The 110,316-nt window shown below is 52.8% G+C and carries 130 protein-coding genes, 3 tRNA genes and 4 pseudogenes (1 of these 137 only partly in view); 66 read left to right on the plus strand and 71 right to left on the minus strand.

Annotated features, from left to right (window positions below):
* Positions 1-1,320, minus strand: partial view of an NFACT family protein gene (locus tag SynROS8604_RS11610; RefSeq protein ID WP_186544106.1) — the 5' portion only. The gene continues 426 nt to the left of window position 1, outside the view; the window shows 1,320 of its 1,746 coding nt (coding positions 1-1,320); it begins with the start codon at positions 1,318-1,320; the stop codon falls past the left edge of the window.
* A 64-nt stretch (positions 1,321-1,384) separates the two neighbouring features.
* Between SynROS8604_RS11610 and gmk the strand changes: the two genes are divergently transcribed.
* A complete protein-coding gene (gene gmk / locus SynROS8604_RS11615) occupies positions 1,385-1,960 on the plus strand; it encodes a guanylate kinase (protein ID WP_186544107.1) in 576 nt (191 codons plus the stop codon).
* 71 nt (positions 1,961-2,031) lie between these two features.
* Here gmk and psaJ read toward each other — a convergent pair whose 3' ends face one another.
* Positions 2,032-2,151 (minus strand): photosystem I reaction center subunit IX, encoded by a 120-nt coding sequence (gene psaJ, locus SynROS8604_RS11620; RefSeq protein ID WP_011620067.1) that lies wholly within the window; start codon positions 2,149-2,151, stop codon positions 2,032-2,034.
* Positions 2,152-2,183: 32 nt separating this feature from the next.
* Positions 2,184-2,663 carry a Photosystem I reaction center subunit III gene (locus SynROS8604_RS11625; RefSeq protein WP_115070011.1) on the minus strand — a complete coding sequence of 160 codons (480 nt, stop codon included), beginning with the start codon at positions 2,661-2,663 and terminating at the stop codon, positions 2,184-2,186.
* 77 nt (positions 2,664-2,740) lie between these two features.
* Here SynROS8604_RS11625 and tsaD point away from each other — a divergent pair, with 77 nt between their 5' ends.
* The gene (gene tsaD / locus SynROS8604_RS11630; protein WP_186544108.1) at positions 2,741-3,811 is read left to right on the plus strand and encodes a tRNA (adenosine(37)-N6)-threonylcarbamoyltransferase complex transferase subunit TsaD; all 1,071 of its coding nucleotides are present in this window, start codon (positions 2,741-2,743) and stop codon (positions 3,809-3,811) included.
* A 39-nt stretch (positions 3,812-3,850) separates the two neighbouring features.
* Positions 3,851-4,036, plus strand: coding sequence for a chlorophyll a/b-binding protein (locus tag SynROS8604_RS11635; protein ID WP_006853535.1), 186 nt, complete (start codon positions 3,851-3,853; stop codon positions 4,034-4,036).
* 6 nt (positions 4,037-4,042) lie between these two features.
* On the opposite strand, the gene SynROS8604_RS11640 is transcribed toward SynROS8604_RS11635, so the two are convergent.
* Complete coding sequence (locus SynROS8604_RS11640) at positions 4,043-5,092, minus strand: type IV pilus twitching motility protein PilT (RefSeq protein ID WP_255445032.1); 1,050 nt, start codon at positions 5,090-5,092, stop codon at positions 4,043-4,045.
* Between SynROS8604_RS11640 and SynROS8604_RS16000 the strand changes: the two genes are divergently transcribed.
* From SynROS8604_RS16000 to SynROS8604_RS11660, 5 genes are all read left to right on the plus strand, one after another.
* Positions 5,073-5,231: a hypothetical protein gene (locus SynROS8604_RS16000; protein ID WP_255445033.1), complete on the plus strand. Its 159-nt coding sequence runs from the start codon at positions 5,073-5,075 to the stop codon at positions 5,229-5,231. The genes SynROS8604_RS11640 and SynROS8604_RS16000 overlap by 20 nt on opposite strands.
* Before the next feature lie 115 nt (positions 5,232-5,346).
* A complete protein-coding gene (wecB, locus tag SynROS8604_RS11645; RefSeq protein ID WP_186544110.1) occupies positions 5,347-6,459 on the plus strand; it encodes a non-hydrolyzing UDP-N-acetylglucosamine 2-epimerase in 1,113 nt (370 codons plus the stop codon).
* Positions 6,428-7,069, plus strand: a complete 642-nt coding sequence (locus tag SynROS8604_RS11650; protein WP_255445034.1) for a DUF1643 domain-containing protein — start codon at positions 6,428-6,430, stop codon at positions 7,067-7,069. The genes wecB and SynROS8604_RS11650 overlap by 32 nt, the downstream gene beginning before the upstream one ends.
* Positions 6,987-7,232, plus strand: a complete 246-nt coding sequence (locus tag SynROS8604_RS11655; protein WP_038013478.1) for a hypothetical protein — start codon at positions 6,987-6,989, stop codon at positions 7,230-7,232. Before SynROS8604_RS11650 ends, SynROS8604_RS11655 begins: the two co-directional genes overlap by 83 nt.
* Positions 7,222-8,499: a sodium:proton antiporter gene (locus SynROS8604_RS11660; protein ID WP_186544112.1), complete on the plus strand. Its 1,278-nt coding sequence runs from the start codon at positions 7,222-7,224 to the stop codon at positions 8,497-8,499. Before SynROS8604_RS11655 ends, SynROS8604_RS11660 begins: the two co-directional genes overlap by 11 nt.
* Here the strand turns inward: SynROS8604_RS11660 and gltX are convergent.
* From gltX to SynROS8604_RS11690, 6 genes are all read right to left on the minus strand, one after another.
* Positions 8,449-9,879: a glutamate--tRNA ligase gene (gltX, locus tag SynROS8604_RS11665; protein WP_186544113.1), complete on the minus strand. Its 1,431-nt coding sequence runs from the start codon at positions 9,877-9,879 to the stop codon at positions 8,449-8,451. The genes SynROS8604_RS11660 and gltX overlap by 51 nt on opposite strands.
* 19 nt (positions 9,880-9,898) lie before the next feature.
* Positions 9,899-9,972 (minus strand) — tRNA-Asp (locus tag SynROS8604_RS11670).
* Between the two features lie 356 nt (positions 9,973-10,328).
* Positions 10,329-10,517, minus strand: a complete 189-nt coding sequence (locus SynROS8604_RS11675) for a hyperconserved protein Hcp (protein WP_006043540.1) — start codon at positions 10,515-10,517, stop codon at positions 10,329-10,331.
* A 39-nt stretch (positions 10,518-10,556) separates the two neighbouring features.
* Positions 10,557-10,629 (minus strand) — tRNA-Trp (locus SynROS8604_RS11680).
* Positions 10,630-10,689: 60 nt separating this feature from the next.
* The gene (gene rplS, locus SynROS8604_RS11685) at positions 10,690-11,148 is read right to left on the minus strand and encodes a 50S ribosomal protein L19 (protein WP_255445035.1); all 459 of its coding nucleotides are present in this window, start codon (positions 11,146-11,148) and stop codon (positions 10,690-10,692) included.
* Between the two features lie 32 nt (positions 11,149-11,180).
* Positions 11,181-11,507 (minus strand): PepSY domain-containing protein, encoded by a 327-nt coding sequence (locus SynROS8604_RS11690; RefSeq protein WP_186544114.1) that lies wholly within the window; start codon positions 11,505-11,507, stop codon positions 11,181-11,183.
* Between the two features lie 90 nt (positions 11,508-11,597).
* Between SynROS8604_RS11690 and map the strand changes: the two genes are divergently transcribed.
* On the plus strand, positions 11,598-12,437 hold the full coding sequence (map, locus tag SynROS8604_RS11695; RefSeq protein ID WP_186544115.1) for a type I methionyl aminopeptidase: 840 nt from the start codon (positions 11,598-11,600) through the stop codon (positions 12,435-12,437).
* On the opposite strand, the gene SynROS8604_RS11700 is transcribed toward map, so the two are convergent.
* Positions 12,418-13,185: an SDR family oxidoreductase gene (locus tag SynROS8604_RS11700; RefSeq protein WP_186544116.1), complete on the minus strand. Its 768-nt coding sequence runs from the start codon at positions 13,183-13,185 to the stop codon at positions 12,418-12,420. The genes map and SynROS8604_RS11700 overlap by 20 nt on opposite strands.
* A 124-nt stretch (positions 13,186-13,309) precedes the next feature.
* Here SynROS8604_RS11700 and SynROS8604_RS11705 point away from each other — a divergent pair, with 124 nt between their 5' ends.
* Together SynROS8604_RS11705 and SynROS8604_RS11710 are read left to right on the plus strand one after the other, a co-directional pair.
* The gene (locus SynROS8604_RS11705; protein ID WP_186544117.1) at positions 13,310-14,392 is read left to right on the plus strand and encodes a phosphotransacetylase family protein; all 1,083 of its coding nucleotides are present in this window, start codon (positions 13,310-13,312) and stop codon (positions 14,390-14,392) included.
* A 71-nt stretch (positions 14,393-14,463) separates the two neighbouring features.
* Positions 14,464-14,982 carry a DNA recombination-mediator protein A gene (locus tag SynROS8604_RS11710; RefSeq protein ID WP_186544118.1) on the plus strand — a complete coding sequence of 173 codons (519 nt, stop codon included), beginning with the start codon at positions 14,464-14,466 and terminating at the stop codon, positions 14,980-14,982.
* A gap of 37 nt (positions 14,983-15,019) precedes the next feature.
* On the opposite strand, the gene SynROS8604_RS11715 is transcribed toward SynROS8604_RS11710, so the two are convergent.
* Both SynROS8604_RS11715 and SynROS8604_RS11720 read right to left on the minus strand, forming a co-directional pair.
* Complete coding sequence (locus tag SynROS8604_RS11715) at positions 15,020-15,475, minus strand: MAPEG family protein (RefSeq protein ID WP_186544119.1); 456 nt, start codon at positions 15,473-15,475, stop codon at positions 15,020-15,022.
* A gap of 193 nt (positions 15,476-15,668) precedes the next feature.
* Positions 15,669-15,986, minus strand: a complete 318-nt coding sequence (locus SynROS8604_RS11720) for a DUF3288 family protein (protein ID WP_186544120.1) — start codon at positions 15,984-15,986, stop codon at positions 15,669-15,671.
* A gap of 419 nt (positions 15,987-16,405) precedes the next feature.
* Here SynROS8604_RS11720 and SynROS8604_RS11725 point away from each other — a divergent pair, with 419 nt between their 5' ends.
* Positions 16,406-16,567, plus strand: coding sequence for a hypothetical protein (locus tag SynROS8604_RS11725; protein ID WP_186544121.1), 162 nt, complete (start codon positions 16,406-16,408; stop codon positions 16,565-16,567).
* Positions 16,568-16,969: 402 nt separating this feature from the next.
* Positions 16,970-17,230 (plus strand): hypothetical protein, encoded by a 261-nt coding sequence (locus tag SynROS8604_RS11730; protein ID WP_186544122.1) that lies wholly within the window; start codon positions 16,970-16,972, stop codon positions 17,228-17,230.
* A 404-nt stretch (positions 17,231-17,634) separates the two neighbouring features.
* Here SynROS8604_RS11730 and SynROS8604_RS11735 read toward each other — a convergent pair whose 3' ends face one another.
* Entirely contained in the window at positions 17,635-17,835 is a 201-nt protein-coding gene (locus SynROS8604_RS11735; RefSeq protein ID WP_186544123.1) for a chlorophyll a/b-binding protein, read from the minus strand.
* A gap of 58 nt (positions 17,836-17,893) precedes the next feature.
* On the opposite strand from SynROS8604_RS11735, the gene SynROS8604_RS11740 reads away from it, so the two are divergent.
* The gene (locus SynROS8604_RS11740; RefSeq protein WP_186544124.1) at positions 17,894-18,343 is read left to right on the plus strand and encodes a GNAT family N-acetyltransferase; all 450 of its coding nucleotides are present in this window, start codon (positions 17,894-17,896) and stop codon (positions 18,341-18,343) included.
* 607 nt (positions 18,344-18,950) lie between these two features.
* Here the strand turns inward: SynROS8604_RS11740 and SynROS8604_RS11745 are convergent.
* The 5 genes from SynROS8604_RS11745 to SynROS8604_RS11765 form a co-directional block, all read right to left on the minus strand.
* Entirely contained in the window at positions 18,951-19,232 is a 282-nt protein-coding gene (locus tag SynROS8604_RS11745) for a hypothetical protein (RefSeq protein WP_186544125.1), read from the minus strand.
* A gap of 41 nt (positions 19,233-19,273) precedes the next feature.
* The gene (locus SynROS8604_RS16005; protein WP_255445318.1) at positions 19,274-19,774 is read right to left on the minus strand and encodes a hypothetical protein; all 501 of its coding nucleotides are present in this window, start codon (positions 19,772-19,774) and stop codon (positions 19,274-19,276) included.
* A 161-nt stretch (positions 19,775-19,935) separates the two neighbouring features.
* A complete protein-coding gene (gluQRS, locus tag SynROS8604_RS11755; RefSeq protein ID WP_255445303.1) occupies positions 19,936-20,874 on the minus strand; it encodes a tRNA glutamyl-Q(34) synthetase GluQRS in 939 nt (312 codons plus the stop codon).
* Between the two features lie 81 nt (positions 20,875-20,955).
* Positions 20,956-21,231, minus strand: a complete 276-nt coding sequence (locus SynROS8604_RS11760) for an HU family DNA-binding protein (protein WP_011620102.1) — start codon at positions 21,229-21,231, stop codon at positions 20,956-20,958.
* Positions 21,232-21,379: 148 nt separating this feature from the next.
* Positions 21,380-22,045, minus strand: a complete 666-nt coding sequence (locus SynROS8604_RS11765) for an MBL fold metallo-hydrolase (RefSeq protein WP_186544127.1) — start codon at positions 22,043-22,045, stop codon at positions 21,380-21,382.
* Between the two features lie 66 nt (positions 22,046-22,111).
* Between SynROS8604_RS11765 and SynROS8604_RS11770 the strand changes: the two genes are divergently transcribed.
* The 5 genes from SynROS8604_RS11770 (at position 22,112) to SynROS8604_RS11790 (ending at position 26,904) form a co-directional block, all read left to right on the plus strand.
* Positions 22,112-24,187 carry a glycogen-debranching protein gene (locus SynROS8604_RS11770; protein WP_186544128.1) on the plus strand — a complete coding sequence of 692 codons (2,076 nt, stop codon included), beginning with the start codon at positions 22,112-22,114 and terminating at the stop codon, positions 24,185-24,187.
* A gap of 473 nt (positions 24,188-24,660) precedes the next feature.
* The gene (locus SynROS8604_RS16010; RefSeq protein ID WP_255445304.1) at positions 24,661-25,518 is read left to right on the plus strand and encodes a Fic family protein; all 858 of its coding nucleotides are present in this window, start codon (positions 24,661-24,663) and stop codon (positions 25,516-25,518) included.
* A gap of 271 nt (positions 25,519-25,789) precedes the next feature.
* Positions 25,790-26,227, plus strand: coding sequence for a transposase family protein (locus SynROS8604_RS11780; protein ID WP_186544129.1), 438 nt, complete (start codon positions 25,790-25,792; stop codon positions 26,225-26,227).
* A 36-nt stretch (positions 26,228-26,263) separates the two neighbouring features.
* Complete coding sequence (locus SynROS8604_RS11785; protein WP_186544130.1) at positions 26,264-26,440, plus strand: hypothetical protein; 177 nt, start codon at positions 26,264-26,266, stop codon at positions 26,438-26,440.
* 2 nt (positions 26,441-26,442) lie between these two features.
* Positions 26,443-26,904, plus strand: a complete 462-nt coding sequence (locus tag SynROS8604_RS11790; RefSeq protein ID WP_255445036.1) for a transposase — start codon at positions 26,443-26,445, stop codon at positions 26,902-26,904.
* On the opposite strand, the gene SynROS8604_RS11795 is transcribed toward SynROS8604_RS11790, so the two are convergent.
* The 4 genes from SynROS8604_RS11795 to SynROS8604_RS11810 form a co-directional block, all read right to left on the minus strand.
* Positions 26,901-27,059: a hypothetical protein gene (locus tag SynROS8604_RS11795; RefSeq protein ID WP_186544131.1), complete on the minus strand. Its 159-nt coding sequence runs from the start codon at positions 27,057-27,059 to the stop codon at positions 26,901-26,903. The genes SynROS8604_RS11790 and SynROS8604_RS11795 overlap by 4 nt on opposite strands.
* 298 nt (positions 27,060-27,357) lie before the next feature.
* On the minus strand, positions 27,358-29,793 hold the full coding sequence (locus SynROS8604_RS11800) for an SDR family NAD(P)-dependent oxidoreductase (RefSeq protein ID WP_186544132.1): 2,436 nt from the start codon (positions 29,791-29,793) through the stop codon (positions 27,358-27,360).
* 113 nt (positions 29,794-29,906) lie between these two features.
* Positions 29,907-35,780, minus strand: a complete 5,874-nt coding sequence (locus SynROS8604_RS11805) for a type I polyketide synthase (protein ID WP_186544133.1) — start codon at positions 35,778-35,780, stop codon at positions 29,907-29,909.
* A gap of 295 nt (positions 35,781-36,075) precedes the next feature.
* Positions 36,076-36,324 (minus strand): hypothetical protein, encoded by a 249-nt coding sequence (locus SynROS8604_RS11810; RefSeq protein ID WP_186544134.1) that lies wholly within the window; start codon positions 36,322-36,324, stop codon positions 36,076-36,078.
* Positions 36,325-37,007: 683 nt separating this feature from the next.
* On the opposite strand from SynROS8604_RS11810, the gene SynROS8604_RS11815 reads away from it, so the two are divergent.
* Positions 37,008-38,345: a sulfotransferase gene (locus SynROS8604_RS11815; protein ID WP_186544135.1), complete on the plus strand. Its 1,338-nt coding sequence runs from the start codon at positions 37,008-37,010 to the stop codon at positions 38,343-38,345.
* Between the two features lie 3 nt (positions 38,346-38,348).
* Positions 38,349-39,806: a hypothetical protein gene (locus SynROS8604_RS11820; RefSeq protein ID WP_186544136.1), complete on the plus strand. Its 1,458-nt coding sequence runs from the start codon at positions 38,349-38,351 to the stop codon at positions 39,804-39,806.
* Positions 39,807-39,933: 127 nt separating this feature from the next.
* Here the strand turns inward: SynROS8604_RS11820 and SynROS8604_RS11825 are convergent, their stop codons facing one another.
* Positions 39,934-40,407: a hypothetical protein gene (locus SynROS8604_RS11825; protein WP_186544137.1), complete on the minus strand. Its 474-nt coding sequence runs from the start codon at positions 40,405-40,407 to the stop codon at positions 39,934-39,936.
* Between the two features lie 424 nt (positions 40,408-40,831).
* Here SynROS8604_RS11825 and SynROS8604_RS11830 point away from each other — a divergent pair, with 424 nt between their 5' ends.
* Positions 40,832-41,743 (plus strand): hypothetical protein, encoded by a 912-nt coding sequence (locus SynROS8604_RS11830; protein WP_186544138.1) that lies wholly within the window; start codon positions 40,832-40,834, stop codon positions 41,741-41,743.
* Between the two features lie 64 nt (positions 41,744-41,807).
* Here SynROS8604_RS11830 and SynROS8604_RS11835 read toward each other — a convergent pair whose 3' ends face one another.
* The 7 genes from SynROS8604_RS11835 to SynROS8604_RS11865 form a co-directional block, all read right to left on the minus strand.
* Entirely contained in the window at positions 41,808-42,170 is a 363-nt protein-coding gene (locus SynROS8604_RS11835) for a hypothetical protein (RefSeq protein WP_186544139.1), read from the minus strand.
* Between the two features lie 300 nt (positions 42,171-42,470).
* Entirely contained in the window at positions 42,471-45,770 is a 3,300-nt protein-coding gene (locus SynROS8604_RS11840; protein ID WP_186544140.1) for a beta-ketoacyl synthase N-terminal-like domain-containing protein, read from the minus strand.
* 24 nt (positions 45,771-45,794) lie between these two features.
* Positions 45,795-46,025, minus strand: coding sequence for a hypothetical protein (locus SynROS8604_RS11845; protein WP_186544141.1), 231 nt, complete (start codon positions 46,023-46,025; stop codon positions 45,795-45,797).
* A gap of 278 nt (positions 46,026-46,303) precedes the next feature.
* Positions 46,304-47,464 (minus strand): alpha/beta hydrolase, encoded by a 1,161-nt coding sequence (locus SynROS8604_RS11850; protein WP_186544142.1) that lies wholly within the window; start codon positions 47,462-47,464, stop codon positions 46,304-46,306.
* A 230-nt stretch (positions 47,465-47,694) separates the two neighbouring features.
* Entirely contained in the window at positions 47,695-48,759 is a 1,065-nt protein-coding gene (locus tag SynROS8604_RS11855) for a hypothetical protein (protein WP_186544143.1), read from the minus strand.
* Between the two features lie 4 nt (positions 48,760-48,763).
* Positions 48,764-49,747: a sulfotransferase gene (locus tag SynROS8604_RS11860; RefSeq protein WP_186544144.1), complete on the minus strand. Its 984-nt coding sequence runs from the start codon at positions 49,745-49,747 to the stop codon at positions 48,764-48,766.
* Entirely contained in the window at positions 49,740-50,231 is a 492-nt protein-coding gene (locus SynROS8604_RS11865) for a hypothetical protein (protein ID WP_222930098.1), read from the minus strand. The genes SynROS8604_RS11860 and SynROS8604_RS11865 overlap by 8 nt, the downstream gene beginning before the upstream one ends.
* A 1,835-nt stretch (positions 50,232-52,066) precedes the next feature.
* On the opposite strand from SynROS8604_RS11865, the gene SynROS8604_RS11870 reads away from it, so the two are divergent.
* The 5 genes from SynROS8604_RS11870 (at position 52,067) to SynROS8604_RS11890 (ending at position 58,886) form a co-directional block, all read left to right on the plus strand.
* Positions 52,067-53,101 carry a lipopolysaccharide assembly protein LapB gene (locus tag SynROS8604_RS11870; protein WP_186544146.1) on the plus strand — a complete coding sequence of 345 codons (1,035 nt, stop codon included), beginning with the start codon at positions 52,067-52,069 and terminating at the stop codon, positions 53,099-53,101.
* A 681-nt stretch (positions 53,102-53,782) separates the two neighbouring features.
* Positions 53,783-55,732 (plus strand): HlyD family secretion protein, encoded by a 1,950-nt coding sequence (locus SynROS8604_RS11875; RefSeq protein WP_186544147.1) that lies wholly within the window; start codon positions 53,783-53,785, stop codon positions 55,730-55,732.
* Positions 55,733-55,859: 127 nt separating this feature from the next.
* Positions 55,860-56,810 carry a hypothetical protein gene (locus SynROS8604_RS11880; RefSeq protein WP_186544148.1) on the plus strand — a complete coding sequence of 317 codons (951 nt, stop codon included), beginning with the start codon at positions 55,860-55,862 and terminating at the stop codon, positions 56,808-56,810.
* A gap of 527 nt (positions 56,811-57,337) precedes the next feature.
* Positions 57,338-58,567, plus strand: coding sequence for a hypothetical protein (locus SynROS8604_RS11885; protein WP_222930099.1), 1,230 nt, complete (start codon positions 57,338-57,340; stop codon positions 58,565-58,567).
* Between the two features lie 22 nt (positions 58,568-58,589).
* On the plus strand, positions 58,590-58,886 hold the full coding sequence (locus SynROS8604_RS11890; protein ID WP_370586513.1) for a 2Fe-2S iron-sulfur cluster-binding protein: 297 nt from the start codon (positions 58,590-58,592) through the stop codon (positions 58,884-58,886).
* 371 nt (positions 58,887-59,257) lie between these two features.
* On the opposite strand, the gene SynROS8604_RS11895 is transcribed toward SynROS8604_RS11890, so the two are convergent.
* Together SynROS8604_RS11895 and SynROS8604_RS16015 are read right to left on the minus strand one after the other, a co-directional pair.
* Complete coding sequence (locus SynROS8604_RS11895; protein WP_255445037.1) at positions 59,258-59,842, minus strand: IS3 family transposase; 585 nt, start codon at positions 59,840-59,842, stop codon at positions 59,258-59,260.
* A gap of 19 nt (positions 59,843-59,861) precedes the next feature.
* A complete protein-coding gene (locus tag SynROS8604_RS16015; protein ID WP_255445038.1) occupies positions 59,862-60,005 on the minus strand; it encodes an IS3 family transposase in 144 nt (47 codons plus the stop codon).
* Positions 60,006-60,060: 55 nt separating this feature from the next.
* Here SynROS8604_RS16015 and SynROS8604_RS16270 point away from each other — a divergent pair.
* Positions 60,061-60,450: pseudogene (locus SynROS8604_RS16270) on the plus strand (inositol monophosphatase family protein); the annotation flags it as partial.
* Positions 60,451-60,492: 42 nt separating this feature from the next.
* Positions 60,493-61,167: pseudogene (locus SynROS8604_RS16275) on the plus strand (sodium-dependent transporter); the annotation flags it as partial.
* Positions 61,168-61,409: 242 nt separating this feature from the next.
* Here the strand turns inward: SynROS8604_RS16275 and SynROS8604_RS11910 are convergent.
* Positions 61,410-62,168, minus strand: coding sequence for a zinc-dependent metalloprotease family protein (locus SynROS8604_RS11910; protein ID WP_186544150.1), 759 nt, complete (start codon positions 62,166-62,168; stop codon positions 61,410-61,412).
* A gap of 222 nt (positions 62,169-62,390) precedes the next feature.
* Here SynROS8604_RS11910 and SynROS8604_RS16025 point away from each other — a divergent pair.
* Positions 62,391-62,450, plus strand: a pseudogene (locus SynROS8604_RS16025) (hypothetical protein); the annotation flags it as partial.
* A 1-nt stretch (position 62,451) separates the two neighbouring features.
* Here the strand turns inward: SynROS8604_RS16025 and SynROS8604_RS11920 are convergent.
* Complete coding sequence (locus SynROS8604_RS11920) at positions 62,452-62,832, minus strand: hypothetical protein (protein ID WP_186546095.1); 381 nt, start codon at positions 62,830-62,832, stop codon at positions 62,452-62,454.
* A 6-nt stretch (positions 62,833-62,838) separates the two neighbouring features.
* On the opposite strand from SynROS8604_RS11920, the gene SynROS8604_RS11925 reads away from it, so the two are divergent.
* The 10 genes from SynROS8604_RS11925 (at position 62,839) to SynROS8604_RS11970 (ending at position 67,211) form a co-directional block, all read left to right on the plus strand.
* A complete protein-coding gene (locus SynROS8604_RS11925) occupies positions 62,839-63,066 on the plus strand; it encodes a hypothetical protein (protein ID WP_186544151.1) in 228 nt (75 codons plus the stop codon).
* Positions 63,063-63,227: a hypothetical protein gene (locus tag SynROS8604_RS11930; protein ID WP_186544152.1), complete on the plus strand. Its 165-nt coding sequence runs from the start codon at positions 63,063-63,065 to the stop codon at positions 63,225-63,227. The genes SynROS8604_RS11925 and SynROS8604_RS11930 overlap by 4 nt, the downstream gene beginning before the upstream one ends.
* Positions 63,224-63,463 carry a hypothetical protein gene (locus SynROS8604_RS11935; protein WP_186544153.1) on the plus strand — a complete coding sequence of 80 codons (240 nt, stop codon included), beginning with the start codon at positions 63,224-63,226 and terminating at the stop codon, positions 63,461-63,463. The genes SynROS8604_RS11930 and SynROS8604_RS11935 overlap by 4 nt, the downstream gene beginning before the upstream one ends.
* Positions 63,460-63,837, plus strand: a complete 378-nt coding sequence (locus SynROS8604_RS11940; RefSeq protein ID WP_186544154.1) for a hypothetical protein — start codon at positions 63,460-63,462, stop codon at positions 63,835-63,837. Before SynROS8604_RS11935 ends, SynROS8604_RS11940 begins: the two co-directional genes overlap by 4 nt.
* On the plus strand, positions 63,834-64,241 hold the full coding sequence (locus SynROS8604_RS11945) for a hypothetical protein (RefSeq protein ID WP_186544155.1): 408 nt from the start codon (positions 63,834-63,836) through the stop codon (positions 64,239-64,241). Before SynROS8604_RS11940 ends, SynROS8604_RS11945 begins: the two co-directional genes overlap by 4 nt.
* Positions 64,241-64,408 (plus strand): hypothetical protein, encoded by a 168-nt coding sequence (locus SynROS8604_RS11950; protein ID WP_186544156.1) that lies wholly within the window; start codon positions 64,241-64,243, stop codon positions 64,406-64,408. The genes SynROS8604_RS11945 and SynROS8604_RS11950 overlap by 1 nt, the downstream gene beginning before the upstream one ends.
* An 80-nt stretch (positions 64,409-64,488) precedes the next feature.
* A complete protein-coding gene (locus SynROS8604_RS11955; protein ID WP_222930100.1) occupies positions 64,489-64,731 on the plus strand; it encodes a hypothetical protein in 243 nt (80 codons plus the stop codon).
* A 78-nt stretch (positions 64,732-64,809) separates the two neighbouring features.
* Positions 64,810-65,019: a hypothetical protein gene (locus SynROS8604_RS11960; RefSeq protein WP_186544158.1), complete on the plus strand. Its 210-nt coding sequence runs from the start codon at positions 64,810-64,812 to the stop codon at positions 65,017-65,019.
* A 239-nt stretch (positions 65,020-65,258) separates the two neighbouring features.
* Positions 65,259-65,942: a DUF3854 domain-containing protein gene (locus SynROS8604_RS11965; RefSeq protein ID WP_186544159.1), complete on the plus strand. Its 684-nt coding sequence runs from the start codon at positions 65,259-65,261 to the stop codon at positions 65,940-65,942.
* A gap of 447 nt (positions 65,943-66,389) precedes the next feature.
* On the plus strand, positions 66,390-67,211 hold the full coding sequence (locus tag SynROS8604_RS11970; RefSeq protein WP_222930101.1) for a hypothetical protein: 822 nt from the start codon (positions 66,390-66,392) through the stop codon (positions 67,209-67,211).
* 434 nt (positions 67,212-67,645) lie between these two features.
* Here the strand turns inward: SynROS8604_RS11970 and SynROS8604_RS11975 are convergent, their stop codons facing one another.
* Positions 67,646-67,915: a hypothetical protein gene (locus tag SynROS8604_RS11975; protein ID WP_186544161.1), complete on the minus strand. Its 270-nt coding sequence runs from the start codon at positions 67,913-67,915 to the stop codon at positions 67,646-67,648.
* Here SynROS8604_RS11975 and SynROS8604_RS11980 point away from each other — a divergent pair.
* Entirely contained in the window at positions 67,914-68,054 is a 141-nt protein-coding gene (locus tag SynROS8604_RS11980) for a hypothetical protein (protein ID WP_186544162.1), read from the plus strand. The genes SynROS8604_RS11975 and SynROS8604_RS11980 overlap by 2 nt on opposite strands.
* Positions 68,055-68,135: 81 nt before the next feature.
* The gene (locus SynROS8604_RS11985; RefSeq protein WP_186544163.1) at positions 68,136-68,276 is read left to right on the plus strand and encodes a hypothetical protein; all 141 of its coding nucleotides are present in this window, start codon (positions 68,136-68,138) and stop codon (positions 68,274-68,276) included.
* Between the two features lie 135 nt (positions 68,277-68,411).
* Here the strand turns inward: SynROS8604_RS11985 and SynROS8604_RS16030 are convergent, their stop codons facing one another.
* Together SynROS8604_RS16030 and SynROS8604_RS16035 are read right to left on the minus strand one after the other, a co-directional pair.
* The gene (locus SynROS8604_RS16030) at positions 68,412-68,843 is read right to left on the minus strand and encodes a hypothetical protein (RefSeq protein WP_255445039.1); all 432 of its coding nucleotides are present in this window, start codon (positions 68,841-68,843) and stop codon (positions 68,412-68,414) included.
* A gap of 4 nt (positions 68,844-68,847) precedes the next feature.
* A complete protein-coding gene (locus SynROS8604_RS16035) occupies positions 68,848-68,979 on the minus strand; it encodes a hypothetical protein (protein ID WP_255445040.1) in 132 nt (43 codons plus the stop codon).
* Between the two features lie 77 nt (positions 68,980-69,056).
* On the opposite strand from SynROS8604_RS16035, the gene SynROS8604_RS16040 reads away from it, so the two are divergent.
* Positions 69,057-69,323 carry a hypothetical protein gene (locus SynROS8604_RS16040; RefSeq protein WP_255445041.1) on the plus strand — a complete coding sequence of 89 codons (267 nt, stop codon included), beginning with the start codon at positions 69,057-69,059 and terminating at the stop codon, positions 69,321-69,323.
* A gap of 234 nt (positions 69,324-69,557) precedes the next feature.
* Here SynROS8604_RS16040 and SynROS8604_RS16280 read toward each other — a convergent pair.
* Positions 69,558-69,755 (minus strand): annotated as a pseudogene (locus tag SynROS8604_RS16280) (recombinase family protein); the annotation flags it as partial.
* On the opposite strand from SynROS8604_RS16280, the gene SynROS8604_RS11995 reads away from it, so the two are divergent.
* The gene (locus SynROS8604_RS11995; RefSeq protein ID WP_222930102.1) at positions 69,727-70,269 is read left to right on the plus strand and encodes a hypothetical protein; all 543 of its coding nucleotides are present in this window, start codon (positions 69,727-69,729) and stop codon (positions 70,267-70,269) included. The pseudogene SynROS8604_RS16280 and the gene SynROS8604_RS11995 overlap by 29 nt on opposite strands.
* On the opposite strand, the gene SynROS8604_RS12000 is transcribed toward SynROS8604_RS11995, so the two are convergent.
* The 3 genes from SynROS8604_RS12000 to SynROS8604_RS12010 are packed head-to-tail and all read right to left on the minus strand — an operon-like array spanning position 70,250 to position 71,370.
* Complete coding sequence (locus SynROS8604_RS12000) at positions 70,250-70,483, minus strand: hypothetical protein (protein WP_186544165.1); 234 nt, start codon at positions 70,481-70,483, stop codon at positions 70,250-70,252. The two genes, SynROS8604_RS11995 and SynROS8604_RS12000, sit on opposite strands and share 20 nt — an antisense overlap.
* A complete protein-coding gene (locus SynROS8604_RS12005) occupies positions 70,461-71,066 on the minus strand; it encodes an N-acetyltransferase (RefSeq protein ID WP_186544166.1) in 606 nt (201 codons plus the stop codon). The genes SynROS8604_RS12000 and SynROS8604_RS12005 overlap by 23 nt, the downstream gene beginning before the upstream one ends.
* Entirely contained in the window at positions 71,050-71,370 is a 321-nt protein-coding gene (locus tag SynROS8604_RS12010) for a DUF1778 domain-containing protein (protein WP_186544167.1), read from the minus strand. Before SynROS8604_RS12010 ends, SynROS8604_RS12005 begins: the two co-directional genes overlap by 17 nt.
* 250 nt (positions 71,371-71,620) lie before the next feature.
* Here SynROS8604_RS12010 and SynROS8604_RS15505 point away from each other — a divergent pair, with 250 nt between their 5' ends.
* The gene (locus tag SynROS8604_RS15505) at positions 71,621-71,800 is read left to right on the plus strand and encodes a hypothetical protein (RefSeq protein WP_222930103.1); all 180 of its coding nucleotides are present in this window, start codon (positions 71,621-71,623) and stop codon (positions 71,798-71,800) included.
* Here the strand turns inward: SynROS8604_RS15505 and SynROS8604_RS15510 are convergent.
* Positions 71,797-71,937, minus strand: a complete 141-nt coding sequence (locus tag SynROS8604_RS15510) for a hypothetical protein (protein ID WP_222930141.1) — start codon at positions 71,935-71,937, stop codon at positions 71,797-71,799. The genes SynROS8604_RS15505 and SynROS8604_RS15510 overlap by 4 nt on opposite strands.
* Here SynROS8604_RS15510 and SynROS8604_RS16285 point away from each other — a divergent pair.
* The 3 genes from SynROS8604_RS16285 to SynROS8604_RS15525 all read left to right on the plus strand — a co-directional run bounded on the left by SynROS8604_RS16285 (position 71,896) and on the right by SynROS8604_RS15525 (position 72,622).
* Positions 71,896-72,051 carry a hypothetical protein gene (locus tag SynROS8604_RS16285; protein ID WP_370586590.1) on the plus strand — a complete coding sequence of 52 codons (156 nt, stop codon included), beginning with the start codon at positions 71,896-71,898 and terminating at the stop codon, positions 72,049-72,051. The genes SynROS8604_RS15510 and SynROS8604_RS16285 overlap by 42 nt on opposite strands.
* Positions 72,038-72,181: a hypothetical protein gene (locus tag SynROS8604_RS15520; protein WP_222930105.1), complete on the plus strand. Its 144-nt coding sequence runs from the start codon at positions 72,038-72,040 to the stop codon at positions 72,179-72,181. Before SynROS8604_RS16285 ends, SynROS8604_RS15520 begins: the two co-directional genes overlap by 14 nt.
* A 66-nt stretch (positions 72,182-72,247) precedes the next feature.
* Positions 72,248-72,622, plus strand: a complete 375-nt coding sequence (locus SynROS8604_RS15525) for a PIN domain-containing protein (RefSeq protein ID WP_222930106.1) — start codon at positions 72,248-72,250, stop codon at positions 72,620-72,622.
* On the opposite strand, the gene SynROS8604_RS12025 is transcribed toward SynROS8604_RS15525, so the two are convergent.
* The 3 genes from SynROS8604_RS12025 to SynROS8604_RS12035 all read right to left on the minus strand — a co-directional run bounded on the left by SynROS8604_RS12025 (position 72,519) and on the right by SynROS8604_RS12035 (position 73,784).
* Positions 72,519-73,412, minus strand: a complete 894-nt coding sequence (locus SynROS8604_RS12025) for a hypothetical protein (protein WP_186544168.1) — start codon at positions 73,410-73,412, stop codon at positions 72,519-72,521. The genes SynROS8604_RS15525 and SynROS8604_RS12025 overlap by 104 nt on opposite strands.
* Positions 73,373-73,579: a hypothetical protein gene (locus SynROS8604_RS12030; RefSeq protein WP_186544169.1), complete on the minus strand. Its 207-nt coding sequence runs from the start codon at positions 73,577-73,579 to the stop codon at positions 73,373-73,375. The genes SynROS8604_RS12025 and SynROS8604_RS12030 overlap by 40 nt, the downstream gene beginning before the upstream one ends.
* 134 nt (positions 73,580-73,713) lie before the next feature.
* Positions 73,714-73,784, minus strand: a tRNA-Gly gene (locus SynROS8604_RS12035).
* A gap of 134 nt (positions 73,785-73,918) precedes the next feature.
* Between SynROS8604_RS12035 and SynROS8604_RS12040 the strand changes: the two genes are divergently transcribed.
* The 6 genes from SynROS8604_RS12040 (at position 73,919) to SynROS8604_RS12065 (ending at position 78,529) form a co-directional block, all read left to right on the plus strand.
* The gene (locus SynROS8604_RS12040) at positions 73,919-75,232 is read left to right on the plus strand and encodes an MFS transporter (RefSeq protein WP_186545966.1); all 1,314 of its coding nucleotides are present in this window, start codon (positions 73,919-73,921) and stop codon (positions 75,230-75,232) included.
* A 23-nt stretch (positions 75,233-75,255) separates the two neighbouring features.
* Positions 75,256-76,002, plus strand: coding sequence for an ABC transporter permease (locus SynROS8604_RS12045; RefSeq protein ID WP_186544170.1), 747 nt, complete (start codon positions 75,256-75,258; stop codon positions 76,000-76,002).
* Positions 76,003-76,014: 12 nt separating this feature from the next.
* Positions 76,015-76,413, plus strand: coding sequence for a DUF3119 family protein (locus tag SynROS8604_RS12050; protein WP_186544171.1), 399 nt, complete (start codon positions 76,015-76,017; stop codon positions 76,411-76,413).
* A 132-nt stretch (positions 76,414-76,545) separates the two neighbouring features.
* Complete coding sequence (locus SynROS8604_RS12055; RefSeq protein WP_186544172.1) at positions 76,546-77,565, plus strand: DUF3086 domain-containing protein; 1,020 nt, start codon at positions 76,546-76,548, stop codon at positions 77,563-77,565.
* Complete coding sequence (gene plsY / locus SynROS8604_RS12060) at positions 77,565-78,152, plus strand: glycerol-3-phosphate 1-O-acyltransferase PlsY (protein ID WP_186544173.1); 588 nt, start codon at positions 77,565-77,567, stop codon at positions 78,150-78,152. Before SynROS8604_RS12055 ends, plsY begins: the two co-directional genes overlap by 1 nt.
* Positions 78,149-78,529 carry a hypothetical protein gene (locus tag SynROS8604_RS12065; protein WP_186544174.1) on the plus strand — a complete coding sequence of 127 codons (381 nt, stop codon included), beginning with the start codon at positions 78,149-78,151 and terminating at the stop codon, positions 78,527-78,529. Before plsY ends, SynROS8604_RS12065 begins: the two co-directional genes overlap by 4 nt.
* On the opposite strand, the gene SynROS8604_RS12070 is transcribed toward SynROS8604_RS12065, so the two are convergent.
* Genes SynROS8604_RS12070 through SynROS8604_RS12095 form a run of 6 tightly spaced genes read right to left on the minus strand, consistent with a single transcriptional unit; the run spans position 78,517 to position 80,846 of the window.
* Complete coding sequence (locus tag SynROS8604_RS12070; protein ID WP_186546097.1) at positions 78,517-78,726, minus strand: hypothetical protein; 210 nt, start codon at positions 78,724-78,726, stop codon at positions 78,517-78,519. The two genes, SynROS8604_RS12065 and SynROS8604_RS12070, sit on opposite strands and share 13 nt — an antisense overlap.
* Positions 78,689-79,078: a type II toxin-antitoxin system VapC family toxin gene (locus tag SynROS8604_RS12075; protein WP_186544175.1), complete on the minus strand. Its 390-nt coding sequence runs from the start codon at positions 79,076-79,078 to the stop codon at positions 78,689-78,691. Before SynROS8604_RS12075 ends, SynROS8604_RS12070 begins: the two co-directional genes overlap by 38 nt.
* Positions 79,079-79,336: a type II toxin-antitoxin system Phd/YefM family antitoxin gene (locus SynROS8604_RS12080; RefSeq protein ID WP_186544176.1), complete on the minus strand. Its 258-nt coding sequence runs from the start codon at positions 79,334-79,336 to the stop codon at positions 79,079-79,081. It lies immediately after the preceding gene.
* Between the two features lie 33 nt (positions 79,337-79,369).
* A complete protein-coding gene (locus tag SynROS8604_RS12085; protein WP_186544177.1) occupies positions 79,370-79,561 on the minus strand; it encodes a hypothetical protein in 192 nt (63 codons plus the stop codon).
* The gene (locus tag SynROS8604_RS12090; RefSeq protein ID WP_186544178.1) at positions 79,530-79,712 is read right to left on the minus strand and encodes a hypothetical protein; all 183 of its coding nucleotides are present in this window, start codon (positions 79,710-79,712) and stop codon (positions 79,530-79,532) included. Before SynROS8604_RS12090 ends, SynROS8604_RS12085 begins: the two co-directional genes overlap by 32 nt.
* An 18-nt stretch (positions 79,713-79,730) precedes the next feature.
* Positions 79,731-80,846 carry a hypothetical protein gene (locus tag SynROS8604_RS12095; protein WP_222930107.1) on the minus strand — a complete coding sequence of 372 codons (1,116 nt, stop codon included), beginning with the start codon at positions 80,844-80,846 and terminating at the stop codon, positions 79,731-79,733.
* On the opposite strand from SynROS8604_RS12095, the gene SynROS8604_RS12100 reads away from it, so the two are divergent.
* Positions 80,830-81,084 (plus strand): hypothetical protein, encoded by a 255-nt coding sequence (locus SynROS8604_RS12100; RefSeq protein WP_222930108.1) that lies wholly within the window; start codon positions 80,830-80,832, stop codon positions 81,082-81,084. The genes SynROS8604_RS12095 and SynROS8604_RS12100 overlap by 17 nt on opposite strands.
* Positions 81,085-81,092: 8 nt before the next feature.
* On the opposite strand, the gene pyrF is transcribed toward SynROS8604_RS12100, so the two are convergent.
* The 5 genes from pyrF to SynROS8604_RS12125 are packed head-to-tail and all read right to left on the minus strand — an operon-like array spanning position 81,093 to position 84,807.
* The gene (gene pyrF, locus SynROS8604_RS12105) at positions 81,093-81,848 is read right to left on the minus strand and encodes an orotidine-5'-phosphate decarboxylase (RefSeq protein WP_186544181.1); all 756 of its coding nucleotides are present in this window, start codon (positions 81,846-81,848) and stop codon (positions 81,093-81,095) included.
* 28 nt (positions 81,849-81,876) lie between these two features.
* Positions 81,877-82,758: an SMP-30/gluconolactonase/LRE family protein gene (locus SynROS8604_RS12110; RefSeq protein ID WP_186544182.1), complete on the minus strand. Its 882-nt coding sequence runs from the start codon at positions 82,756-82,758 to the stop codon at positions 81,877-81,879.
* Entirely contained in the window at positions 82,758-83,153 is a 396-nt protein-coding gene (locus SynROS8604_RS12115) for a hypothetical protein (protein ID WP_186544183.1), read from the minus strand. The genes SynROS8604_RS12110 and SynROS8604_RS12115 overlap by 1 nt, the downstream gene beginning before the upstream one ends.
* Before the next feature lie 40 nt (positions 83,154-83,193).
* The gene (gene tyrS / locus SynROS8604_RS12120; RefSeq protein ID WP_186544184.1) at positions 83,194-84,441 is read right to left on the minus strand and encodes a tyrosine--tRNA ligase; all 1,248 of its coding nucleotides are present in this window, start codon (positions 84,439-84,441) and stop codon (positions 83,194-83,196) included.
* 36 nt (positions 84,442-84,477) lie between these two features.
* Positions 84,478-84,807, minus strand: a complete 330-nt coding sequence (locus tag SynROS8604_RS12125) for a DUF1825 family protein (protein WP_006853572.1) — start codon at positions 84,805-84,807, stop codon at positions 84,478-84,480.
* A 106-nt stretch (positions 84,808-84,913) separates the two neighbouring features.
* On the opposite strand from SynROS8604_RS12125, the gene SynROS8604_RS12130 reads away from it, so the two are divergent.
* Genes SynROS8604_RS12130 through SynROS8604_RS12150 form a run of 5 tightly spaced genes read left to right on the plus strand, consistent with a single transcriptional unit; the run spans position 84,914 to position 88,711 of the window.
* Positions 84,914-85,642: a response regulator transcription factor gene (locus tag SynROS8604_RS12130; RefSeq protein WP_186544185.1), complete on the plus strand. Its 729-nt coding sequence runs from the start codon at positions 84,914-84,916 to the stop codon at positions 85,640-85,642.
* A 54-nt stretch (positions 85,643-85,696) separates the two neighbouring features.
* A complete protein-coding gene (locus tag SynROS8604_RS12135; RefSeq protein WP_186544186.1) occupies positions 85,697-86,296 on the plus strand; it encodes a hypothetical protein in 600 nt (199 codons plus the stop codon).
* A gap of 4 nt (positions 86,297-86,300) precedes the next feature.
* Positions 86,301-86,915, plus strand: coding sequence for a GIY-YIG nuclease family protein (locus tag SynROS8604_RS12140; protein WP_186544187.1), 615 nt, complete (start codon positions 86,301-86,303; stop codon positions 86,913-86,915).
* A gap of 37 nt (positions 86,916-86,952) precedes the next feature.
* Complete coding sequence (locus tag SynROS8604_RS12145) at positions 86,953-88,443, plus strand: leucyl aminopeptidase (protein ID WP_186544188.1); 1,491 nt, start codon at positions 86,953-86,955, stop codon at positions 88,441-88,443.
* A gap of 31 nt (positions 88,444-88,474) precedes the next feature.
* Complete coding sequence (locus SynROS8604_RS12150; protein ID WP_006853577.1) at positions 88,475-88,711, plus strand: hypothetical protein; 237 nt, start codon at positions 88,475-88,477, stop codon at positions 88,709-88,711.
* A gap of 311 nt (positions 88,712-89,022) precedes the next feature.
* Here SynROS8604_RS12150 and msrA read toward each other — a convergent pair whose 3' ends face one another.
* Genes msrA through SynROS8604_RS12190 form a run of 8 tightly spaced genes read right to left on the minus strand, consistent with a single transcriptional unit; the run spans position 89,023 to position 97,081 of the window.
* Positions 89,023-89,658: a peptide-methionine (S)-S-oxide reductase MsrA gene (gene msrA / locus SynROS8604_RS12155; RefSeq protein WP_186544189.1), complete on the minus strand. Its 636-nt coding sequence runs from the start codon at positions 89,656-89,658 to the stop codon at positions 89,023-89,025.
* Positions 89,659-89,662: 4 nt separating this feature from the next.
* Positions 89,663-90,847, minus strand: coding sequence for a lipid-A-disaccharide synthase (lpxB, locus tag SynROS8604_RS12160; protein WP_186544190.1), 1,185 nt, complete (start codon positions 90,845-90,847; stop codon positions 89,663-89,665).
* Complete coding sequence (gene lpxA, locus SynROS8604_RS12165) at positions 90,847-91,698, minus strand: acyl-ACP--UDP-N-acetylglucosamine O-acyltransferase (RefSeq protein WP_186544191.1); 852 nt, start codon at positions 91,696-91,698, stop codon at positions 90,847-90,849. The genes lpxB and lpxA overlap by 1 nt, the downstream gene beginning before the upstream one ends.
* Positions 91,699-91,703: 5 nt before the next feature.
* The gene (fabZ, locus tag SynROS8604_RS12170; RefSeq protein ID WP_255445043.1) at positions 91,704-92,168 is read right to left on the minus strand and encodes a 3-hydroxyacyl-ACP dehydratase FabZ; all 465 of its coding nucleotides are present in this window, start codon (positions 92,166-92,168) and stop codon (positions 91,704-91,706) included.
* Between the two features lie 5 nt (positions 92,169-92,173).
* Positions 92,174-93,028 (minus strand): UDP-3-O-acyl-N-acetylglucosamine deacetylase, encoded by an 855-nt coding sequence (lpxC, locus tag SynROS8604_RS12175; RefSeq protein ID WP_186544192.1) that lies wholly within the window; start codon positions 93,026-93,028, stop codon positions 92,174-92,176.
* Positions 93,028-95,298, minus strand: a complete 2,271-nt coding sequence (locus tag SynROS8604_RS12180) for a BamA/TamA family outer membrane protein (protein WP_186544193.1) — start codon at positions 95,296-95,298, stop codon at positions 93,028-93,030. The genes lpxC and SynROS8604_RS12180 overlap by 1 nt, the downstream gene beginning before the upstream one ends.
* Positions 95,299-95,345: 47 nt before the next feature.
* On the minus strand, positions 95,346-96,098 hold the full coding sequence (gene purC / locus SynROS8604_RS12185; protein ID WP_186544194.1) for a phosphoribosylaminoimidazolesuccinocarboxamide synthase: 753 nt from the start codon (positions 96,096-96,098) through the stop codon (positions 95,346-95,348).
* Positions 96,095-97,081 (minus strand): hypothetical protein, encoded by a 987-nt coding sequence (locus SynROS8604_RS12190; protein WP_186544195.1) that lies wholly within the window; start codon positions 97,079-97,081, stop codon positions 96,095-96,097. The genes purC and SynROS8604_RS12190 overlap by 4 nt, the downstream gene beginning before the upstream one ends.
* Positions 97,082-97,183: 102 nt before the next feature.
* Between SynROS8604_RS12190 and purD the strand changes: the two genes are divergently transcribed.
* Positions 97,184-98,521, plus strand: a complete 1,338-nt coding sequence (purD, locus tag SynROS8604_RS12195) for a phosphoribosylamine--glycine ligase (RefSeq protein WP_186544196.1) — start codon at positions 97,184-97,186, stop codon at positions 98,519-98,521.
* A 13-nt stretch (positions 98,522-98,534) separates the two neighbouring features.
* Positions 98,535-100,616 carry an ATP-binding protein gene (locus SynROS8604_RS12200; RefSeq protein WP_186544197.1) on the plus strand — a complete coding sequence of 694 codons (2,082 nt, stop codon included), beginning with the start codon at positions 98,535-98,537 and terminating at the stop codon, positions 100,614-100,616.
* Between the two features lie 58 nt (positions 100,617-100,674).
* Here SynROS8604_RS12200 and kaiC read toward each other — a convergent pair whose 3' ends face one another.
* The 3 genes from kaiC to SynROS8604_RS12215 all read right to left on the minus strand — a co-directional run bounded on the left by kaiC (position 100,675) and on the right by SynROS8604_RS12215 (position 103,529).
* Positions 100,675-102,210 (minus strand): circadian clock protein KaiC, encoded by a 1,536-nt coding sequence (kaiC, locus tag SynROS8604_RS12205; RefSeq protein ID WP_115069971.1) that lies wholly within the window; start codon positions 102,208-102,210, stop codon positions 100,675-100,677.
* 66 nt (positions 102,211-102,276) lie between these two features.
* Complete coding sequence (kaiB, locus tag SynROS8604_RS12210) at positions 102,277-102,636, minus strand: circadian clock protein KaiB (RefSeq protein WP_186544198.1); 360 nt, start codon at positions 102,634-102,636, stop codon at positions 102,277-102,279.
* Positions 102,633-103,529 (minus strand): circadian clock protein KaiA, encoded by an 897-nt coding sequence (locus SynROS8604_RS12215; RefSeq protein WP_186544199.1) that lies wholly within the window; start codon positions 103,527-103,529, stop codon positions 102,633-102,635. Before SynROS8604_RS12215 ends, kaiB begins: the two co-directional genes overlap by 4 nt.
* 135 nt (positions 103,530-103,664) lie before the next feature.
* Here SynROS8604_RS12215 and rplU point away from each other — a divergent pair, with 135 nt between their 5' ends.
* Both rplU and rpmA read left to right on the plus strand, forming a co-directional pair.
* Positions 103,665-104,042: a 50S ribosomal protein L21 gene (gene rplU, locus SynROS8604_RS12220; protein ID WP_186544200.1), complete on the plus strand. Its 378-nt coding sequence runs from the start codon at positions 103,665-103,667 to the stop codon at positions 104,040-104,042.
* A 42-nt stretch (positions 104,043-104,084) separates the two neighbouring features.
* A complete protein-coding gene (gene rpmA / locus SynROS8604_RS12225; RefSeq protein ID WP_186544201.1) occupies positions 104,085-104,354 on the plus strand; it encodes a 50S ribosomal protein L27 in 270 nt (89 codons plus the stop codon).
* Positions 104,355-106,325: 1,971 nt separating this feature from the next.
* Here rpmA and SynROS8604_RS12230 read toward each other — a convergent pair.
* On the minus strand, positions 106,326-107,090 hold the full coding sequence (locus SynROS8604_RS12230; protein WP_186544202.1) for a bifunctional 2-polyprenyl-6-hydroxyphenol methylase/3-demethylubiquinol 3-O-methyltransferase UbiG: 765 nt from the start codon (positions 107,088-107,090) through the stop codon (positions 106,326-106,328).
* A 74-nt stretch (positions 107,091-107,164) separates the two neighbouring features.
* On the opposite strand from SynROS8604_RS12230, the gene truB reads away from it, so the two are divergent.
* Together truB and SynROS8604_RS12240 are read left to right on the plus strand one after the other, a co-directional pair.
* A complete protein-coding gene (truB, locus tag SynROS8604_RS12235; protein ID WP_186544203.1) occupies positions 107,165-108,058 on the plus strand; it encodes a tRNA pseudouridine(55) synthase TruB in 894 nt (297 codons plus the stop codon).
* A 17-nt stretch (positions 108,059-108,075) separates the two neighbouring features.
* Entirely contained in the window at positions 108,076-108,816 is a 741-nt protein-coding gene (locus SynROS8604_RS12240) for a YebC/PmpR family DNA-binding transcriptional regulator (protein ID WP_186544204.1), read from the plus strand.
* A gap of 125 nt (positions 108,817-108,941) precedes the next feature.
* On the opposite strand, the gene SynROS8604_RS12245 is transcribed toward SynROS8604_RS12240, so the two are convergent.
* Positions 108,942-109,166, minus strand: coding sequence for a CCRG-2 family RiPP (locus SynROS8604_RS12245; protein ID WP_222930109.1), 225 nt, complete (start codon positions 109,164-109,166; stop codon positions 108,942-108,944).
* A gap of 210 nt (positions 109,167-109,376) precedes the next feature.
* Positions 109,377-110,267, minus strand: a complete 891-nt coding sequence (locus tag SynROS8604_RS12250) for an oxaloacetate decarboxylase (RefSeq protein WP_186544206.1) — start codon at positions 110,265-110,267, stop codon at positions 109,377-109,379.
* Between the last annotated feature and the right edge of the window lie 49 nt (positions 110,268-110,316).

Below are 110,316 nucleotides of genomic sequence, written 5' to 3' on the forward strand. Positions count from 1 at the left end.
ACGTTTTGGAGCCAACAGATCATCCAGCTCCTCTCGCAGATCAAGAAGGCTTTTCGTGCGCGCCTGTAAACCATCCCAGTCCGCACCAATGAGCTCTTCGAGAAAGCTTTCACTGCCCTCGAGCAAGACCAACCGGCTTTGGTGATGCTGCAGCCGTTCTTCCAGCGCTGGCACCGCCCGTCTCAGTTTTCGCGCTTTGCCATACAACTTCTGCGCGCGATCGATGGTCTCCCGATTCGGACTCACCTGGCACAACAACGCATCGCCCTGCTGTTGCAAGTCATCGGCACCGCCCGTCTCCTCTAAACCAGCTCTCTGGTCGGCCAAAAGAGCCTCCTCACGGGTCCTTAACTGCTTGAGCTGCTTTTGCAAATCCTGCGTGGCGCGATTCAAGTCCTGACGCTGGAGAACGGTGGCGTAGTACCGACCCAAACGAAGGCTGAGGGGCTCCCCACCCGTTGAACACTCCTCTAACGACGTCCCTTCAGATGACGATGCAGAGCCAGGATTCCAAACGCGATAGGAATTGGGCCCATCAAACTGCAGCTCAAACGCGCCGGTCTCCAGCGCCTTCAACCAGCACTGCCAACGCTGGTACAACAGCTGCCACTCCTGCTCGCTCAGCGCATGAACGCTTGTCGCCAATCGCGCTTTGGCTGCATCGTCGTGCTGGTCAGCTAGATGCTTCGCCAGCACCGGGCTAATGCCCTGGTAAGCACTGCGCATCGCCTTTTCCAGGCTTAGCGGCAACAGCTCCAAGCGCTCTCTCCAGCGCTGCTGAGGCTCATCCAGCCGGGGAGCCATGCCTTGAAGGGCCGGAGGAGGGCTATAGACATCCCCCGTACCAATCGGCCTAATTCTCGACTGATGCGAGCGGACCTGACGCGCAATCGCCGTGATGCGTTGCCGCTCATCGAGCAACAACAAATTGCTATGGCGCCCCATCAGTTCGAGCACCAAGGTGCGCTGGGGAGGCTGTCCAGGTCGAGGCGCCAACTGAAATTGCACGACCCGTTCAAACCCTTCCTGACAGAGCTCCGTCAGGGCCAGTTGACGAAGCCCATGTTGGATCTGTTGCGCCAGCGTGCTTCCTGCACCCTGCTTCGGTGGCGGCGCGATTTCAACCAACCGGGGAACCTCTGCTTTCCAACTCAGTTCCAACCAAATCATTCCTCGCAGGGTGCGAAATCCGAGCTGAAGCGTCTGAGGATCAGGCTGTTGCGCCTTCTCAAATCGGCTCGGTAGCAACCGGGCACGTAAATCCGCCAGCACAGCCCTCAGGCTGGTGAGATCCATCACTTGCGGACTTTGGCTGGCCATGGATTGCCTGAAAACAGGCTGAACAGGAAGCCTTCCTACCCTGCAATGCAGTCTCAAGCAACGTATGGCTCCTGCTGGATCAATCGCCAGGCCCACGGTGCTCACCGGCCCCAGCGGCGTAGGGAAGGGCACCTTGGTCGCCCGCCTGAGAGAACGCCATCCAGAACTATGGCTCTCAGTGTCCGCCACCACGCGTGCTCCACGCACGGGGGAACGCGACGGAATTCACTATTTTTTCCACTCCAAAGAACGGTTCCACGAACTCGTTCAAAGCGGTGGATTGCTGGAGTGGGCTGAATTCGCTGGAAACTGCTACGGCACACCTCGGCAACCCGTCAGCGAGCGCGTCGCGAAGGGAATTCCCGTGCTTCTTGAAATTGAATTGGAGGGTGCCAGGCAGGTTCGAAATAGCTTGCCGGAAGCCACGCAAATCTTCCTCGCACCCCCAAGTATTGAAGAGCTTGAGAATCGGATTCGCGGTCGCGGAACGGAAGCAGAAGAGGCGATCCAGCGGCGTCTCAAGCGAGCGAAAGAAGAGTTAGCAGCTCAAACAGAATTCGATGCTGTGATCGTCAACGACGATCTTGAAACAGCTTTAGCCGCGTTAGAAAAACAGATGAACTTGACCGTCTCCCAATAAAAAAGGGGCCCCAAGGGCCCCTTTTTTATTGATCTTGTGGAAGAAAGAATCGGCCGAAAAGATCGGGACGATCAGCCCATGGGGTGGAAGAGGAGATCAGGGAAAAAGCGATTCCACTCGATCAGAATTCCGGCGGTGAGCGTGAACCAAATCGCGGCAACGACTGGTGCAGTAGTAAGAAATTTCTTCATCGTGAGAAAGAGAAGGACTTCGGGGTGCGAGTTCAGCGAGGAGAGATGGTCACCTTGTCGTCGCTTTCAAGCAATTTGCCACTTGTGAATTCACCGAAAGCAGCGATCGGCCATGTAGCTGAGGCCAGCAAGGACTTGATGGCAAGAGAGACATCAATCTGAATCTCTTTCATGTACTGCTCCTTGGTGCCGCGAGTGCCTTTGAGGTACTCACGACCCGCCCAGCCAATACAACCAGTGATGTAAAGGAACATCAGGCCTGGGAAGACGAAGTCACCGGCATGGCTCCAACGGCCATCCACGATCAAGTGAGGCAGCCCATCTTCACCACAAACGGCCTCGCTGTACATCTCGAAGCGAGCCTTAGCTTGAGGCGTGGCGGCAGCGCTTGCACGCTGCTGAAAACGGGCACTTTCGGCGCAAGGGGTCAGACCCGCTACATCAGCCTTGGCGACGGGGGCAAAGCCGAACACCAGCAGGGCCGAGAGCGCAAAGGCGAAGAGACGACGCATCGGAACGGTTCCTGTTGAGCCTGCCCCAAAGCGGCAGGATGTCACAAACGGACAGTAGGGGAGCCCCCTCCAACTTCATGCCCATAGTGCTTGCCCTCGAAACAAGTTGTGACGAGTCAGCCGCGGCGGTGCTTCGTCAGGAGGGCGACCAGCTCACGGTGTTGTCCCACGGCATCGCCTCGCAGGTGGAGGAGCACGCGCAATGGGGTGGGGTTGTTCCTGAGATTGCCTCGCGCCGGCATGTGGAAGCGCTCCCTGTCCTCGTGGAACAGGCCTTAAAAGACGCGGATCTGGTTGCTGCAGACCTCGATGCCATCGCGGCGACCGTTGCACCTGGCCTTGTAGGAGCCCTGATGGTGGGCTCTATCACTGGGCGGACACTGGCGGCCCTGCATCAGAAACCGTTCCTGGCCGTTCACCATCTCGAAGCACACCTGGCTTCGGTGTTTCTGGCAGAACACCCACCACAGGCTCCTTATCTGGTGCTTCTCGTAAGTGGCGGGCACACGGAACTCATTCGCGTGGATCTCGATGGAGACATGAAACGCCTGGGACGCAGCCATGACGATGCGGCCGGCGAAGCCTTCGACAAAGTGGCTCGACTGATGGAACTGGGCTACCCCGGCGGTCCCGCGATTCAGGCCATCGCCCTGGAGGGAGATCCCAAACGATTTCGGCTACCAAAAGGGCGCGTCTCCAAGCCAGGAGGAGGCTTCTACCCCTACGACTTTTCATTCAGCGGTTTGAAAACTGCCGTGCTTCGGCATGTGGAAGCGTTGAAGCGAGAGTCTGAGGATCTTCCTCTTGCTGATCTGGCCGCCAGCTTTGAACAGATCGTGGCCGATGTGTTGGTGGAGAGAAGCCTGCGCTGCTGCCTCGAGCAGGGGATTGATCATTTGGTCATGGTTGGCGGCGTTGCCGCCAACCAGCGGCTGCGTTCTCAAATGCAAAGCGCCGGGCAGAGCAAGGGGGTGTCCGTGCACATCGCGCCTTTGGCCTATTGCACGGACAACGCAGCGATGGTTGCCGTCGCGGCATTGCGTCGACTCTCAAAGGGCGTGGAACCCAGCTCCCTGGAGCTCGGTGTTTCAGCGCGATGGCCATTAGAGAAAGCATTAAGCCTGTATGGCTCATCACCCCCTTTTTAAGATTATTCTCTTACGATGGCGTCCCACGAAATCCTTCTGATGGCTCCTAACACTGATCTCCAACAGAAAGTTGTGGCAGAGCCAATCGATCCGGTCGAATTGAATGCTTGGAAGCGAGGATTTACCCCTCAGGCTGAAATCTGGAATGGACGTCTTGCCATGCTCGGACTTTCGATTGGCATGGCAACACTGTTGATCGTTCGGATGTTTAACAACGCAGCCTGAACAACTTCAACTCCGACCTCTTAACGCCTGCGCGAGTTCATTCGGACGAGGACTCACAGCAACCGCCTTTTCAGCTTCAACTTGGCCATACTCCACAAGCCGCTGCAATGACTGATTCGCAGTCATCATTCCATCGAAATCACTTCTGCGCATGATGTCTTCAACATCATCAAGAGCACCTTTTTTAATATAATCCTTACAGGCGTCCGTATTAATCATTAGATCGTGATAAGCAGCACGCTTACCACCAGCACTTTTAATTAATCCCTGAGAAATAATTCCCAATAATGATTCCGCAAAAGACTGTCTAACACTTTCTTGCTCTTCAGGTTGGTACATGCCAAGGACACGTTCAACGGTTTTAACCGCAGAGTTCGTGTGCAAGGTCCCAAACACAAGATGCCCAGTCTGAGCCGCTTCCATCGCCGTACTTAGCGTTTCTTTGTCACGAATTTCCCCAATCAAAATCACATCTGGATCTTCTCGCAGCGCCGCTCTCAACGCATGGTGAAACTGGAGCGTATGACGCCCTACTTCTCGCTGTCGGATTAACGACTGCTGGCTTTCATGCACAAATTCAATGGGATCTTCAATCGTGAGGATATGCCTGCTTTGATTGCGATTAATCCAATCAATCATGGCTGCCAGCGTGGTGCTTTTACCTGAGCCGGTAGGGCCAGTGACAAGCAACAATCCTTTCGGACGAGCGCAGAGCTCTTGCAGAACGGGCGGCAGCTTGAGGTCGTCCAGAGAAAGGATTGTCTGAGGGATGAGGCGCAACACCATCGCCGCGCCCCGCAGTGCATCAAACAAATTGATGCGCACCCTCACAAAAGAAAAAGCATGCGCCCCGTCGAACTCCTTGCCCTGCCTGAAGTGGTCAATCTGCTGTGGAGTGAGCAATTCTCTGAGCCAATCCTGAAACTCACTGGGTTGGGTGGGAGGCCAATCAGAGCGAATGATCTCCCCGCGGGCTCGAAATCGTGGACTCTCCCCAATCCCAAGGTGAACATCGGAATGCCCCTGTTCATGAGCGATGCGAACGATCTGCTCCAAGGACGGGGATGGCGACGCGGATGACTGCGGAGCTGGTGCAGGCGGTGGAAGAGGGGGTGGAGATGTGGTGGATGTGGTGGATGTGGTGGATGTGGTGGATGTGGGCCGCGCTGGGATGCCAGGAGGGAAAACGGGCTGACTCATGCTGATGGTGTGCGCTGTATGCAGCTTCGCGATGGTTCGTCATCTGGCAAGTTGATGCCAAGACTTCCCGGGCAGATCGCCCGTAGGATTAATCCACAATCTGGATGGTTATGGCTCGCCTGCCACGCGTGACAATCGTCTTGGGCACGAGGCCTGAAGCCATCAAATTGGCGCCTGTGATCCAAGAATTCCGGGCCTGTGAGGCCTTGGAAACCCGAGTTGTGCTGACAGGTCAGCACCGGGAGATGGTGTCTCAAGTGATGGATTTGTTTGGCCTGAGTGCTGATCTGGATCTCAATCTGATGGCACCACGACAAACGCTGACGCACGTGACTTGTGCAGCGCTGCAGGGCTTGCGAGATGAATTCCAAGCATTTCCTCCACAGCTTGTTCTGGTTCAAGGAGACACCACCACGGCCTTCGCGGCAGCCCTCTCCGCTTTCTACGAGCAAATTCCTGTTGGTCACGTCGAGGCAGGACTGCGTACGGACAATCTTCTCGATCCTTTTCCAGAAGAAGCCAACCGTCGTTTGATTTCTCAAATTTCGCATCTTCACTTTGCTCCCACACAGCAATCAGAAGCCAACCTCCAAGCGTCTGGGGTTGTTGGTCGCGTGTTGCTGACAGGCAACACGGTGATTGATGCCCTGCTGCGAATGTCAGAGCGCGCCCCTGCGTTGGGCGACTTCGCCATCGATTGGGACGCGCAAAGGGTGATTTTGGCGACCGTGCACCGTCGCGAAAATTGGGGTGACCGCCTCAAGAACATCGCGGATGGAATGCTGCGTGTGCTCGACAGTCATCCCGACACCGTGTTGCTGTTGCCTTTGCATCGCAACCCAACCGTGCGTGAACCTCTGCAGGCCCTGCTAGGGGAGCATCCCCACGTGGTGCTGACAGAGCCTCTGGATTACGACCGCTTGGTGGCAGCCATGAAGGGCTGCACGCTTCTACTCACAGACTCCGGTGGGTTGCAGGAAGAAGCACCCGCTCTCGGGAAACCGGTTCTGGTGCTGCGTGAAACCACCGAACGACCCGAAGCCGTTGAGGCCGGAACAGCCCGATTGGTGGGGACGGATCCCACCACGATTCACCGGGAAGCATCCCTGTTGTTGGAGAACAGCGAGGCTTACAACGCCATGGCGAAAGCCGTGAATCCCTTTGGCGATGGCCACGCGAGTGAAAGGATTCTTGGGGCGGCCCTTAAACTCTTGGAGTGCTGAAGCAGTCCTTAGTCCTTGCGGTGCTTACCGCTGGTTGCTGCATCGGCCCATTCAATCCAGGCATCACAGCTCGGAAGCGAGACGGGTGCTGCTGTTCGTTGGAATGAATCCGTCGCGAGCCGATGGACAGCGAGACGACCCAACCCTGCGACGGCTTCAAGGCTTTTCCCACCACTGGGGGTATCACCATCTTGTGGTCCTCAATTTGTTTGCCCGCATCTCCCCCTCCCCCTCACAGCTCTGCCGTTGCACCGAGCCAATCGGCGCTGAGAATGATCTGATTTTGCACAGCTGGTTCCAGCGGTGGGCCCAACAGCCCGCATGGGATCTCTGGCTGGGATGGGGGGTCGGCGGAGGACTGCAGCAACGGGATAAGGCGATCTCGAAAATGTTGAGCGACGTCAGCGATCAACGAGGAGAGCTTCCACCCCCTTTTGTGGCTGGCTTGACCAAAGCGGGCTATCCCCGCCACCCCCTCTACCTTCCCCGTGATGTACAGAGAGTTGCCTGGGCAGTACGGTTCCTAGATGAACCGCACTCCGCGCCGGTATCGGATCTCCCTTCACCTGTCTGGCGGACAGACCGAAGTGGTGCATTTCACGTCACTTGATCAATTCCAGGATTGGTATCAAGGCCTGGTGAACGCCAGTGCTGAAGGGGCTTTTGTGAATGTTCCCCTCAGTGAACTAGACGGTGAGTTTCTGGTCGTGCGTCCAGATGCCGTCATCGGAATGCGGGTTGAACCGCAATACGCCTTGATCGATGACGCCTGAGCGTTTAGGGCTGCTTTGGGGCATCACGGTCTTTGCGGGTGCAGGGGCGAGGCTGCTAGCGGCTTTATCCAATATCAATGGCGTGGTTTTGCTGTTGCTTTCAGGGCTGCTGATCGGGCGCTCTGGCCTAGGGCTCGTTGAGCCACTCGATCTCGGGCAAGGGCTACAAACCATCGTTGGACTGTTGGTGAGCTTGGTGTTGTTTGACGGAGGTCTCAACCTTCGTTTACCAGGGGACACGATTAAAGCCACCGTGCTTCGCATCTCAGTCCTGAGAATCTTCATTTCTCTTGGTGCGGGAATGCTTGCTGCGCACTGGCTCGCCGGCCTTGGATGGTCCTTGGCTGCAGTCTTTAGCGCCATCGTGCTGGCCACCGGGCCCACCGTGGTCACCCCGATCGTGAAACAAATCCGCTTAGCCCATCCCCTGGGAGATGTGCTGGAAGCGGAAGGACTGGTGCTCGAGCCCATTGGAGCGGTGTTGGCCCTGCTGCTCCTGGAACTCGCTTTAGGCGACTTGCACGGCTGGCGTGAATTAGCCCAGGGCTTGCTGGCACGCCTCGGAGGGGGAGTGCTCATTGGGGTCACGGTTGGTTGGCTTTTATCTGAGGGGTTACGACGCCTGAAGTCTTCGCAACCCGTCGGATTGCGCCTACAGCTCACGCTTGGGGCGTTGTTCCTGATGTTTGGGATTGCCGAATGGCTCCTGCCTGAATCAGGGCTACCGGCATCCGTGGCCGCGGGCGTCGTGGTCGGTCGTCGATCAACCGAAGAAGCCGGTCAGCTCGATGAGCTGATCCGAGAATTGGCTGCACTCGCCATCACCATGCTGTTTCCGTTATTGGCAGCAGACGTGTCTTGGGCTGAGCTCAGTCCGCTTGGATGGGGCGGTGTGAGCTGCGTCTTGCTGCTCATGTTTGTAGTGCGACCAGTCGCCGTGAGTGTGGCCACAGTCGGTTTGCCCTTGGTGTGGCGACAAAAATTGTTTATGGCCTGGCTGGCTCCAAGAGGAATCGTCACAGCAGCTGTGGCCTCATTGTTTGCCATCCGCCTTGAGCAGGCTGGGATTTTGGGTGCAGGTCGGCTGCAAGGGTTGGTCTTCCTCACAATTTTGATGACCGTTGGCATCCAAGGCTTAACAGCGCAACCGTTGGCGCGCGTTCTTGGCTTGATTGCTGAGGGGCCAGAAGACTCTGACCCCACGGCATCTGCCTCGTCAGAGGCAGCGACGCAAGCGCTGCCGATCGTTCCCGAGTCTGGCCAGTAACGCCCATGTGGTGATGAGGTCTGGCCCCTGCAGGCGCCCGAGCAACGCGGCCCTAAGACTCTTCATCAAGACGCCCTTTTTGACGTCAGCGGTGGCAGCCGCCTCTTTGAGCAAGGTTTGGGCGCGCTCAACATCGAGACCATCCCATGGATTCAGCTCAAGAACGGAGAGAAGTGCCTGAAGGGCAGGACGCGCTCCTGCTTGCTCCAGTTGCTTCAGTCCATCCTCTTCTAAGGAGGGCTCTTCAAAAAAGGGCTGGGCTTGGGTTACTCCGTCTTCAATCAAGGTGAGCGACGGTCCAAGCAAAACAGCTAAGTCGTTGGCCCAAACAGGATCGCTAGCAACCCAGCCTTGTTGCCGCCAGCGAGGTTCAAGAACTTCGAGAAGCTTTTCAGGCGAGCAACCATGCAAAACCTGGGCATTGAGCCAGTTGAGCTTGTCCCAATCGAATTTGGCTCCTGCTTTGTTCACCCGATCAAAACTGAAAACGTCGGCTGCTTCCCGAAGCGTGAACCGTTCCTCCATCCCTTCCGGTACAGACCAACCGAGCAGTGTCATGTAATTGGCTAAGGCCTCTGCGGTGTAACCCATGGCCTGAAAATCACCAATGGAGGTCACGCCATCACGCTTCGACAGCTTTCGACCCTCTGGATTGAGGATTAAGGGAGTATGCGCAAACGTTGGGCAGGTCAACCCAAGCGCCTGATAAAGCAAAAGTTGCTTGGCCGTATTGGCAATGTGATCCTCACCTCGAATCACGTGGCTGATGGCCATAGCGGCATCATCAACCACGACCACGAGGTTGTAGAGGGGGTCACCAACCGTGTTGGCAGGAGCGCGTCTGGCGATCACCATGTCACCGCCAAGATCCGCTCCTCGCCATTGCATCGGACCGCGCACCATATCGGTCCAAACAATGGTGGCTTCGTCATCAATGCGAAAACGGATCACCGCCTCTCGCCCTTCAGCCCGATAGGCCTCCTCTTGTTCATCACTGAGATGGCGATGACGGTTGTCGTACCGGGGTGGCTTCCCTGAAGCCCTCTGCGCTTCACGCATGGCATCCAATTCTTGCTCGCTGGCATAACAGCGATAGGCAAGACCTTGATCGAGCAATTGCCTGATCGCCTGTCGATGGGATTCAATCAGCTCGCTTTGGATGACCGGTTCCTCATCCCAGTCCAGGCCAAGCCAGTGCAAGCCATCAAGAATGTTTTTTGTGAACTCTGGCTTGGATCGCTCTTTATCGGTGTCCTCAATTCTCAGCAAAAATTGGCCATTTTGGTGTCGGGCAAACAGCCAATTAAAAACAGCTGTGCGAGCCGTTCCGATATGCAACGTGCCGGTGGGGCTTGGGGCCAGACGAACGCGAACCGTCACTAAGCCGGGAGAATGAAAACGGGACCGACGGGATTCGAACCCGCAACTTCCGCCGTGACAGGGCGGTGCTCTAACCGATTGAACTACGGTCCCAGGTTGAAATCAATAGAAGGAGCTTTGCCCACAAAGAGTGACCTTTGCCGCTCGCGCGACTTGGTCAGTATCAACTGCCGCCCTGCCCTCCGTCAACACACTGGTAGGGACACCAACGTTTTCTGAGCTTCCTCCTGTGATCTGCCATTGGAGGGTCTGGACGACACAGCCTCTTCAATGGCCAAAGACGTCACCAAACGCTTGGAGAATGAGACACGGAACAGTTCAAGCCATGGATGGGCACACTCCACCCTGGAGGGGAGATCAAACCCATTCCACGAAAGGCGCAGAAGCAAACAAAAAAAATCCTCCCTCTGCGAGGAGGATGAAAGATGAGGCAAAGCCAAAAATGCGGCTCAGGGACGGAATCCAGCTGGTTCGATCAAACGCACTTGATTCCCTCGAGCCGTGAATTCACGGCCTTGGTCGCTTTGAACGACGACTCGTCCACCGGACTTGACGCGAATCACTCGTGCACGAACCCAGCCGAGAGCGGCTGATTCGAGCACTTTGACCACATCACCAGGTTGAAGATCCAACTCCATGCTCGAAATCAGGAAAACTGCAAGTAAGGGGTCATCGGACGCGCCGTGGAGGACTTGAACCCCCGACATCAGGTTTTGGAGACCTGCGTTCTACCAACTGAACTAACGGCGCAAGGCGATGAACCCCTCAGCCATCGAAAAACGATGGCATTAATTCGTTGAAGCGAAAGCCTCAGCGATCGAAGCGCTGCTTCACGCGAGTGGCCTTGCCCACCCGGTCCCGCAGATAAAAGAGCTTCGCACGCCTTACTTTACCGCGACGCTCAATCTTCACTGACGCCACTTGTGGGCTGTGGAGCATAAAAACACGCTCAACGCCAATGCCCTGGAAGATGCGTCGCACCGTGATCGTCTGATTGAGACTTCCATGGCGCTTAGCGATCACAACGCCCTCATAGGGCTGGACACGCTCCTTATTGCCTTCGCTGATGCGAACACCAACACGCACGGTGTCGCCGACGTAGATCTCAGGAAGATCGCTCTTCAACTGAGCGTCCTCGAATTCCTTAATCAGTGCTGAAGCACTCATTTTCTTCGAATCTTTCGCCGTTGATTTTTCAGCAACAGCAGTTGTACCGCTGGTCGCCTCAGTGGCGACGTCCACAGACGTCTCTATCGGGTCCACTGCCATCCCAGCTCCTGGTAACACGCCAAACAACCACCTTAACCCCCAGCCTCCTTCCTTGACGCGATCCACTGCCTCCGAACGTTTTGCAGAAGAAGCCAGGACCCCGTCGCCAACATCCACAAAAGGCCAACCGCGTTGAGCAGGACGACGACTGGTTCGAGGGCAGGCCCCAACCACTCGCCCTCATGGATCGTCATCAACCAATGGACTTGGTCACGGCTCACCCCCCCCCAGTCCTTCGCCAACCGATAGGTCACTCCGGTACTAACGGTGACCAGCAAAGGGAGCACAACGAGAGGAGCCACCCAGCGATGCAATTGGCGTACGCGAACCAACAAGCGGGCCACCGTCGATCCCTCCATTGCATTGATAGCGTGACAGGAAGACTGTCTGTGGAGCGTCCGCTGTTGCGGCCTGCTTTAACGGCCTGAAACAAGAAACGCTGAAACTCGATGAATTTGTTTGCTGACCTCCTCGCCTCCACAAAAGCTTCCACCGTTACAGCCACAGGACCGCGCATCCAGCAGAGACGCGGCGTGGAAATCAAGTCAGCTCGCGAGCTGAAAATCATGGCGAAAGCCAGTTCGATCGTCGCCACTGTTTTGCGCGAAATCATGGAGCTGGTTGAACCTGGCCAGACCACTGGCGATCTCGACGCCCATGCCGAGCGCCGCATCAGGGAAATGGGTGCAACCCCCAGTTTCATGGGTTACCACGGCTTCCCTGCAAGCATCTGCGCCAGCATCAACAACGAGGTGGTGCACGGCATCCCCAGCAACAAACGGGTCATCCATGCTGGCGATCTCCTCAAAGTGGATACGGGGGCCTATTTCGACGGCTACCACGGGGATAGCTGCATCACCGTTTGCGTCGGCGACGTCTCGGAAGAAGCACGAAAGCTCAGTCGTGTCGCTCAGGAATCACTGATGGCTGGACTCTCCCAGATCCGTGCCGGGAATACGCTTCTCGACATCGCTGGAGCCGTTGAAGACCACGTCAAAGCCAATCACTTCAGCGTGGTGGAGGATTACACCGGCCATGGAGTCGGACGGAATCTCCATGAAGAGCCATCGGTGTTCAACTTCCGAACGGACGAGCTTCCCAACGTCAAATTGCGCCCAGGAATGACGCTCGCCGTTGAGCCCATTCTCAACGCAGGAAGCAATGCTTGCCGCACCCTTAAAGACCGCTGGACCGTCGTCACCAAGGATGGAAGTCTTTCCGCTCAGTGGGAGCACACCATCGTGGTGACCTCTGATGGTTGCGAGATCCTCACCGATCGGGGGGATTGATCTTCAAAGCGCGGCAATAAATCCTTCGAATCAGTTCGATGGAGGGCATTAGAAGGTAGGTAAGAGGATTGGGGGTGACGATGATCAAGTTCACCCCAAGGCTTGCTTGCCAAAGCACCTGCTTAGCGACAAAACCAGACGTCATCATCCCAATCGGGTTGAGATTGGAGCGAAACGGCCCGAGGATCAGTTTGCGAAGCCTTAATGCCTCACGCTGCTCCGCGTCACGGTTATTCCAACGCGAGCTGACCAACTCACCGATTAGTCGCTTGCTCAATTCATAGCCAGGGCTCAAGGCCGGTTGGATCTCGGCCTCTGACGTGTTGACCCAGAGCTCCCTTGGCGGTTCGCGGTTGAGATCTTGATCGGCGATGGTCTCGAACTGCTGCATCAAACGCCAATGGCTGAATGCATTCACCTCAAGGGCTTTGGAGAGAGTGTCTGGGCACTGGTCACCACCAGGGTTGATGCCGTGGTTCAAAACCAGCACATCAACACCCTTGAGAATGGGCTCCAGCTGACACTCATCTCCGCAAGACCAACGAACCCACTCTTGAGCTTCATCAGGCGACGCATGAGCTTGGGGGCGCAGACGATGACTGAAAGCAATCACCCAGGCGCCCTCAGCAATCAAAGCCTTGGTTAAGGCACGGCCCAGCGCGCCACTCGCTCCCGTGATTCCCACTGTTCGCCCGGACCAACGCCCTGACAGGGGAGCCGCGGAGGAGGGAGATGCCTGTTTGGCCATGAGAGGGAATTGGGATCAGGGGAGGAAGCAACCTGGACGAAACCATTCACACCTTCGCCGGCCCAACGATGACAGCACAACGGGGCTTGACCTCTAAATTGCTGAATACGCCGGGATCTCCTGCATGGGCAACACACTGCTGATCGGATCCTGTGAGCCGTTCAGCGGCAAATCCGCTCTCGTACTCGGATTATCCCGCCATCTCCTGTCTGAAGGCCGCACTGTGCGCTTTGGCAAACCACTCGCCACAAGTCTTGAGTGGACGGCCAAAGGGTCTCCTTTGCCCGATCCATTGATTGATGACGATGTGCGTTTCGTTGGCACAACCCTTGGGCTCGATGAGACCCGCTTGATTCCATCCCTCCATCTGCTCTCTCCAGAGACCGCAGACACCCGTCTGAGACAGGGCAATTTGGAGGCGGGAACCGGGCTCGAGATGTTGTTGAAGGATCTACAAAACGATCAAGACAGCTTCACAATGCTCGAAGCGGCAGGAAGTCTGCACGAGGGTCTGATGTATGGCCTCAGCCTCGTACAACTCGCTGAAGGACTATCTGCTCCAGTGATTCTGGTGCATCTTTGGCAAGACAGCCGCAGCGTGGATGCCCTCCTCGCAGCCCAGCATCAGCTCGGCGATCGACTAGCCGGTGTTGTTTTGAATGCGGTGACACCTGATGAAGTCGAAGAATTGAATCAACACGTGGTGCCGGCTCTTCAGGCACTGGGATTAAAGGTCTTCGGGGTGATGCCCAGATCTCCCCTTCTACGTAGCGTCACCGTTGGAGAGCTGGTGAGACGTCTTGATGCGCGAGTGATTTGTTGCAAAGAACGCCTCGAACTCCTGGTTGAGACCCTGAGTATCGGAGCCATGAATGTGAATTCAGCAATGGAATTCTTCAGGCGTCGGCGCAACATGGCTGTTGTGACAGGCGCTGATCGCACCGATATTCAGCTGGCAGCACTCGAGGCCTCAACGCAGTGCCTGATCCTCACCGGCGCTGGAGAGCCTCTCCCCCAACTGGTCAATCGTGCCGATGAATTGGAGGTCCCCCTTCTGAAGGTTGAGCACGACACGCTGGCCACGGTTGAAGTGATTGAACAGGCCTTCGGACATGTGCGTCTCCACGAAACAGTGAAGGCCACCTATGCCTTCCGACTCGTTGAAGAGCACTGCCAGCTGAGCGAATTGTTTCGTGCCGTTAGCTGAGCGTTTGCGGATCGATCACCTGGGCACACCTCTCTCGAGGGGCGCTGCTAGCGTTTGAAACTGCCAGTGGGATGTCATTGAGCCGCTCTCTTGATCTTCCTGCACTCGACAGGGTCGACACACTTGCCCAAGAACTTGCCCTTCTACAGGACAAGGGGAAGCGGAGAATTGCCATTCTTGGCAGCCGCCACGTGCCGGTCGTCGCGATTCATCTCGTAGAACTGATCTCTCGGTCCTTGGCACAAGAGGGGCATACGTTGCTGACCTCGGGGTCTCAGGGTGTCAATGCAGCCGTGATTCGGGGGGTCTTAGCCGTTGATCGCGAGCGACTCACCGTGCTGCTCCCCCAGAGTCTCGATCGACAAGTCCCGGAAATTCGAGACCAGCTAGATCAGGTTCTCCATCTGATCGAAAAACCTGAGCATGACGATCTGCCGTTGCCCATCGCCAGCAGTCTCTGCAATCAAGAGATCATCAACCGTTGTGATCAATTGATCTGTCTCGCATTTCATGACAGCGAAACACTCCTTGCTAGCTGCAGATGTGCAGAAGACATGGGGAAAGTGGTCAGTCTTCTGTTTTTCGATTAATCGGTTTCGATCCGTTGAGGGCTGCTCGCTGAGGCGGTCATGCCGATTGAAGAAGAGCTTTCAGGCCTTCCACGTACAAAATGCCTGTGCAGAAGAGCGCCGACGCCCAGCACAAGCCTCGTAAAGGCGCAATGTTGCTGACGTAAGCACCGATATAAACAAGTCGCAGGATGGGCTGAATGAGGGCCACAACGGCCGCTATATCTGGCAAAGGTCCTGTTTGAAGAGCGGCGATTAAAGCCAACAAAGCAGCAGGAGCATGAAGACCAAACGCTTCAAAACTGTTCTGATGGGCCCAACTGGCCCGCTTCCCCCACGCGGGCAGGCGATCAAACATCGCCCTTGGCGCATTCATGTCAGTCATGGTGAAGTCAGCCTGGGAGCGCGCCGCACCTAGAGGAACAATGCTGACAATCACAACCGCGCCAGCCAGCACAAGCGACCAGGCATAGGGAGCTGCTGGAACAGCCGTCAACAAAGCAATTAGATCCATGGGCCAGCCAAATACAAATCCTTTCTAAACAGCCATCTTCTGGATTGTGATGTCGTTCCACTACCCAAGACGCCTTATCCCTGCCCTGACAACGCAGGGGTATGCCGCCACACCAGCCCTTCTTCCCTCCATTGTTTTCAACTTTTCAGCAAGAAAAGCTTAAAAATGCGCCATCAAGTGGCGCATTACATAGTCATGGGGCATCCGAATCGCTGACATCCGATCCAGAACCAACCTCATCATTGAGACTTTGACCTGGACGCCAACCGCTGGCCCAGATCTCTCTGCATTGACGATTAAGTGTGTCGCGAGTGAAGCCCCAACCAGCGACAACTTTCTGCAAGTCTGTCTTGATGTCATCAGCCCCAGGGAAGTCTCCATAACGCGTCGCAAGTCTTGCTGCGGACGTCAGCTGGTCGGGGCCAGGAACTCCTTCAAAACCAAGCAAAGAGTCCAAAACATCTCGATCCGATGCATAAAGCGGATGAGTTTGCTGAATGTCTTCTGCCATAAAGGGTTGGGTCTACAAGCGACGAAGCACAAAGGACCAGACATCCCTGGTGATACTCAAGCGCATTGAGATCTACACCGTAAAGCGATCAACCAAGGTCAACCAAGGGAACCCCAGTGGTGACTGAACCAGGTCATCGACTGATGTAGCACCTGTTAAGCACCATCAAAGGGCTGGGTATGCACTCATGACACCCCAGCCAATCAAGGCAGCGATGCTGCCCCAAACCAAAAGGGATGCGCCAAGCAAACGAAATCTGTTTTCATTCTTTGGAAGTACGAGCTGACGATCCATTCGATTTTGTTCACAACCCCTTTGATGACAACGCCCGACAATGGTCGCAAGCAATTCACAGGGTTAGCTGACAAAGATGTCAAGATGAAAGAGCGTGTCTACCTTGCACGAAACGTGAGATCGACATGGGCTTCGACAAAGGAGATAAATTCATCGATGACGCGAAGCAACGCGCCCACGATGCAATTGGAGAATCCAATCCAAAACTCACATCTCTAGAAAAAGGCTTTTTGCACGCCATGAAGCGACGTGAGGCCCGCGAAAAGCATGCCAGGAAAGGAAGCTGAGACGCTCCAAATAGGGACAAGGCACCAACGGTCATATTTTTCCAACCACAATAGAAGAGGCGCAGATATTCGCAGACTTATCAATGAGTTCTGCAGTGAATCTATCTCCACTATCTTCTGACGAACAACCGGCTGTATATCTCGCACGGACTTTCTTACTGCATAGGATGCTATTGAATCGTTTCGCATGCGTCATCAAGCCAGCAACTGATCGCTTTGCACCCATGCGCTAGCTCGACCTCTCTCATCAGATCGCCATCGCATCGGCTATTTCAAGAGGCAATCTGAAGAGCGAAAAGACTGTGGCAACTGGCTTTGAATGCTTTTGGATTTGATAGGGCATGCCAAGAATGTTTTAAATCCACAAAATCCCATTACGATGTCAAGCCGTCTAGGAATGAGATGCTCAGATCGATTGCTTCGCTGTTGTTTGCGGCTGTGATGTGGGTTCAGGTCCCCCAGTGGTCCAACGATTGGTCGAAATGTGCCGTAGACGTCCCTGATACGGCTTGTCATTGGTATGTCGTAGCGCCAGACAACACCTTTGGGGAAGGATTCAGCTGGGCCAATGCTCCTTGGTTTAGCGCTGAAGGTCTGCTCGACATTGGTGATCTCACTGACACCATGAGCAACATCCACCTCGGCGCGGTTGAGAACGCTTAGAAGCGTCGGACCAGAGGTCCCATGCCATTGGTTGGGACCCTAAAAGCATGGCTATCGAGTGGTGTAAGAGCTCTTTCGATTTGCGAAGTCTTCACAGAAGCGAAATCGATGCGTGGTGATTAATGGAATCCACATGAAGGTGGCTCATTCACTCCATAAGAATCTTCCACAACGGCAGAACTCCGAAGATCATCCGTCTTCAGATTCAACATGAAACAGTGTTTGAAACCCCAAAGCTGTCAGCAGCAACGCTCTGGAGCTAAGTAGACCTAGATGGAACAGGTCGATCTATTTCTTTTTCAAGTAAGGCAAATCACTTGGCTGAGAGAGGGTGAAGACAACAGCGGCTGTAATGAGTGCACCTACAGCCAACATTGCATAAATCCAAATAGAGTAATCAGTCATCAGTTAATTCCTAAAACGCCAAACATGATTTGGCTCAGAATGCCATGACCTGTCAAGGCCTCAGTGAGCACGCCGATCACAATGCCAAGCATGGCTAAGCGTCCATTGAGGAGCTCTGCAGCAACAAATCGCCCAGACTTGCTTTGCTCTGAAGAGCCGTTCTGGAACCAATCTTCTTGGGACCGGGAGACGGAATTCATCAGCTTCTAATAAGTTCATCCATATTACCCGCTTTGCAACGTTTTGCGAAGCATCGCCATGCGGCCCATCCAAGCCACTGACATCCCTTTGCTACGCGAAATTTTCGTGGATGCCATCCATAGCCAAGCCGCTCAGATTTACAGCCCAGAACAAATACACGCTTGGGCAAGCCTCGCTTGGCTTCCAGGAATTTTGGATCGCACCTTGGAAGAAGGCCAAGGCTGGATCAGTGGAGTCGATGATGGGTTCGCGATTCGCCATCCCTCCAACCGACTGTCAATGCTGTATTGCCGAGGTCGATCGTCTCGACAGGGACATGGCTCAGCGCTGCTTCAGGCCATTGAATCCGATGCCCAACGCATGGGATTCAAACGGTTGCAAACAGAAGCCAGCCTCCTCAGTCGGCCCATGCTGGAGCGACGGGGTTGGATGGTGATCGCTCCTGAGTCATTCACGATCGCCAGCGTGCCGTTCTTGCGCTTCAAAATGGACAAAAGCTTGAGCTGAGTCCGCTCCCTCAGGCGAATCGCTAAAGCCTTACAAATCGCCGACAGCGATGGCGAAATGATGCAAAAATCATCGAGATTTTCAAGACTGGGCGAAGAATAAAAACGCTGATGCTTGCTGATTCGCCAAATTCCGCTCTCAGCATCTGTTTTTCCACACCAATTTCAAACCAAACCAGATTTTTGCTCACGTCATGGCGTTGGTCAGGCTCATCAAAGCCAACCGAGCAGGTTCAGTCATGAATTGAAGCAACTTTTGCATGACAACAACGTGAGCTCGCTTACACGCAACAAACCCTTTCTATGACAGCTGTACAAACAATATAAAATTGATTCCATCCGCATCGAACAACGAAATAAAGCAATCTGAAAACAGAAGCAGGACGATCGATCCCCGGCTACCGCGTTGCTCGGACTCCAAACAATCAGGATTCAGCGGCTGTGGAAAAGTTGTGGAAAAGCATGGAAGTCATCCAAATCGCCCCCTGACCGCCTAGTTCTTAGGGTGGTCCTGCATCCCCTAATCCATCCTGGGAGGCCTACGACCTTGCAGGAAATATCCAAGAACGTTCAGCTGGCGATCCACGGCGTCACTGACGAAGATTGCCTCAAGTCTGGTTGCCACCGAGCATGTCTTCATACCCTTCGTAGGGGTCATATTCGGCCCATCCAGGGCTGGCTTGATCCATAAGCCCATATTGACCATCAATCATCTGAGTTCTTGTGTTCCCGTAAGGCACCGTGTTGCAGGTCACGCCTCCACCAGCCACCGGTTGGCAGTCATTGAAACGAACCTGGCTTTTCACGGAGACGCCAACCAGGGAAACACAGCCGATGAGAAGGGGAACCACTGCGCTTAAACGCCCATCAAAAGGTCGCTGGATCTGCATGAGCTGCTGAACAACTGAAACCAGTTTGACGGCATCCAGCCTCAAAAGCCCTGACACTGAACATTCACAGCCGTCAAAAAATTGACAGCGTCTTTTCCACGTCCAGCACGGAGCTGCACCATCACGAGATCGGACTGCAGACCCAAAAGCATGGTTTGACAGGGATAACGGTCGCGTGCTGATGCACTGCGCTGCAGCTGTTCAGCACGGTCTAAAGCTTCCTGACAGCTAGCGATTCGCTCGAATCGAAAACAATCCAACGCAACAGGATTGACGCTCCGAAGCGAAGCAGCAGAAGCGGAACCGATAAAAGCACCACCAAGGACCAACAGAATTGCCCCAGAAATCGCGATCTCCTGAGAGGATGCGACAGCTATTTCTCGGATCGGATGTACACCGACTGGACTGCTGTCGCCCTTCTGCTGTTCACCACTGTGCCTTTGTTGGCTGTCGTGGTGACCGCCGCCTTCTTTATTTGGCAACAGAGGAAGAAACAACTGCGTTAACCGGCTCAGGAAGGGCCGTGGAGTGCTGAATTCCAAGGGCTGGCAGTGACATGCCTAACTCCTCATTTTGACTCTTCGTGGGCTCTCCCTGTCCCAAACAATCCAGACAAGTACGAAAACGCTTGTCATTGATTCGCTGAATGCCACTGCCGCCGCAGCTTCTGCAGGTCATGGTTGCTGTTGCCGTTTCAAGACGTTTAGTTTGAGGCCTTTTCCCAATTGCGATCCCGAACTTTTCCTGAAGAATCAGCCCCCACAATCAATGACGTGAGCTTGTCCTGACGCTCTCTCAGCTCCTCCAGCAATTCTTCAGCCGAAATCGCATGCTCGGGAGGCACCAGCCCAAGTGATGAAGCCAATTGGCCAGTCAATTGCGCTGCCGTATCTCCACGATCACGCAGCGACCTCACGCCTGTCGCCTGCTCGCGTTTTGACAGTTTTTGGCCGGACGGATCACAGAGCAACGGCACATGCCCGTAGCGCGGGGAGGCCATTCCCAGGCTGGACATGACAGCGATCTGGGCGGCACAGACCGACACCAGATCTTGCCCTCGCACCACCTCACTGATGCCCATCGCCAACTCATCGATGCACGTAGCCATGTGATAAGCGATGACTCCATCGGCGCGACGAAGAACGACATCTCCTACCCGAGCGGAGAAGGGCTCAGCAACGCGCAATCTCCAGGCCGGTAATCGCGCATTCCTCAAGCCCCAGTCTTGTTGGAGCCGCCTGCACGTTCCTGGATAGATGCTTGCACCGTCAAGCTGACGGCGACTACAGCGACAGGGATAGAGATAACCCTGCTTCCGCAAGCTTGAAAGAAATGAGCCATAGAGGCCTCGGCGTCTGCTCTGGAGCACAAGGGGGCCATCCCAGTGGAGGCCTAGCCAGCGGAGGTCCTGCAGCACCGACTCAATGGCGCCAGAACGAATCCTTGGCGTGTCGAGGTCATCGACCCGCAACAACCATTGCCCGTTGTTGACTCGGGCATGCAGCCAGGACAGAAGAGCCGTCCTCACATTGCCGAGGTGAAGTGGACCGGATGGCGTGGGAGCAAAGCGCCCCCGGTAGCCGTGTTGGCGCAGTCTCTGGCCGTTCTGCAGGACTCGACTCAGGTGATCGGGAAGCTCGATAGCCATCGATAGTGCTGATCGCTCATATCAACAAAAAAGGGTGGTCAGAAGACCACCCCTGATCAGCAGAGAGTCTTTGATCTAGCCCTGGACCCGGTCTTTGAACATTTTGCCAGCGGTAAAGGCGGGAACACGCTTGGCGGGAATTTTGATCTTTTCACCGGTTTTGGGGTTCAGGCCCTGACGAGCAGAACGCTCGCGTGGTTCAAACGAACCGAAACCAAGGATGGAAACTTTTTTCCCTTCGACGACGGAATCAATGATGGTGTCGATAGCGGCGTCCACAACGAGGGAGACGTCGGTTTTGGTGAGTTCGGTGCGAGCAGCAACGAGGTTGACGAGATCAGCTTTGTTCATGGAAGGAGTGATATGGAGCGAGAGCGCGATGGTTGACGTTGCGGAGGTCAACATCCGCACGGCTTCCTTGAGCGTGCCAATCGTATGGAGGTCAGCGCCTTGAGGCAACCGAAAAAGCCTGTGCCGCAACGCATTCACCCAATCAGTGTTAAGAAAGCAGGTCTGATTGGGCGGGACTCCAACTGTCGAAAGGAGCCAACCTCCCACCTCGCAGCGCCCCAAGGCCTGCTCCAGAAGCCAATGCTGGACTTGATTCTGGAGGAATCCAATCGCGCAGACGCTGAAGGCTGAGCTGCTGCCTCGGCCAATGAAACGTGCGTCGATGACGAAGAGGAGCCATTTGACCTTCTTGAACTGGAATTAATAATCGTCCGCAAAAAAGCACATCCAGAGGGGCTGGAGCGTGCACAACGCAGCTTCCTGGCGTGGGTCCAGGCGTCCAAAGCAGCCTTAAACCGGAGGCTGTGATGTGGGAATCAACAAAAGTCTCAAGGGGTTGAACCCCTGGTAAGAGGTAAGCCTCTTGCTCTTGAACCAACACAGGCCATCCCAATCGTTCTTGCAAGCGACGAAGGCGTCCATGCCCCTCTCGACTCGTCAGCAGAATCCGAGCTGAACGATCAGATGCCAGGTCATGCAGGGCTTGAAGGCTGGCCTCGGTCAGCGGTGGGCAATCAATCAGGACGGGTTCTGGGTCCAAATCGAGCCACCAAGACGACCCACCACGACAATCTCGATTGGGTGGAAACAGCCAAAGGTTGTCCAAGATTTGCTGAGGTGGTCGGCCTGACTCCAAAGCCGAGGTCATCGTCATTTAGGTGGAGTTCCATCACACCCTCTAGCTTGAGGGAAGTACGTCCTGCGATCTGCGGGCGGATCTTTGAACACGATCCATCGCGGCAGTCCCTGGCCCCTAGGCAGCACGATCACACCCCGCGGTGTGAATTTTTCTGTTGCGGCGCCAGCGGCCAATCGGCTCGAATTGCTGATTTTTTCCGATGCTGAGGCAAAGGCACCCGAACAGGTGATTGAGCTGTCGGAGCAGCATCGCTCCGCCAATTATTGGCATGCCGAGGTCGAAGGTCTTGGTGCTGGGTGTTGCTACTGCTATCGGGTGTTTGGCCCCATTGAGCCAGGTGGCCATGGATTTAGGCCCGCCAAGGTGCTTGTTGACCCCTGCGCCCGCGCCATTGATGGCTGGAATGTCTATCAGCGTGGAGCGGCGACCGGCGCATCACCCAACTCCGACAGGTGCTTGAAATCGGTGGTTTCCGAGCGAGATGCGTTCGATTTCCAAGCCCATCCCCGGCCTCGCCATAGCTGGCAAGACACCGTGATCTACGAGCTCCACATCGGAGGGTTCACCAAACGCCCCGCAAGCGGTATCAGCCCCGATCGACGCGGAACCTATTTAGGCGTGATCGACAAGATCCCCTACCTAAAGGAGATCGGAGTCACCACGATCGAACTGCTACCGATCCAAGCCTTCGATCCCAACGATGCCCCCGCGGGTCGTGACAATGTTTGGGGTTACAGCCCTCTGAGTTGGTTCGCACCACATCACGAATACGCGGTAGGCGCGGATCCCCACTCCGCTCGAGACCAGGTGCGTGAACTGGTGGCGGCCTGCCATGACGCAGGAATTGAGGTGCTTTTGGATGTGGTTTACAACCACACCACGGAGGGCAACCGCAACGGACCCACCCTGAGCTGGAGGGGGTTTGCCGATCGCAACTACTACCACCAGAGCGATGCGGGTGATTACATGGATGTGAGCGGTTGTGGCAACAGCATTGCTGCCAACGATCCACTCTCCAGACAACTCATCCTTGAATCACTGCGCTGCTGGGCCATTGAACTGGGCATTGACGGCTTCCGCTTCGACTTAGGGATTGCTCTCAGCCGCGGAGAGAAGCTGAAACCTCTGGAACATCCACCCCTGTTTGAAGCGATGGAGGCTGATCCGCAGCTGAGTGAACTCAAATTGGTGAGCGAACCCTGGGATTGTGGTGGGCTTTACCGGCTAAGTGATTTTCCGGCCAAAAGGATTGGCACCTGGAACGGACACTTCCGTGATGCTTTACGCAGTTTCTGGAAAGGAGATGAAGGGAGCACCTGGGCTCTCGGACAACGCTTTCGTGGCAGCCCCGATTTGTACAACGGGAAAGCAGCCAGTCTTGGCAGCTCAGTGAACCTGATTACGGCGCACGACGGCTTCAGCCTCTTGGACCTTGTGAGCTTCAACAACAAACACAATCTGGCCAATGGTGAAAACAACCGAGACGGTGAGAACCACAACAACAGCTGGAATCATGGCGTCGAAGGGCCGAGCAGCAATCGCGCCATCCAGGCACTACGTCAGCGCCAACAACGCAATCTGCTCAGCACCTTGCTGCTGAGTCGTGGTGTCCCGATGCTGCTGATGGGCGATGAAGTCGGGCGCAGTCAGGGAGGAAATAACAACACGTGGTGCCAGGACAGCCCTCTCAGCTGGATGATCTGGGGAGAGGATCACTGCGATCATGAATTACAGACCTTCGTGCGGCGCCTACTCGATGTGCGCCAACAACTTGCGAGCTTGTTCAATCCGATCCAGCCTCACAACGAAAAGAAACCACTCCGATCAGGAGATTCAGACAAGTTGTGGCGCCAGTGGCACGGAGTAGAACTCAGCAAACCTGACTGGGCGAATTGGTCCCACTGCTTAGCGATGAGCTTGCAGCAAGGACATCAAGGTGCCGTGCTTTGGATGGGCTTCAACGCCTACTTCAAGTCCATGCACTTCGACCTGCCGGAAGCGGCCTCGCCATGGTGTCGCTTGATCGACACAGCATTGCCTGCTGGAGAAGATCTACCAACGCAAATCGAACGGTGGACGCCCTCTGGGGTTCCATTGGAGGCGCGCAGCCTGGTGGTGATGGTGGCTCAGGAGTATGGAGACCGGCTGAGTCTTTGAATCAAGCGGGCGGCGGGAATCGAACCCGCATCATCAGCTTGGAAGGCTGAGCCATAAATCGCCCAATCTCATTGCCGCCACTGACTTCTCAACAAGGAAATAGCCGTATGTGAGATGTTTGGTGAGACGTTTTCCCGTCTAATCCCTTATCAGCACTAGAAAGGGGCATCAGATGAGCGAACCAAAGGAAGACCGTGAGACAGCAGTTAGGACCAGCGAGACGGCCGCTTATGTGCCCGCTAGGGCCAGCACTAGGCTGGCCTTATTCAAAGGAAAGCCCTTTCCCTTGAATTAGATCCAACGTTATTCAAGGTTCGCCCCAGGGGGCTCCATGCGGCGCGACGCCACCGGGCGCTACGAGATCACCAGCACCGCCACTGCCGCCTGATCCTCCTCTGGAGCTGACGGGGCCGCTGCAGGCACTGCACGAGCGGGCGCTGCTGACCTGCGGACGGCTTGACGGGATCTCCTCCCTGCTCCCTGACCCCGAGCTGTTTCTCTACGCCTATGTGCGGCGCGAGGCCCTGCTCTCCTCCCAGATCGAAGGCACCCAGTCGTCCCTCTCCGATCTGCGGCTCTTTGAGCTGGAGGAGGCTCCCGGCGTTCCCCTTGATGACGTGGTGGAAGTCTCCAGCTACGTGGCTGAATTGGAGCACGGCCTGGCCCGGCTGCAGGAGGGCTTTCCGCTCTCCTCCCGCCTGCTGCGAGAAATCCACAGCTGGCTATTGGCCCGGGGACGTTGCGCTGATCGACTGCCGGGGGAGTTCCGGCGCAGTCAGAACTGGATCGGCGGCACCCGGCCGGGCAATGCGAGCTTTGTGCCCCCACCACCAGGGCTGGTGGACGAATGCATGGCCGCGCTGGAAACCTTCATTCACGGCGGACACGCGGGAGAGAACGCCTTGCCGGTGCTGGTGCGGGTCGGGCGACAAAAGGGTCAGACCCGTGCTGGTGGGGTCCCGGAATCATCAATGGGCGACAAAGCTCTCACCGCAGTGGATCAGCTGGCCGTAGGACCAACCGCTCCAGGCCAGGCGGTAGTGGAACAGCAGGTGCGGGAACGGCTCTCCCCGCAAGGTGATGACGACACGCTTGACCTTGGTGAAGTCACAGAAGCCGATCTCTCCGGGCTGATACGCCAGAGGGAACATCACCTCCGGCGTCGGGCCATGCAGAGATTTCCAGTGCTGCACCCGTCGCTGCAGGGTGCGTTTCAGTCAACTCCAGTCCTGATCTGGCTTTTGCTCCTGCAGGTGCTCCAGCAAGGTGGTGGGTGTCAGGGCCGGATTTCAGAAGAACTGGGTATCCACGTGATTACCCTCTACAAATAGAGGAAGACTTGTCGGTTGCAGAGGGAGGCGGTGCACGCATCCGAGAAGGACATTGACGTCTGGAGTACTGACGACAAGTTCCTAGTGCTGTGCCCTCCCAGATCGTCAGAAGTCGCTCTGCGGTAATGCAGGCTGACCCTGGTGCGTTCAATCGCAAGGGTGCGCTCTACTCACCCACAGCACCCAGCAGCTGAGACAGCAGCCTTCCGGTGGGAGTGGACGCAGGGCTGATTCAAAGTGTGTCACGGTTGCTCTGGCCTGAGCTGCCCGCATGGGGTTTGCTCGGTGGTATCGCCTCCTCCTTGTGCCCGACACCGCCTCTGCAGCAACCGATCTCGATCTGATCAGCCACCTCAAGGCGACCCCGGATGCCCAGATGCGGCGGGGCGTTCGCACCCCGGCCTGGTACCTGTTGCTGGTGGCGGTGCTCGGGATCCTGAGCGGTTGCCAGAGCCTGCGGGATCTGGAGCGCTTTGCTCGCCGTCACCACGGCACGCTCACCAAGGCGCTTGGCCTTGAACTGCGGCGGCCCCCATCGGATTCAGCGTTCCGCTACTTCTTCCTGCAGGTGGATGTGGCGGCCCTGTGCGCGGCCATCCGTGATTGGACGATCGCCCACATCCCTTATGGTGCATGGGATCTCGATCAGCTGGTGTGTGACGGCAAGACCCTGCGAGGCTCGATCGAGACCACACCCGGCGGTGGTTAGGCGTTCATTGCCCAGGTGACGCTGTACTCAGCTGCCTTGGGTGTGGCGATCTCGCAGGCCTGCTACGCCATTGGCGCGAACCACGAGCTGGCAGTGCTGAAACAGTTGCTGGGCGAGCTCGACCTGGAGGGGGTACTGATCCAGGCAGATGCGCTCCACACCCAGAAACCGTTTTTCAACAGCTCACCGAGCAGGGGGCCGACTTCCTCCTGACGGTGAAAGCCAAAAAGAAGACACTGCAACGCCAGATCCGATGCCAGTTTCAGGGGAAACGCCATATCCCTGTTCAGGCCTGTGTTTTCGAGGAGAGTCATGGTCGTGTCATCAACTGGATCGTGGAGGTGATCGCCGTCGGGACCCGCGACGGCAAGACCTTGCGGCAGACCCATTTCTTCCTCACCAGCTTGCGCACAACCCCAGAAGCCATGCTGCAACTGGTGCGCGACCGCTGGAGCATTGAGAGCTGGCACTGGATCCGTGACACCCAGCTCGATGAGGACGCCCATCGCTACAGGAGCAATGGAGCTGGGGCGATGGCGACGCTGCGGACGGCAGCCCTCAACCTGCTGCGACTGGGCGGCTTTCAGTCCATCCGAGCCGGCATGCAGGCCGTAACTCACGACATCGCGGCGCTACTGGCGATGGCGACGAGAAAGCCAGAACCAAGCCCTAGTTAAGACTTTGAATCAGCCATGTCCAGCACTGCCACCACATCCTTGGCCTTGCAGCGGCTGCCCATCCGGATCGCCAGGCAGAGGCAGCAGTTGTCGTCGATCACATTCAGGACATTGAGTCTGCGGCCATCAGCAGTAACGTCGAACTGAAAGTCCATGGCCCAGATATGGTGGGGATGCTGGGCGCTGTGACGCCTGACTGAGCCGTCTGCGGGCCATGCCCGCTTTCTATTCCTGGGGGTAGGTAGACCGCTGCTGACCTTCCCCTCGCCAGAGCCGTTGCATCCGCTTGTGGTTCACGGTCCAGCCCTCCAGCCACAGCAAACGGTAGACCATGCGGGGGCCCCAACTGTGAGGCCTTGGGGTGGACGTTGAAACCAGGACCCAGGAGAATTCACACCTATTCGTAGACTTAACAACCTAGTAGGACAACAAAACGAGTCGCAAAAAGCACCACTAATCAATCATACTTGCAGAATGAGTCATTTCCGAATGAGATATGCATAACAATGGAATGCCATCTTCAGAGGTAACAATACCTTCATAATAGGCTTTGCTTGTCAAGCTATTGACGTCAATTACGCGACCACTTGCTATGTACTTACGACCAGCGACAGGTGCTTCATAAATGTCGACAACAAGGCGATTAGGTAATGCACTTGTCTGGTACAGCTCTCTAAGGATAGCCAAGCCCATTTGAAGAAGACCATCCAAAAGTGAAGGGTCCAAAAAGCCTTCTACAGATTGAGAAATACCCAACAGCTTAGATGTGCCATGAGACACTAACGTAGATAACATAATATTTGAATCAGGCAAGATTATGGACGGGCTATTAATGACTCTGAAGACGCCATCGTGGAATAAGTACTTGTCATAAATTTCAGCTTGATCAATAATAATAGAACCATCTTGATCGGACAGGCCAGAGGAAAGGGCAGAAAGAAGACCATTGCTTAGTTCCGGCTTAGAAATTTCCTGCACCTGTGTTCGGTAGGAGAGTCGCTGAGAATTAATATGCTTAAGATTGCATTCTAGCGAACGATCGACTCCCCTTGCAACTTCAAAAAGAAGTTCACGTGGTTCAGAGTTATCAAACACGATGCCAGACAACACTTCAGTACTAACCCGGATTATAGAATCACTTAACTGAAGAGATTTCGAGTTATTGACTCTCTGATAGGCCTCAAGAGCGAAGACGCAGGAAGCCGCTGCAGGCATCACTGGACGACCAAATTTACAATGGGATTTCAGGTAAGGAAGAGAATTAGGATCAAGCCAAAACTTATAAACTTGAGAATCGCAATCATCCTTACTGGTGGTTGAAAGGGATAAAGCATGATTGCCTAAAAAAGGATAATTTTTCGATATAGATTCGATATCATGGTCGGAGCGAGTAAATTTTGAAGAGTCATAAAGACCTGTGGTCACCTCAAGGGGAAGAATGCAATCCGTAGTAAGCAATGAAGCAATGCATTCTGCACCAACATCAAGTGGAATTGGAATTATTCCCTTTGCAGCAAAAGCCTCATTGACCTCCTTGGTAGCCATACCAGCAGATGCCCATGGTCCCCAGTTCATAGAGTTGACTTTGAGTCCAGGGTAGGAACGTGCTGAAAGCCAACTGCCTGCATTGATTAGCTCATTAGCAGAAGCATAATCAGATTGGCCAAAGTTACCAGTTTTACCGGCAATTGAAGCAAAATTCAGAAGCCTGACAACTGGATGAGATTCAATAAGCTGGAAGGTAAGCTTCAATGCGTTGAGTTTAACTAGCAATACACGTTCAAAACTTTCTCGATTCTTTTTTGCTACCAATGAATCCTCTATAATACCGGCTACGTTTATAATTGCATCAACTTTTAAGTCGCTTGCGGACAAAGCCTCTAAGACTACTTGATGAGAATTCGAATCAAGGAAATCAACTTGAATATACGTTACCGAAGAATAGAGCTTTGACAAACGTTCGATTGTTGCAATTGCCTCCAAAGAAGACAGTATCTTTCTCAACTCCCTTTCAATGATAGCCGGAGTAAACTTTTCGTCCGAGTCTCGATGAAGTTGAATCAAATGGGATCTTAGCTGGGGTACCGTAAAAGAAGAGTCGTACCACTTAGGCAGAGAGAGATGTGATCGGCCGGCGATAACCAAGGAGGTCTGCTTGGAGCCAATCTTTTCTAAAGCTGAGACAGCGATACCACGGGCTCCGCCGAGCGCCAATAAGCACTCTGGATACGTGCAATGATCTAAACTCAGTGAGAAGTCTGAAATCGACTGATGTGGGGTTATGGTATGAACATGCAAACCAGACTTGTTAATAGTATACTCATGCTCGGGATCCTCAAGGGAGCAAATAAAATCCAAAAATATTAACGCATCGTCAGACTCAAATACATCACGGTTAATATCAATAACAGTTGAATGTATAGATTGATATTCTGATACAACTGACTTAAGCATGCCCGAAAGTGCTGATATATATGTCAAGCTAAGGCGTGAATCTTTAAAAGAATCATCAACAGTAGAGCGTCGACCGAAATCACCATGACCATTATGAATGACAATTAAACGAAAACTTCTAGAGTCATTTACCATTGCAAACAAAATGGTACGTATATTATCAAATACTGTCCAAAGAGAAGAAGCAGCATCTTTTGGTTCAAAATGCGCTAGTGCATTAAGGTCCTGTCCAAAGTCGTCTAAATGAACTATATAAGTGATGTCATTCTTACTGCCTACTATAGTTTGACCGGAAGGCTGAAGAGCGTGATTTGCTAGATCAGGAGGAAGTGAGAATGATGAAGAGGAGATGGAGGCTTGAAATATCAGAGCTTGGGTTACACCATTGAATAGTTTTGAGTAGTAGTCCTGCTTATTCTCGGGAGCAAGTATCACATAATGGTGCCTTTTACTGACTAGACATTTCCCAGATCTCGGGGTTGTCAGTGGATAAGAGACACTATCAAAGTGGGATAGATGATCATGCCTTAATTCATCTATCCCGCCAACTACTTTCCCGGCTGAGAAACCTCTGCAGCAACTTCACGATCAGCAGATCCGTTGAGAATAGCTGCAATTTGCTCAGAAACATCCCTAAGGGTTCTTAGATCTCGAGTGCCGGTTTGAATGCTTTGAATGGCTTCAGGAGAAACATCTGACAGTGTAGACATTAAACCTCCCATGACTTCAATTCTCTTGATCGAGTCAATCCCAAGATCAGACTCAAGATCTTGATCGGGATCAAGCAATTCAATTGGGTAACCACTCTTCTCAGACAAAAGAGAAGTGAGCTGGGATAAAATGCTACCTGAGTCAAGGTTACGGATTTTCGTTGATTCTGCTGCTATTGAACCATTTCCATTGGTAGGCGAAGGGACTTGAACCTCTACTGGTTGGCTGTGTTGAGGACCTGGAACAGGATTGGTTAGAGTTGGAGATGGAGTTTGATGATGGATGACTCCTCCGTTGCCATTCGACTGGGATGAAGATGCGGAGGATTGAACAGGCTGTTTCTGGTTGCTGGAAGGGGTTACCGGAGTGGTGAAATGAATTGCCTCAGGTGTGGAATATGAAATGGCATCCGAAGAAACAGTCGGGTCAGAAAATGGTTGTTGGGTATAAATAAAGTCAGGATTATCAAGAGAGGCAGAATGCTGTGGCGAGCCACCTAAAAATGCTGAAAATACTTGTGTCTGTGAATTAATCATCATACGTAGCGTTTCGTGGTATGTGCGAAATGCTTCGAGCCGAAGGCTGCTGAGCTGGCTGGACTGTGTGGGCTGGATGGGTTGGTTCATTAGGGCGACTTGGTGGTTGGAAGAGTGCGATTGAACAGATGGCGACAGAAGTGTATCTGGAATATTTTGAGCGGGTATATGCTCAATAAATGGCCTTGCAATCTCCGACAAAGCATGGTGCACATTATGCTGAGGACTACTCTCTAACTTATATCTAGATTTCCATGAATGGGCACCATTAACGTAGTATAAGTAGCCAGGCCTTTTAGAAACTGCATTGGAAACTCCTACTGAAGAGTGGTTCAAGTATAGAGACTCAGCAGGCTGAAGCATTGTACTCAGCCTAGTCCAGTTCAAAGGAACTCCATGACTGGCAATCTGCATGATAGATCTCAAGAAATCCTCTGTTCCTAGAGGACCGTCGAGAGAAACTACATTTGAATCAAGAGAATCAATAGAAGATCGAACCAATTTCGATAAGACTTTCTTTGGTCCTACTTCAATAAAGAAGGAGCAACCAAGGGCTTCAGCCTGTTTTGCAGACTCAATGAAGTCAACTCCCGAAGTCATATGTGATCTGATGAGGTCTCTAATGTTCTCCTTAGTAACAGGACCGGACCGAGGGGACGTGCTAAGAATTGACTGACGTGAATGTGGAAGGTCAGCCTTAAGCTCCAAGGCACCCAAACAATCCGAAAAGATAGCATTGCATTGCTGCATCAAAACAGAGTGGAATGGTTGGTTGGCTTGCATCCATTGGGTTGAAACACCACCCCTTAAACAAGTAGCCTCAATAATTTCAAGGTCAGAGCGCGGACCAGACAAGACGATTTGTGTTGGCGAATTGATATTGGCCAATGTAATTGAGTGTGACGCGACCGAACTTAGTAATTCATTGCCTTGATCAGCCGAGCAGAACAGGACAAGCATGCCATAGCCGTCCTTTTTGAAATTGCTGATAGCTTGGCCACGAGAATGCAGTAATTCGACTAGCTGTCTGTCTGACATCCATCCCGTCGCATGAAGGCTTACAAAATCGCCAAGACTATGACCAAGACCCAATGACCATGGGATTTCAAGATGATTAAGAATTTCGAGGTATGCGACCTCAGTAATCGCTAGCAATGATTGTTTCAGTTCAGCAGCAGGAGCCTTGCCCTTCTCTTGTTTGCAAAAGAGATAATGATCAAGGACGTCTGCGCGTGACAAGTAGTCCGGTATAAGTTGCATCAGCAGCTCATGGGAACGAAGTGGCATCGCTCCCATGCATGTTGTGCCCATTCCGGGATAATCAGAACCCTGGCCTGGAAACAAAAGAGCAATCTCGTCAGCATTCTTGGATTTAATCTGAAGTCCAGCCGATTCTGACTGACAAACGAGCCACTGACGCATCATGTCAGAATAATCTTTCTTTCCTTGCAGAAGGTCGTGAACAATATCCAGCTTGTCAGCAATATCCGACTCACTGAGATCAACTAAAATGATGGCATAGTCTTTGGCAACGCTACGAAGGTGAGTAGAGATATCTTGGCTCTGAATTGTGTCTGCAATAAGTTGATTCACAGATGTGGCATACCCATTCAGAGCGCACTCCTCCTCAATCTGACGGGAGTGGGTCAATGCTGAATGGATAGATTGAACAAGGCTGCCACCATCAGCTGTAAAATAAAGAAGCCTGCATCCACAGGCAATCTTGGGCTGTTCGATTACTTCTTCAGCATCTACAACAGGTTCCGGTACATACTCCTGCAATACAACGTGAAAGTTGGTCCCCCCAAATCCGAAAGCGCTGACGCCAGCAGTCCTAAGTTTACATGACTCATTTTTGAGCCAAGGAAGATTTCCAGTCGGTAGATAAACAGCCTCAGAACTTACCACTTCGTCAATATGTTCTTCAACTCTGCTATGGATTGGTATTGACTTATTTTTCAAGGCTAGTGTGGCCTTCAGAAGACCCGCTAATCCAGCAGTACTTTTTGTATGACCAATCAGAGTTTTCACTGAACCCACCGCACAGTGAGAACTCTGACTTCCCTTGGCTTCCAGGAATGTAGTCAACGCTCTGATCTCGGATCGATCGCCAACAGGTGTACCTGTCCCATGAGCCTCGTAGTAACCAAGCATGGCTGGATTCACGCCAGCGTCCTCATAGGCTCGGGCGAAAGCCTGAACCTGTCCCTGATGGGACGGGGCAGTCATCGTCCTGCCACGACCATCGCTCGAGCTGCCAATGCCCTTGATCACGGCATGGATTGAATCTCCAGCAGCTTCTGCATCTTCGAGCCTCTTGAGTACCAGGATTCCAGCACCCTCACCAAGAACAATGCCATCAGCTTCATTGGTAAACGACTTGGCTTCACCAGTTGGGGAAAGGGCCTGAGTTTCCGAAAAACAGAAATAGGCAAAAGGAGACTGAAGCGTGTCAATTGCTCCGACAACAGCCATATTGACATCACCCTGTCTCAGCTTACTAACGGCGACGTCTAAAGCAGCCAGAGAGGATGCACATGCAGCATCAACAGTACAATTGGTGCCACCAAAATTAAATCTATTTGCAACTCTACCTGCCGAAACATTTGGAAGAATACCCGCAAAACTATCACTAGTCCACTTTGGCAGCAACTGTTCAACTTGAGGATGGCTGTTCAAAAGAGGAGCCAGTTCCGCCTGCATTACATAGCCTTGACCCAATTCGCCAAGGCCACCGCTATAGCCAAGGATGACGCACGTAGATTCACGATCATATATACTATCTTCAAAATAGCCTGCGTTGTGAAGAGCGTCTTTCACACAAACAAGTGCTAATAGCTGGGCTGGATCAATCGAAGACAAGGATTGCGGAGGAATACCAAATTCAATTGGATCAAACTGAACAGCATCCAAGAAGCTGCCCCACCTAGAATGTATTTTATTTGGATCCTTGGTATCAGCTGAATAAAAGTCGCCAATGGACCAACGCTCTTCTGGAATCTCCTTGATCTGGCCTCGAGCACGAACGACCAAGTCCCAGAATTGTTCAGGGTTGTTAGCGCCAGGCAGCTTGCAAGACATTCCAATGATGGCGATATCCAGATTCCCTCTATAAATTTCATTAGCTTCACGAATAGAGGCCCGTTCAGTAATTTCGAATTCCGCCGCCTTGCTTGGTGTTTCCAAGCCTGCCTTAATGCTCTCATGCAATTGGTGAATGGTTGTCTGGTTATTAATCAGACAGACAGCTTCACCAAGCATGTACATTCCTAACTCAAGTTGATCCTCTTCTGTAACCTGAAGCAAACCATTCTCACCTCGCTGCAAACCCTTGGAAGCCAGTCTCAGGCGTCCTAAAATTAATCGATCCAACTGATTAGAAATCTCCCTGACAGGAACCTGAGATCTGACCAACTCATCACGCTTGGCATTGAACTCTCGAGAAAATGCTGTATCGGCGCATCTGCTTTGATGCCCTGGAGATGTCTCTAAGAAGACAGTATTGGTACATTCGATCGTAACCTCCTGATATGTTGGAGTTATCGCTTTATCTTGAACAATTTCACGAGTAGCAAGATAAGCAGAGCCAACAAGTAACCCACACGTTGCACCAACCTTGGCTAGATCGTCTATCATATATGCAGCAAAAGATGCAGAAGTCTGATCATGAATCCCCCCGGCCAGCACCAAACAGACCTCTCGACCAACAGCAGGACTTTGCTCAAGCACAACTTTGATAGATCGTTCCCAAAGATTCAGAGAACTCAAGGGACCTATATGTCCGCCGCATTCACGTCCTTCAAGGATAAAGTCTCTCCAGCCTTCTTTTATGAATAACTCGAGCAATTCAGGAGTGGGTGCATGAATAAACACACGTAAATTCTTAGATGCAATCTCCTTCGCTTGTGCTGGAGTCCCTCCGGCGAGGATGCAAAAACTTGCACTAGAATTCTTCAGAACGGAGATTTGAGATTGCAAATGTGTTGAATCAATAAATCCAAGTAGTCCAACTCCCCAAGGTAAATCTGGAACCAATTCAGCTGTCTTTACCAGAATTTTCTCAAGCGCTTCAGCCGATAGCATCGCGGCAGCGATGGTAGGCAGAGCACCACCTCGCGCTACGCTTGCTGTAAATTCCGCGTTATCACTAACGCGTGACATTGGGCCCTGAATTATTGGATATTTAACACCAAACTGGTCTGCAATTGTATTCGGTTGTCGTGTAGCCAAACCGCGAGATACCCGAATAGACCTATATGCAGAAATAACTCTGCCGAGAGTGCAATATTTTATACAGAATTCCTTGGCAAGATCAATACCCTCCCCAACAGGAAATATCCACTCAGACTTCCATCTTGCAATTTCGTTTAACTCAGAAGCATCAATACTAATTCCAAATAAATACCCTGGAGCACCTTTTCCAGGCAACGAGACACATCTCACTTCTTCATTATTATCCAAGGCTGAGCGCAAAACAATGGACTGCCTTCCATTGACTCTATTCAGTAACTGCTTGGTCCTCAGTGGCAGATAGGAATCATGAAGTAGCAGTGTTTGCTCGTCAAGTAGAATGGAATGTATTCCTTGACTGTTAAGTGCCGAGAATGAGAGTAGCCCAATTGGCCCTGATACAATCATTCTACAATCATTAAGGCAACTCAAAGCCTTTTGGAAAAGAATATATTGAGAATCACGTCCGCAGAGTGCGCCCGATTCGTAACCCTCGATGATCACACAAGGATCATTCTGTTGATCCCAGGGAGACTTGGCATACTGCTCTACATCCTGAATGGAGCCCAGCCTGGGAATTGGATTCAATCCATTCAGTTCAACAATCTGTTCACGGCTGACTCGATGCCAAGGGATAATGACTCTCAATGATCTGGTTAACGCTGAGCCATTCAGTTCAGCGATCGCCTGCAACGCCTTAGCTGTCTTGAAGTCTTTGCATGAGACAGCAAAGATGCCTGTTATGAATTTGGCCAGGCATTGATTCCAAAGCTCCTCAATATGATCTTCAAAGCCAAAGGTCTGCAAACATACAGATGCTCCAGAAGCTACAGCCTTCTCTGTGGTCTTGATCCAGTCTCCAACGGGGCGAACCGTCACCAAAACCTGATTGGTATTATTCATTACCTTGTGCTCAATAGAGTTTATTTTAGCCCATCCAACCAAAAGTCAGACGAAGTTCCACTGATCCAGTGGCCAGATCATATATTGCACTCATTACCTTAAACTATCAAATTCTATCATACATAAACTACTATACATATCCTTGGAGTTCGAATTTCAAAGACTAAGGCGCCTTGTAAAGCTGATTACAGCCGACTCTCATCAGACTTCATTATAATTAACAGATTCCTGATCAATACAGAAAAAGATGCAGTTTCGCAAAAATGAAAGGTAGAGCTGGGGTTCCACAGATGTTATGGACAAGACAATTTCGGGAACATTATCACGACCGGACTGTCTATTCATGACAACCCCCCCAGCCTGTGAGCGTGCATGGCCCTTCCGACGGTCGAAAAGGGCGCAATGACGTCCCTGACGATGCAGTGGGGCAAGCAGCGCTGGTGCCGTAGAACCACAGCCTGCTACAGGTGCTGCGGATCGGGGGTCCGCCGCTGGCTGCGTTAAACACCCCGCTGATTCTCCAGAGCAGTTGCCCGGCAGAACGATTGGCGAAGCTTTCTACGATGTAGTGGATTGCCAACCGCATGGGACAATGAGGTCAACAATTGTCTGATCATCAACCACTTGGGAGAGGCCCCTGAAGTCCTCCAAATTCTGGCTAATCAGGCCGTAGCGACAGATCGGTGTCAGTCGAGCATGGGGGTGCAATTGCGTGCAGTGAGGGGTCAGGGGTATTTGGGCCGTACCACAACTCCGACGAACTCGTTCCTTCATTATCAGCTGGAATTACTTCATTAGACGAAATATTAACCGAATATTCGAAAGCTTCACTGCAAATATCCGACCACAAGTAAGGGCCTAAAAGCAATGTTAAGAGAATAAAAGGCGGCAAGCTCAAATATGACATTCCGTAGCATGGATGTGGCTGGAGTTAGCACCTATCTAACATGCCTCAAAGAACAGAAAAGAGCAGTCATTCATAACCATTACGACAAAGTGACTGTGAGCTGAGTGCACCACCAAGAACTGAAACAAAATCGTGTCAAGCTTCAATTAAGATTAACATCTACATGAATATCAGTAAGGCAAGCCTGTCAATGGAGAAAAACCAGTTCTCAGGGCCCAGATGAGGCACTCTGGATCCTTAGGTGAATCCGCTTGGCTTGACTGGCATGATGCATTCTCACCACGTGGAGCTATGCTCTTAAGGTCCAGTGATGGCAACTGCGTATCCCATGGCGCCCAAGAAAGACTTGGGCGAGCCACCATATGCATGTCTCCTCTGAAATCGTGTTAACAGCAGGCAGCTCTTTTTTGACAATGCTACAAGACATCTTAAAGATTATTGATGAGTACTGCGCAAATAATGACATCTTTTACGACGAAACGCTTTCTGCAGGCACTCAACTCATTGCTGATCTTGGACTTACATCAGTTGATTTTGTTTCTATTTTCCAAAAGTGCCAAGCTCTCGGGAATGAACGACTGTCCTTCATAGAACTAGTTATGCCTATAGAGGGTCAATATGTGTCTGATCTAAAGATAGGAGAGTTGAGCGATTATATCATTGAGCAGTCGGCACTTCGTCCTCCAGCAAACGAGCAACGCGCAAGTGTTGACAATGGATATTCAGAGCAAACAGTGAACGACAGCAAATACAGACGCTCCCTTTTTGAGATAAAACAGTTTGACGAATTTAAATCACTAATTCAAAAGCCAACATTTTCGGACCAAGGTCCTGTCGCAACAGACTATCAACTCGTTTTTATCCTGTCCTCGCCCCGATCAGGATCAACCTTGCTACAAAGGATGCTTGATCAACATCCAGATATCGAGTCTCCTGAAGAGTTGCATCTTCTTCATTACGACACATACGCGCAGCGGCACGCAGCCTTGAGTCAAGCTGAAACTAGGCATCTGCTTGGTGGAACTGCTCGACTGCGCGCAAGAATCAATGGAATCAGCATGGATGATTCCAATCGTCTTGAATTGAAATTTATCGGTGCTGAAGAACCCGCTCTGAACTTCTTCACTGAAATCAACAAGAACTTCTCAAAACAATATCTTGTTGACAAGACTCCATCTTACGCCTATAGCAGAGAAACACTTGAAAGAATTTCTACACAGTTTCCTCTCGCACGGTTCATTTATCTTACACGTCATCCGTCAGCGGTTATTAAATCGTTGATTGATTCGCAGTTGCAGGAAATCATTCCATTTGCACGTCGCTATTCGGGCGATACATCCACGATTCCCGAGATGATCTGGGCATTGTGTCACGAAAATATTCAGTCCATTCTTCCCGGCATTAATCTCAATCGCCTGCATTATGTGAGCTACGAAGAGCTTGTCATGAATCCTGAACAAGCCATGACTTCAATCCTAAATTTTCTACATCTACCTTTTTACCCCGATTGTGCTAATCCATATATCGAAGGTCAGAAACAGCAGATTGAAACTAATGAGTATGCTGGCGACTTGAAGTTCTTTCTTGAGAATAGGATCGTAAACGATCGTGCTGAGATATGGAAAGCCTTCCCTGCTCTTCATTCGCTATCAAACGTGAGCCAAGGACTGATGAGCGGCATTCCTGGATATGAGGGCTGAACGATGACAATAGCCTTACATAAGCACGTCAATCCAGCTCCTGTATGTGCTTGCGGATTTGGAGACTCCTATAACGCCTACGCCTACTCGGCAGCAGTCTTTAAAGGATCTATGTATATCGGTACAGGCCGCGCTAACCTTGTCTTTCTACGTTTTGGCATGCCCAATGTTCACATTGACATGTGGCCGGTGCCAATTGAATATAAGAATTACGAACAGGCCTTTGAAGAAAGAGTTTCCGCAGCAGAGATTTGGCGTTTTAGCCCGGAATCATCTACGCCTAGGCGTGTCCATCAAGCAGATTGGTATCAACCAGAAACAGGGACGCCCTTCAGACGACATTACGGTTATAGGAGCATGTGCACATATAAGGAAAGATCATCAGATAAGGCTCTGTACGTCGCGTCTACGTCCCGCTCCAGAGGTGATGGCCCTGATCTGATGGTCAGCTATGACGGAGAAAGTTTTCAACGACTCCCTAAACCAAGTATTGTCTCGGAGTTTTCATCCAATGAAGTTACACTTACTTCGATTCGTTCACTTCTTCAATATGACGAACTTTTAGTTACAACAATTACAGGCGCATCAAATGGGAACGTTAACGGGGCCGGCATCACCACAATCTTTGCAACAGATGACCCTACAAGCGGTAAATGGTTTTCCATCAACGGGAAGGGGCTAGGGACTTTCCCTGAGGTTGTTGTTGTCTACGAACTCTGTATCCACCAAGGATTGCTTTATGCAGGGACTGGCGGAATTAATGGCTTTCAGCTATGGAGAGGCCAGCGCATTAGCAAGTATGATTTTAAATGGGAATTGGTGGTTAAAGATGGGGGTGGTCGAGGAGCATTAAATCAGGGAATCATATCTTTATGTAGTCACAGAGATTATCTTTATATCGGTACTGGCATCCAAAATGGTGGGCATGATCGAACCAACAATGTTGGGCCAGCAGCAGCAGAAGTTCTGCGACTGGCTCCCAACGACGAATTAGAACTGGTTTGCGCCAATCCACGTGATGGCTTGTTACCGCTAAGTGGGCGAGGTCCTGGCTTTGGTAATTATTTCAATGCCTATATTTGGAAGATTGTAAGTATTGACGGTAAACTGCTCCTAGGAACTATGGATTGGTCGATATTTGGTCTTTGGGCATTAAGGGATGAACGGAAAACCAGATTTGGCAGACTTCTTGATTGGGATACTATGCAAGTCTTTTTATCCTCTTATGGTGGTGCAGAGCTTTGGTGTTCGGAGGATGGAGTCGACTGGAACTGCATGACGCATAACGGCTTTAACAATATTTACAATTTCGGTATTAGAAACATCATCAAATGGAATAACCATACCTATGCCTGTACTGCAAATCCTTTTGGACCTGAAGTCTTGACTAGAACATCAGACTTGGACCCCGGCGAATACAGATTAAATCCAAAGGGAGGGTGTCAAATCATATCTATCTAACATACCATTTGTTCGGAGTTGCCAAAGTAGCGATCGCGAAATATTGGCGATATTCAGCTCTATTCTATATAATATTAGCAAATATGAGTTGAGCGGTAACTGAACAGATCCTTCAAAGAAATATTTTTCAAGTCTTTGGTTGATTCTTGGATGTGATTGCAAAACCTCCCAGCTTTTTAGCGGCAATCGGTGCAATAGAAAGTAATTTTTCAAAATTCGAAAATAGTCTCATAGCAGCCGAGGTGAGAGATAATTGCCTCTCGGCCTCGTCAATAGAAATTTCGTTCAAGTGATCGAGATCTTCTGCAGATATCTTATGAAACTTATTTGGCAACAAATTAAGCTGTCTGACCATCTCAACGTGGAAAGACTGATCGAGATCCGGCTTTTCGGTCTGCATGTTACTGATCCAGATTCGCAAGACAATATTACTGCATGCTTCCAGATCAAATGGAACGTTCAATGCAGAGGCATCTGCTGATGGTCCTGAGGTAGAACCGCTCCACACTGTCGCCTTCAGGATGTTCTGGGGGACAATGATGGTTGGGACAGGTCCTTTGTTGGGCACATTACGGCTACATTCTGTGATGACCGCTTTCAAGCCGTTGCAAAGGGATCAAGTAGCCAGGGATCTTGGCCCTTGCATGGGAGATCTGTCATGTGCTTCAGTGTCGATACGATGTGGAGAAATGGAGCACCGCTGTACGGGCACGCTAGGTCTCCATAGCCAGCCACATTACGGCTATGAAGCGCTTACAGCCCCTCAGCGACGACAGCCTGGAAATGCCGGCTTCCTTACATCTTTGCTGGAGTTAGAAGTTGGGCCTTACTTATATGTGTAGAATTAAAACTACTCATGTTAGAATTCCTAGGTGATGACCAGATAATTACTTATGATAAGTTGATTCATTACGATGAAAATAGTGGACATTACAACGCTGAGGCCTATTGCATAATTCCATCGGCGAGACAATGAATATCTCATGCGTCTAGCTGGATCCATTTCGCATTGACATAGGTTTCTCATGACATTTAGCTTTTGGCAGTCTTTGAATCGCTGCAAAAATAACCTGCTGAAACCGTCGACGCGAAGATCATCAATACGCCTGCGTCCAAACATAGCAGTTCAATTTCATAGTGATGTATGCTATGGGCCTGCGCTCATTGCCGCGCATGGAAGCAAGGTCACCCTTGATGCCTATCAACTTTCCTCTATCTCGGCCAAAGGAACCGTTATCTTTCTGCATGGAGGAGGGCTGAGAAGAGGGTCAAAACGTCATATTCTAGGAAAAGACTTATATTTCAACCATCTAGGTTATAACTTTATCTCTTGCAACTACCCTCTTTCTGCCGAAGGCACTGGCTCTGTCATAGATGATCAGCTCTTGGCTTTAAGGTCACTTGACCAGTGGGTCAACTCTGATTTGCCAGTACTTTGTCCAGTTGACCCATCAGCACCAGTCATCTATCTTGGACATTCAGCTGGTTCCTATTTACTCGCATTGGGCCTTTCCAAGGGTCTATTCTCGAGACTTCACACATCATTTATATTTGTAGACTCTGCGGCCTATGACTTATCTAAGCGTTACCGTGCTGCACGCCAAAATGTAAGACTTGAGATAGAACGTTTAGTTGGCCATGATGCCAACACTAACGCCAGCTTGAATGAACTGATAAGCAAATATTCTCCAGTAGAATGCTTATTGAATAGGACTGCGCTCGCTCCTAGCGATGTCAAGGGCTGGGCCTACTTTGCAACAACGCAAAAGCGCTTTAGTCATGACAGCTCTTTGATCCTTGCCTCACTTCTAAAGACTAAGCTGAATATGCAGACAACGGTCAAAGCCTACCCGTTCAGCCATACGGATATATCACAAGAAATTTCCGAACCTAACAGTAAGATTGGTAGAGATTTGGCCCAACTACTAAGCAACTAGCTGGAAACTGAATAAACACATAACATGGCCTAGGGCCGAAAGCACATACGACTGAAGGGGATAACTAAGACAAAGGCTGCATTGCCACTGAAATAATCCACGCATCTTCTACAATACCCTCTCCAGCAAATCTCAGGTCTGCGAAGGCCCCTTTAAAAGAAAATATTCCTCGGTTCATCAACGGCTGATCGGCAGGGAAGGTGATGGAAAGTAACCGAAAGTCAGACTGGGCAACAAGACCGCCAAAAAGCTTGAAGCCGGCTTCATAAATTGTCCAGACACAACAACACAAACCTTCGATGGATACTTGATGGATGGGTGTAGGCATAGGCCAGCGCATGTAAGCGAAAATCGCAGGCCAGTCATGACCTAAGACATGCTCTATATCAAGGCCGAATGCAGACTGTTCAGTAATGCCAACCAGCACAAGTCCTCGGGAATGGGAAACAGATACATTGAGATTACTGAGATCCCGCTTGCAGAGATAGAGCTTTGGGGGACAGGATGGCGGACCATAAAGTTCTAGGTCAGTTACAGCGATACAATCATGTTGAAGCCACTGAAACAATAACAACTTACTGGCTAGCCGACTGGTAACGTAATCTGATATTCGTGCAGAATGCCGAAATGTAGAAAGACATCTCTACTCTTGACCAGATAAATAGTGAGCTGAAAGTTGCTGGCACAGCCTTGTGTCAATTGCCTGTACCAGCAACAATGGCATCGATCAGTCAACCTGATTGAAGATCTGCTTGGACGTGGAATCAGCGTTGGCCAGGATCGTGAGGATCGTTCGGCTGTGTTCGAGCAGAAGTTGATGTCCCAGCACAGGATCCTGCCGCACAACACCTGGGGCAGGTGACGCGGAGGTGCTGGGCATGGTCTGGTTGCCAGAGGATGTTAATTCCTCACTGACGGGAGTCGCAGAGTCAACTCCCTGGTCCAAGGTCTGGCCGGAGAACTCATGTCGGTTTCCGGCAGGTGGAGGCCCGGAGTCCGATGACACGGATGCCAGGAATTCCCGTAGCCCGACTGAGTTGTACTTTGGGATTTCAGAAAGAACGGGGACAGCCGCAGCAGGCCTAGTCACGGTGGCCAGGCCGGTCCTGTATCGTTCCACGAAGAGACCATCAAGTCCCACCAAATCAAGATCAAGACCAGAAGTCCAGAGAATCGCTACAGACTGGAGGAAGGCTGTCGTACTGTCTTTTCGCGAGGTGCCCAACGAAACTGCGACAATATCAGAATAGTCAGAAAGCGCTTCTTTAGTGTAGCTGGTTAGTGTAGTGTTTGGACCTAGTTCTACAAAATACCTTGCACCATCGTTATACATATTTCGAATGGTTTCCTCGTACCTGACAGGATTAAGCCACTGATCAATGAAAATCTGAGTTCCTTGCTCATAGTCATTGGGGTAAGGCTGTGTAGTCAGGCAACTGTATATAGTTGCGTGATCTGGTTCGAACTGTATTGAGTGAGGAAACTCACTGTAGAGCTTGCGATGCGTTTCTGCTCCTTGCTTGAAATAGCGTGTGTGATAAGGACGTGTCAGTGGGGTTGGCAGCAAGGAGCCTCCAGCAGCAAGCACCTGCTCTTCCAGTTCCTTGCTAAATGCAGCCTCAGAAAAGACAATACGCTGCGAACGACAATTATCGGAAATTAAGGACCACTCAGGCCGACGTTTGAGGATCTCTTTGAGCTGAGTAGTATCAAGTCCAGAAATGGCAAATGTCGACCCCTTAGGAAATTCATCAATAGAATTCTCATTAGAAAAGAATTCATGAATCTGCTTCACCCGAGTCTTTAAGTCGTCTTGATTTTTCATCGTGGCAAGACTTCCTGAAAGCATCACTGCATTTGATTCACCCTGACTATGCCCAACAACCTGATCTGGTCGCAAGCCTATCCGAGAAGCGATTTCATAGAAAGACATCAGGCAAGCGGCAATGATTTGCGTCGCCGAGTCCTGAGCGTAGAGGAGCTCCATTCGCTTAACATTGGCGGTTTGAGTACAGCTCAGATCAGCGTTCGGCATACAAGTAACCAAGCCGAGTGGTATGTCACGATCCAGCGCTTCATCCATAAAATTATACCAATAAGAAAAGAGATCAATATTATTTGTCAGATCACTGAGCATCTCAGGAGCTTGAACTCCTTCACCTGGAACCAGAAATGCAACTTTACCGCGTGATTTGACGCACTCAGAATAGATGAAATGGCGTCCACGATGACTGGATGTTGAAACATTCCCAGCTAACCAGGTCGAGGCATCCTGCAGACCTTCTCCGAGTTTCTTGAGAGAAGAAGCAAAAATAACTAGCCTGACCGATACCTCGGAGGACTGATCATGGCCATGAGGGGTGCTGAATAGGACCGCTTGGTGGATCGCCTCAACATCAATGCCAGCCATCAATTCCTGCAATTCTGAACGGGAGGTTGCCGCTAGAAAGATGGCCCGACCAGTAGTTGTATAGCCATGGTGGCGATACTGGAGCATGCCACGGTAGGTTCTTCCAGATGAGTCGTTGTCGGAACTCAGGCCTGCATCATCAGAGGGCGCTTTTGATCCTGAGGCTGGATATGGGAAAAGGACGCTAGGTGCTGGATTTTCAAGGTTAGGAGCTATAAACTCCTGAAGTATCAAGTGACCATTAATGCCTCCAAAGCCAAACGAATTTATGGCGGCAACACGCGGCTTTACTGGAGAATGGAACCAACGTCGAAGTGTGCGGTTGATATAAAAAGGTGTGGAGTGGTCAGCAACAGCCTCCAAGGGATCCGGACAAATTGAAGGGGGAATCAATTTGTTCTGAAGTGCGAGTGAGATCTTGATCAGACTGGCCACTCCAGATGCAGGGATCGTATGGCCTATCAGTGATTTAATAGATCCAATAGCAATAGTGGAAAGACCACGGTGACAATCAGCAAACACTTCAAGCATCGATGAAAGCTCAGTGTTATCTCCATGAGGAATTCCCGTTGCATGAACTTCGACCAATGAAACATCTGAAGGTTTAATATCACATTTTTCGTACGCCCTCTTCATCGCCGCGACCTGCCCCTGTCGATTGGGGGCTAAAAGTCCCTCACCTTTTCCATCACTGGCCAAGGCAACCGAGCGAATTACAGAATAGATTGTATCGCCAGACTTTACGGCATCTGACAAGCGTTTCAAGGCAATAAAGCCTACTCCTTCAGAGAGAAGTGTCCCAGATGCGGACTTCGACATCGGGAATATTCCCTCCTCCGACAAAGCATTAATTGTGCAGAACAATTGATAAATAGGAAAGTTCATCGTAGCCTGCACACCACCTACCAGCATCAGATCGGCATCACCGGCATCCAGTTGCTTGATTGCATGATCCACAGCAATCATGCCTGAAGTGCAGGCACCATCCACAAGATAGTTAGGGCCAAGCAGACCAAGCCTGTTTGCAATCGTTCCGGAGACTACATTGGATATAAGGTTTGGTGAAATTGCTGGATCAGCAACCAACTCATAAGTTGAAGAAAGCAGAGAGCGGAGTTGCTTCCTCCGCTCCCCTTTCAAAACTCCACCTACTGAATCCGCAAGAACGTCAATGAAATGCTCCATAATCATGCCGTTCATCAGCGCCCCGACGATCCCTCTGTGAGGGTGGTCACCCATGCCGACCACCACACCTGTCCGCTCATGGGGAATCCACTCTGGGGCCCGTCCGCGCAAAGCATCTGCCATGGCCTCGGCGGCCACCTGCAGGCAGAGGTACTGGGACGGATCTCCTTCAACGAGATTAGGAGGAAAAGCAAACCTTAAAGAATCTATCCAACTATCATCAGCTATAGATCCATACTTTTTAGTGTATATCGTGGAATATGATTCTCGTGGATTAGACCTGTCTTGGTCTTTATTGTAGTAAAATCTGGACCAAGAGTCAGTCATCTCCCTGAGGAGTGACTCTCCGTTAACAAGTGCCTGCCAATATGATGAGGTGTCCTTAATTCCCGGATATCTGCAAGCCATGCCTACAATTGCGTAGCCCTGCATATAAGCCCTATCAATTAAACTAGTTTAGCATGAATAAGCGCAGGTGAAACTGTGGATTAGATCGCCAACGGATGGAAGAAGCACCTGGCTGAGACGGGGAAAGTGATGCACTGTCAGCCTGGGAATGATCCGATCGAGCCTCACGTTCCCATCGCCACAGGCTGCGCTTCCATGTGTCGCATCACTGATCCAGCCAAAGTGATCCAGTACTGCCCAACCTGAGCTGATGTAAGACCAGTTGACAGCCAGGACCATGAATCCAACCTTGGCTCCTTGCTGGGGGCGCAGACCCTCATGCTAAGCGACATTACCCACGCCCACTCCGCACCGATCAGCCCGGGGATCGCCTGATGACTCAGTTCCCTGACAGGGTGTGCTTGGAGGATGGCCATTAAGCCCACCGGGGACCTTGCAACTGAGGGATTCAGTGATTCCTGCAGAATCAGCAGATCTGTTGCGACAGGGTCAGGGATGAGCTGACAAGAGAAATCCACCAAGTGTTCGATCTCATTTGCAGAGACAAGGTATAGAGATCAACGTTTCAGAGCAGCCAGAATGGCCGCCCCCGTGCTGCTTTCAGGCTCTCCGATACTCTTGTGCATACCTTTATGGTCATATGAATGAGCCGAAAGATAGGCGTTGAAAGCCCTGCAATCATTGAGTGCACTGGCGAACGACCTGATTTCAGCCTGCTGTTTTTCGGGCCGTTGGGTTGAATACATAATCATCACATCGGTTGGTGATGATTTCTTCGGGCATGATGTCCTGACAAGCTCAGCAGGGACCCATTCGGCAAGAAGGGAGTTTTTACCCGATCCGCTCATGGCGCTTTGTCCAAAAATAGTGGCCAGACTGTTTTTGTATCGTCGCACTTTGCCTGTATACCAGTTAGAATCATTTAGAATAAGCTTTTGGTAAGAATCAGCAGTCGCTCGATATCGCGGACTAGTGGCAGTCAGCGCTGCCAAATATGCTCCAGCTGAATGCCCGATCATGGCAGCACCCTTCATGGTGCATGAAGGTCTGATTTTACTGAGATTGGCTTCAAGCCATGCCGTGGCGGAAGAAAGCGCAGACATCTGCTGCTCGATCAATCCGTTGACAGGACGTCCATAGACTGGGTAGTTCAGGGAAACAAGACAGAAGCCATTGCGATTCATAAGGTCTGGCATGGAACCGACACTTCTTTTATCGCCTCTCATCAGAGATCCTCCATGAACATAAACAAGAGTCGGGCATGGTGAGCCAGAAGACTGCTTACAGGGAAAAATATCGAGGGTATTACTGCCCGCAGGAGCACCAGGAATCAATGGCGAGTAAGCCGAACCAGTTGTAGACACATTGACTGATTTAGACGCTGCAGATTGCCTATTTCCCTGAACGCGACGCTTGAACGACCTTGGCATCGCGCAACCTGCGAGCATGGCCTCCATCAGCAGAAACATGGCCAGCAGAATCATAGAAAACCTCCATCTGGCTCTGGGCCGGCGGCAACCATTCTCTGGTGACAGAACAGCAGGAATTGCGTCAAACAAAGCAACGGATTGCGATTGTTTTCTTTGTTCCAGTTCAATACATGAACATTCGGATTTCATCGTGATTTGACCCGACATGTCGCCTCCATTGATTTCAGTTTTATGAGTACTCGGCTCAAATACCATCATGTACGAGTGCTTCACTAGGACATCGTACATGGCATGGTGAGAACTTGACAACATATGAGCGAAAGATATTTTCGCGCGAATGGCTCGGGTTTTCCAGAGTCTCCTTAGCATCGTAAAAACTAAAATCAGCCGCAAATCAATACATAACAGGGAGATGACAATAGACGTAGCGCAATCAACACGCAGCCGTGAACGTATCAAAATCTAAATTATATTATAAAAGATTTAGGAATGAAAAGGGTTTTCTCTTGGTACAAAGGTTATGAGATGCAAACATCATCAAAGAAATAAATATTTGAACGATCAATTCTAGACGAATAGAAAAGCGTTTGGGAGTAATCTAGATGATGCACAAGCATCGGCACAAGATCATGGTCACGATGCACGACTTTGTCGATTGGTACAAATGTAGAACCAAAGTCAGATGAACAATAAATAGAAGTTGTTGTATAATCTAGAGTGAATACACAAAGCCTGTTAGGATGAGAAAGTTGAGTAGACAAGTCACAATGCTGTGAAGAAGCTAAGACCAAGCCTAATGATGGGTGGACTAAGGCTGACGCAGAAGGAGCAATCGATAATGAATTATCAATGGAGAAGAGAGAACGTCCAAGAACAAGAGTAGGCTTAGCTGAGCCCTTACAGGCAAACAGTCTGGATTCAACCCCACAACTTAAAGTTCTGATAGAAGAATCATTGGCAATAAGTGCAACGGTATGATCGCTGAGCTCAATAGCATCAACAGGCGACAGGTACGGATAGTGAGATTGAAAGACAGAGATAGCGTTAGCAATTTTCGAATTACAATTATAATAGGATGATATGAGAGATGCAGCAGTTCTTATAGATAATACATCTCGATAACTATGAAACGGGACACAAACTGAGGTCAAGGTAGTTTCGTAGAAGGCATTATCATTAAGCAAAGGAGAGCTATTTAAAGTAGACGCACCTGCCAAGTTATCACGAGGCTTGCAAAGTTTAAGTAATTGATTCCAATGACTAGAATTACAATTAATCTCAGCCTTAGCAACCTTGATGCCCAAAGAAGCGTCATAATGTAAAATATACAACAAAGACTGAACACCTTCAGGCTCGTCAGTTATAAAATAAAGTTGACCATTGAGCGAAGAACCAAGATAAACAAAATGGTAAGGAAGCACAAAGCGAGCATCAGAAAACGATGATGTAGAATAGACAATAGTTCGAGATGAAGTCGTAGAAAGAAGAACCCATAGTCCGACTGAATTGATTGACTGATGGACAGCTAATATTTGCTGAGTCTCGCTGGTCCCTCCAGGGAGGGGAATAGAAAGCAAATTCATTCGTTCAGGCGTAGCCAAGTTGTGCTTCGATATCTAAGACTAATTCAAGGAGTGAGTGATTCCAATCTTGTAAACGCGAAATAACTGCCTCGCTACTAGACCTCTCAATATAATAGCGAGTAAAGTTTGATCGATCATTTGAAGTTAGGTAGGTCCTGACTTGTTCGAATGAATATTCCTTTCTGCGCATCGGCCTAAATTCAGGATTAGTAATAAATTTTGGATCATTGCCACATGGAGCCATACGAGGTCCAAAGAAGGCATATGGCGAATTCTCTGGATGGAGCATTTCGTCGATACTTCGTTCGTCAGTCGACACTCCTAACCACTCGCAGATTTGAGGAAGTACTGAATGTGGCTCAATCAGAATAGACTCACCCTTGACTGTAAGAAAATTGGACGGAGGTATAATGGAACGAAACTTTAATATACTCTTATGAGTAGCATACCACATTAAAGCATAGTTATCTTTAACAAGTGGATGTCGGAGACTCTTGCGCTCACCTTGGTTTGAATCACGATGTTCAAAGAACTCCTTAAGTGACTTAGAAGAACCTACGACACTCCGAGTAAGATGGATGAATTTGGCTTTGGGATAAAATTTGAAAAGTCTTATCATTCGATCAATGGACCGAGTATTTCCAGGCGATTTCTCAATGCATAGCTTGGGATCATGCGCTACACACAAATAATCAAACAATTCCTTAGTAGATAGAGATCTATGATTGGCAAGCCACATCCAAGCACGGCTACAGGCTGCACTATCTTGTTTGTTTTCGTGAACCTCTGCAATTGCTCGCAACAGTCCACTAGGAGCATAACGACATTGAGTAATATTAGATTTACTTGAAAGAACATGCTCAACATTATCGCGCCATAACAGATGTAACTCCGGAAAACAATAAAGCTGGGGATGTTGTCCAATTATAGACGATACAACGGAAGAAAAGGAACGAGGGGGACTTAACAGGAAGATAGGCTCACTCATGAGATTGATTATTAAAAAGGTTTCTCTTAAGAGCGTTGTAACGATGCTGTATTCGATCCTTCAGATTCTGAAGATCATTAATGAGTTCAGTGGAAAGAACCATATCAGGTGACTCGTCATTTAGAATAGGAGGATCAATTGGCTCAAATAAGAATTTAAATAACGCTGCATTTTCAGACTCCATCTCACTGAAGGGCTCCGTTACAAGCTCAGAACTTGATGGCTGAGGATCAAGCTGATGATCAGCATCTTCGTCATCCGAGACATGAATGTAAGACTGATCAGCATCTTTTCGGGATACTGAAACAATTTGCGTGAGTGTATTGTATTCTATACTATTTTTTCGACCAGCAACAGTACTGTCAAGATTAGCTCGCTCCATCAGGACTTCAAAGTAAGAGTCGAAGGTATTAGCGGTCTGGTGCTGCGAAGGTTCACTTTCATGAGCTTCATGAGATGAGTCGTCAACTCTTTTAGTGGTCATGAAATTAAAAAGCGAGGAATGCTTCATTGTTAATTCGAATTAATTTGACGAACTCAAGAGGGTGCTCGTTAGTAAGTCACTAGAAGTGACTTGTGCGTGGCAATAACGGAAGATAAATACAGCTTATTAAAATCATCAAGCTTTTCTGAATCAAACGTCAAACAATCATGTGACTTTAGTGGGGGCAAGGGCCTTGTGTCAATGACAACTTGACTAGATATGACATCTTCTAACCTAGATGACTCCGTGAGAACACTAATATTGTTTAATCCAAGGAGTGTTGAATGGTATAGACACATTCTCGAATGTCGATCCTCAGCATGGATAAACATTCTAACATGTGTTCTGGAAGTTCTTGCCCTAATCCCAGTCCATGAAGAAGGAACATGCAAGTATGAATCAGCTGGTCCTGAAATGAGCAGTACGCCGTTGAGAATGTGATCTATAGCCATAACTGCGGCGTGCCCTGCTCCTTGACTATGACCCACGACAAGTGCGTGAGAAAGGATCTCATGATCAGAAATTGAATTACCATGACGTTTCTTAACTTGTTCTAGAAAAGATCCCATGACTGAGTCCTCATAGGCAATCGAAAGTCTTGAATCCGATATTGATTGGCTACCATAAATTAACTCTCGACGGACCTGGAGCATACAATCTGAACTATAAATCTCAGAATTTAGCTTGGCGACAGTAGTAGAAACCGGATAATCAACAGTATAAAAGTCACTATTTTGAGCCAAACAATTACTCAACCAGACATAGTCGGAACTTCGGCGAAAACTGCCAGGCAGAAAAAGAGTAAACATGGAAACTGTTGTTCAGAGATTAAGAATAAACAAGGATTGGTGGGGGCTTACCTTACCAATGTGCTGGCAAACAAACAAGGGGAAGGGAGAGCTTCGCAAGACTTTTCAGAACGGGAATTGAGCAGTGAAAACGCCAAGGTGATGGCTGATACTCAGAGAGCATGGCATGGCTGTGTGTGCCTTAGGGCTGCATTGATCCACTTCGACGATGTACCGGGATGAGCACTCCAGGATCATCCAGTGATCAAGGCAGTGTCCAGCCAAATTGATCATCCTGAATGACGCACCTCTTCGGGATGTTGAAAGTTGTTCAAATGAGGTATGACTTATCAAATTAGTGCGTATGCTATTTGAACTGATGCTGCACTCAGGCTCGACAAGATAGGGCATAGGCAATAATTGTTGCATCCTAATAGTTAGGGACAAATCACAATTGCGTTCAACTAAGCGGACTTGAAGGGCCTTACCTCAAACAGTTCATCCGCCTTGACGTACTACTCTTTATATCCAAGTAATCTATGCATGTTCGACTGGACGGATCTAAACTTGTGTAACAAGTATGATCTTGATTCACAATGACTAAGGTTCAAAATAATGATCACAGCAGCCTAGTAGTTTACGAGATAAGCAAGAGAGCCAAGGATTTACTCCAGCCAAACAAGCGAGAAATGCCAAAGTCAATGAATGGTGGTTTTCCAGCGGAAGTAGTTGTCTTTATTCTTTATTGTAGAATCATCCATTCGCTCAGTAAGACGAGTTCGTAAAAATTTGATAATACAATGCAACAAAAACGATGATGAGACAGTCACGTTGAGTCGTTAAGGAATTAACTGTTGGAAAGAGGTTGGCTCAGAATGCACTGGAAAGGTAATCCATGCAAATGTGAACCAATTAAAAATTCCTAATGATACCTCTAAAAATCCATACTCTCCGGCGGCAATTATATTTTAAATTATCGCCAAGTATCCAGAGTTGACTACCGCTGGTTTACGGTGCTAAGATTAACCAGTGTAGAGATGCTCAACAATGGCCGTAGTGCTTCCAGGTCACCTAAAATCAACCTTCAAGGAGGTACGGTCTCTGATCGTCAAAGATAAAAATTTTCCTGAAGCAAGAAGGGTTCTAGCTGGAGTTCCTGATGGGGAACTCTACGCTCCATATCATGTAGCCATGGCTGCAATTGCCCGATCAGAAAGTGATTCCGCAGTTGCAATGGCTCACCTTGAAAAAGCACTTTCCTTAACACCTGAAGACATCAGATTGCTTTCTCGTATTGGTAAGTTGAGGCTTCAAGAAGGCAATAAAATGTTAGCACAAGAGTGTGCAAACAGGGCTCTTCTACAGAAACCTAACAAGAAGTCGGATGTAACTGCACTAGCATCATTTTTGCAACAGCTCGGAGATCCTGATAACTCAGCCAAAGTTTTACGAGAAGTAGTTCTTCAAAATCCTAACGACATAAAGCTACGCAGGATGCTTGCTATCTCTCAACTACAACTGGGACAGCTTGATGAATGCGAACGCAATCTTAACAATTGCTTGAGACTTGATCCGAAGAATCATTATTCACAAATCCTCCTTGGTGAAATTCTCATTGCACAGGGTAATAAAGTTCGTGGTTTGGCAATAATTCGTTCAGCAGACAATGATGAATGTCCTTCTAAACTCAAAGAGCGCTTGTCAATCGATGCTGCTGAATGCTACATAGATCTTGGTGAATACAATGCCGCCAAGGATGAACTTACCCGAGTGCAAAGTAGCAACAGTCCTCGCTTTAATTTTTGTTGGGGTAAGATTCAATATCAAGACAAAGACTATGAATTTGCATTGACCAGTTTGATGGCTGCTTCAAAGTCCATTGGAACAGATGGGGACTCGACAGACGCTTCAATTGTTGATCCCTCAAGCATTACAAAAGAGGATCAGCAGAGTCGCTGTGAGCAGCTGATTCACGATTTGGGAGGAAAATTGGAAAAGTTGAAAACAACTACTGGATATGGATCATCTCAAAGTGGAGTGGATCAAAGTACTATATTCAATGATAATGACGATGAATTCTAAAGTCCTTTGTACTCCCTAATCTTTCATTCATTATCATGATAGTAGGTGATAGTTGTTTTTACTGTATCAATCCATCATTACGAACTTCTCCCCTGGTAGAAGGGCAATATCGTCTATATTTTGGTGATCGAACTACTTCGTTTAAGCTGTCCGCGTCTGAATGGGATGCCATTCTCAATGTTGATTCAAGTGGTGGTTCGGTCGAGTTTCTTTTTTCTAATTGCAAGAACTTTTTTGATACATCTCGCTCTGAGATTAATCGAGATGAATACATTTCTTGGTTATGTGAAAAAGGAATATTGCTTCCAGTTGATCCTCATCTCTATCCGACAAACTCCAAGACAGACTCATTGTCTTCGAATGGATCTACAAGTTCCTTATATCAAGCCAATGGCTCAAGAACGGATCACACTAAGGTAAAAACATCAAAGGAAGATCGTAAAATATTACTTTTCAGTTTTAATTGGATTACCTCCCGTGGACTGCTAAGACCTCCGAGAGCCTTAATCAGCCTGCAAGCCTGGCTTTTTCCCTCTGACAGTAATACTGTTTGTAGGTACTATTTACAGTTTTTACTTTGGGGTAAAGCCACTAGCCGTATTCTTGTCACAAAGGTCTGATCCACTGACAGGTTTGTCGCGCCTCTTGATCATGTTAATTGTGATTAACTTGATCAGTGTCATGACATCTATTCTTCTGTCATATTCCCTAAATATAGATGATCAAAAGTTATATCTTAGACTAAAATGGGGTTTTTTGCCCAGATTAGCCAAAGAACAAAATAGCAAGGAAATCAAGCAACGAGCAACTAAGCTTGAAGAATTGATACTAGTCGCCCAACCACTGCTAGTACGCTTATATCTTGTTGTTTTTTCAATCCTTTGTTTATATATTTATACCCCAATCCCTGACTCCTCACCTTATTCTCGCCTTAATATCCTAGTTGCAATCATACAAGGCGCATTGGCAAGTATGATTATTTTGTTGATACCAGTACGTAATACTCCAGGCAGAAGACTACTTGAGTTCTTTGGGGTCATGCCTAAGAACTATCTCAAGATTTCAGTAAAGCGTGCTTCTACAACATTCTCTCATCTTTTCAAGGGTGAATTCAGTCAAATATCCTTGTCAAAGTCTGATATCAATAGCTTGCTTTTCCTAGTTGCTTTATTGATAGCATTTACTATCAAAATGCTTATACTTTACAATATTCTCATCCCAAACATATCCGCTGAGGTTCCACAGTTTGCCGGTCATTGGACTGCATTGATAGTCCGAATTGCACTAACCATCTTACTTATCCGCTTCTTGTACTTAACTTTTTTCACAAAACTGATAGCAAGTCGCACTTCCAAAAAAACTGATGAGTTGCTTATACGTGCTACGCCAAAATCCTATACATTAGGTAGACCTGATGTACCTTTGCCAAATCAATCCCTTGGTGTGGCAAACTCATTTCTACATTCTTTGCACTTCGGTATTACAAGTTTGTTTAGCAGCAAACTTTTCCTAGCCTTTATCCTAATTATCATATTCTTGTTTCCATTCAGGGCATCCGTAACAGGTTCTGCAAATGTAACTGAAGGTGAATCTCTTGACATACGTTCTTCGGAAACAGCAGCTGTTAAACAAATCTTTCAAGATGGACCATCATCGGTTATCGTTAAAAAGGGAACAAATATACTTGAATTGTACTCACCAACATTAAGTTCTCAGCTTAGCCAGCAGGTGCAACTCATTTCAAAATTGGATTCAGATATTCGAACTCAAAGGACACTTATTCAATCTATACGAACTGGAAGCATTAAACTTGAAGGAGAGAACCGTGATGAAGAACTCCAAAGTGCATATGCAATGGTTCAGAAAGTAAAGTCAAAGATTACATCCCTACAAAATCAGATTAAGATTCAGAACGATCAAATAACCAAATTGAGACGTTTAACAAAATCTGGAGCAATCAGCGAATTTCAACTTCAAAACCTATTATCTTCTCAAGAAGCGCTTACAGGCGAATTAGAGGGTGCCAAAAGTGAGTTAACATCTGCTTTGGCAGATGTAGCAATCGCGCAGAGAAAACAGAAAATCGATCAAGATGTAAATTCAGAAGAGCAACTATCCAAAGCTCTAGATGAATTGAGTTCAGCCGAAAGTAGCTTGGAAGTTGGCAAAATTGCATTAGAAGCTTTAGAAGCTCGTATCAGTCATCTCATGCTTGTAATGCCTTTTGACGGAGTTATCAGTTCAAATACTAGAACATTGTTGAACAGAACTGTAACACCAGGAGAGACAATATTAACCGTGAAAGCTCAGCCGCTTACTCAGACAAATGCCTTGATTCCTGAATATGATCGGGCACGAGTTCGTACTAAGTTGCCTTGTGTCCTGAGACTGTATTCTATTTCGGATCAGGAATTTAAAGGTAGAGTTTCATCTATTAGTCCATCAACAGTTGAGCTTGATGGCCTACAATACGTTGAAGTTCAAATTCAATTAGATAATAGTCTACCTACAAATTTTATTGGTTCAAAAGGTTATGCCAAAATTGACGTTGGCCATACCTGTATTCTTTTAAATCTCATATCCCCCATAACTAGGTTTATCAACGTGGATCTTTGGTCTCTCCTTCCCTAGCCAAGTAATGACTACCGTTCAACGTGCATTACCGCATGCAAGTACGTCGCCAAATCCCATCGACTTTTACCGATTAAACTTTGTTATCAGTGCTCCTAGAGGTGGCGCAATATCATTCAGCAACAGAATGAGTCAGTTGGGCCAGATTGGTCTTCCGCATACTCACCTTCCTATAAGAAGCGATTCTAAGCACCTGAAACAAGTTAATTCTATGCTCGATCTTTACAGCATTGATGATGGCTTAATTCGTGCCTTGTCTGGAATTATCTATGGTGGCTTTGAAACCTATCAGCTTGAAGCGGCACATCATGATCTCAACATGATGTATTCAAGAGATACTTTTGGCCAGACTTATGAAAGACTTTTGAGCAACAGCAACTGCAATCTATATGATCCTTCGTTCAGCCTCGCATTATTTCCTGACCATGTTTCTCAACTAGAGTCTCAGTATCCAGGTGCTCGTTATATATATTTTTTCAGAGATCCCTTTTTCTATGCCTCATCTATACTGACCACAATTCACGGCTTAGACTCACTTCTGATTTGGTGGTCAATTGCAAAGCAACTGCAGCCGGACATTGCGCTTGATCCACTAATAATGTGGTGTTCAATCAATGAATCACTGCTTGCATCTAAGGAAAAGCATCATACTGCTAGCTCTGTTCAAGTCATGCGCCATCCTGAAGCAGTTGGTCGATATTCATTTGAACGTATTAGTCAGCTCATTCGATCAGAATATGCGTGCTATTCGCCACCACTAAGCTATTCTAATTCTAGTAACTTTGTCAGCTCATCACTTAAGCGAAGGATGTCCATGAGCACACGACTAAGTAGACCGACTACTCCAAAGTCTGAGGCCATTGTCTCACTAATCAAAGACAGGACATCGTGGTGGCTTGATATTACTTTAGGGGGTGATCCATCTGCAAGCTTGCCCCATCATTCAAATCCAGCCGAGATAGTACCTGACTATTGGAAACAGATAATACACAATTCTGAACTGGTTGAACGCTGTGATAATCTTTGCAGAATCTTAAGGTTCAAGCCTCTTTCTAAAAGGCTAATGAGGGATTCCTGAAAAATCCAGATCACCTGCAGTGCAACAGGTCTCAGTGATCAAGAGAGGAAGTCCTTAATGTTCCTCTTGAGCTTTCTGCTGAATATTAAAAGCTTTCTCAAACAATTAGAAACCTAAGAAGAGCCTTTGAACTTGGTCTCTTTCATGACTGATACTGAGGCGGGTGGTATGTGTTCGCGACCACGCACAACCTGCTCAAGCCTCTAGCATATATGTAATCTCAACAACAGGCGCTGGTGGCGGCATCGGGATAAGGGGTATCGTCAGCTTTGGCCGATGTGGCCGGGGTTGACTGAAGTCCATTGATGGGCACGCACAGAGTAAGCGCACTGCCGACGCCGACGTCAGCGCAGCCAAAAATTTTACGATCGCTTCGCTGTTGCTATATGAACAACAAACCACTAGATTTCCCATTCTTACGATCGAAAGTTGTGACTACCGTTATTTCCGCAAAAACAAGCGTCGCCCTAGATAGCAAGTTGACAGCAATACAAAATCGACTGTTCGAAAGGGCTCACGTAGAACCGATGGAACTGAAGTTCCTTGGGATTGCACTTGGCAAACAGGGAATCGTTGGCGACGCTATCTACGCCAATCCCAGCATGATGCCTTTTCCAATCCAGCGATGCGAGTATCTCAAATCACTGAGCAATCGGCAGATCGCCATTCTGACGGCCTGCTTTTTCGCCAATTTCTACAAGACTGTGGCCAACAGTGAATCGCAGGCCCTAGTCTCCAATATGGCGGCTGCCGAAAAATCTTTTGAGCCTTACTCCGATGAATATATGATTCTCCATCAGGAAACAAGCGAGGAGATGGACCATATTTGGACCTTCCGCTCCGTATACAACATGGTCGCTAGGGAGACAAGGTCGGAGGAGCCATTTGAAGCCCCTGGCTTTTTCCTCGGCATGGTTGGCTCCATCCCACAAGATGATTACAATTCTGTTGACACTCAGTTCAGATTGAGTGAAGAATGCTCGCATATTCTAGAGTTGTTGCACAAACCTGAGGGCTTGCAAATACTTCTAGACGAAATGAAGAAGAAAGGCCGTGGGTTTCGTTACCGCACCCAGCATTTCCTGATTGGGGATGCCATGCGACTTCTCCCTGCCGAAGATGTCCAGAGCCTCGGTCTAGGAGGACTCTGGCTATTGACACGGTTCGCGGCCAACGTCGAGCTAAAGCAGGGAGAGTCTTACCTATTTGTAGATCCAGAAAAATTTAACTACGAGCCTTTGGCCTACAATATCAATCAGGGCCACCTCCATGATGAGGCCCGCCACTACACCACATCTTTCGATATCGGCCTTACGCTTTACCAGGCGGCACGTCCTGAAGCGCAAGCGTTCATACGTGAGCTAATGAGGATGACCATGGAGGACTACATTAAGGGCCAATTTCTCGTCTTTCCAGAAATGTTAGAGGCGTACAGCAAAGGATGTTTGACCATCCCCTTTTATTTTTGCAAGCAAACCCTAGAGATGGCAATGTCGCATCAAGAGTTTTCCGATAAGCTAAATAATATTGATGACCTATTTTCATCCTGGGCCCAGATGGAATGGCCCAAGAAGTTACCCCCTTTCGACGCCGGCCTGCTGACGCAGAAGCGCTGGCGCTACATTTCTCAGCAATACGAGCGCATTCGACAGGCGATCGGCATCGAGTATGACGTCGCTAGCCTCGGCAATCTGTTACATCGCTACAAGGATATCCTCAAGCAGGAAAACCTCACTGAGGCCTTTATCCTTGCTTGAAGCCAAGGTTTAAACTACTTTTATGGCCACCACGTCACCCATCACTATCACCTTCGAAGACACCGGCCTGGTGGTAACCACCAGTGTCGGCCGCACCTTCATGGAGATTTGCGATGAATTCAACACTCCCGTGCTGATGGGCTGCCGCTCGGCCTCCTGCGGCACCTGCCTGGTGCGGATCACCTCCGGCGGAGAAAAACTCTCACCCCCGACGGAAAGTGAAGCGATCATGCTTGATGTCCTGGCCGACGGCGATCTCCAGGCCCGTCTGGCTTGCCAGTGCAGCGTGTACGGATCTATCGTTGTTGGGAGCTTCTGATACAGTTAATAACTATTTTAAAGCAAAACGAGCCTGAACCGCCGTCAGGTTGGAGGAGCGTAGCGCACTCAGGGAAGATTTTTACTGCCGGCACATAGCCGGCGTCGACATCTGCAAGCTGATCTCCTTTCGAAAGAGGTGTATAAGCAACAGCCAAGCGATTCGGGAGAACGATGCGGCGCTGATCTAACCTTCGTGTGAGTGTTACGATTCCGTGGCTGTAAATGCAGCATCGTATCCGGCGATCGCTGATCTTGGTGCTTCAAGAAACTGAGGCGCTCCACCTGCTTAAAGTTATGATGGTGGTCTCATCCCTGCTTCCACACCGCGACTACTGCGGCGATCACTACCCTCACTGTGGTAGGTGACTTTTATTGGACAGTTCTGGTCCCTGACATCGTTAACTCTGGGCGGGAGAAACAGGGTTCGATTTCAATGTAGACCTCATGGGGAGTTCTGCCTCCCAGAGAGCTGTGTGACCTTACATGGCAGTACCTCCAGAGGAATCGGGCCAGGCTGATCTCAGCCTCCCAGACATCGCTGTGTGCATGCAGATACACCTCCTCGTACTTGACTATGCGCCAAAGCCGTTCCAACAGGATGTTGTAGTAGCAGCGATTCCTACCTGACCAGCTGATCTTGATGTTCTCTGCTTGCAGTCTCGCCACAAAGTCAGAAGAGGTGAATTGGCAGCCCTGATCGGAGTGGAAGATCTTTGGCTTGCGACCACCTGCCAATGCCATCTCCAGGGCATCGAAACAGAACTCCGTGTCAAGGCTGTTCGAGAGCTTCCAGCTGAGCACGTTTCTGGAGAACAGATCCACGATCGCCACCAGGTAGAGGAATCCTTTCTGCAGCGGGATGTAGGTGATATCTGTCGCCCAGAACTGGTCCGCTGCACTGACCTGCTTGAGGTCCACCAGACAGGGAAATCGCTCGGATGGTTCGCCTGGCACGGTGGTGCGGGGTTTTTGGTCAATCGCGCCTTAAACCTTGGGAGCGCATGAGGTTTCGCACCCGATCGCGGCTAATCGGGATGCCTTCCCTGGCCAGGTACTCGACCAGCCGGCGGCTACCGCTGCAGGGATCCTCCAGGTAGAGAGCATCGATCCTGGCCATGATGCGCAACGTCGATGCCGAGTGGCTCTGGATCCTTGATCCTCTTGATGGCACCATGGATTTCCTGCAGGGCACCGGCGAATACGCCGTTCACCTCGCCCTGATCCACCAGCAGCGCCCCGTCCTCGGGGTGGTTCTGCTTCCGTAGCTCGATCAGCTCTGGTTCGGGCTGGTCGCTGCCGAGCCTGGTGATTCCCAGGCCTGGTGCGAGTCGCCGACTGGGGAGCGTCAGCCGGTGCGTTTCAGCAGCAGGGCACGCTTGCCTGAGTTGATCCCGGTCATCAGCCGCAGCCACCGTGATGATCGCCAGGAGCCGCTGATGGGCTCACTTGGAGTGGCCCAGGGCCTCGCCCGCGGGAGCGTAGGCGGCAAGGTTGGCGCGATCCTGCGGGGCGAAACCGATTTGTATGTCTCCCTTTCGGGCCGCACCTCCCCCAAAGACTGGGACATTGCCGCGCCGGAAGCGGTGCTGCTGGCCGCTGGCGGAGCCTTCACCCAGGCCTTCTTCTCGATTGGCACGGGCATCGGCTGCATCCTGGCCTATTCGGCCTACCTGAGCCGGCGCGCCCACCTGCCCCGGGAAGCCGTGGAAGTGGTGGGGATGGACACCGCTGTGGGCTTGCTGGCCGGCATGGTCACCTTCCCCGTGGTGATGAGCTTTGGCCTCCAGGATGTGATCAGTGGCTCCACCCTGGGCACGATCTTCATCGCGCTGCCCACGGGCCTGGGCTCGCTGGGCGCCACAGGTCAGCTGGTGGCGGTGCTCTTTTTTGCTCTGGCCCTGATTGCAGCGATCACCTCAGCGGTGTCACTGTTGGAGGTGCCGGTGGCCTGTTTGATCGATCGCCTGGGGTGGAGCCGCTCCCGGGCCGTCTGGTTGTCCACTGCCTTGATCTTTGTGGCCGGTCTTCCAGCGTCCACCTCCATGGAGGTTCTCGGCTGGATGGACTCCGTGTTTGGGGGCCTGATGCTGATCCTGGGGGGCTTGCTCCTGGCCCTGTTGCTGGGTTGGGTGCTCCCCGCCCGTTTTCAGAAGGAGCTCAGTCATTCGGGGAGTCCGATCTGGCTGCAGCGCTTTCTGCTGGTGATGCTGCGCTGGATTTCACCGCCGGTGATCACCGTTGGTCTGGTGATCAGCGTGATTGATTTGATCCACAGATGAGCAAACACTTGAGAGTGCGTTTGTGAAGTACTTAAAAACTAATTATTAAGCTGCTGTGCTGGCATGAAAGTAAGCAATATTAAGTAGCCACTGTTGTAGCTATATAAAATTATTAATTTTTGAAATTATTGATTGTATTAGTGATATTTTACTTTAAAAATTGTGGATAGATATAAGCCTGATTAAAATAATATTAATTAGAGGTTCTTTTTAAATTAACCAAGTTTAGAGTGCAACATTTGTTATAATACAGTTTCAGCGCCCCAAATAACTTCAAGGGCATCGTAATCGTTTTCAGTAAACTCAGTTCCCCATTCGCCGCCAAGGCTGTTGTAAGACATAACAGTATCTTCTACGGTATTGTAATTAGGATTATTAGGATTTTCTCCTGGGTGAGAAAGGCCCAATGAATGACCAATTTCATGAGTGATTGTATTTTGATCGAAATCGTTTAACTCATCTGTTCCAGGTGACGTGTCTTTCCAGAGCACGAACCAACGATTTTCAGTTTCAACAACTTGGCCGACGACTCCAAGCCGTGGCGGACCCCATGGAGAGTAGCGATCAACAGAAACAACTACAATTTCCGCATCTTTTACGTTATCTGTAGTTTCAAAATCAAGCTCAATTGCATCATCGACTTCATTAAAAGTATCGTTAATAAGTTGTTCCGCTTCATTGCTATGTTGGTTAGTTGTAACGCGTTTTGTATCTCTTTCTTTGTCCCATATTGTGTAAGTTAATGTATCATTGTTTGGCCAATCGATATAATCTTTTGTTATATCTCCAAAGGTTGAGCTGATTAAAATCTCGTCATTGAAGTCTGATCCGCTTTGCAGATTTGTGGCCCCGCTTTCAGCGCTATCTAGATTGGTCGGAGATTTGCATTCGCTACAGGCGCAGGTTTTTGTATGAAAGCTGTCAGAATTTAGTAATTGGCGCCGGGCTTTCCAGTAGGACTGCTCGACGAATTTGCGGCTGAAGAGTGCTGGGGAAGTCATTCCGACACTATCAGGGATCCCACGATTATGGCATTGACTGGCTTGGCGCGCATCCTGTCCTTGGCTGGATTTCTGGGTGTGCTCTTGGGGTCAGTGTTTGTTGGCTTGGACCCCCTCTGCCAGGAAAGTTGACACCTCTCCATTTCGATCACCAAGGGGGCTTGATGGAGCAGAGCTATGCGTCGCTACAGCGAAGCCGTCAAAGCTGATGTGAGAAGGCGAATGAGTCCGCCACAGCGGCAGAGCGTGGCCCAGATTTCAGCAGAGCTGGGCATTCACGTGGTCACCCTCTACAACTGGAGGAAGACGTGGCGGTTGCAGGGAGAGGTGGTGCCGGCATCCGAGAGGGATCCTGAGGGCTGGGGCGCCACTCCTGATCCGCGTCAGCCTGGCGGGCTGTCCAGGTGAGGGCATCGCTGCTGGTCATAACCCGGTTGCCCGTGCCACTGCTGGCGACCGCCACCAACAGGCCAAGCTCTGGTGCCCAGCAGACCCAGGTCCAGTTGTTATTAGCTGGCGTCTGGCGCAGGCTCCAGCTGCGCCCATCCGCTGAGGTCATCACCCGATTCCCGATTCCGCTGTCGCTGACGGCAACAAACAGCCCCAGCTCCGGTGACCACAGGATCACATCGTAACCAGCACAAAGACCACCCACCGAATGCATCTAGCGATGCCGGTGGAGATCGCGGATCAGTTGACCGCGTTGGCGGCACATCACCGCCGCACCCTCACCGGCCAGATCATCTGGCTGATTAAGCAGGCCCATCAAGAACTCAAGAAAGCCCAAGACGGTGAGTTCGAGATGTTCAAAAAGATGTCCCCCCAAGAGCGTGAAACGTTTTTCACCCGGGAGGGCCATGACCTGATGACCCTGCGCCTGCAGCAGGAGGGCGCATGACTTGGCAGATGGCCACGCAGGCCCATCGCGATCGCATGAGCGAGGCCTGGAGCTTCATCAGTGACGAGCTCACCGAAATGCAGAAGGACCTGGGCTGCCCTGACCACTTCGTGGCGGAAATGCTCGACGCCATTCAGGCCAATTGGCAGGAGGCCGCATGAACCTCCCCCAGACCCTCGACGTCGGAGACGGGATTCAGATCCCCCTGCTCGACGCCCTGCAGGCCACCCGGCACGTCATCACCGCCACGTCCCTGATCCAGCAGGAGCCGCGCCTGTCAGCACTGGCCCTCGAGATCGCGCAGGACAACCTCACGCACTTTCTGGGCGGCCCCGATTGGGAAGAGACCGCATTCCAGTTGATCGAACACATCACCACCACGGAGGCATCGAAATGACCACTGCCGACTTCAAGCAACAGCTCGCCAATGGCGCTGAGCTGAATAGAGCGGTCACCGCCGCACTGGATGACTTCCACAGCCTGGAAGAAATCGCAATCGTGCTGCGTTACCTGCAGCTCAGAGACAAGGTGCTGCACCCCCATGACTCCTGCGGCTGGGGGGCCGATGGGGCTGACCTGCACATGAAGCACCTGGCCGAGGTGCTCGATCGCCAGCACAAATACGAAATGGTCGAGATGGGGGCCCGGAAGCTCTTCGCTCAAGTCCACCTGGCCCGCACCACCATGCGGGAGATCAAAGACGCAACTTCCGACTGGGGCGGCGCTATCGCAACCCTGGACGACTGGTATCCCGCAGCGGGGGGCAAATGACTGACCCTCGACTGAAGGTGATCGCATCCGCTGCGGCTGCCCGCGGCTGGTCTGCTGAATTCGTTGACACCCCCCATCGCACTGAGCTTGTGGTGGTGCCCACCGTCTCCAACCCGGAGCAGCAGGGCTACATGGGCATGGGCTTTGGCATCACCCTTGGCGGCCAGTCGATCGCCATGTGGTGCTGGGAGTCATGGGCCGGCTCTTTGTTCGAGCCGGATCTGCAGAAACCTGTTGGCCTGGATTACGAGCTGGACCGCTTCCCCCGGGTCCGATCGCTCGAGGATGCACTGCTCATCTTCGACAACGCCAGCCGCCGGTATCTGGCCGAGATGCGGGGCCTGGATCCCGAAGAACCAAGCGCATGGTCTGACCTCGAGCCGCTGGCAGGAGGCGCGGCCTGATGACTAGCCAACAACTCCGGCACCTCAAAGACGAGCTGCAGCAGATCGATGCACGGCTCGCCGGCTGCAGGGGGCCGGCATCACCAGAACAGATGCAACTGCTCCGGTTGCGGCGGGAATGCCTCGTCCGCATTCGGGATGCAGAACGCGCCAGCTGGGGCGATTAACTCCGGGGCATTCGGTCCGAGTCACCAGGGGCCAAAGGTTGCACTTCCGGATTCTGCTGAGGCCGATGTAAGGCCCCTCCATGTCCACCTCTATTCACAACACCATGGCCAATCAAGAACAGACCCCCAGGGTCAAGATCAGCAGCCTCTGGACAAACGAAACCAAGGACGGAAAGAAATACCTTTCCGGCGGTAACGGCTCCATCCGTTACTCCATCTGGCCGAATGGTTTTAAAGAGAAAGACACTGATCCTGACTGGGTTCTTTATGTCGAACAGGCCAAGAAAAAGGAAGGCACTGATTCATCGGCCACTCCTTTCTGACCTACCGGCTCCTCACTCGAGGGGCCTTTTTTTTCGCAATAAGGCTGCTTGTTGAGAAAACCTCTCTAGTCTTTTCACATGACCAATCGCTACCACCGCAAGGTGACACGTCCCTCCGATTTCGAGCCCGCTGAAACCTTTCAGAAGCTCTCCGTCACCCTCCCCCCTTCCTGGATCCGGAACGTCAGAAAGCACGGCCATGGCACCACCGCCGGTGCGTCTGGAGTGATCCGTGAAGCACTGGCCCTCTGGGCCCTCGAGAACGACGTTGTGCTGTCCAGCAAGTAAGCGCAGCGATCCAGCTCTCCCGGCGACCAACCACGGAGCTGAACCACCACCAGGACCCGTAAAGACCCTTGAGACACTCCAACAATAGCCAGAAATATCCACCGAGGGCTCGCCACTGTCAGGCCGCGGCGATCGTTGATGAGTGGTATCCAGAGTTCAACAAGGCGGCCTCCCTTCGTGTTGATCACTTGCTTGTAGATGACACGGCATCTACCCATGCACGGAGGTGGTCCTGACCGGTGGTCTCCCCTCGCCTGCCCATTGACTTTGACCTGGAGGAGGAGCTGCTCCCCCGGCATCTCGAGGAGTGGACCCGCGGCAGTGGTGTGGCTGAGGCGATCGTCCGCGCCAACGTCCAGAGCTACGCCGGCGAATCAGTCCATGAGCTGCTGATTGGTGATCGGCTCGAGCAGGCCGGTGCCCATGGCCAGCAGTACGCCACCCGCGCCGTCCGGGCACTGCTCAACAACCGCGACACCCTGGCCCTCGGCGGCTGGGCCTGCCATGGCGTTGACCTGCAGAACGGCTGCCATTCCGATACCGGCTTCGTCGTCTTCAAGCCGGATCACCCCCGGACGAAAAAGAACGGCCGCATCGCCAAGTACGAGCACCCCGCCGGGATCCCGGAGCGGATCGTGGCCCTCCGGATGCCCGGGGATGATGACTACTGGGCACGGATCAAAGCCAACCCCTCCATCGACATCGTTCTGGATGAGTCAGGGGGAAAGAAGCTCGGCGCCTGGCTCACGGCCGGCATCCCCGCCCTCGGCGTTCCCGGCATCTGGGCTGGCACCCCGCCGCTGGATAGCGCCGACCCCGAGCCGACCACTGGCTTTGGCTACGGCGAGATGTTGAATCGCAACCAAGCCAAGAAGGAAAAAGATCGAGGAGGCCACTGGTCAACGCGACGTTGGCAGCAGTAAGACCAGTTCTGTTCCAACTATTCCTCCAGCGTGGATAGTGAAGTTCTTGCCTGAGAAATTCAGTCGCCAACATAAGCCAATGATTTAACTGATGAGCTTTCAATCGTCATGATCGCCCTGCTCATCGGTGGTGAGGTTTTTTCTTTGCTTCCCGAACGCAATTTCATTCCTCCCATGCGCTGTAGCCCTATCTCGGATGCTTAATCCTTAGTGATTTGTACGAGTGTCAAATACACTTCAGTAAGACGCCTGGACGTGTAACTCCTGTCGAGGTTGCAGCCTTTTGGCTGACTCGCCTCATCTGCGTCGCGCTATTCGTAGAAGTCTTGCACTGATGTCGTGCTTCGTGTGCAGGTGATCTTGTGGGCGGATGCTGAGTGGGTGATTTGTGGGCCGCTGTAGCGATTGAAGAGGCCGTTCATAATGCTGGAAAACGCGTATCCACTCATGCCCTTTATCGAGACGAAGGTCGATCTTGTCGTGATCACTGCCCTTTCCGAAGAAAAGAAAGCACTTAAAGATTGTTTCGGAATAGACTTTGAGAGGGTGACCAGAGATGGTATTCATTACTATCTTGGATCCTTGAATTATGGCGATAGGCAAATAAACATAGCGGCTGTTCAGTCTGTTGACATGGGCCCAGTCTCGGCGGCTGTCATTGCTGCTCGATCAATCGTCGAATGGAATCCATCATTAATTGTCATGACTGGAATATGTGCTGGGGTGAAAGGATTAACCAGGCTAGGCGACCTGGTCGTCGCAAGTCAGGTTTTCGATCATACGGCGGGAACGTATAGGGAAGGCTTGATCATTCCCTTTCAGCAATCAATTAGGCAAGAGCATTGGGTGCTTCAATTTGTTCAATCAGTACTCGAGGATGAAGCTGTATTTGATGAAATTGCTGCGTGTTATCCGATGCCTGTAAAGACATCTGTGAAGCCAGATATTCATGTTGGCACAATGGCCGCTGGTAGTTTCGTGGTTAAGGATTCTGGTTATGTGAGTAATTTGCTGGAGAAGACTTCAAAGTTATACGGCATTGATATGGAGTCTTATGGTGTTGCATCAGCCGCCGAGATATGTAGTTCTGCGCTTCGCAGAGTGACTTGGCTTGTGATTAAAGGAGTAGTGGATCATGCGGATATCAAGAAAACAGATAATTGGCATCCTTTCTGTGCCTTTGCAAGCGCAAAATTTTTACATACATTGATTTATCAGCTTTTGTCCAGGGATGCGTCGTATCAATGGTTGAAGCGTTCAAGAGAATAAATTAAGGGGATACATCCTTTTCGTGACATTGGCTTGAGGAAAGTGTGTAGGCCAAGCGGAACAAGCTAACTGGCCGAGTGTGCCATTCAGTTCTATCTAGAAGCCTACGCTCAATCGAAGAACCTGTCATGAAGGCCTAAGAACTTCTTGGTCTGCCTGTATAGGCATGCGTGTTAACAGAAATTCAGGGAAAGGAGGCAGCCGTAGCCTCCAATCCGCTACGCCAGGAAAGGTCTATGGTGTAGCTCTCAATTCCAGGGTCTTAGCTCTTCTCGCCGGCCTTGCATTGATAAGATTGTGTGACCTTATTGTGATCGGCACAGAAGGGGCTGGTGACCATCAGCCGATGGCATTGATACCCCAAAGCAATGGGGCACATGGCATAAAAAAGGCCGGTCACATGGACCAGCCCTTGAAGGGTTGGACGTTGGACGTCAGAACCCGCCGGGTTCGTTCGGCTTCTCGCCGCTTTGGAAAAGGGTCAGCGTGTATTGCCCTTCACGGGTCCAACGGATGAAGTCCTTGGTGTTTTGACGGTTGAAGGTCTTGTCCTGTTCGGAGTGGGGAAAGATGAACGCCCAGCGAGTGCTGTCGACATAAGCGCCGCCCATTGTCTGGGTGAAGTCACAGCGGAATTCCTCCCGTGGCATGGCGTCGTCATGCCTGGAAAGGACGCAAAGGCAGTCCTTCACGGTGTCGGCCATGGCCACTGGTGGATCCATGGGCTCGCTGACGGCGAGGAGGGCAGCAGCGGAGGCGATGGCGGTGAGTGTGGTGCGGAGCATGGGGATGGGGCGTTGGTGGGCAGTGCGTCGCCTATCTGGTGGGTTTACTCCCAGTTAGCAATAGGGTCTGAGCCTCAGGACATACGCCTCGGTATCTCGGGGGTGCACAAGTGACGCTGGTGGATCCCGCATTCAGACCATGACCGACATCCAATCCCTCCAGCAATCGATCGCCGAGCTGGCCAACGACACCACTGATGAGACGTTGCTGGCTATGGCCTGCCAGGTGCTGCGGGGTGAAGCGGATCAGGTTGTCTGGCCTGACCAGACTGAGCGCTGAGAGTCACCGCTGCGGATGCTGCGATCCCTGGGGGAGCACCTGGACATCGCCAGGGCGGTGCAACTGCTCGGCCAGTACGACCTCCCCGAAGGCATCAGCCACCTCGGTGGTGCGCTCCATCTGCTGCAGCGGGATCTACAGATTGAGCTCGATTCGGACGAGCCGTTTGTCTTCGACGACGGCCTCCCGCAGCAGGTCCCTGATCTCCTGCCAGATGCCCGGGCCGATGCCGGCCTCGCCATTGATCGCTGCTGATCGGGCATTCCGCTCCCATGACTGCCGCAGTGCAGTAGCCACCGCCTGCTCCTCACTGGTGACCTCCACTTCACTGGTAGGCACCATCTCTCCACCGCCTGGGGGGAACACCCCGATCACCCGCTGCCGGCGCAGTGCCCATGCCCGCAGCTCCAGCAGGTGGCCCCCTTCACTGGAGCCGGCCTCGAGCAGGGCTGCGATCTGTTGATCCAGGGTGTCGATCACGGTCTGCACTGGATCGCCGTTGGCCAGATACCCCAAGTACCGCTGCCGGTCGTCCTGGAGCTTCTGCACCTCCGGAGCACTGGCCACCGCCTCATCCCGGCGCCGGGCCTGCCGCTCCATTGCTGCAGCCACCACATCGGCCTGGCCCGCCATGGCCTCCAGCACCGCTTCGAGCAGGGGGCGCTCCGGGATGGAGTTGCGCCGGCGTCGAGGGATCAGCCATTCGCACTCCTCATTGCGGCAGAAGTAGCGGCCATGGTCTGACCGGGTAACGGTGCCGCGCCCCATCAACGTGCCGCAGTGGCCGCAGATCACCTTGCTGGCCAGGACGTGCTGCACCCGCTTGTCGGCCGTGTTCCGCCGCGCCATCGCCCCGCGGATCATTGCCTCGAATTTCTGGTGCTCCTCTGGAGCGATCAGGGGCTCGCCCCCGGCTCCCTCCACCACATCGGCCCAGGTGGCCGCCGTCTTATTCCGCTTGCCGACCCTGGCCCCCCGCAGCGCTGGATTCAGCAGCAGCCGCCTCATGCCGGCACGGTCCAACCAGACGCCGTAGGTGCTGCCTAGATGACGCCATGCCGAGTGCATTGATCCGGCGGCCGCGGCCTGGCTGAAGGCCTCCAGCAGCAGGTCAGCCCGGGTGAGCTCGGCCCTGCTTTCGAGGAGACATATGTAAGGACGCCGATCGGGTTGGAGCAGGCCGCCCACCACATGAGTGCCGAACGGGGCGACATCAATCAGCCCCTTGGCCTTCCGGTGTGCCTTCCCTGCAGCGGAGCGCTCCCGCAGCCGCTCCACCTCCCCCTGGGCGATCACCCCCAGCAGCCGCAGCTGCATCCGGCCGCCGATCGTGGTCAGGTCCATCGGATCATCCAGCAGCACCAGCTCGGGCGCACCATCGGCTGCGAACACATCCACCAGGCGGCAGGTCTCTGATGCGGACCGGGAGAGCCGATCCCAGCGGGTGGCAATGACCTTGGAGACGGAGCGGCCATCCACCCGTTTCAGGAGCTCCCTGTATTTCGGGCGCGCCGTGGTGGTGCCACTGATACAGGGGAGGCTCCACCCGTCACACCACTTTCAGAGCGATGAACAGCAAAAACACGTCATCCCATGCAGCTGTACCTCTCGCCTCGGTGGATCACCCCGCTCTGGTCTCCCGCAGCTGGAACGGCACGCCGATCTCTCGTCGCACAACCGACGGCTCGGTCTGTTTGAGCGGCTCAGCGGCCGGGATCAACGCGATCAGCTCCTGTTCAAGGACATCGTGCGCAGCAACGTGCTGACCGCGAGCTCGGGATTGCTGCTCGGCGCCCCGACTGACGAGGAGCTCACCTTGGGGGATGCCTGGCTGGAGGTGTTCCAGCAAGCGCTGCCGCGAGCCAGTTTTGCGCAGCCGGCAAGCTCGTTGCCAGGGCTTACCGCGAGGAGTTCAAAGAAGAACCCCCTCGCCACCAACAGTTTGTTGACGGGGCCCCGCGCCAGGTCAAGAGCTATCGCCGCTCCTGGTTGATCGACACCCTCAAGCGCTGCCGTGCCCAGCTGGCAGGAAGCTGATGGAAACCGCCACAACGCCAACCCGCCAGCGGGTCTGGGTCACGACGGCAGAAGCCTGCACTGCCCGGGGTGAGCACTACAGGCGTTGGGGCTGCACCCAGGGACGCGGTCCCCTGCAGGGGCACCTGGAGAATGTGGAGGCCACCATCACAGGGTGGAGCCGGCGGCATCTGCGCCTCTGATGCCTAAACCGCCCGATTGCAGAGGTGGGAGGGAACTCAGAGAGAGGAATAACCGTTCCGGTCGGCCTGGCAAGGGCCGGAACCCCATCGACGTGTAGAAGCTGTGGAGGCGATCGCGTTCCGCTTCTCCAGCAGTGCCCGCCACATCGAGCAACATCAGCCGCACACCCAGGATCTGCCCAGCCCGTTGGCACTGCTGCATGGCATCCACCAGCAGGATGCGCCCCAGCCCCTTGCCCTGCTGTCTCCCATCGACAGCAAGGTGGCTGAGAAAAACGCCTGGGATCAGGTTCGAGCGCGGTGCCCGCGGGGCAGCAGCGGAAGGCACGTCGGCCACGCCAATGGCATGGGCATTGATGGCGTAGAAGCCCAGGCAGACCCGAGGTTTGCCTGCCTGGGCGGCGTCAGTGGCGACGTAGAGCCGGGTGTAGCCATCACGCTGCTGGCGCTTGGCGGTGCGGCGCAGAAAGTTGTCCTGGCTGTCGCTGCCGCAGCGGAAGTCCTTGGTGTCGTGCAAGCCATGGTCAAAGGCTTCGATCCAAAACAACACCGGATCAGGAGCGCACAACAAGGTCTTGGTGCAGCTGCCAAGCCTCCAGCAGGGCGGGGGTTGGTGTGGTCTCTTCGTCGAGGGCGGCGAGCAGGGCCTGGTGATCGCCCTGGCTGAGCAGGGTCTGCTGCCTCCCCCTGAGCATCTCCTGAGCTCGTGCATACGCCGACATCACCACAAAGGCGGAGGCCTCGATGCCCATCAGGTCTGCTGCCGCCTCAATGCTGGCCTTCACCGAGGGCTTGGTGCGCTGATCCATCCGAGCCGAGCGGGGCTCATCGATCGCTTCGATCACCGCATGGAGCGTGGTCTCGACCGGCGACATGGCACACAAGGAAGCAGTCTCATTATTGTACGGGGCATGGCCGTACATGGTCGCCACCCGATAGGGGCTGCTGAGCCAATGAAAGGCTGAGCAAGGCCATCGGCTCTGGACAGGGCCTCAGCAGGCACAGGACACGCGAACCTATCGCCCTTGCAGATGCTGCAAATATTGCGATTATTTCGATTACGGTTCACATGGCCTTTCCCTACTCCTGCCCATAGCTTTCGCTCTCCCCAGCTCCATTGAGCCTGTGATCCCTACGGCTGAGGCCGCAAGGGCGAGCTTGCGCGATCTCGCCGGCTTCCGTGCCAGCCATGGCCTGCGTCAAGCCTGCCTCTCCCTAGACATGGAAGATGGCCAGCGCGCATCCGTCCCGATCCCGGCTGCGGTGCTGGAGTTGCTGCAGGGAATTCTGGTGCAGATGGCCTAGGGCAATGCCGTCACGCTGGTGTCGTACACGCCGAGCTGACCACCCATCAGGCCGCTGATCTGCTGAATGTGTCGCGGCCCTTTCTGGTCGAGCGGTTGGAGCAAGGGGAGATCTCCTTCCGTAAGGTCGGCACCCACCGGCGCATCCGCCTAGCCGACTTGATGGCCTACAAGCACGCCATCGATCAGCAGCGTGCCGCGGCCCTCGATGAGCTGGCTGCTCAGGCCCAGGAGTTGGGTGTGGGCTACTAAGATTAGTTGCTTCACCGTCGTCTTCTACGCTTGTGTGCTCTATCCAGCGCCACTCCGCGATCTGCTGATGCGCCTGGCGCTAACGGATCTCTACCGGGCCCGCTGGAGCAACCAGATTCACGACGAGTAGATCAACGCTGTGCTGCGGAACCGGTCTGATCACTCCAGAGCGCAGTAGGAGCGGACCCGCGCGCTGATGAATGCTCACGTGCGTGATGCGCTGGTGGATGGCTATCAGCCCCTGATTCCAGCTCTGGAGTTACCAGATCCGGATGACCGCCATGTTTTGGCTGCCGCCATCCAGTGCGGTGCCGATCTGATCCTCACCTTCAACCCGGGCGATTTCCCGGATCACGCCCTAGCGAGTTATGGCATTGGCACCTGCCATCCCGACCCATTTCTGCTGGATCAGTTGAACCTGGATACCGAACGGGTCGGCATGGCGATGCGGCAGCACCGAGCGAGCCTCAAGAACCCACCCAAAGCAGTCGAGGAGTACCTGGTAACCCTGGAGGAACAAGGGTTGATCGGGTTCTCTCAGGCCGTGCGACATTACGGCGCTGAGCTCTGAGCACGTAAACCATGGGCCAGCAGCTGTAGGCCGCTAGATGGGTCTGCACGCTGTGGCCCATCGCCGCGGCCACCACCTTGGGCGGCAGGTTGCAGATCACGTGGGCGCGGTGGGCGTAGCCGTGCCGGCAGGAGTAGGGCACGAGCTTCTCGCCCTTGGCCTCGTACTCACGCCGCAACTCCTTCCAAAGCGGTCGATTCATCAGGTAATGGCCCACATAGCCACCGCCCAGACCAGGACCAGGCTGCATGGGCGGCAGCTCCTGGGTTGGGAAGCGTTCCTCCAGGCGCCAGCCGCCTGCCCAGTCGTCACAGGGCAGAGGCCTCAACACTCTGGGACGGGTCTTGCCGCGGGAGGCGAACTTCTCATACGTGCACCAAAGCCGGCCCTGGCGAATCTGCAGATGCTGGAGCTCCTCTGGGCGCAGTCCATAGGTCGCCATCAGCTGAAAGGCAAAAAGGTGCTCAACCTCCAGGGGTGTCGTGATCGCCTTGGCGGCACGCGATCGCCCCACGAACACCGCCAAGTCCTGAGGCGGCTCCCAGTCCTCACCAAGCCGCCGCTCCGCCACAGCCCAACGCAGCAGGGCGGAGGTCGACTGAATCTGGATCTGGCGGGTGCGCCCGCCCGGCTTGTCCGCCCAGATCCGAGCCAGGGTCTCCAGCAGCTGCTTGGCGTTCTGCGGCGGGACCGTCACATCCACGGCACCGAGCACGTGGTTCATGTGGTGCCGGCAGACCCGTCGTAGACCTACACCACGGCGTCGCGGATCTGATCGACCTGGTCGCACTCCAAGGGGATCGGCAGCAGCACCTGGCGGCGCTTGCCCCCATCAGCACTAGCAGCAATGCTCAGACGCGCATGACCACGGTGATTCAGCACCGTCCAGCCCCTTTGAGACAGCGCGTGAGACACGACGGCCCTGATCGTCACCTCCCAATCACGGGCCGCCGGCATGTGAGACGTTTGGTGAAATGTTGCGACTCATAGCCTGGCACTGCCAAACAGGCGCCGGCAAAGGCTGCGAGCCCCAAAGCAAGTAACAAAAAAAAAGGGGGGGGGTGAGCTGAAAACCCTTACTGAGACAAGGAAGCGGGCGGCGGGAATCGAACCCGCATCATCAGCTTGGAAGGCTGAGGTTTTACCACTAAACTACGCCCGCACTAGTACGTCAGAACTGCTTGCCAAAAATGGCAGCCGTTGAGTCGTGTGCCCAAGCATTATGACGGTCCGCGTGCCCCATGTTTCGGATTGACCTCTTCAACAGCTCGCCCCGAGGGCTCCCGTCGCCGTCTCATGCTCGCCTATGGGCTCGGAGATGCAGGTACCGGACTAGCAGCCACGACGCTGGGGTTTTACCTGTTTCCCTTTTTCACTTCTGCAGCAGGGTTGCCAGCTTTCATTGCCGGCTCACTACTCACAGTGATCAAACTTTGGGATGCCATCAATGATCCCTTGATCGGCTGGATGAGCGATCACACCAGTAGTCGATGGGGCCCAAGGCTTCCCTGGATGTTTGCGGCAGCACTGCCCTTGGGTATCAGCCTGGCGGCGATTTGGTGGGTACCTGAGGGCAGCACATTGCAACGTACGGCGTATTACGTGCTGATGGCGATCCTGCTGATGACGGCATACACAAGCGTGAATCTGCCCTATGCGGCGCTCTCCACCGAGCTCACACCGGATACGGCGATTCGCACGCGGCTGAATGCAGCTCGATTTACCGGATCCATTTTGGCGGGAACCATCGGGTTGCTCATCGCTGTTTTCGTCTTGAGAGAGGGAAGTGGGGGCTACCTCCTGATGGGACAAATCTCAGGAACGATCGCAGCGCTCGCCACATTGCTTTGCTGCTGGGGTCTTGCTCCCTATGCCAAAAAAGCGCAACGCCCCAGTGGCAACAAAGAGCCCCTGCTGAAACAACTGCGGCGCATTCGCTCCAACTCAAGATTTCTGATGGTGCTAGGGCTCTATTTGCTGCTGTGGTTTGGCCTACAGCTGATGCAAGTGGTTGCCCTGATTTGGCTCGTCCAAGTCATCCACGTTCCAGCTGGAATTGCCACATTGCTCTTGCTTGCCTTCAATATCGCCGCCTTGGTGGGTCTCCAGGTTTGGAGTGTGCTGTCCAACCGGCATGGACGAATTAAGGCATTGGGCTGGGGATCGAGCATTTGGATTGCAGCCTGTCTCCTGTCCATGACCCTTTCACCACTGCAGGAGAGCAGCGTGCTTTCCCTGATCCCCGTGATCGGCCTGATCATGCTGGTGGGATTGGGGGCCTCAACGGCCTATCTCATCCCCTGGTCCCTGCTTCCTGATGCGATCGACTCGGACCCCACCCGCCCAGCGGGCCTCTACACCGCTTGGATGGTGTTTGGCCAAAAACTGATCATTGGCCTCAGCATGAGCGTGTTTGGAACCTTGCTCTCGCTCACCGGATACATCTCAACGAAGACAGCTGATGGCGCCTTGAGTTCTGTCCAACAGCCTGAAACAGCACTGATTGCTATTCGTCTTTGCATGGGCCTAATTCCAGCGGTGTTGGTGGTGCTCGGGCTTCTGTTGATGCGACGCTGGCCTGATCGCGGCGCTCATCTGCACAGCGCTTAAGCCTTTTCTCTGATCTCCACTTAATGAAGTCCCCTCGCTGGCTGAACCGACTTGGCAGCAGCCTGCTGATCGGCGGACAAGCTGTCTCAGCTACGACCAAAGGCCGCATCAATACGATCGATCTGTTTGATCAGCTTCAGGAAGCAGGTCCTGGAAGCTTTTTGATCGTGATCATCACGGCCTTAGCGGCAGGCACCGTGTTCAACATTCAGATCACAGCGGAGCTCAACAGCATGGGCGCCGGATCCACCGTGGGGGGTGTTCTCGCCATTGGCCTAGCGAGGGAGATAGCTCCACTGCTCACCGCGACGCTGCTCACGGGAAAGGTGGCCACTGCCTATGCCGCCCAATTGGGAACGATGAAGGTCACCGAGCAGATCGATGCGATCACCATGCTGCGCACCGATCCCGTGGAGTACTTGGTGGTCCCGCGCCTCATCGCCATGGTGGTGATGGCACCGGTGCAATGCCTGTTGTTTTTTGGAGTTGCGATCTGGAGCGCCCAAATCAGCAGCACCAGCCTTTACAGCATTCCTCCAGCTGTGTTTTGGACAGCCGTGAGGACCTGGCTAGAACCTGATGACTTGCCCTTCATGTTGGTCAAAGCGTTGGTCTTTGGTCTTCAAATTGGTGTGATTGCCTGTGGATGGGGAATGACCACCAAAGGTGGTGCCAAAGAGGTTGGCACCAGTACCACTGGAGCTGTGGTCATGATCCTTGTCACCGTGGCCCTGATGGATGTCCTACTCACCTCAATCTTATTCGGCTGATTACGCAACCCCATGACACCCTCTCCAAAGACCAACAGCGTGATCATCAGCCCAAGCCCCAGGCTGGCATTGGTGATTCTTCTGCTGAGTGCAGCCCTTTGGCCCTTACCCCTCAGTCCCTGGCCGTCCCTTGTGGTGGGGTTGTTCGGTGTGTTTCTTCTGGTGCAGACCTACATCCTGAAACTTGAATTCAGCGAAGACGATCTGGTGGTGTGGCGCGGACAACAAGAGTTACGCCGTTTCCCTTTCAGTGAATGGATGGCTTGGCGTCTCTTCGCACCTTGGCTACCCGGACTGTTTTACTTCCGTGAAACTAAAAGCATTCATTTCCTTCCCATCCTGTTCAATCCAGTGGAACTTCAAGAGCAACTGGAACAGCGGGTGGGGCCCCTACAACAAGCCAAGCCCTGAGCCAGAGTGAGTGAAAGTGAACTCTTTGTTCAGGCGCTGGCGTAACGAAAACGAAATGCTTTCCACACGTTTGGACAGAAGGTTCGACTTGCGTCGCGCGATCAGCTGAAATAGTTTAAGGACGAGCAGACCATGCCTGACGACACCGATCTGACGACCCAGGAGCGTTCCGACGAGACAGCCGAAACATCGTCACCTGAACCAGAAGCACCGCAGAGCGACGACTCTGCTGAGGACACCTCTGCTGAGGGCACCTCTGCAGAAACGACTTCAGGCTCCGCTGGAGAAGCCTTGATCAGCCTCGCCCTGACCGAGCTACAGCAGCGCCGCGATGCCTTGCAACAAGACATCAACAGCCTCAACCAACGCAAGCTGCAGCTTGAGCAGGAGATTGCCGGAAGCTTCGTCGGTCAGTCCGATGCCATTGCGCGGCGCGTCAAGGGATTCCAGGAGTATCTGAGCGGCGCTCTTCAGGGCATGGCGCAGTCGGTTGAGCAGCTCGAGCTGGTGTCTCAGCCAGTGGTGGTGCAGCCTTCCCCTCTGGATCAACAGACGATTAGCACCCAGGAAGGGGCCCCCATTGCAGAGCTAACTCCAGCCGTCGCCGACACCTTCCGGCCCGATGAAGCCCTGATTCGCACCAACCTCGAGCGGTTTGCCGAGCAACCTGATTTTTATGCCGATCCTTGGAAGCTGCGCCGCAGTCTTGACCACAGCGATATCGCCCTTCTTGAGGACTGGTTCTTCAATCAGGGCGGACGGGGAGCCCAATCCAGTCGAGGGAATCGCCCGCGCAACGTTTTGGTAGGGAGTGCCCTGATCGCCATCCTTAGCGATCTTTATGGCGATCAATTCCAGACCCTTGTTTTGGCCGGGCAACCAGAGCGACTCGGCGAATGGCGGCGCGGATTACAAGATGCCCTTGGCCTAGGCCGGGAAGACTTTGGTCCAAACAGCGGCATCGTGCTGTTTGAACGGGGTGATGCCTTGGTGGAGCGCGCCGACCGCCTGGAAGAACGCGGTGAAGTTCCTTTGATTGTGATCGATGCCGCTGAGCGCGTCGTCGACATCCCCCTGCTTCAGTTTCCGCTGTGGATTGCCTTTGCGGCTGGCCCCGGTGAGATCTACGACGACGACGACGAGCTGCTCTGATGGATTTCTTTTCTCTTCTTCTCGGCTACTTCCTCGGATCGATCCCCAGTGGCTGGCTTGCAGGTCGCTGGCTCAAAGGCATTGACCTGCGCGAACTCGGTTCGGGCTCCACGGGAGCCACCAATGTGCTCCGGCAAGTGGGCAAGGGTCCTGCGTTGGTCGTCTTTTTGATCGATGTTGGCAAGGGAGCCACCGCTGTCTTGATCGCCCGCGCTCTTGGCCTCGGCGATTGGATTCAGGTCTTAGCAGGTCTGACCGCTCTGGCTGGTCATATTTGGCCTGTTTGGCTGGGCTTCAAGGGCGGCAAAGCCGTCGCGACCGGATTAGGGATGTTTCTCGGCTTGGCATGGCCGGTGGGGCTGGCCAGTTTTGGCGTGTTCATGGCGGTGTTCAGCCTGAGCAGGCTCGTGTCACTGGCGAGCGTGTTAGCGGCAATCAGCCTGCCGCTTCTGATGGCAGCCGATTCTGGCAGCACGGCCAATCTGGTGGTAGCCCTGGTGGCGATGCTGCTGGTGCTCTGGCGACACCGCAGCAACATCCAGCGGCTGATCAACGGCACCGAACCGAAGCTGGGCCAGAAGTCTTGAGTGCAGCGGCCGGCCTGGGCCTCCTCACGCTGATCGCCCAGGTGAAGATCGCCGGCCAAACGCGGGTGCTGCTGCTGGATGACTGCCCTGCTGGCTTGGATGGGTTCTACGCCCCGGCGCACAACCGGATCGGCCTCTGCCGCAACAACCACAGCAGCGATGCTGCGCTCAAAAGCACGCTGCTGCATGAGGCGATGCACCGGCTGCAGCACTGCCGTCAGCCGGAGCTCGACGATCACCTCGACAACGCTCATCGCGTGGATGCCCTGGAGGAGGAAGCCAGAGACCTGCAGAACTGGTGCGACGAGAAGCCCGGCGCTGCCGCCGATTGGTTGCGGCGACAGCTGAAGGACCAGTGCAGCGATCAGCCGAACTGAGGGGTGAACTGTGCACACCATTGGATCAGAACAGCAAGCTGCCCCTCCCGCTGACGCATGGCTTGCCGCTCGGGCTTACACCCAATACCGTCGTATCTTTGGCAACGGGCGAGATGCGCTTCGCCTGAGCTCGCCGTGTCGACGATCTCCTGAAAGCGATCAGTCCATCCGGCGCACGGGGCCGGGGTATTGCGCAAGTTGCTGATCCGCTGTGATCAGCAATAGGCCATCGGCCTGCGCCTGGGCGAGCAACAAGCGATCGAAGGGATCACGATGCAGCGGCGGCAACTGCCCCACAGCCAAAACGTGGTGCGCCTCCACAGGCAACTCACGCCAGCCAGCCTCCGATAGAGCCTGGCGGAGCAAAGAGGGCTCCAGCTGAAAGTCGGGCCGATCCAGACCACGTTTAATCACCAGTTCCCAGAGGCTCACCACGCTGAACACCGGTGTGTTCATGGGGTCTTCCAGCAAGCGAACCAGCGCTGGATCCAGACGCTCGGGCTCCCCCATGGCCCAAACCAACAGGTGGGTATCCAACAACAACTGCATTCAGCTCTCGGCAATCCCTTCAAACAAGTTGGCAATCGCCTCCTGGCCCATTTGATCAAAGTCGTTAGGGACCGAGCATGCGCCCCTCAGAAGACCAAGCCGCGAGGACACCGGGGCCAAATCTCCGGACTGGACCAGGGGCGTGACGCGCACCATCGGCTTACCCGCCTTGCAGATCACAAACGACTGACCGGCTGCCGCCTCATCCACCAAGCGCGATAAATGGGTTTTGGCCTCGTGCATGTTGACCTGCTTCACCACGCCCCTCCTGATTTCAACCAACTTAGTCGACTAACTAAGCACAGGCTTAGTGCAAACCTCACCCCCCTGCTGCTCCTGGCCATCGGCTACCTGCTGTTGGCGACACCGCAGCAACATCCAAAGAGTGATCAATGGCACCCAGCCGAAGCTGGGCCAGAAGTCTTGAGTGCAGCGGCCGGCATCACCCTGATCACCCAGGTGGAAAGCGCCGGCCAGACGCACGTGCTGCTGCTGGACGACTGACTTCCCTGCAGGTCTGGAGGGGTTTTATGCCCCATCCCACAACCGCATCGGACTCTGCCGCAACAACCACAGCAGCGAGGCGGCGCTCACCAGCACGCTGCTGCATGCGGCGATGCACCGGCTGCAGCACTGGAACCCAACGCAGCGATCAGCCGATGAAGTCGGGCAAGGCGTAGCTGGTGGAGTAGTCGTAACTCCAACCACCACTGCTGTTGTTGAAGGTGCGAAGCCCAAAGAGGTCGCTGTAGATCGCTGGGAAATTGGCATCACTACCATCACCCATGCCCAGCACCGACACCTGCAAACGATTGGCCGGGTCGGCTTGCTGCGCCGCGATGGCATCGAGGGTTGCATTCAGGCGGTTCTGCATCGCAGTCCACTGCTGCTCACCCGCGTTGTTGTTCAGGAAGGTGGCATCACCATCGATGTCGTAAAGCAGGCCGGAGCTGGTGATCGAATCGCCGCCCAAGCTGCCTGGAAGGGGCACCGACTGACCCGTAAGTGAATCGGAACCAGCGCCGGTGCGCGTGTCCCACCAGGCACGACGCTCAGGACGGCCATCCGTGGTCATGTTGATGTAAGTGGTGATGGGATCGGCATCGGAACGATTCAGCTTGGCCGCCAGCAAGTGCTCTAATCCCTCCAGCGCACCAAGCATTTCTGTGCCTGAGTAGAGATTGGAAGCGGGGCGCGCCTCTCCCCAGAACGTGTCATTCGCGGTCACGGCGGGCAGCCCACGCTCGGCCCACAACACGTTGCCGTCGATCGAATTGCCGTAGATCTGATCGGGAGTCTGCAAGCCGATAATTGCCTCGGCGGCTCGCTTGCCTGCACTGGGATCGTCTGCAGTGATCGTTGCGGAGCCGTAATCCACGGCATAGCCGTAGCTGATCCAATGCAGCTTGAGATCCTGCACATCTCCAGAGTGATTGGGATCAACGATCACCTCAAAGTCGTTGAGCACCTCGGCCAGATCAGCAGCAGAGTTCTTGATCACCGCGTCTTTGAACGCAGCCGTGGAGAGCACACCGCTTTCGCCCTTGCGGCTGAAGCCATAGCCCGCTTTCTCCAGGGCCTGTTGATAGGCATAGAGCGACACCCGATCCTGGCTTTCCAAATGATTGGCCTGTCCCGCCAGAGCCGTCGACGGATCGGATTGCAACATCGAGGTGGAGTTGTCCATCAGCAGGTACAACGCCACATCTGTTTTGCCGAGTTCATCAGGAGGAACAGGAGCACAGTCGAGCTTGGGCTGGATTGCCAACTGGGGCCAAGACAACGGCAACCAAACCGTGCGCTACATCGAAAGCGGCAACAGCTACTCCTATGGCATGAGCACCGAGAACGCCAATGGCCTGCTGGTGGAAGCCGGCCTCGATTACACCACTTTCAATTTCAGCGACACCTCCGTTGGTGTGTTTGTGCGTGGGGGCCCGGTGTTCTGGGGTAGCGATCTCGGCACCAGCTGGCGAGCCTGGGGCGGTCTCAGCCTCACCTTTTAAGACACGGATCAGCCGCTAAACCCACTGAAGCAAGCGGCAAACGCAGCGCTGGGGTTTTCAGCCTTGGTGATCGGCCGGCCGATCACCAGCTGACTGGCACCGGCTGCAAGTGCTTCGGAAGGCCCCATCACCCGGGCCTGATCACCCACCGCCGCTCCCTTGGGGCGAATCCCCGGGGTGACAAGCGCAAACGGCTCGGGATGCTGCGCCCGTAACGCCGCGGCCTCCAAAGGCGAACACACACAACCACCGATACCTGCAGTTGCCGATAGCTGCGCTAACGCCGGCACCCGCTCGGCGATGCCTTGGCTGATGGCGAGTTCCCGTTGCAGCCGCTGCTGCTCCCAGCTGGTGAGCACCGTCACCGCCAAAAGAGTTGGCAACGGCTGCCCGCTGCTTTGCGCCCCCTCCACCGCCGCGGCTTGAGCCGCCTGCAGCGCTTCGCTGCCAGCGCAGGCATGGACGGTGATCAGCTCCGCTCCGAGTGCCGCCGCCCGCCGGCAAGCCCCTGCCATGGTCGCCGGAATGTCGTGAAATTTGAGATCCAGAAACACCCGCAAACCCTTGTCCCGCAACTGAGCTACCACCTCCGGCCCCGCTTGCACGAACAGCTCCAGGCCCACCTTCACCCAGCGCAACCCTTCCACCGCGGCCGCAAACTCCAAGGCCTGCTCCGGCGCCATGCCATCGAGGGCCACGATGATCCGTTCCGCTGATTCAGGCGAGAAAGAGGAAGCCACGCAGCATCTCCGCACGACCCTCATCGTGATGGGTCATGAGCACCCCCTCAGGTCAAGCCGCCACTTGAAAAGGATCGGCAGGCAAACCTTTCACACCCACATCCGCCTGAAACAGGCCACCAGCCAAGGGCTCAGCCGCAATGGCAGCAGCATCCATCTCCCTTCTTGCGGTCGTAATAAACAACTGATCCAAGTGGGGACCGCCAAAACAACAGGAGGTGACCTGACGACAAGGCACCGCCAATCGGTCGAGCAATTGACCGCTGATGGGATCCCAGCGCGTGACCGCCCCACCACCAAAGAGGGCAATCCAAAGCCTTCCCTCCGCATCGATGCACATGCCATCCGGAACGGCATCCCAATCCTCTGGAATCTGCACACAGATGCTGGGTTCTGCGGCGATCTCACCTGAGCTGGTGAGCGGGAAGGCCATCACCTTCAGCGTTGGCGAATCAATGAAATAGAGCGTCCCACGGTCTTGGCTCCAAGCCAATCCATTGGAAATGGTGAGCTGGCGGCGTTGGCGCGTGATCCTTCCATCACCATCCAGCCGCCATAGAGATCCAGCCAATGGCTCGAAGTCATAGGCCATCGTGCCGGCCCAAAAGCGGCCCCATGGATCACATTTCCCGTCGTTGAAGCGATTGCCAGGCCGGTCGACCTCTGGATCCAACAACAGGGTCACAACCCCGGTGCTCGGATCCATCCTCATCAACCCCGCCGCTGTTGCCAAGAGCAAATCGCCGACGGATGTGGGAACAACAGCACCCACGTGGGCAGGAAGATGAAAAAAATCATTGTTGCCTGCTGCAGGATCAAACAGGCCAATTCTGGAAGCCTCAATATCCACCCAAAGAAGAATGTTCCGCTCAGACCACCAGCAGGGTCCTTCTGCCAACCCTGCGGCGATCGGCAACACACAACGACAGCTCATCAATACAAAACAGGCCTATCTACACGCTTCCTTCCCAGAATCACGCGCTTGACCACACCTTCTTTCTTGGTGTAGTTAACTAATTTATCGCCCTCAATGGTATTCAAACTCATCACTCCGGCCTGGCGATAGTCACGATCAAAGGGCAAGGTCCATGATTTACCGCTGCGCATCACATACACAACAAATCGACGATCCTCACTGATACAAAACCGTACGCTTACCTCATCAAAGACACCAACATCGCTTCCATATTCAGCCTTGTTGTAGTCACACGCCTGAGCTCGCTCATATTCATCCTTAATCCCAGCATGGGCCGGTACTGTTATTCCCACACCCGCCAAACAGGCAAGGACCACTCCGAAGACAGAACGCGAAGAGTTCATATCAAGCATGCTTCTCCTGGTTTTGAGCTGGAGCAGTCATAGCAGCACATCAAGGAACCAATCGCCTAAATGTCTTTTTGCCTAGCTGAAGAACCTTCCCTTCCAATTCGAATCCTGAAGCAAATTCTTGATTGGGGTCGGTGATTTTCTCTCCCTCAAGGCGTGCGGCTCCCCCTTTGATTTGCCGGCGCGCCTCACTACTGCTGGCACAGATCCCTACCGCACTGAGCAGATAGAACGCCTTGGCAGGAAAGTTCACTGCAGAAAGTGATGCCTCTGGCACATCCGCCGCTAATGCACCCGATCCAGCCACCAACGTGGCAGCATCCGCCTGTGCTTTATGGGCCACCTCCATGCCATAGCGGCTTGCCGTCACCGCCAAAGCCATGGCTTTTTGCTTTTCACGGGGATTCTCCGGCAATGCTTCATCGGCCAGATCGGTTAGCAACATCAGATAGTCGTGAATGGCCGCATCACCAACTTTCTCGAGCTTGGAGTACATCGACAGCGGATCATCTTCCAAGCCCACCGTGTTACCAAGGCTCTTACTCATCTTCTGAACGCCATCAAGACCAACAAGGATGGGTAAGAGCAAGCCGAACTGCGTTCGTTGGCCGAAGTGACGCTGCAAGTCACGCCCCATCGCCACATTAAATTTCTGATCCGTACCCCCCAGCTCCACATCAGCATCCACAGCCACAGAGTCATACCCCTGAAGCAAGGGATAGAGGAACTCATGCAGGGCGATTGGGGTACCGCTCCCATACCGCTTGGCAAAGTCATCCTTGGCCAACATTTGACCCACGGTGGCCGTTCCCAGCAAGCCAATCACCTGAGGCAAGTCCAGGCCCTCAAGCCATTCGCTGTTGCGTCGCACCTCCAGGCGTCCAGGAGTTTCAAAATCAAGCAGGGCCCTTTCCTTGGGTTGTCCTTGCCCTAGCTGGCGCAGATAGGTCGTCGCATTGGCCTCAACCTGATCCGTTGTGAGCTGCACGCGTGTAGCACTCTTGCCCGTTGGATCACCGATCCGAGCGGTGAAATCACCAATAATCAAGACGGCTGTATGCCCCACATCCTGAAAAGCGCGCAGCTTGCGAAACAAAATGCTGTGGCCGAGGTGAATATCGCTTCCTGTTGGGTCAATGCCCAACTTCACCCGAAGTGGACGGCCATCCTTGGCAGCCGCGGCCAAGCGCGCAGCTAACGCCTGATCCCCATCATCAGGATTCCCGTCCGGAAATAAATCGGCCATCCCCCTCGCCAACCAGTTCGGAAGTGAATTGCGGTTGACTGTCATCGAAGAAGGACTTTGCTGTGCGACGGATCGTACGGCTCACTGACCTTCCGATTGCTCGAGCTGACTCTTCATCCGCTCCAAGGTTTGATTCATCTGTTCGAACATTTGCTCAGGCGTGATCCCAAACTGCCCAAGCTGCGTTCGCAACTGTTCGACCGTGAGCTTGGCTTGAAAGTCTTCTGAGAGCTCAAAGCGTTTCATAAAAACGCGGTAACGCTCCATCAGGTCTTCCATCGTGTCGATGAACTTCTTCTTCCCTTCTCGGTCGAATTTTCCATAATCCGACCCGAGCTGCATCAACTGTTGGTAATCGCCAAAAAGATGCTTGGCCTCCTCCTGCACGATTTCGGAATCGAAGAAGGCCATGGTCCTGAGAAAGAGTCGCCCACATTTTGAACAATTCACGCAATCCCTCACAGTGCGGATCCACTCCCCCTCACCAAAGCCAACATGTGGAGAGTTTCAAAACGGCTTGGATCTCACCTCCCAGATCCCCAGACTTCAGACCCGCAGCAAGCAGGGACACAGTCTTTTGCGTAGTAGTCGCACAGCGATTGCCAGTGGCGATCGCGTGTTGTTAGCCAGCTGGATGGGCTGGTTTCAAGATCTTGGGCCCCTTGTTGCTGCCGCCACAACAGAAGAAGACAGTCTTCAGAGGTTGCAAACAACGGATGCCAACCTCTTGATCTGCACGGACCAGCTTGAGGGTGGCAATGGCCCGAGCCTCGTTCGGCGCGCCAAGCAGAACAATCCCAGCTTGAAAGCGTTGCTGCTCGTTCAGCGTCCAATTCTGCGCACCATCCTCCAGGCGATCGACGCACCCTGTGATGGATTGTGCTCCCATCAAAATGTCGGGATGGGAGGCGTGACAGCTGCGCTGACCGCCATGGAATCCGATGGCATGTATCACGATGCCGTGATCGCCGACGTTCTCCGGCACGGTCGACTGGGACGCACCGCCTCCGGCGCCATTCCTCCCGAACTGAGCCTGAAGGAAGAGGACGTGCTGCGTGGACTTTGCAAAGGAATGAGCAATCAGGACATCGCAGACATCCTTGTCGTCTCCATCGACACCGTGAAATCCCACATCGGCAGCCTGCTGCGCAAACTGCAGGCCAACAATCGCACCCACGCCGTGGTGGTGGCTTTTCAACAGGGACTGATCGAAATCCCAACCCTGCCTCCACGCTGGAACCCCTAACACCTGAGGCTTGGGCTCGGTATCGTCCTGGCCAAGAAGCAAGTTCCCAAATCAATGGCGCGCCAGCACTGGCTTGACCCCCTGGCTCGCAAGCTCTTGCAGGCCACCGGCGATCTACCTCCAGATCCTGTCAAAGCAAAACAAACAGCAAAACAGAAAGCGAAACAAAAGCTGAGCGCTCCCCCTACCCCAGCAGCAACCTGGAGCCTGGATGTCAACAGGGCAACCCCTGAGCAATGGCAACAATTGCCTGGTTGCAGTGAGGCGATGGTCGACGTCTTAATGCGACTCCAACGGGGTGGGGTGCAATTCACCCAGCTGGATGATCTCGTTCTTCTGCTGAACCTTCCTAATGATCTGGTGGAGCGCTGGACACCCCACCTGGTGTTCCGCTGGCATGGGGATGCTCCCGTGCTGCCTGAACAGCCCCCCCTAGATCTCAATGCCGCTGCCCCCACCTTGTTGGAGCAGACGCTCAACTGGCCAAAACCCCGCCTCCAACGTCTCATTCAAGAGCGGCGACTGAAGCCGTTCGAGCATCTCGCCGATCTCCAGGAACGGGTGTGTCTGCCCCCTGATGCTGTGGAACAGCTGATTGGTCGCGTGAGTTTTGGGGCGCGGCCATCCGGCCCCAGCCTTCCTCCAAGGGGCTAAACCCATGGGCATTCCACCTGGGCAGGGCAACCTTTTCGAGCAGCCATTGGCAGAATCCAGTGGCCTGATCGATCCTTCCCTGCCCCTGACTGCGGAGCTGTTACGGGGTTGGCAAGAGCGCATCCATCAGTTCCAGGCACCGCTGTTCGCGCCTCCATTGGAGTCTCAGTCCGGGCATCGAGATCAACCAACAGGACAACAGCATCTGTTTGCCAGCGACAACACCAATCCGCTGAGCAATTTCCAGCCTCTTCAGCTCAGGCCCTTAGCGTTGAGCTTCTGGCGTTGGCCCAACAGTCCCCATCAAGGGGCGGCCATCTATCTCGTGATGGATCGCCCGAAAGAACTCGACCATCCCATCCTTCTCTACATCGGAGAAACCAAGGCGGCTGATCGTCGCTGGAAAGGCGAGCACGACTGCAAGGCCTACTTGGCGAGTTACCAAGAGGCCTGCATGGGCACGGGCTTGTGCTGCAGCACAAGCATTCGTTTCTGGGCCGATGTTCCGCAGGACACCCGTTCACGACGACGCCTGGAACAAACCTTGATTCGCCTCTGGCAACCACCCTTCAACAAGGAAACCCGTGCGCGTTGGTCCACACCGTTCCATGCCGATTAAGGGTGCCCCGTAGCATCGACTCACGCGCCCAATCTCCATGCAGATCTCCCTCTCTTCGGCCCAGCCACAGGCCTGGTCGGGAACCGTCTTGGCCCTAGGCATTGCAGAGGGGGATCCCAATGGCTGGATCCCAGCGATGGAGGAACGCTTTTCCATCTCCCTGGGCGACTGGTTGGAACAACGCAAGTTCCAAGGAAAAAGCGGAGAGCACGCGAGCCTTCAACTCCTCAACCCCAACTGCTCATCCCTCGTGCTGATAGGCATGGGCCCTCTTGAAGCACTTGATGTCCATAGCTTTCGGAAGGCTGGAGCTGCTGCGGCACGGGCGAGCAAGGAGCAAGCAGGCAGCCTCGGATTGCTCTTGCCATGGAACGCCGTGAATCCTGCAGACGCAGTCACCGTGGCAGCGCAAGCGGTCAGGCTTGCTCTTTACAGCGATCAACGCTTCCGCAGCAAACCCGAGCCCAGCATCCACCCCGAGCGGCTGGAACTGCTTGGCCCTCTCCCCAACACGCTCAGCAGCGCCCTCGAAGCGGTGCATCCCATTTGCGCGGGGGTCGAGCTCGCACGAGAACTGGTTGCGGCGCCTCCGAACAGCGTCACCCCATCCGCCCTTGCGGACAGTGCCGCTCAGCTGGCGCATGAGCATGGCTTGGACTTGAAGGTGCTCGAGCGCAGCGACTGTGAAGCCAGGGGAATGGGGTCATTCCTTTCCGTCTGTCAAGGCTCAGATATGGATCCCAAGTTCATCCATCTCACCTACCGCCCCTCAGGTCCGGCCACAAGACGGGTGGTCTTGGTGGGCAAGGGACTCACGTTTGATTCCGGCGGTTACAACCTGAAAGTGGGTGCTGCTCAGATCGACATGATGAAATTCGATATGGGAGGCAGTGCAGCCGTTCTTGGCGCGATGCGCTCGATCGCTGAGCTTCGCCCCGAGGGGGTGGAAGTGCACATGCTGGTGGCGTCATGCGAAAACATGATCAACGGATCTGCCGTGCACCCCGGCGACATCGTCACCGCGTCCAATGGCACCACGATTGAAATCAACAACACGGATGCGGAAGGCCGTCTCACCCTCGCGGATGCCTTGGTTTATGCATCCGAGCTCGAACCCGATGCCATCGTTGACCTGGCCACATTGACCGGAGCCTGCGTGATTGCCCTGGGCGACGAGATTGCCGGGCTTTGGACTGGAGATGATGTGCTTGCCCACGCCTTAGAGGGAGCAGCAAAAAATGCAGGGGAAGGGATCTGGCGCATGCCGATGCACCAGGAGTATCGAAAAGGTCTGAAATCACTGCTTGCGGACCTGAAAAACACAGGTCCTCGCCCAGGAGGCTCGATCACAGCCGCTTTGTTCCTCAAGGAATTTGTCCAAAGCTCCATCCCATGGGCCCACATCGACATCGCCGGCACGGTGTGGAGCGATAAAGGAAGGGGAATGGATCCTGCTGGAGCCACAGGCTATGGAGTCCGCACCTTGGTGAATTGGGTGTGTGCTCAAACCCAGCAAGCCGAGTCTTAAGTTTTCCAAGATTGTGAACCCACAAAAACAAATGGCTTCCAGACCCTTGCGCTGGTACGTGCGAGCTCAACTTGGAGTTCTGCTGTTACCTGCAGGTCTCTGCCTGTTCGGGGAAGCGATCAGTCGAAGGATTATTCAGCTACTTGGGCAGGACCGCGGCCCTTGGTTCTGGTATGGAACGCTGAGCTTGATCTGCATCAACGCAGGAATCGGCTTAATGATCGAAAGCGGTCTTCTCAGCGGTTATCCAGGCCGAAGAGCTGATTAGGACGCAACCGCAGTCATCGCACGTGGGCACTCGAGGGCATGGATTTGCCAACGCGCCCGCTCAGAACATGTCAAAAGCACACGATCCAAATCATCCGAAGCCTGCTTCGTCGACGGATAAGGACCAACGTGACGCGTCACCAGACCATCCTTGATCGTCAGCAGATACATACAGCCCCTCCACAAATCTTGGGCTAATGGTAGGGACAAAGTCCTAGAGCGTCGAGAGGGGAATACCCGCATCTTCACTGAGAAACGCCTGAATGGGATCAAAGATCTAATTACAGATTTTCTTCGGTTTTCAGGAAGGTGTCATGGCGCTAGCTCAGAAGCAACCCAGGATGCACCCGATCTTGCGCGCTCGCCCCACACGGCATCAAGACGGCGATCACGCCCACAACTGAAGCGGTAATAACGATAACGAAGTTCATTTTTATTGGCATAATCTTGGTGGTAATCCTCCGCCGGCCAAAACTGAACTACATCGCGAATCTGCACTTTAATCTTAGATTGTGAGACCCCTAATTCACTTGCAGCCGAGGCAGCACTTGCTTTAGCGGCGGTGGCCTGCTGCTCACCAGCGGTAAAAATCACGGGTCGATATGAGTCACCCCGATCACAAAACTGGCCTTGTCCGTCAAGCGGGTCAACATTGCGCCAATAATGTTGCAAAAGGGTGGCATAACTAATTTTATCGGAATCAAATCGCACACGTACCACTTCTTGATGCCCACTTTTTTCACCACTCACTTGTTGATACGTGGGATTCTCCACATGGCCACCGCTATACCCACTTTCAGCCGAAATCACACCTTCAACATCCTCTAAATCATGTTCGAGGCACCAAAAACAACCACCCGCAAGAACAGCATCTTGAACGGCTGCCATCGCTGACATCGGGCTTAACAACATGATGCTGGTCAAAACCAGCGGGATCAACGCACGCATGAGCTCAAGAGGGCTGTTGGATCTGGTCAAGAATGGCTTCGGCAGCACGATCGGTCACACCCGGTTCACCCAGGGTGTCACGCAAGCGCTGATACCCATCCAAAACCCTTTGCCGATCCGCTTGGTCATCCAACAAAGGAATGGCCAACGCCACAAGCTGATCGGCATTGAAATCCTCCTGCAACAGCTCAGGCACCAGACGCTCCTTCAGCAAAAGATTGACCGGCGAGATGTGATTCACGTGGAAACGGAGAATTCGCCGCGCCACCCAGGCGGTGACACGGCTGACCCGATAACCAACCACTTGCGGAACACCCTGAAGCGCTAATTCCAAATTCACCGTTCCCGATTTACCCAGTGCCAAGTCCGCAGCGGCAAATAGGTGTGGCTTCATGGCATCGGCCTGATCAGCTGGAATCACCGTCCCTCGAACCCCCGCTTGATCCAGGGCCTGATGCAATGGCTCCTCAAAGCGCTCCAATCCGGCTGGCACGATCACATTCAACGATGGGTCACGCGCTTGAAGGGTGGCGGCAGCCTGCACCAATTCAGGCATGAGGTATCGCAGTTCCTGAGGCCTTGATGCAGGCATCAAGACCAAGAGGGCCCCTTCCGAGGGCAAGCCCAACGCACGCCGAGCAGCCTGTCGATCGGGGGAGACCGGAACCATATCGAGGAGGGGATGCCCCACCCAGGTGACGTCAGCGCCTCGACCGGCATAGAACTCGGCTTCTTCAGGAAAAATCGCCAGGATGCGATCTGTGAACTGCAGCAAACTTTTGGTACCTCCTTCCCCAATGCGCCAAGCCCATTCCTGGGGGGCGATGTAATAGGTGATTGGCACATCCGGCAGACGATCTCTGAGGCTGTGGCCTAAGCGCACATTGGCGCCCATGTAATCGATCAACACCACCCCATCGGGTGGGCGCTCTTTTAAGACCCGATCCACCCTGGCTTGCAATCGAATCGTGGGGAGAACCAAAGGGAGGGCTTCCCAGAGGCCAATCGCGCCCATCGGCGAAGTATCGGCCAGCAATTCAGCTCCAGCAGCCTGCATCCGCTCACCACCCAGAGCGAGGACTTCTAAATCGAGTCCACGACGCTTCGCGACACGCCATAGGGCCTGAATCAGCAAGCTTCCCTGCAGATCTCCCGACACCTCGCCGGTGCTGATGAGCAGACGCACCATCAGCGACTCGAGGGAGGAGGCATGGGCCCCCGTCGACCTGTCGACAAGGAACCCTCCAAAAACGTACAGAGATGATTTGCAGCAGGGAGCAAAGCCTGCTTCCTCGCAAGGTTCAAGCCGTCAGCAATGACGTGATCGGAGCGGTAGAGCAACGACCAGATCTCCTGAAGCTGTTTAAATTCCTGCCCTCCCTCAAGGCGATGCAGGCCTTGACGTCTCAAACCCACACGATTCAGACCCCGCACCCTGCCTGGATGGCCTTCGACAAGACAGTAAGGAGGAACATCACGATCCACACGGGTCATGCCGCCAACCATCGCCATGCCGCCGATATGCACAAATTGATGAATCCCTAAACAACCACCGATCACAGCCCGATCTTCAATCAGCACATGGCCGGCTACCTGGATGCCATTCGACATCACAATCTTGTTTCCAAGCAAACAATTATGCCCAAGGTGGCAATAAGCCATGAGTAAATTGTTGTCCCCAATTCGAGTCTGCTCACCTTCATCGGTGGCACGATTAATCGTGACGCATTCACGAATCGTGTTGTGATTACCAATGACAACCTCCGTCGGAGCGCCTTTGTATTTCAAATCCTGAGGTTCTTGCCCCAAACAGGCACCCGGGTAAATGCGATTGTGAGCGCCAATGCGCAGAACACCATCGAGCACCACGTTGGGACCAATCCAGGTATTCGCTCCGATGCTCACCTCAGGACCAATCACAGCTCCAGGACCGATCACGACACCATTGGCGAGTTGCGCTCGGGAATCCACCACCGCCATCGGATGGACCCGAGCGGGGCGATCGTCCGTGATCACTGATGTGGAGAGCTCCTCACTCATCACGATCAATCCACCAGAGAAAACATCAGCTCACCGGAGCAGACAAGCTGTCCATCCACCGTGGCCTCCGCCTTTACTTTGCCAAAACGCTTTCGTTTAAGGCTGAGCAACTCGCAGGTAATCCTCAATTGATCGCCAGGAACCACTGGCCGACGAAAACGAACACCGTCAATTCCTGCGAATACGAACAAGCCCTGGGGGAGATCCGGCATCTGAGTCACGATCAATCCACCCACCTGAGCCATCGCTTCAACAATCAACACCCCAGGCATCAAGGGACGACCAGGGAAATGCCCCTGGAAATGGGGCTCATTGACGGTGACATTCTTGATCGCGACAGCGCGCTCACCTGGAACGTGCTCAAGCACCCGATCCACCAAGGCGAAGGGATAACGATGCGGCAGCAGACCCATGATCTGCTCAGCATTGAGCACGGCAGAAGGCGAGTCGGTAGAGGCAAGAACGGTCAAGTGGCTCAGCGTTGGGGAACGAGTTGATCGGCAAGTGCCGCGGCCAGATCAGTATGAAGGCCGTGGGATCCGCGATAGGCAAGCACCTGGGCTTGAGGGAAACCCACGAGAGCGAGATCTCCGATTAGATCCAAGATCTTATGGCGCACTGGCTCATCTTGAAAACGCAGCGGCGGATTCACCCAGGAATCGCCGTCACAAACGAGGGCATTATCTAAAGCGCCTCCACGAATGAGACCCGAGGCGCGAAGTTGCTCCACTTGCTCGCGAAAACCAAAGGTCCGAGCAGGCGCAATCTCTTCCACAAAGGTCTGAGGAGTGAGCTCGAGGGCCAATTGCTGGCGACCAATCGCTTGTTGAGGGAAATCAATCACGCCAACCAGCGTGAAGCGATCAGCAGGTGTTGCCACGATGGCGCTGTTTCCGCGATAGAAGGCCAGCGGTGCCGACAGAACCAACGGGGAGCGGCGGGGTGTCGACGCTGTGGTCAATCCAGCTTCAGCGATCGCTTCCACCCAGCCCAAAGCAGAACCATCAAGTAGCGGAATTTCCGTTCCTGATACCTGCAGCTCAACATGGGAAACTCCACAGCCAGCAAGAGCCGCGAGCAGATGTTCCACGGTGGAAAGCTGTCTGTCTCCAAAATCGAGGGTGGTGCACAGCTGGCTATCGCGCACCTGTGAGGGATCTAAACGAACGGATTCTGAGGTTTGATCAAGCCAGCGCACATAGAAGCCTTCCTGCTCAGAAGGAACCAGGGTGACTTCACATTGCTGCCCACTGTGCAACCCAATCCCGGAGCGCGACACCCTTGATGCCAACGTCCAAGGCCCGTTGTAATCAGCAGGCCAAGACACCATTAGAATTTCCAGCCCACACCTAAGTTGAATCTCCATTCACCGGTGAAGTCCTGACTGGCAACCTCAAGACGAAGAGGGCCGACAGGCGTTGTCACAATCACACCTGTTCCAATGGAGAAACCTGAACCTGGTTTTTTGAGCAATTTGCCAGGCTTTCCAGGAACACTGCTCTGGGAACCAAAGTCAGTACCTGCATCAGCAAAAATCTCTCCTGCGAAAATGCTGATAATCGGGAAGCGATATTCCAAAGTTGCCTCGCCATAACTACGCCCAACCGCTAGATCGCAGTCGTACCAACCACGCACTGAGTTCGAACCGCCGAGGCAAAAGGCCTCGTAAGGAGGCAAGTCTCCGACAATGGAACCAGCCTTGAGTTGAAGACCAATGGCTTGTGGACAATTTGCTTTTTCGCCGGGCTTGGGCCTGCAGCCTTTCGCAATTTTCAACCAATTCACGGGGAAGAATTGGGTATAGCTCGCTTTTACACGATTGAAAGTTGGTGAATTCTCACCAACAGACAGGAATTGCTCGGTACCGAAACTGAAGAAATTACCCGACGTTGGATTGCGGGGGTCATTGAGGGTGTTGTAAGTAGCCGCAAATCTCAACCCGGCAAGGTTGTTTTCAGTGGAGCAATTATAGGAAATACAGATAATATCTTCATTAGGAATACTGTCGTCATCTCCTTCACTTGGAGTGCCATAAACTCGGGAAGTGCCCTGGAAATTAATGGGTCGAACATTCTGAATATTTAAACCAGCAAGAATCTGCCATGGCGCATTCTTATAGGGGTCACCGCCATTTAGAGGCCTTGCAAATATGATATTCCCCCCAACCCTTTGCAAGGCAACAGAGTCACCTTGATAATCAAACCAACTGAACTCGGGAAAGAGTTCAGTTGCCTCATCAACATCATCAAACTTCCTGCCAGCAGGATTGTTACTTGTACTGATTTCGTAAGCTCGGGAAGAATTATTATCTTGGTAATCAGTGACAGTAACAATATCTCCATTGTTTTGGCTCTGAAAGACCTGAGGCACCTCACGACTCAAGAACAAAGAGGTCCTGAAGGATGTGCGATGCGCATCACCCTTGATCCATGGATCAGTAAACGTAAAATTCGCCAAACCGCCATACTGACCGTAGGTAAGGTTGAGAGCTAGGTTCCAGGCGCGGCCAAACAAATTGCTGTCTTGAACCTGAACCTGTCCAAACACACCCTGACTTTGGCTGTAGCCCAAGCCGCCTGAGAGAGAACCGGTGGACTGCTCAACAATTCCCAAAATAATATTGACTTCGCCTGGATTTCCGGCAACGGGCTTCAATGTGACTTTGACGTCACTGAACAACGATGTTCCGTAAAGGCGTTTGATATCACTCTCAAGTTGGTTGCGATTAAAAGCCTCACCTGGCTTGATCGATATTTCTCTTGTAATCACCCAAGGTTTGGTTTTTCCACGAATCGGTTCACCTTTTTCGTTGGTGGTTTCGCCTTCCTTGTTCAGGAATTGCACCTCAACGCCCGCAACCGTACCGACAACAACTTTGAGCTGCACAACCCCATCTGGACTGACTCGGGTCGGTCCTGTGACCCTGGCAAGGGCATACCCCTCACTGGCATACCAAGTCTGAAGTTCTTTCATCCGAAGCTGAAGCTCGGAGAGGTTCAGCGTGCGTCCGTAATCGGAACTAAAGGCATCCTCAATAACCTGTGCAGGGATCTCATTGTCTTCAGGCAGCAATTCAACCCTGGTCAGTACAGGGTTGGGAATAACCTGAACAACAAGTTGCACACCAAGAGGACCATTAACAGGTTCGATGCGAACGTCTGAGAACCAACCAGTGGCGTAAATCGCCTCCAAATCAACTTTGAGTTCATCCCTGGTGACGCGGCTACCAGGACGCACGGACATGGCGTCATAAGCAGCCAATTCCACCCGCTCTTGCTCGGGGTGACCATCGATCCCTTCGATCACCACCTCTGTAATAAGAACTCTTGGCTGCTCAGGGCCCTCGTTTTCAGCAGCAACAGGTGCTTCCTGACCATCTTCAAACACTTCCACCTCAACGGATTGAGGTGCAGATTGCGAATCTGGAGAATCCCCAGTGAGGGCATCCTCGAGCTGGATCTGTTGCTCAGAACTCGGATCGGAGTCAGCCTCAGCTTGCGCTCGAGCCGGAAGGGTGGTCAGAAGCGGAAGGGCCAGTGCTAGCCCCAAAGCTCCTCGCCGAACGGCGTTCCTGGTTCGGCATGAGGAGAAGTTGACCATGAGGTGGTGCGGATATCGGCCAAAACGACCGGAAACGTCCGGTGACCTTACCTGTAGTTGCGGGGGTTAGGGGTTGCCCCTTGGACCCGTTTGCAGACCTCCCCGTAGGCCTCGATCACTCCTCCGAGATCTTGACGGAAGCGATCCTTGTCCAAAATGCGCTCTTTTGCATCTTGGCTGTTCATGTCCCAAAGACGGCAGGTGTCTGGGCTGATCTCGTCAGCAACAAGTAATTCACCCGCAGCATTGAGCCCCAGCTCGAGCTTGAAATCCACCAATTGCAAATTGAGACCCGAAAAGAAAGGAGTCAAAACGGAATTCACCCGTCTTGCCAACGTCTCGATTTCCTGACGACTTTCCTGACTCACTAAGTCAAGTAAGAACAGGCGCGACTCGGTCAAAAGAGGATCACCAAGATCATCATCCTTGTAATAGAGATCCAGCAGTGCTGGATCCAAACGAGTGCCTTGAGAAATTGGGGTTTGACGGCAGAGCGATCCAGTCGCCACGTTGCGCAGCACGACTTCAATCGGAATCACCTGGACCCGTTGGACCACCATCCAATGATCGGACTCCAATCCGCAGTAATGGGTTGGTATTCCTTCCCGTTCCAGCAACTCAAACAGGCACGCTGAGATCTGACAGTTAAGTCGCCCTTTGTCATCAAGTTGTGCACGCTTTTGAGCGTTGAAAGCCGTGGCATCGTTCTTGAACTCAACCAAAACCTCAGCCTCATTGTTTGAGGCATAGATGCGTTTGGCCTTGCCCTCATAAAGAAGAGGCCCATGGGTGCTGGTCATGGCGTGGGCAAAGGATTAGAAGCAGGAGCTTCGGATGAATCCGATTCTCCCAGGGAGGCATGGCCACCGGGCGCGCGAGGAGAGCGAAGCTGATCCTCAAGGTCTTGCAAACGCTGAGGATCCAGCTCAGGGGAGATCTGTTCCAGCTCGAGCAGCGTTAATCGGTCATCAACCCGGCTGGCCAACCGTCTCAGCCGTTCACGAGGCCGATCAGCATCCCCACCTTGCTGCAGGGCCAAACGCAACTGCAGGCGAAGCAAATCTTCTGCCAAACCCCAAGCTTGCTCAGCGGCCGCTTGATCCAAGGCTGATTCCAACAACAGATCACTGCGATCTGGATCAAGAGGTGCCAGCAGCTCAGCGACTTGACCAAGCCTGCGCGATGCCACAACTCCTGGGGTACGACCCGCCAGGAGAACCGTGACGGCTTCCTCCGGCCGGCCGGCTGCCAACTCATGGTTGGCCAGCAGATCGAGGGCTGAACGGGTGAGCGGCAAGCCATCATCCGAATAGCCCACGATCAACATTTCAAAATCAAGACGCGTGAGGTCTCCATCAGCCAAACGCCGAAGTGCAAGCACTGCGCGGTCTTGATCGAGGGCCGCACTGGCGGCTTGCCATGACAGGAGCAACCACTCCCTTCGCGCTGATCCTGGTCCAGGCCCAAATCGACTTAGAACAATCTGGGTGCTGTCTGGAGCCTTGCAGGCCATCAGCGCCCGAGCATTCGCCATCACAAGAGCAAATGGTTGGGGAGCAGGCGCCACCAGCATCAAACGATCGCGCAGAAGACGCAAGCGCTCCTGCAGGCCAAAGCGATCGGCATCGGCACAAGCCGCCGACAACTGGGGAATGCCACCGTCTTCGAGGACCGTTTCAAAGGCCTCTTTGGACATCGGCAGAACGACAGGCTGCACAGGGGCCGAGGCCAACGGCGGTGTTGCCGCCAACAAAAAAAACAGTGGCAGGGAGGAAAGCCCCATGGGCTGACAGTCGCTCAACAAAGATGGACAGGTCAGGACAACGCGCCGAGCATTGCTCCTGAACTCCAAACCTAGGGGTCACCCCCCGTTCCGCACCCGCCCATGTCCATCTCCACCACCCGTCCCCTCTCGCTCCCACCGTTGCGCAATGTGCTCGTGGTGGGAGGTGGCGGACGAGAGCAGGCGTTGGCCTGGGCGTTCAGGCGCTGCCCAGAAATTGAAGGCATTTGGATCAGCCCAGGCAACGCTGGCACCAGCGATTTAGAAGGCTGCACTCCACTGGCCATTGCAGAAGCCGATCACGACGGCATGGTTGCGGCATGCAGAGACCACCGCATCGATCTGGTGGTGATCGGTCCAGAAGCCCCCTTGGCCGCTGGGCTCGCAGACACACTTTGCGGGCAAGGCATCGCTGTCTTCGGTCCGAGCGCGGAGGGTGCCCAGCTCGAGGCGAGCAAAGCCTGGGCGAAGCAATTAATGCAAGAAGCAGGCATTCCCACGGCTGGGTACTGGACCGTGTCCAACGAACAGGAGGGTCTTGCCCTTCTCCAACAACTGCAGCGCCCCCTGGTGGTGAAGGCGGATGGGCTCGCGGCAGGGAAGGGGGTAACGGTGGCGAACAGCGTGGAGGAGACGGCCACCGCCATTCAAGAGGCTTTTCAAGGACGGTTCGGACAGGCCGGTGAGCAGCTCGTCTTGGAAGAACGCCTAACGGGACCTGAAGTCTCCGTGTTTGCCCTTTGCGATGGCGAGAACATGGTTCTGCTTCCGCCTGCACAGGATCACAAACGACTCCTGGAGGGGGATCAAGGACCGAACACCGGGGGGATGGGGGCTTATGCACCGGCCCCCCTGCTCGATCAAGCGCAACTAGAGCAGGTGCGCGAACGGATCCTGGAACCAACCCTTGCGGCCTTGCGCAAGCGAGGAATCCTCTATCGAGGGGTGATTTATGCGGGTCTGATGCTGACGCCCGATGGGCCCCAGGTAATCGAATTCAATTGCCGCTTTGGCGATCCTGAATGCCAAACCCTGATGCCTCTCATAGGGCCTGAACTGGCTCGAGTGCTGCAGGCCTGTGCCCTCGGACGTCTAGCGGACGCTCCAACACTCACGCACACAGAGTTGTGCAGTGCCTGCGTGGTGGCGGCAGCCGCTGGCTATCCCGACAGCCCCCGCAAAGGCGATCCCATTACCATTGCGCTCGAACCGGAACCAAGCACCACGCACCAACTTCAGTTGTTCCATGCGGGAACTCGTCACAGCACGGAGGGGGTGCTGAAGACCTCCGGCGGCCGCGTTCTTGCAATGGTGGCGCAAGCGCCAGATTTTGATCAGGCCTTCGTTAAGGCCTACAAGGGATTAACGCGGGTTCGATACGACGGAATGCAATTCCGAAGAGATATTGGCCATCAAGTACGCGCACCTAAGCTTTATTAAGCATTGATGCGCCATGAGTAGCGGTTCGGCACCAGCTTCTGCGAACTCCACTGCGTCCTCATGGGCAGGGTCAGTCTCTTCGGATACGGCCCCAGAGCAGGATGGCCTTTGGAGTGGCATCGGCCTCTGGTGGGCCGAATTCAGCCTTCAGACCAAACTTCTGGCCATCGCCACGCTGGTGGTGAGCCTGATGATGACCAGCATCACCTTTTTTGCACTCAACGGCATCCAGCGTGATGCGGTGATGAATGACACCCGCTACGCCCGCGATTTGGGGCTGTTGTTGGCGGGCAACGTCACCGAGCTGGTGGCCGACGGACACGACCGAGAACTGGCCAATGTGGCCGAACAGTTTTGGCGTTCAAGCCGCAGCCTTCGCTACATCTTTTTTGCAGATCCAGAAGGCGTTGTGTACCTAGGGATTCCCATCAGTGGGAATGACGCTGACACCAGAGGGGACCTCCGTCTCAATCGACGCTTGGAACTCCCCAGCGAACTGAAATCGAGACCTAAAAATCCGCTTGTTCGTCAACATCTCACCCCTGATGGTCAGGTCACCGATGTTTTTGTGCCCTTGATTCAAGAGGGTCGCTATCTCGGCGTCCTCGCCCTTGGAGTGAATCCCAATGACTCGGCCCTGGCGAGTGCCTCCCTCACCCGAGAGGTCACCGTGGCCGTGTTCATCTCGATCTGGGTGCTTGTGATTCTTGGTGCTGTCTTCAATGCGCTGACCATCACCCGACCAGTCAAGGAACTCCTACGCGGCGTGCGCTCGATTGCAGCGGGAGATTTCCAAGCCCGGATCGGCCTCCCTGTTGGTGGCGAACTTGGGGAGTTGCTGGATGGATTTAATGCGATGGCCTCCCAGCTCCAGGACTACGACGCAGCCAACATCGAGGAGTTACAGGCTGCCCAGGTGAAGCAGGCCTCGCTGATCGCAACGATGGCGGATGGCGCGGTTTTGCTGGATGAAAAAGGTCAAATTGTTTTGGCCAATCCAACGGCTCGACGCTTATTTCGCTGGGAAGGGCGAAATCTTGAAGGCCAGGACTTTCTCAATGCCATGCCTGACCTGTTGGCCATTGAGCTGCATGAGCCTCTCGATGGAGTCCTGAATCAAGGCCGTGACAGCAATGAATTAAGAAGCAGCATCGGGGAACCACCGCGCACCCTCCGTTTCGTCCTCCAAGCCGTACGCGAACCCAGTGGAGAAAACCTGAAAGGGATCGCGGTGACCATGCAGGACCTCACCCGAGAAGTGGAGCTCAACGCAGCCCAAAGCCGCTTCATCAGCAACGTGTCCCATGAGCTGCGCACGCCACTGTTCAATATCAAGAGCTACGTCGAAACCCTCTACGAAATGGGGGATCAACTCAGCGAAACAGACAAGCAAGAATTTCTCGGCGTTGCCAATGCAGAGACAGATCGACTGACGCGGCTCGTCAACGATGTCCTCGATCTTTCAAGGCTTGAATCCCATCCCAGCGTTCAGTTTTCTGAACTCGATCTCAGGCCTGGTCTGGAGCAAACCCTACGCAGCTATCAACTTAATGCATCCGACAAACAGGTCGAGCTAGATCTCGAGGCATCGATCGATCTGCCAGACATTCTTGGCAATTGGGACTTACTTCTTCAGGTCCTTGATAATCTCGTTGGAAATGCTCTCAAGTTCAGCCGAAGTGGCAGCCGCATCGTGTTGAGGGCCTACACCTGGCCTGATAGTTGCGTGATGGGACCGCTTCCTGAAGATTCGCTTAAAGCACCGCAATGTGAAATGGTTTCACCTCTTCCGAAATTGCGCGTGGAAGTGAGTGACACTGGTTATGGGATCAGCGAAGACAAACAACAACGAATTTTCGAACGGTTTTACCGCGTAGAAAATGCCGTCCATACGGAGGTAGGGACAGGGCTTGGCCTCTCTATCGTGAGGGGAATTTTAGAAAAACACAGCAGCGTGATTCGCATGGCGAGCGAACCAGATGTGGGCACAACATTTTGGTTTGACCTACCGCTAGCCCAATCCGACCAAGACGAAATCAAACTGCAAGCTGAGCGACAAAGTCGCTACGAGCAAGACGAAGCAGAACTGAGTTGATACGTTTCTGTATGAATTCAGCATCAACAAGGCTCGTTTAATCCTCAATGATTGAAATCTACTCTGGAGCCACTCCACGAGCGATACGCGACAATTCACTTCGCTCATCCATCGTCACGCGATGCGGAACGCCACTAATAATTCTTTCAAAGTTCGAGAATGAATCCTTAATTTGGGGACCATTACCGGTGATCAAGAATTCACGAATTCCGCGATCATGCCAAGATCCACGCATTTTGAAGACATTGAGAGCGCGAGCCATCTCACCACGAATTTCTACATATTGAAGCAACAAAATCGTGTCAGTGATGGTAGAAATGTGCGAGTCTGTAATTGAATGACTTCCCATAAATTCTTCCGACGTATTCGTAAAGAATCCCGCGATTTCCTCCTGTTTGGCATATCCAGTCACCCCGATCACAAACTGCCTAAAGGCGTTATGGCTAACACCACGTGCGAGCGCTGATAGGGAGTCAATCGCCATGCGCGTGGGCTTGAATTGACTAATTTCAGTTTTAATAATCTGGAGGTGATCTTCCAGACCAGTCGATTCTGGGTAAGCGCAGATGATCTTCAGCAAGCCATCTTGCTCCATCTGCTCAAAATCAATGCCCCAACTCGTGCCATTGCGTAGCAACTGAGCACGCGATTCTTCATAAGCAAATAAAATCGCACGCTCTTTATTACTGCATGCGTCTTCAATAAATTTGGAGACCAGCAGCGTTTTACCGGTACCAGTTGCTCCGGTCGCAAGAATGATCGAATCCTTGAAATACCCGCCACCACACATCTCATCCAGCCGCGGCACGCCCGAACTCACACGCACATTGGATGAACGCTGCGTCAGCCTCATCGCGCCAAGAGGGAAGATGCTGATCCCATGGGCACCCATCGTGAACGGAAACTCCCCCTTCATATGGGTGGTACCTCGCAACTTGAGAATCTCAACGGTGCGCCGTCGGCGCTCGCCCTCCAGCACATTGCGCAGGATCACAACATTGTCAGACACAAACTCTTCAACGCCATACCGCGCGATGGGCCCATATTCGTCGATGCGCTCAGTGGTCATCACAGTGGTGACACCGATCTCCTTCAGCCGGGCGATGAGACGAAAGATCTCCCGGCGCACAACAAACACGGCGTCGTACTGCTGAAAGACCGCCGTAATCGAATCGATTGCCACCCTTTTGGCTTTGTACTTTCGGATGGCGTAATTAATTCTTTCAATCAGTCCAGACAGATCGAAGCTTCCCGCCACATCCTGACCATCTGGATCCGGTGAGGCATCAAGAATAAAGAGCTTGTCTTGCTCGACCATCTCCTGCAAGTTCCAGCCAAAACTTGCTGCGTTACGCAAAATATCGAGCGGCGACTCCTCAAACGTGACAAAAATCCCCGGCTCATCGTAATGCGCAATTCCGTTATGGAGGAAATGCAAGGAAAAAACTGTTTTACCCGTTCCGGACGTTCCGCTAATCAGGGTGCTGCGTCCAACTGGCAAGCCGCCATGACACACATCATCAAAGCCCTCGATTCCAGTCGGAAGCTTCTGGACCTGCATCTGAGAAGAACCACTTGAGCTAGAAATCTGCATAACCGCGACCTTGCTCTTCAACGTTAATAAGGAAAATCCTTCGCATCCGCTAGATCACCCTGTGACTTAAGAATCTGCTTCCGGGATGTCCGGGTCTTCCAACGCATCCATCAGCGAAGAGCCATGGCTGTTGTCAACAAGCTCGTCGTAAAGAAGATCGAGTCCGATCAGCACCCGTTCGCGATCAGAAAGGTCTCCAATAATCCGACGCACAGGGGGCGGAAGAATTTTGGACAACGTGGGTGTAGCCAGAATTTTGTCCTCTTCTGCAAGCTGAGGATTTTTCAAGACATCAATGACCTTCAAGGCGTAAACACCTTTGAATTCAGTTTCAAGGATATTTCGAAGCGTTTTGAGTGCACGCATCGAATTCGGCGTGTTCCCAGCTACATAGAGCTTGAGGATGTAAGTCTTCCGGGGGCTCACAAGGTCACCTCCGAATCCTGAAGCTGGCGACGCTGAGATCCTGAGGGAACCAAGGGAATATCTCCAGGGACCGAACGTCGGTACATTTCGCAAAGGTGAGCCATGACGTCCAGCAGTGCAAGGCGGTAATCCTGAAGGAAGTCGTCTTTATGTCCTTCAAGTCTGAGTTGTTTCCAAAAGTCGTCAATCAGATTCATATGGATCTCAACGGTTTGGGTAATGGGCAAGTCGCCAAAAAAAGCGGTATTGACAAAACTCTCTAAAGCCTGGTTGGCCGCCGCGGGGTCACGGAAATAACCAATCAATAAATCTCGGTAGGTGCGCTGCAGCGACTGCAGCAACTCACGCTGTTCATGGGGCGGAAGATTGGCCAAGAATCGAGAGGGATCGCGCTTGTAGAAGACCCCGAGGTAACCCAGCCTTTCCTGCAAACGACTGGACAACTTCCAGGCACTGCCCTCGGGCTGACCACCAACCTGATCCGATTCAGCGGATCCATCTTCAGGGCGAATATCTTTCTGCCCGTGACGCAGAAACCGTGAAATCGCTGCGTCAACGTTGTAGCCCAGCTGCTCGAGCTGGTCGCCTGGCAGGTGGACTTCTTCGGGGTGGTAATCGACACGCCCCATCAATTCGCCCACCACAACGGCAGGAAAGAGCAAGCCACGAGCCAATAAGTCCTCTCGTGTCTCCTCTTCCAGAAGAGATTGTTCAATCACAACGGCATCAACAGCCTCCCGTTGTCGCTCCAAAGCGGAAACGACATCGACGGCAGAATCCTCAAGTCCAAGGTCAACCCTGGTGTAGCGATTGCCAGGCAACCACTGACAGCAAGCCGATTCAAGCTCAGGCGACCTCAACAAGAACGCAATCGTGAGTGCCGGCCTGCTCATCCAAAACGAAAAGTGATCAATTGAATCTTGACGAAAGAGAGCACGAAGGTCGAAGATCTTTGTTTGTCTTTCGATTGCGGCACAGGCCAAATCGGCGGCTTTCAAGTCTCCGAGCCTGTTCGCGTCCTGTAGCCCATGGCAGAAACCAGTAGCACCAGCTCACAAACCACTCCAGAGACAGGCTCATACGCCATTATCGAAGCCTCTGGGCAGCAATTTTGGGTGCAACCCAACCGTTATTACGATCTCGACCGTCTGCATGCAGACGTCGACGCCAAGATCACCCTCGACAAGGTGCTCCTCGTCAAGAACGGTGACGTCGCCACCGTTGGCAAGCCGTACGTCCAGGGCGCCAGAGTGGAGCTCAAAGTGATGGCCCACCGTCGCGGTCAGAAAGTGATCGTTTATAAAATGCGCCCTAAAAAGAAGACACGCCGTAAGAATGGTCATAGACAGGAGCTCACACGAGTGATGGTCGAATCCATTTCCGTCGGCGGCAATGCCATCAGCTGATTGCTTCAACCAGCTTCCCCTTCACCACCTCTTTGATTTCCCATGGCCCACAAGAAAGGCACAGGCTCAACCCGTAACGGACGCGACTCCAATTCCAAGCGCCTCGGCGTGAAGGCCTACGGCGGCGAGAGCGTAACGGCTGGTTCGATTCTGATCCGCCAACGCGGCACCTCTGTCATGCCAGGCGTCAACGTTGGTCGTGGAAAGGACGACACCTTGTTTGCCTTGACCGACGGGATTGTCAAGTTTGAGTCGATCCGCCGCGGACTCCGCAATCGCAAGCGCATCACCGTTGCAACAGCAGCTCAATAGAACAAACAGACCAAGCAGCGTCTTCAACGATAAAAGCCGATTCATAGAAGAGCCGTGATCTTTTCCGAGATCATTGCTCTTTTTTTTATTGCAATCATCCAAACAATAATTTCCAATCTGCAGCCGCGGCAAAACTCACCATTAAGGCAATCAATGTAAAGATGGAAGCCACTTGTTTTGAGCGACAGTTGACCCCCTTGATGACTCAAAGATATTCATATCAACCATGGCAGAAAATTCAAAAAGTCGTCAAAAGCATGATTAGCAGACAACCAACTCACACGTCGACAACCAGTTCCATTCAAAAACGGAAACAGCTTCTAAATAATTGCTGGTGAGCTCATCAAAGGGAACTCTGTTCGCATCCCGCATCTCTTGCTGATTCCTGCAGAAAAAGCTCCAAGATTGAGGTCAATACCCAATGTCCACATCAAGCCAGATCTCTATCCGAGCCAAACCATTGGCCAAAGGGAAGCCCATCCATTATCAACCAGCTTTCCGCAAGCCTACACAGCACCTTTGCAATTTATGCCTGACAAAAGGCTAAGGAAAAGAGATTAAATTATGGTTTCATTAAACCATAGACAATCAAGAAGCTAAATTGGCATCTTCAAATATACTGAGACATGGGCAAATATCTTTACATCCATCGAATCGTCCTAGGCCTAAGGACCGATAATCTCAGCCAACAAAGGGGCATGACTTCACACAAATAATTTTCCAATTTTTCCTTATGAGCCTGATATGACACTCAACGACTAACAGAATCCGACATCAGAGAAAGAAGCCTGGTCAGCTTTAGCGTGCTATTACAACCACACCCAGCAGGCTTTAGAGAAAGCAGAAACCACTCAAGACAAGCCATGATTATCAACTTAAGCCCAGGAGTCAACAAGCTACTTTGATCGCCTATCAATCAATTCAATCAAATGAACGCCATGCTTATCACAAAACCCAGGAAGACATTGCCTCAAAACATGGCCGATCGACAAAGGCTTTGTACAGCAAAGAAGCTTGAGCGGATCGCCCAACCAGTCCTCGCTTGCTTTTTATACAACCTGTGGCCTCCCTCTTCAAGGTACATATAGGCATTAAACCATAGTATTTAGAGGGATTCGAAATTCCCCGAAGAAGATCCCTTCGAGTAAGCCTACATAAACAGGAACAGACTTCATGATCGATCACTAAGCCAATCGATTGGCGTAAATCCTCAAGAGCATGACTGGCCTGGCATTCTTCAAATTCATCAAGCAACATTACTCGCCTAATATATATACAGTTGCAGAGTATGATTCAGAATGTTTCTCCCATGAGTCACCTGGATTTGAACGAAAAGCATTAAGACCACCAAGACTATTATCGGTCATATTGAAACCATCGCAATATTCATGAGGACAACTTGCTTTCCATATTGGTGTTATCCAATTAAAATCGACGGACCAACCTGTGCCCCACCCCTCAAGCAAAAGAGGCTTTGATGCACCAATCTAGGCCATAGCCATACAAGAAGATCTTTCATGCGCCATTGAATAACTACCTTCACCAGTTTCAAACAGAGTGATTCTTGTAAATTGACCATATTCCCGAAGAGTCTCAGGCAATCGTAATGGATCTGCATAGAGAAGTTTTACTTTGATGGCATACTTTTTCTATGCAAATTAGAGACAAGAACACTCATTTTGCCTGCTTTATCAACGCCCCTTAAGGACTCTCTTTAAACGCCTTAAAACAAAGACTTTGAAAAGAATTGCAATTTTCAAATCCATAACGCAAAGCGTTGTGCTGCTTAGCGCGTTTCTTCAGACCTCAAGGAACATGTGGATTAAAGTAAGATTTTTTAACTTGCTCTAGGCATATACTCTTAATTAAATCAAGCGCATTCATACCAAAGGTCGATCCACATGCCTGGCCCAGAGATTCTTGCTCCCTGAGGTTTTTTTCAGGGACCTTAGAATGCAATCACTGTGCAAGCTAGGGGGTAACACTTAGTGGTGTATAGACCCTTGTGGTGATTAACAATGGGTGAAAGACCTCAAGAAAATGCGATTGCAATGTACGAAAAAAGCAATCAACAAGATCAGGGGCATCAAAGTGAAAAGGATATTCGCCGCTGTGACCTTTAAAGAAGTACCAGTTTAATAAAGCTCGTGCATCCTCACTCATGAGTGCATGAAATTGCATGAGCTGATCCGACGGATCAGGGAGGTGCTCCAATACATCAAGACAAACGACCGTATCGAAACGTTGGTCAGTGAGATCTGAAAGATCACGATGCATCGACATCTTGTGTTCCAGTCCAAGAGCCACAGCCCTGGACCAAACGAACGCCCTGTTCTGTGGATTCAGATCAACGAAATGAACCCGATCAACAGCGTCCAATGCCGCTGCAGCCAGAGCGTGGGTGCCGATCCCTCCTCCAAAATCAAGAACGGTGCCTCGAGCGAAATCCTCCTGCAAACGCAGCGTGTCCGCGATGTAATCAGAACTGCTGAGATGCCAAGCCGCCAACTCAAAGAGATGCCCCGTCCCTACGGTGCTTTCATAAAACTCCGAAGCTTGATCCGCTTGAAAAGCACCCGGATGGAGTGCGGCTAAATCATCCTTGCCATCGGGTAATCGCTGGTCAACCTGCTCCAGCGTGAGCTGAAGGTGTTCAGCCAAATGGGCACGAACAGAAAAGCCGCTATCCAAGAAGGTCTCGATGTCCACGCGGGGAGAATTGCTGAGACGTTGCATCTTCTGCCGGTCAGACAGCGTCAATTTACGTGCAGACCGGATGCCACATTCAGAACAACTGCCGTTGAAACCCCTTGGATGCACCACTTGGCTTCGTGGTGATCGACAAGCCATCAGGTCTCACCTCCCATGCCTGCGTGAGCCGGATGCGTCGCGTGCTCAAAACCAAAAGAGTGGGGCATGGAGGCACGCTTGACCCTGCAGTGACTGGCGTGCTGCCCATTGCCGTGGGCCAGGCCACCCGACTGCTTCCCTACCTGCCAGGAGAGAAAACCTATCGGGGTGTGATCCAGCTGGGGACCAGCACGAACACCGATGATCTTCAGGGAGAGGTCGTTGCGGTTCAAAACTGGCCGCGATTGAGTCTGGAGGACATCGATCAGGCGCTCGATCCGTTCCGCGGCAGCATCGCGCAGCGCCCTCCACAGGTTTCGGCGGTTCACGTGAACGGTGAACGCGCTTATGCCAGGGCCCGCCGCGGTGAAGTGATGGACTTACCTGCCCGCAGTGTGACCATCCACACACTTTCACTTGAGCATTGGGATTCAGAGCAAGGAAAGCTCACTGTTGAGGTGCACTGCTCCGCTGGCACCTACATCCGTTCCTTGGCAAGAGATCTTGGCCAGTCGCTCGGATGTGGCGGCTGCCTCAACTGGCTGAGGCGCACCCAAGCGCTGGGATTCGTAGAAGCCCATGCCATCGCACTCCCAGTGCATCCCAATGAACAGAACACTTCAGGGCTGGAGCCGCTCACCCTCATTCCTCCCCAACTCGCCTTAACGCACCTCCCCACACGAACACTCTCCGAAGGCGAGCGGGACGACTGGAGCTGCGGACGCGCGATTCCCCATCAAAATGGAACCGGGGCCACCGTGGTTCTCAGTTCAGACGACATCATGCTGGGAATCGGACTCGCCAACAGCGAAGACCAGCTCAGACCCAAGGTCGTGTTTGAAGCGCGCGGCTGATCCCTCTCCTGCTCCCTATGGCTGGCCACAGCAAATGGTCTCAAATCAAACGCACCAAGGCGGTGGTGGATGGAAAGCGAGGTGCGCTTTTTACCAGGCTTGGTCGAGAGATCACCGTCGCAGCGCGCAACGGAGCTGACCCAAACGGCAATTTTCAACTACGAACGGCGATCACGAAAGCGCGCTCGGCAGGTCTACCAGCAGGCAACATTGAACGCGCGATAACCAAAGGATCGGGCCAAGGAGAGGCCACTTCCAGCCTGGAATTGATTCGCTACGAGGGGTATGGCCCTGAAGGCATAGCTGTCCTTGTGGAAGCATTCAGCGACAACCGAAACCGCACGGCGGCCGAGGTTCGTCTGGCCTTTAGCAAACACGGTGGAAAACTCGGAGAGACCGGATGCGTGAGTTATCTCTTTCAGCATCGCAGCGAGGTGCGACTGGAGGGACATTGCGAAGAAGAGCCTCTGCTAGAAGCCCTTCTCGAACTCGATGCAGAGGGATATGTGTGGCAAAGCGATGGCAACACCATGGTTCATGGTGGCTTCGAAGCCCTCGAACAACTTCAACAGGGGCTCCAGGATCGAGGCTGGTCCGTGATCGATTGGGAGCACTGCTGGCACCCCTTGGCGCTTGTGGAGATCCAAGACCAACACCTTGCAGAAACGTGCCAACGTTTACAAGAAGCCTTGGAGGCCCTGGATGATGTCTGCAGCGTGAGCACCAATCTTGGGACTGCCGAATTCACTGAACATTGACGCAGCAAGACAGTCATTTCGTTTTTTGATGACCTCCAGCCCCTGCAGAGCCATGGATAAATGAGCGCCAGACAATTCAATAACCCCACGCATGAGTGCAGGGTATTAGGGCCATCAAGATTTAATCAGAAACCTCGATACATATTTTGGGAGGCATAGTTTGGCTTAGGCAGAAATGGTCCTGAAGAAGCTCCCCATTTCACAGCACTATCGAGATCGTAGACAAAAGGGTTAGGGATCTTGATCTCTTTCACTTTCAGTTCCGGCTTGAGAATTTTTGCGAACTTGTTTTCAACACCTCCACCTGCCATTATTTGCAGCTGATCGAGGCTGAGTTCAGCGTTATTCATTGATTTGTATTGGTTGAGTGAGGCGAAGAGGGTGACACCTCTCCGATGCACACACCATCCCACCGATCCATGGCTGCAGTCACGAGCTAGATCATCTCGACCCGTGATCTTGGCCAAAGGATCTCACAACAACCAAAAGCCAGCACTACTACAACGACCAATGCCCCTTAACCAATAGGCCCATTCTGATTTCTCAGCATTGAAGAAACATTAGGTGTCTGTTTTACTCACAGCCTCGTCATAGGCATCAAATCTCACCAAATCCTTCAGTTCAGAAAAACTGAGCATGTTGTCTGGTGTTTTTCCGTTCTGAAGATCCGTCACCGCTTGCCGCATGGCGTACGCGGCGGATGCAAGCAGGGTTAGGGGATAGGCCACTAAATGAAACCCCATGGCGCCGAGTTGTTCGGGCAATAGCAAGGGCGTCACCCCTCCCTCCAACATGTTCGCCATGCGCTTTCCCGGTACCTCGCTGCAAAAGCGAAGCATCTCTTCGTCTGAACGTGGCGCCTCAAAAAAAAGCACGTCAGCACCAAGATCAGCAAATGCTTTTAATCTCCAAAGCGCTTCATCAAGTGCACGCTCCTCGCCAAAGCGTTCCGCAAAAGCCGATCGCGCATCCGTTCTCGCCACGATCACGAGATCGGCTCCCTGGCGGCGGGCATCAACCGCAGCGCTGATGCGCTCGATCGCGAGATCACGCGGGACTACCTCCTTCACCCCCGTATGCCCACAGCGCTTGGGAGAGACCTGATCTTCAAGCATAATCCCAGCAAACCCTGCCTGCTTGAACTGATGCATGGTGCGCTGCACATTGGCCGCATTGCCATGGCCTGTATCACCATCACCGATCACTGGAATCGAAACGGCATCACAAAGAGCACGACCCTGATCCAGCATTTCTGTGACCGTGAGCAGACCCGTATCAGGCAAACCAGCACGGGCTGCAGCCACCGAAAAGCCACTCATGAACGTGAGCGGACAGCCCGCTTGTTCCACAATCCTTGCCGATAGGGCATCAAAGCAACAGGGCATGACATGGCAGGCTTCTTGTGACAACAACGCCCGTAAATCCGCGCTGGTTCCTGTTGCTGAGGTCACGGTTCAAACTCCTCAATATGGATGGTTGGGCAATGGAAAGAATCAAAGC

Source organism: Synechococcus sp. ROS8604, assembly GCF_014279655.1.
Lineage (GTDB): Bacteria > Cyanobacteriota > Cyanobacteriia > PCC-6307 > Cyanobiaceae > Synechococcus_C.

Bases quoted from the DNA above. Each gene is read 5' to 3' on its own strand.
- lpxB (WP_186544190.1), bottom strand. From the start codon at position 90,847: ATGGTGCGTCTGCTCATCAGCACCGGCGAGGTGTCGGGAGATCTGCAG.
- SynROS8604_RS11725 (WP_186544121.1), top strand. From the start codon at position 16,406: ATGGGCTTCGACAAAGGAGATAAATTCATCGATGACGCGAAGCAACGC.
- SynROS8604_RS12140 (WP_186544187.1), top strand. From the start codon at position 86,301: ATGGGCATTCCACCTGGGCAGGGCAACCTTTTCGAGCAGCCATTGGCA.
- SynROS8604_RS11765 (WP_186544127.1), bottom strand. From the start codon at position 22,045: ATGACGATGACCTCGGCTTTGGAGTCAGGCCGACCACCTCAGCAAATC.
- SynROS8604_RS11865 (WP_222930098.1), bottom strand. From the start codon at position 50,231: ATGACCACTAAAAGAGTTGACGACTCATCTCATGAAGCTCATGAAAGT.
- SynROS8604_RS11980 (WP_186544162.1), top strand. From the start codon at position 67,914: ATGGCCACTGGTGGATCCATGGGCTCGCTGACGGCGAGGAGGGCAGCA.
- SynROS8604_RS11995 (WP_222930102.1), top strand. From the start codon at position 69,727: ATGACCTTGGAGACGGAGCGGCCATCCACCCGTTTCAGGAGCTCCCTG.
- SynROS8604_RS11880 (WP_186544148.1), top strand. From the start codon at position 55,860: ATGAGTCAGTTGGGCCAGATTGGTCTTCCGCATACTCACCTTCCTATA.
- gmk (WP_186544107.1), top strand. From the start codon at position 1,385: ATGGCTCCTGCTGGATCAATCGCCAGGCCCACGGTGCTCACCGGCCCC.
- rpmA (WP_186544201.1), top strand. From the start codon at position 104,085: ATGGCCCACAAGAAAGGCACAGGCTCAACCCGTAACGGACGCGACTCC.
- SynROS8604_RS11970 (WP_222930101.1), top strand. From the start codon at position 66,390: ATGCCCTTTATCGAGACGAAGGTCGATCTTGTCGTGATCACTGCCCTT.
- SynROS8604_RS11780 (WP_186544129.1), top strand. From the start codon at position 25,790: ATGGGGTTTGCTCGGTGGTATCGCCTCCTCCTTGTGCCCGACACCGCC.
- SynROS8604_RS11730 (WP_186544122.1), top strand. From the start codon at position 16,970: ATGCTCAGATCGATTGCTTCGCTGTTGTTTGCGGCTGTGATGTGGGTT.
- plsY (WP_186544173.1), top strand. From the start codon at position 77,565: ATGGATTTCTTTTCTCTTCTTCTCGGCTACTTCCTCGGATCGATCCCC.
- SynROS8604_RS11660 (WP_186544112.1), top strand. From the start codon at position 7,222: ATGACGCCTGAGCGTTTAGGGCTGCTTTGGGGCATCACGGTCTTTGCG.
- SynROS8604_RS12050 (WP_186544171.1), top strand. From the start codon at position 76,015: ATGACACCCTCTCCAAAGACCAACAGCGTGATCATCAGCCCAAGCCCC.
- SynROS8604_RS11810 (WP_186544134.1), bottom strand. From the start codon at position 36,324: ATGCGGTTGGCAATCCACTACATCGTAGAAAGCTTCGCCAATCGTTCT.
- purC (WP_186544194.1), bottom strand. From the start codon at position 96,098: ATGACCAGCACCCATGGGCCTCTTCTTTATGAGGGCAAGGCCAAACGC.
- SynROS8604_RS11945 (WP_186544155.1), top strand. From the start codon at position 63,834: ATGACTGACCCTCGACTGAAGGTGATCGCATCCGCTGCGGCTGCCCGC.
- SynROS8604_RS11955 (WP_222930100.1), top strand. From the start codon at position 64,489: ATGTCCACCTCTATTCACAACACCATGGCCAATCAAGAACAGACCCCC.
- SynROS8604_RS11875 (WP_186544147.1), top strand. From the start codon at position 53,783: ATGACATCTATTCTTCTGTCATATTCCCTAAATATAGATGATCAAAAG.
- SynROS8604_RS12135 (WP_186544186.1), top strand. From the start codon at position 85,697: ATGGCGCGCCAGCACTGGCTTGACCCCCTGGCTCGCAAGCTCTTGCAG.
- SynROS8604_RS11910 (WP_186544150.1), bottom strand. From the start codon at position 62,168: ATGACTTCCCCAGCACTCTTCAGCCGCAAATTCGTCGAGCAGTCCTAC.
- SynROS8604_RS12230 (WP_186544202.1), bottom strand. From the start codon at position 107,090: ATGCAACGTCTCAGCAATTCTCCCCGCGTGGACATCGAGACCTTCTTG.
- SynROS8604_RS11740 (WP_186544124.1), top strand. From the start codon at position 17,894: ATGCGGCCCATCCAAGCCACTGACATCCCTTTGCTACGCGAAATTTTC.
- SynROS8604_RS11975 (WP_186544161.1), bottom strand. From the start codon at position 67,915: ATGGCCGACACCGTGAAGGACTGCCTTTGCGTCCTTTCCAGGCATGAC.
- SynROS8604_RS12150 (WP_006853577.1), top strand. From the start codon at position 88,475: ATGGCTTCCAGACCCTTGCGCTGGTACGTGCGAGCTCAACTTGGAGTT.
- SynROS8604_RS11700 (WP_186544116.1), bottom strand. From the start codon at position 13,185: ATGGCCAAACAGGCATCTCCCTCCTCCGCGGCTCCCCTGTCAGGGCGT.
- rplS (WP_255445035.1), bottom strand. From the start codon at position 11,148: ATGGCAGTGGACCCGATAGAGACGTCTGTGGACGTCGCCACTGAGGCG.
- map (WP_186544115.1), top strand. From the start codon at position 11,598: ATGAATTTGTTTGCTGACCTCCTCGCCTCCACAAAAGCTTCCACCGTT.
- SynROS8604_RS12000 (WP_186544165.1), bottom strand. From the start codon at position 70,483: ATGCCGCCGGCTCCACCCTGTGATGGTGGCCTCCACATTCTCCAGGTG.
- kaiC (WP_115069971.1), bottom strand. From the start codon at position 102,210: ATGCAGATTTCTAGCTCAAGTGGTTCTTCTCAGATGCAGGTCCAGAAG.
- SynROS8604_RS11720 (WP_186544120.1), bottom strand. From the start codon at position 15,986: ATGGCAGAAGACATTCAGCAAACTCATCCGCTTTATGCATCGGATCGA.
- SynROS8604_RS11950 (WP_186544156.1), top strand. From the start codon at position 64,241: ATGACTAGCCAACAACTCCGGCACCTCAAAGACGAGCTGCAGCAGATC.
- SynROS8604_RS11705 (WP_186544117.1), top strand. From the start codon at position 13,310: ATGGGCAACACACTGCTGATCGGATCCTGTGAGCCGTTCAGCGGCAAA.
- SynROS8604_RS16015 (WP_255445038.1), bottom strand. From the start codon at position 60,005: ATGGCCAGGATCGATGCTCTCTACCTGGAGGATCCCTGCAGCGGTAGC.
- SynROS8604_RS11890 (WP_370586513.1), top strand. From the start codon at position 58,590: ATGGCCACCACGTCACCCATCACTATCACCTTCGAAGACACCGGCCTG.
- SynROS8604_RS11635 (WP_006853535.1), top strand. From the start codon at position 3,851: ATGGCTCCTAACACTGATCTCCAACAGAAAGTTGTGGCAGAGCCAATC.
- SynROS8604_RS11830 (WP_186544138.1), top strand. From the start codon at position 40,832: ATGACATTTAGCTTTTGGCAGTCTTTGAATCGCTGCAAAAATAACCTG.
- SynROS8604_RS12190 (WP_186544195.1), bottom strand. From the start codon at position 97,081: ATGGGGCTTTCCTCCCTGCCACTGTTTTTTTTGTTGGCGGCAACACCG.
- SynROS8604_RS12030 (WP_186544169.1), bottom strand. From the start codon at position 73,579: ATGCCGGCGGCCCGTGATTGGGAGGTGACGATCAGGGCCGTCGTGTCT.
- tyrS (WP_186544184.1), bottom strand. From the start codon at position 84,441: ATGACAGTCAACCGCAATTCACTTCCGAACTGGTTGGCGAGGGGGATG.
- SynROS8604_RS11690 (WP_186544114.1), bottom strand. From the start codon at position 11,507: ATGGAGGGATCGACGGTGGCCCGCTTGTTGGTTCGCGTACGCCAATTG.
- SynROS8604_RS12180 (WP_186544193.1), bottom strand. From the start codon at position 95,298: ATGGTCAACTTCTCCTCATGCCGAACCAGGAACGCCGTTCGGCGAGGA.
- SynROS8604_RS12115 (WP_186544183.1), bottom strand. From the start codon at position 83,153: ATGCTTGATATGAACTCTTCGCGTTCTGTCTTCGGAGTGGTCCTTGCC.
- SynROS8604_RS11870 (WP_186544146.1), top strand. From the start codon at position 52,067: ATGGCCGTAGTGCTTCCAGGTCACCTAAAATCAACCTTCAAGGAGGTA.
- SynROS8604_RS11715 (WP_186544119.1), bottom strand. From the start codon at position 15,475: ATGGATCTAATTGCTTTGTTGACGGCTGTTCCAGCAGCTCCCTATGCC.
- SynROS8604_RS11815 (WP_186544135.1), top strand. From the start codon at position 37,008: ATGCATGTCTCCTCTGAAATCGTGTTAACAGCAGGCAGCTCTTTTTTG.
- SynROS8604_RS15525 (WP_222930106.1), top strand. From the start codon at position 72,248: ATGAATGCTCACGTGCGTGATGCGCTGGTGGATGGCTATCAGCCCCTG.
- SynROS8604_RS12075 (WP_186544175.1), bottom strand. From the start codon at position 79,078: ATGCAGTTGTTGTTGGATACCCACCTGTTGGTTTGGGCCATGGGGGAG.
- SynROS8604_RS11940 (WP_186544154.1), top strand. From the start codon at position 63,460: ATGACCACTGCCGACTTCAAGCAACAGCTCGCCAATGGCGCTGAGCTG.
- SynROS8604_RS11860 (WP_186544144.1), bottom strand. From the start codon at position 49,747: ATGAGTGAGCCTATCTTCCTGTTAAGTCCCCCTCGTTCCTTTTCTTCC.
- SynROS8604_RS12240 (WP_186544204.1), top strand. From the start codon at position 108,076: ATGGCTGGCCACAGCAAATGGTCTCAAATCAAACGCACCAAGGCGGTG.
- wecB (WP_186544110.1), top strand. From the start codon at position 5,347: ATGGCTCGCCTGCCACGCGTGACAATCGTCTTGGGCACGAGGCCTGAA.
- SynROS8604_RS11820 (WP_186544136.1), top strand. From the start codon at position 38,349: ATGACAATAGCCTTACATAAGCACGTCAATCCAGCTCCTGTATGTGCT.
- SynROS8604_RS11675 (WP_006043540.1), bottom strand. From the start codon at position 10,517: ATGGAGTTGGATCTTCAACCTGGTGATGTGGTCAAAGTGCTCGAATCA.
- SynROS8604_RS12200 (WP_186544197.1), top strand. From the start codon at position 98,535: ATGAGTAGCGGTTCGGCACCAGCTTCTGCGAACTCCACTGCGTCCTCA.
- SynROS8604_RS11925 (WP_186544151.1), top strand. From the start codon at position 62,839: ATGCCGGTGGAGATCGCGGATCAGTTGACCGCGTTGGCGGCACATCAC.
- pyrF (WP_186544181.1), bottom strand. From the start codon at position 81,848: ATGAGGGTCGTGCGGAGATGCTGCGTGGCTTCCTCTTTCTCGCCTGAA.
- SynROS8604_RS12045 (WP_186544170.1), top strand. From the start codon at position 75,256: ATGAAGTCCCCTCGCTGGCTGAACCGACTTGGCAGCAGCCTGCTGATC.
- SynROS8604_RS11625 (WP_115070011.1), bottom strand. From the start codon at position 2,663: ATGCGTCGTCTCTTCGCCTTTGCGCTCTCGGCCCTGCTGGTGTTCGGC.
- purD (WP_186544196.1), top strand. From the start codon at position 97,184: ATGTCCATCTCCACCACCCGTCCCCTCTCGCTCCCACCGTTGCGCAAT.
- SynROS8604_RS11745 (WP_186544125.1), bottom strand. From the start codon at position 19,232: ATGCAGATCCAGCGACCTTTTGATGGGCGTTTAAGCGCAGTGGTTCCC.
- tsaD (WP_186544108.1), top strand. From the start codon at position 2,741: ATGCCCATAGTGCTTGCCCTCGAAACAAGTTGTGACGAGTCAGCCGCG.
- SynROS8604_RS11885 (WP_222930099.1), top strand. From the start codon at position 57,338: ATGGAACTGAAGTTCCTTGGGATTGCACTTGGCAAACAGGGAATCGTT.
- SynROS8604_RS16035 (WP_255445040.1), bottom strand. From the start codon at position 68,979: ATGGCTGATCCCTCGACGCCGGCGCAACTCCATCCCGGAGCGCCCCCT.
- psaJ (WP_011620067.1), bottom strand. From the start codon at position 2,151: ATGAAGAAATTTCTTACTACTGCACCAGTCGTTGCCGCGATTTGGTTC.
- SynROS8604_RS11920 (WP_186546095.1), bottom strand. From the start codon at position 62,832: ATGCATTCGGTGGGTGGTCTTTGTGCTGGTTACGATGTGATCCTGTGG.
- SynROS8604_RS12215 (WP_186544199.1), bottom strand. From the start codon at position 103,529: ATGAGCAGGCCGGCACTCACGATTGCGTTCTTGTTGAGGTCGCCTGAG.
- SynROS8604_RS12055 (WP_186544172.1), top strand. From the start codon at position 76,546: ATGCCTGACGACACCGATCTGACGACCCAGGAGCGTTCCGACGAGACA.
- SynROS8604_RS12145 (WP_186544188.1), top strand. From the start codon at position 86,953: ATGCAGATCTCCCTCTCTTCGGCCCAGCCACAGGCCTGGTCGGGAACC.
- SynROS8604_RS11840 (WP_186544140.1), bottom strand. From the start codon at position 45,770: ATGCAGGGCTACGCAATTGTAGGCATGGCTTGCAGATATCCGGGAATT.
- SynROS8604_RS11760 (WP_011620102.1), bottom strand. From the start codon at position 21,231: ATGAACAAAGCTGATCTCGTCAACCTCGTTGCTGCTCGCACCGAACTC.
- SynROS8604_RS12010 (WP_186544167.1), bottom strand. From the start codon at position 71,370: ATGTCGCCGGTCGAGACCACGCTCCATGCGGTGATCGAAGCGATCGAT.
- SynROS8604_RS11845 (WP_186544141.1), bottom strand. From the start codon at position 46,025: ATGGTCCTGGCTGTCAACTGGTCTTACATCAGCTCAGGTTGGGCAGTA.
- msrA (WP_186544189.1), bottom strand. From the start codon at position 89,658: ATGCGTGCGTTGATCCCGCTGGTTTTGACCAGCATCATGTTGTTAAGC.
- SynROS8604_RS11960 (WP_186544158.1), top strand. From the start codon at position 64,810: ATGACCAATCGCTACCACCGCAAGGTGACACGTCCCTCCGATTTCGAG.
- SynROS8604_RS12245 (WP_222930109.1), bottom strand. From the start codon at position 109,166: ATGAATAACGCTGAACTCAGCCTCGATCAGCTGCAAATAATGGCAGGT.
- lpxC (WP_186544192.1), bottom strand. From the start codon at position 93,028: ATGGTGTCTTGGCCTGCTGATTACAACGGGCCTTGGACGTTGGCATCA.
- SynROS8604_RS12110 (WP_186544182.1), bottom strand. From the start codon at position 82,758: ATGAGCTGTCGTTGTGTGTTGCCGATCGCCGCAGGGTTGGCAGAAGGA.
- SynROS8604_RS11930 (WP_186544152.1), top strand. From the start codon at position 63,063: ATGACTTGGCAGATGGCCACGCAGGCCCATCGCGATCGCATGAGCGAG.
- SynROS8604_RS11850 (WP_186544142.1), bottom strand. From the start codon at position 47,464: ATGTACGATGTCCTAGTGAAGCACTCGTACATGATGGTATTTGAGCCG.
- SynROS8604_RS11855 (WP_186544143.1), bottom strand. From the start codon at position 48,759: ATGAATTTGCTTTCTATTCCCCTCCCTGGAGGGACCAGCGAGACTCAG.
- SynROS8604_RS11710 (WP_186544118.1), top strand. From the start codon at position 14,464: ATGTCATTGAGCCGCTCTCTTGATCTTCCTGCACTCGACAGGGTCGAC.
- SynROS8604_RS12125 (WP_006853572.1), bottom strand. From the start codon at position 84,807: ATGGCCTTCTTCGATTCCGAAATCGTGCAGGAGGAGGCCAAGCATCTT.
- SynROS8604_RS11985 (WP_186544163.1), top strand. From the start codon at position 68,136: ATGACCGACATCCAATCCCTCCAGCAATCGATCGCCGAGCTGGCCAAC.
- SynROS8604_RS16000 (WP_255445033.1), top strand. From the start codon at position 5,073: ATGCGAACGATCTGCTCCAAGGACGGGGATGGCGACGCGGATGACTGC.
- SynROS8604_RS11735 (WP_186544123.1), bottom strand. From the start codon at position 17,835: ATGAATTCCGTCTCCCGGTCCCAAGAAGATTGGTTCCAGAACGGCTCT.
- SynROS8604_RS11935 (WP_186544153.1), top strand. From the start codon at position 63,224: ATGAACCTCCCCCAGACCCTCGACGTCGGAGACGGGATTCAGATCCCC.
- lpxA (WP_186544191.1), bottom strand. From the start codon at position 91,698: ATGAGTGAGGAGCTCTCCACATCAGTGATCACGGACGATCGCCCCGCT.
- SynROS8604_RS12040 (WP_186545966.1), top strand. From the start codon at position 73,919: ATGCTCGCCTATGGGCTCGGAGATGCAGGTACCGGACTAGCAGCCACG.
- rplU (WP_186544200.1), top strand. From the start codon at position 103,665: ATGGCAGAAACCAGTAGCACCAGCTCACAAACCACTCCAGAGACAGGC.
- SynROS8604_RS11795 (WP_186544131.1), bottom strand. From the start codon at position 27,059: ATGGACTTTCAGTTCGACGTTACTGCTGATGGCCGCAGACTCAATGTC.
- SynROS8604_RS11655 (WP_038013478.1), top strand. From the start codon at position 6,987: ATGAACCGCACTCCGCGCCGGTATCGGATCTCCCTTCACCTGTCTGGC.